Origin of the sequence: Dyadobacter psychrophilus (genome assembly GCF_900167945.1) — a bacterium.
GTDB lineage: Bacteria > Bacteroidota > Bacteroidia > Cytophagales > Spirosomataceae > Dyadobacter > Dyadobacter psychrophilus.
Genome location: NZ_FUZA01000002.1, coordinates 1 through 115,343, shown reverse-complemented (window position 1 = coordinate 115,343; position 115,343 = coordinate 1). Strand labels below are relative to the sequence as shown.

General features: G+C 45.1%; 82 protein-coding genes (1 of these 82 running past the window's edge). 49 read left to right on the top strand and 33 right to left on the bottom strand.

The genetic code is table 11. The features are described 5' to 3' along the window. The 15 genes from B5X68_RS07595 to mnmE form a co-directional block, all read right to left on the bottom strand. Window positions 1-1,119 carry the beginning of a PglZ domain-containing protein gene (locus B5X68_RS07595; RefSeq protein WP_082214113.1) on the bottom strand. Its footprint begins 1,122 nt before the window's first position, so 1,119 of the gene's 2,241 nt are visible here — the first part of the coding sequence; it begins with the start codon at window positions 1,117-1,119; its stop codon lies off the left edge, out of view. Beyond that, complete coding sequence (pglX, locus tag B5X68_RS07590; protein ID WP_082214112.1) at window positions 1,119-4,817, bottom strand: BREX-1 system adenine-specific DNA-methyltransferase PglX; 3,699 nt, start codon at window positions 4,815-4,817, stop codon at window positions 1,119-1,121. The genes B5X68_RS07595 and pglX overlap by 1 nt, the downstream gene beginning before the upstream one ends. Before the next feature lie 10 nt (window positions 4,818-4,827). Then, window positions 4,828-8,433 (bottom strand): BREX system P-loop protein BrxC, encoded by a 3,606-nt coding sequence (gene brxC / locus B5X68_RS07585; RefSeq protein WP_082214111.1) that lies wholly within the window; start codon window positions 8,431-8,433, stop codon window positions 4,828-4,830. Between the two features lie 15 nt (window positions 8,434-8,448). Beyond that, entirely contained in the window at window positions 8,449-9,006 is a 558-nt protein-coding gene (locus B5X68_RS07580; RefSeq protein WP_141110233.1) for a hypothetical protein, read from the bottom strand. Continuing rightward, a complete protein-coding gene (locus B5X68_RS07575; protein WP_082214109.1) occupies window positions 8,993-9,745 on the bottom strand; it encodes a BrxA family protein in 753 nt (250 codons plus the stop codon). The genes B5X68_RS07580 and B5X68_RS07575 overlap by 14 nt, the downstream gene beginning before the upstream one ends. Beyond that, on the bottom strand, window positions 9,742-10,041 hold the full coding sequence (locus B5X68_RS07570) for a helix-turn-helix domain-containing protein (RefSeq protein ID WP_082214108.1): 300 nt from the start codon (window positions 10,039-10,041) through the stop codon (window positions 9,742-9,744). Before B5X68_RS07570 ends, B5X68_RS07575 begins: the two co-directional genes overlap by 4 nt. Before the next feature lie 380 nt (window positions 10,042-10,421). Further along, the gene (locus tag B5X68_RS07565) at window positions 10,422-10,973 is read right to left on the bottom strand and encodes a hypothetical protein (RefSeq protein WP_082214107.1); all 552 of its coding nucleotides are present in this window, start codon (window positions 10,971-10,973) and stop codon (window positions 10,422-10,424) included. A 239-nt stretch (window positions 10,974-11,212) separates the two neighbouring features. Beyond that, window positions 11,213-11,740: a hypothetical protein gene (locus tag B5X68_RS07560; RefSeq protein WP_082214106.1), complete on the bottom strand. Its 528-nt coding sequence runs from the start codon at window positions 11,738-11,740 to the stop codon at window positions 11,213-11,215. After that, on the bottom strand, window positions 11,733-12,431 hold the full coding sequence (locus B5X68_RS07555) for a P-loop NTPase family protein (protein WP_082214105.1): 699 nt from the start codon (window positions 12,429-12,431) through the stop codon (window positions 11,733-11,735). The genes B5X68_RS07560 and B5X68_RS07555 overlap by 8 nt, the downstream gene beginning before the upstream one ends. Then, entirely contained in the window at window positions 12,431-12,790 is a 360-nt protein-coding gene (locus B5X68_RS07550; RefSeq protein ID WP_082214104.1) for a hypothetical protein, read from the bottom strand. The genes B5X68_RS07555 and B5X68_RS07550 overlap by 1 nt, the downstream gene beginning before the upstream one ends. A gap of 286 nt (window positions 12,791-13,076) precedes the next feature. Further along, entirely contained in the window at window positions 13,077-14,285 is a 1,209-nt protein-coding gene (locus tag B5X68_RS07545) for a VapE domain-containing protein (RefSeq protein WP_229208328.1), read from the bottom strand. A gap of 106 nt (window positions 14,286-14,391) precedes the next feature. Then, on the bottom strand, window positions 14,392-14,685 hold the full coding sequence (locus tag B5X68_RS07540) for a helix-turn-helix domain-containing protein (RefSeq protein WP_082214103.1): 294 nt from the start codon (window positions 14,683-14,685) through the stop codon (window positions 14,392-14,394). Window positions 14,686-14,804: 119 nt separating this feature from the next. Then, on the bottom strand, window positions 14,805-15,737 hold the full coding sequence (locus B5X68_RS07535) for a hypothetical protein (RefSeq protein ID WP_082214102.1): 933 nt from the start codon (window positions 15,735-15,737) through the stop codon (window positions 14,805-14,807). Between the two features lie 37 nt (window positions 15,738-15,774). Continuing rightward, window positions 15,775-16,884 (bottom strand): site-specific integrase, encoded by a 1,110-nt coding sequence (locus tag B5X68_RS07530; protein WP_082214101.1) that lies wholly within the window; start codon window positions 16,882-16,884, stop codon window positions 15,775-15,777. 187 nt (window positions 16,885-17,071) lie between these two features. Beyond that, window positions 17,072-18,439 (bottom strand): tRNA uridine-5-carboxymethylaminomethyl(34) synthesis GTPase MnmE, encoded by a 1,368-nt coding sequence (gene mnmE / locus B5X68_RS07525; RefSeq protein WP_082214100.1) that lies wholly within the window; start codon window positions 18,437-18,439, stop codon window positions 17,072-17,074. A 168-nt stretch (window positions 18,440-18,607) separates the two neighbouring features. Between mnmE and B5X68_RS07520 the strand changes: the two genes are divergently transcribed. From B5X68_RS07520 to bshB1, 5 genes are all read left to right on the top strand, one after another. After that, window positions 18,608-19,189: a 7-carboxy-7-deazaguanine synthase QueE gene (locus B5X68_RS07520; protein ID WP_141110283.1), complete on the top strand. Its 582-nt coding sequence runs from the start codon at window positions 18,608-18,610 to the stop codon at window positions 19,187-19,189. Beyond that, window positions 19,144-21,087, top strand: a complete 1,944-nt coding sequence (locus B5X68_RS07515; protein ID WP_229208327.1) for an OmpA family protein — start codon at window positions 19,144-19,146, stop codon at window positions 21,085-21,087. Before B5X68_RS07520 ends, B5X68_RS07515 begins: the two co-directional genes overlap by 46 nt. A 115-nt stretch (window positions 21,088-21,202) precedes the next feature. Beyond that, window positions 21,203-22,162, top strand: a complete 960-nt coding sequence (gene trxB / locus B5X68_RS07510) for a thioredoxin-disulfide reductase (RefSeq protein ID WP_082214098.1) — start codon at window positions 21,203-21,205, stop codon at window positions 22,160-22,162. Window positions 22,163-22,249: 87 nt separating this feature from the next. Continuing rightward, entirely contained in the window at window positions 22,250-23,323 is a 1,074-nt protein-coding gene (locus tag B5X68_RS07505) for a M23 family metallopeptidase (protein WP_082214097.1), read from the top strand. A gap of 11 nt (window positions 23,324-23,334) precedes the next feature. Continuing rightward, the gene (gene bshB1, locus B5X68_RS07500) at window positions 23,335-24,060 is read left to right on the top strand and encodes a bacillithiol biosynthesis deacetylase BshB1 (RefSeq protein ID WP_082214096.1); all 726 of its coding nucleotides are present in this window, start codon (window positions 23,335-23,337) and stop codon (window positions 24,058-24,060) included. A 7-nt stretch (window positions 24,061-24,067) separates the two neighbouring features. Here bshB1 and B5X68_RS07495 read toward each other — a convergent pair whose 3' ends face one another. Next, a complete protein-coding gene (locus B5X68_RS07495) occupies window positions 24,068-25,843 on the bottom strand; it encodes an ATP-binding protein (RefSeq protein WP_082214095.1) in 1,776 nt (591 codons plus the stop codon). 210 nt (window positions 25,844-26,053) lie between these two features. Between B5X68_RS07495 and msrB the strand changes: the two genes are divergently transcribed. The 5 genes from msrB (at window position 26,054) to B5X68_RS07470 (ending at window position 32,852) form a co-directional block, all read left to right on the top strand. Next, window positions 26,054-26,620, top strand: coding sequence for a peptide-methionine (R)-S-oxide reductase MsrB (gene msrB / locus B5X68_RS07490; RefSeq protein ID WP_082214094.1), 567 nt, complete (start codon window positions 26,054-26,056; stop codon window positions 26,618-26,620). Window positions 26,621-26,854: 234 nt separating this feature from the next. Further along, a complete protein-coding gene (locus tag B5X68_RS07485; protein WP_082214093.1) occupies window positions 26,855-28,048 on the top strand; it encodes a DUF4856 domain-containing protein in 1,194 nt (397 codons plus the stop codon). 82 nt (window positions 28,049-28,130) lie between these two features. Next, a complete protein-coding gene (locus tag B5X68_RS07480; protein ID WP_310588629.1) occupies window positions 28,131-29,261 on the top strand; it encodes an imelysin family protein in 1,131 nt (376 codons plus the stop codon). Between the two features lie 11 nt (window positions 29,262-29,272). Next, entirely contained in the window at window positions 29,273-30,622 is a 1,350-nt protein-coding gene (locus B5X68_RS07475) for an HTTM domain-containing protein (protein ID WP_082214092.1), read from the top strand. Further along, window positions 30,603-32,852, top strand: a complete 2,250-nt coding sequence (locus B5X68_RS07470) for a TonB-dependent receptor family protein (RefSeq protein ID WP_374754816.1) — start codon at window positions 30,603-30,605, stop codon at window positions 32,850-32,852. Before B5X68_RS07475 ends, B5X68_RS07470 begins: the two co-directional genes overlap by 20 nt. Here B5X68_RS07470 and B5X68_RS07465 read toward each other — a convergent pair. From B5X68_RS07465 to B5X68_RS07455, 3 genes are read right to left on the bottom strand one after another with little or no spacing between them, the layout of a single operon-like run. Beyond that, window positions 32,849-33,544: a DUF3575 domain-containing protein gene (locus B5X68_RS07465; protein WP_082214090.1), complete on the bottom strand. Its 696-nt coding sequence runs from the start codon at window positions 33,542-33,544 to the stop codon at window positions 32,849-32,851. The genes B5X68_RS07470 and B5X68_RS07465 overlap by 4 nt on opposite strands. Then, a complete protein-coding gene (locus B5X68_RS07460) occupies window positions 33,541-34,308 on the bottom strand; it encodes an LVIVD repeat-containing protein (RefSeq protein ID WP_082214089.1) in 768 nt (255 codons plus the stop codon). The genes B5X68_RS07465 and B5X68_RS07460 overlap by 4 nt, the downstream gene beginning before the upstream one ends. Window positions 34,309-34,361: 53 nt before the next feature. Then, complete coding sequence (locus B5X68_RS07455) at window positions 34,362-34,898, bottom strand: LVIVD repeat-containing protein (RefSeq protein WP_082215250.1); 537 nt, start codon at window positions 34,896-34,898, stop codon at window positions 34,362-34,364. Between the two features lie 169 nt (window positions 34,899-35,067). Between B5X68_RS07455 and B5X68_RS07450 the strand changes: the two genes are divergently transcribed. The 12 genes from B5X68_RS07450 to B5X68_RS07395 all read left to right on the top strand — a co-directional run bounded on the left by B5X68_RS07450 (window position 35,068) and on the right by B5X68_RS07395 (window position 57,310). Continuing rightward, window positions 35,068-36,450 (top strand): tetratricopeptide repeat protein, encoded by a 1,383-nt coding sequence (locus tag B5X68_RS07450; protein WP_082214088.1) that lies wholly within the window; start codon window positions 35,068-35,070, stop codon window positions 36,448-36,450. Between the two features lie 125 nt (window positions 36,451-36,575). Next, on the top strand, window positions 36,576-37,553 hold the full coding sequence (locus B5X68_RS07445) for a c-type cytochrome (protein ID WP_082214087.1): 978 nt from the start codon (window positions 36,576-36,578) through the stop codon (window positions 37,551-37,553). A 338-nt stretch (window positions 37,554-37,891) separates the two neighbouring features. Continuing rightward, entirely contained in the window at window positions 37,892-40,699 is a 2,808-nt protein-coding gene (locus tag B5X68_RS07440; protein WP_170916597.1) for a T9SS type A sorting domain-containing protein, read from the top strand. Window positions 40,700-41,010: 311 nt separating this feature from the next. Further along, window positions 41,011-41,595: an RNA polymerase sigma factor gene (locus B5X68_RS07435; RefSeq protein ID WP_082214085.1), complete on the top strand. Its 585-nt coding sequence runs from the start codon at window positions 41,011-41,013 to the stop codon at window positions 41,593-41,595. Window positions 41,596-41,751: 156 nt separating this feature from the next. Beyond that, on the top strand, window positions 41,752-42,798 hold the full coding sequence (locus B5X68_RS07430) for a FecR family protein (RefSeq protein ID WP_082214084.1): 1,047 nt from the start codon (window positions 41,752-41,754) through the stop codon (window positions 42,796-42,798). Between the two features lie 228 nt (window positions 42,799-43,026). Beyond that, entirely contained in the window at window positions 43,027-46,410 is a 3,384-nt protein-coding gene (locus B5X68_RS07425) for a TonB-dependent receptor (RefSeq protein ID WP_082214083.1), read from the top strand. A gap of 33 nt (window positions 46,411-46,443) precedes the next feature. After that, on the top strand, window positions 46,444-48,015 hold the full coding sequence (locus B5X68_RS07420) for a RagB/SusD family nutrient uptake outer membrane protein (RefSeq protein ID WP_082215249.1): 1,572 nt from the start codon (window positions 46,444-46,446) through the stop codon (window positions 48,013-48,015). A 38-nt stretch (window positions 48,016-48,053) separates the two neighbouring features. Further along, a complete protein-coding gene (locus B5X68_RS07415; RefSeq protein ID WP_082214082.1) occupies window positions 48,054-50,813 on the top strand; it encodes a DUF1553 domain-containing protein in 2,760 nt (919 codons plus the stop codon). A 2-nt stretch (window positions 50,814-50,815) separates the two neighbouring features. Continuing rightward, a complete protein-coding gene (locus tag B5X68_RS07410; protein WP_082215248.1) occupies window positions 50,816-52,291 on the top strand; it encodes a DUF1501 domain-containing protein in 1,476 nt (491 codons plus the stop codon). 17 nt (window positions 52,292-52,308) lie between these two features. Next, the gene (locus B5X68_RS07405) at window positions 52,309-53,802 is read left to right on the top strand and encodes a c-type cytochrome domain-containing protein (RefSeq protein ID WP_082214081.1); all 1,494 of its coding nucleotides are present in this window, start codon (window positions 52,309-52,311) and stop codon (window positions 53,800-53,802) included. A 1-nt stretch (window position 53,803) separates the two neighbouring features. After that, the gene (locus tag B5X68_RS07400; RefSeq protein WP_082215247.1) at window positions 53,804-54,727 is read left to right on the top strand and encodes a sugar phosphate isomerase/epimerase family protein; all 924 of its coding nucleotides are present in this window, start codon (window positions 53,804-53,806) and stop codon (window positions 54,725-54,727) included. A gap of 162 nt (window positions 54,728-54,889) precedes the next feature. Next, window positions 54,890-57,310: an ABC transporter permease gene (locus B5X68_RS07395; RefSeq protein WP_229208326.1), complete on the top strand. Its 2,421-nt coding sequence runs from the start codon at window positions 54,890-54,892 to the stop codon at window positions 57,308-57,310. A 16-nt stretch (window positions 57,311-57,326) separates the two neighbouring features. On the opposite strand, the gene B5X68_RS07390 is transcribed toward B5X68_RS07395, so the two are convergent. Continuing rightward, window positions 57,327-57,878: a hypothetical protein gene (locus B5X68_RS07390; protein WP_082214080.1), complete on the bottom strand. Its 552-nt coding sequence runs from the start codon at window positions 57,876-57,878 to the stop codon at window positions 57,327-57,329. A gap of 182 nt (window positions 57,879-58,060) precedes the next feature. Between B5X68_RS07390 and B5X68_RS07385 the strand changes: the two genes are divergently transcribed. The 10 genes from B5X68_RS07385 (at window position 58,061) to B5X68_RS07340 (ending at window position 70,498) form a co-directional block, all read left to right on the top strand. Then, window positions 58,061-60,520, top strand: a complete 2,460-nt coding sequence (locus tag B5X68_RS07385; protein ID WP_082214079.1) for a heavy metal translocating P-type ATPase — start codon at window positions 58,061-58,063, stop codon at window positions 60,518-60,520. A 93-nt stretch (window positions 60,521-60,613) separates the two neighbouring features. Continuing rightward, window positions 60,614-60,793: a cbb3-type cytochrome oxidase assembly protein CcoS gene (gene ccoS, locus B5X68_RS07380; RefSeq protein WP_082214078.1), complete on the top strand. Its 180-nt coding sequence runs from the start codon at window positions 60,614-60,616 to the stop codon at window positions 60,791-60,793. Between the two features lie 14 nt (window positions 60,794-60,807). After that, window positions 60,808-62,952, top strand: coding sequence for a cytochrome-c oxidase, cbb3-type subunit I (gene ccoN, locus B5X68_RS07375; protein ID WP_082214077.1), 2,145 nt, complete (start codon window positions 60,808-60,810; stop codon window positions 62,950-62,952). A 7-nt stretch (window positions 62,953-62,959) separates the two neighbouring features. Beyond that, window positions 62,960-63,982 carry a cbb3-type cytochrome c oxidase N-terminal domain-containing protein gene (locus B5X68_RS07370; protein ID WP_082214076.1) on the top strand — a complete coding sequence of 341 codons (1,023 nt, stop codon included), beginning with the start codon at window positions 62,960-62,962 and terminating at the stop codon, window positions 63,980-63,982. A gap of 24 nt (window positions 63,983-64,006) precedes the next feature. Further along, window positions 64,007-65,434: a cytochrome c oxidase accessory protein CcoG gene (ccoG, locus tag B5X68_RS07365; protein ID WP_082214075.1), complete on the top strand. Its 1,428-nt coding sequence runs from the start codon at window positions 64,007-64,009 to the stop codon at window positions 65,432-65,434. A gap of 8 nt (window positions 65,435-65,442) precedes the next feature. Then, entirely contained in the window at window positions 65,443-65,892 is a 450-nt protein-coding gene (locus tag B5X68_RS07360) for a FixH family protein (RefSeq protein ID WP_082215245.1), read from the top strand. Between the two features lie 5 nt (window positions 65,893-65,897). Continuing rightward, a complete protein-coding gene (locus B5X68_RS07355; protein ID WP_141110232.1) occupies window positions 65,898-66,605 on the top strand; it encodes a sulfite exporter TauE/SafE family protein in 708 nt (235 codons plus the stop codon). Window positions 66,606-66,733: 128 nt separating this feature from the next. Continuing rightward, window positions 66,734-68,098, top strand: a complete 1,365-nt coding sequence (gene hemN, locus B5X68_RS07350) for an oxygen-independent coproporphyrinogen III oxidase (protein ID WP_082214073.1) — start codon at window positions 66,734-66,736, stop codon at window positions 68,096-68,098. A gap of 81 nt (window positions 68,099-68,179) precedes the next feature. Next, complete coding sequence (locus B5X68_RS07345; RefSeq protein WP_229208325.1) at window positions 68,180-69,412, top strand: PAS domain-containing sensor histidine kinase; 1,233 nt, start codon at window positions 68,180-68,182, stop codon at window positions 69,410-69,412. Window positions 69,413-69,433: 21 nt separating this feature from the next. Next, window positions 69,434-70,498, top strand: a complete 1,065-nt coding sequence (locus B5X68_RS07340) for a response regulator (RefSeq protein ID WP_082215243.1) — start codon at window positions 69,434-69,436, stop codon at window positions 70,496-70,498. Here the strand turns inward: B5X68_RS07340 and B5X68_RS07335 are convergent. Further along, complete coding sequence (locus B5X68_RS07335) at window positions 70,482-72,260, bottom strand: hypothetical protein (protein ID WP_082215244.1); 1,779 nt, start codon at window positions 72,258-72,260, stop codon at window positions 70,482-70,484. The genes B5X68_RS07340 and B5X68_RS07335 overlap by 17 nt on opposite strands. Window positions 72,261-72,413: 153 nt before the next feature. On the opposite strand from B5X68_RS07335, the gene B5X68_RS07330 reads away from it, so the two are divergent. Genes B5X68_RS07330 through B5X68_RS07320 form a run of 3 tightly spaced genes read left to right on the top strand, consistent with a single transcriptional unit; the run spans window position 72,414 to window position 76,209 of the window. After that, entirely contained in the window at window positions 72,414-73,412 is a 999-nt protein-coding gene (locus tag B5X68_RS07330; protein WP_082215242.1) for a 2-hydroxyacid dehydrogenase, read from the top strand. A gap of 57 nt (window positions 73,413-73,469) precedes the next feature. Next, window positions 73,470-74,027 (top strand): hypothetical protein, encoded by a 558-nt coding sequence (locus B5X68_RS07325; RefSeq protein WP_082214071.1) that lies wholly within the window; start codon window positions 73,470-73,472, stop codon window positions 74,025-74,027. Window positions 74,028-74,043: 16 nt separating this feature from the next. Beyond that, window positions 74,044-76,209: a cation:proton antiporter gene (locus B5X68_RS07320; RefSeq protein ID WP_082214070.1), complete on the top strand. Its 2,166-nt coding sequence runs from the start codon at window positions 74,044-74,046 to the stop codon at window positions 76,207-76,209. A gap of 23 nt (window positions 76,210-76,232) precedes the next feature. Here the strand turns inward: B5X68_RS07320 and B5X68_RS07315 are convergent, their stop codons facing one another. Then, window positions 76,233-77,597 carry a glycoside hydrolase family 28 protein gene (locus B5X68_RS07315; RefSeq protein WP_082214069.1) on the bottom strand — a complete coding sequence of 455 codons (1,365 nt, stop codon included), beginning with the start codon at window positions 77,595-77,597 and terminating at the stop codon, window positions 76,233-76,235. A 188-nt stretch (window positions 77,598-77,785) separates the two neighbouring features. Here B5X68_RS07315 and B5X68_RS07310 point away from each other — a divergent pair, with 188 nt between their 5' ends. The 4 genes from B5X68_RS07310 to B5X68_RS07295 all read left to right on the top strand — a co-directional run bounded on the left by B5X68_RS07310 (window position 77,786) and on the right by B5X68_RS07295 (window position 83,586). Continuing rightward, window positions 77,786-79,045: an Hsp70 family protein gene (locus B5X68_RS07310; protein ID WP_082215241.1), complete on the top strand. Its 1,260-nt coding sequence runs from the start codon at window positions 77,786-77,788 to the stop codon at window positions 79,043-79,045. Between the two features lie 190 nt (window positions 79,046-79,235). Next, window positions 79,236-81,707: a TonB-dependent receptor gene (locus B5X68_RS07305; protein WP_082214068.1), complete on the top strand. Its 2,472-nt coding sequence runs from the start codon at window positions 79,236-79,238 to the stop codon at window positions 81,705-81,707. A gap of 11 nt (window positions 81,708-81,718) precedes the next feature. Next, on the top strand, window positions 81,719-83,059 hold the full coding sequence (locus tag B5X68_RS07300; protein ID WP_082214067.1) for a DUF4374 domain-containing protein: 1,341 nt from the start codon (window positions 81,719-81,721) through the stop codon (window positions 83,057-83,059). A 128-nt stretch (window positions 83,060-83,187) separates the two neighbouring features. After that, entirely contained in the window at window positions 83,188-83,586 is a 399-nt protein-coding gene (locus B5X68_RS07295; RefSeq protein ID WP_082214066.1) for a hypothetical protein, read from the top strand. 8 nt (window positions 83,587-83,594) lie between these two features. Here B5X68_RS07295 and B5X68_RS07290 read toward each other — a convergent pair whose 3' ends face one another. The 3 genes from B5X68_RS07290 to B5X68_RS07280 all read right to left on the bottom strand — a co-directional run bounded on the left by B5X68_RS07290 (window position 83,595) and on the right by B5X68_RS07280 (window position 86,724). Beyond that, entirely contained in the window at window positions 83,595-84,164 is a 570-nt protein-coding gene (locus tag B5X68_RS07290) for a sugar O-acetyltransferase (RefSeq protein ID WP_082214065.1), read from the bottom strand. A gap of 133 nt (window positions 84,165-84,297) precedes the next feature. Continuing rightward, entirely contained in the window at window positions 84,298-85,011 is a 714-nt protein-coding gene (locus tag B5X68_RS07285) for a thioredoxin domain-containing protein (protein ID WP_141110231.1), read from the bottom strand. A 66-nt stretch (window positions 85,012-85,077) separates the two neighbouring features. Continuing rightward, window positions 85,078-86,724, bottom strand: a complete 1,647-nt coding sequence (locus B5X68_RS07280) for an arylsulfatase (RefSeq protein ID WP_082214064.1) — start codon at window positions 86,722-86,724, stop codon at window positions 85,078-85,080. Window positions 86,725-86,858: 134 nt separating this feature from the next. Between B5X68_RS07280 and B5X68_RS28585 the strand changes: the two genes are divergently transcribed. Continuing rightward, window positions 86,859-87,047 carry a hypothetical protein gene (locus B5X68_RS28585; RefSeq protein ID WP_141110230.1) on the top strand — a complete coding sequence of 63 codons (189 nt, stop codon included), beginning with the start codon at window positions 86,859-86,861 and terminating at the stop codon, window positions 87,045-87,047. 36 nt (window positions 87,048-87,083) lie between these two features. Here B5X68_RS28585 and B5X68_RS07275 read toward each other — a convergent pair whose 3' ends face one another. Both B5X68_RS07275 and B5X68_RS07270 read right to left on the bottom strand, forming a co-directional pair. Then, window positions 87,084-88,532, bottom strand: coding sequence for a SusD/RagB family nutrient-binding outer membrane lipoprotein (locus B5X68_RS07275; protein WP_082214063.1), 1,449 nt, complete (start codon window positions 88,530-88,532; stop codon window positions 87,084-87,086). Window positions 88,533-88,570: 38 nt separating this feature from the next. Further along, window positions 88,571-91,828 carry a SusC/RagA family TonB-linked outer membrane protein gene (locus B5X68_RS07270; RefSeq protein ID WP_082214062.1) on the bottom strand — a complete coding sequence of 1,086 codons (3,258 nt, stop codon included), beginning with the start codon at window positions 91,826-91,828 and terminating at the stop codon, window positions 88,571-88,573. 455 nt (window positions 91,829-92,283) lie between these two features. Between B5X68_RS07270 and B5X68_RS07265 the strand changes: the two genes are divergently transcribed. The 5 genes from B5X68_RS07265 (at window position 92,284) to B5X68_RS07245 (ending at window position 100,436) form a co-directional block, all read left to right on the top strand. Continuing rightward, window positions 92,284-92,706, top strand: coding sequence for a response regulator (locus B5X68_RS07265; RefSeq protein WP_082214061.1), 423 nt, complete (start codon window positions 92,284-92,286; stop codon window positions 92,704-92,706). Window positions 92,707-92,980: 274 nt separating this feature from the next. Beyond that, entirely contained in the window at window positions 92,981-95,641 is a 2,661-nt protein-coding gene (locus B5X68_RS07260) for a cation-translocating P-type ATPase (protein WP_082214060.1), read from the top strand. A 154-nt stretch (window positions 95,642-95,795) separates the two neighbouring features. Beyond that, a complete protein-coding gene (locus B5X68_RS07255) occupies window positions 95,796-98,186 on the top strand; it encodes a phosphoketolase family protein (protein WP_082214059.1) in 2,391 nt (796 codons plus the stop codon). 19 nt (window positions 98,187-98,205) lie between these two features. After that, the gene (locus tag B5X68_RS07250) at window positions 98,206-98,787 is read left to right on the top strand and encodes an HdeD family acid-resistance protein (protein WP_082214058.1); all 582 of its coding nucleotides are present in this window, start codon (window positions 98,206-98,208) and stop codon (window positions 98,785-98,787) included. Window positions 98,788-98,804: 17 nt separating this feature from the next. Then, window positions 98,805-100,436 carry a L,D-transpeptidase family protein gene (locus tag B5X68_RS07245; protein ID WP_082214057.1) on the top strand — a complete coding sequence of 544 codons (1,632 nt, stop codon included), beginning with the start codon at window positions 98,805-98,807 and terminating at the stop codon, window positions 100,434-100,436. 102 nt (window positions 100,437-100,538) lie between these two features. On the opposite strand, the gene B5X68_RS07240 is transcribed toward B5X68_RS07245, so the two are convergent. Then, complete coding sequence (locus B5X68_RS07240; protein WP_082214056.1) at window positions 100,539-100,736, bottom strand: hypothetical protein; 198 nt, start codon at window positions 100,734-100,736, stop codon at window positions 100,539-100,541. A 206-nt stretch (window positions 100,737-100,942) separates the two neighbouring features. Here B5X68_RS07240 and B5X68_RS07235 point away from each other — a divergent pair, with 206 nt between their 5' ends. The 4 genes from B5X68_RS07235 to B5X68_RS07220 all read left to right on the top strand — a co-directional run bounded on the left by B5X68_RS07235 (window position 100,943) and on the right by B5X68_RS07220 (window position 110,560). Continuing rightward, window positions 100,943-101,401, top strand: coding sequence for a hypothetical protein (locus B5X68_RS07235; protein WP_082214055.1), 459 nt, complete (start codon window positions 100,943-100,945; stop codon window positions 101,399-101,401). Window positions 101,402-101,770: 369 nt separating this feature from the next. Next, window positions 101,771-105,232, top strand: a complete 3,462-nt coding sequence (locus tag B5X68_RS07230; protein ID WP_082214054.1) for an eCIS core domain-containing protein — start codon at window positions 101,771-101,773, stop codon at window positions 105,230-105,232. Window positions 105,233-105,480: 248 nt separating this feature from the next. Then, complete coding sequence (locus B5X68_RS07225; RefSeq protein WP_082214053.1) at window positions 105,481-109,332, top strand: cache domain-containing protein; 3,852 nt, start codon at window positions 105,481-105,483, stop codon at window positions 109,330-109,332. 109 nt (window positions 109,333-109,441) lie between these two features. Then, entirely contained in the window at window positions 109,442-110,560 is a 1,119-nt protein-coding gene (locus B5X68_RS07220) for a DUF3616 domain-containing protein (protein ID WP_082214052.1), read from the top strand. Window positions 110,561-110,571: 11 nt separating this feature from the next. Here B5X68_RS07220 and B5X68_RS07215 read toward each other — a convergent pair whose 3' ends face one another. The 5 genes from B5X68_RS07215 to B5X68_RS07195 all read right to left on the bottom strand — a co-directional run. Next, window positions 110,572-111,786, bottom strand: coding sequence for a metallophosphoesterase (locus tag B5X68_RS07215; RefSeq protein ID WP_082214051.1), 1,215 nt, complete (start codon window positions 111,784-111,786; stop codon window positions 110,572-110,574). 70 nt (window positions 111,787-111,856) lie between these two features. Next, complete coding sequence (locus B5X68_RS07210) at window positions 111,857-113,197, bottom strand: alpha/beta hydrolase (protein ID WP_082214050.1); 1,341 nt, start codon at window positions 113,195-113,197, stop codon at window positions 111,857-111,859. Then, entirely contained in the window at window positions 113,194-114,420 is a 1,227-nt protein-coding gene (locus tag B5X68_RS07205) for a hypothetical protein (RefSeq protein WP_082214049.1), read from the bottom strand. Before B5X68_RS07205 ends, B5X68_RS07210 begins: the two co-directional genes overlap by 4 nt. 19 nt (window positions 114,421-114,439) lie before the next feature. Next, window positions 114,440-114,865, bottom strand: a complete 426-nt coding sequence (locus B5X68_RS07200) for a D-Ala-D-Ala carboxypeptidase family metallohydrolase (RefSeq protein WP_082214048.1) — start codon at window positions 114,863-114,865, stop codon at window positions 114,440-114,442. A gap of 171 nt (window positions 114,866-115,036) precedes the next feature. Further along, window positions 115,037-115,343 (bottom strand): integrase core domain-containing protein (locus B5X68_RS07195; protein ID WP_141110229.1); only part of this gene is annotated, 307 nt, incomplete at its 5' end.

The following is a 115,343-nucleotide window of genomic DNA, read 5'->3' as shown; positions in this document are numbered from 1 at the left end:
ATGGTTCATATTTTCATAATGTTCTTGCATTGGCCTCATTAAAGCTTCGTCGTTAAGGAATTCAACATATAAGCTCCGAATCGCTCTGTCAACTTTTGAAAATGAGCCCGTGTAATATTCAATAAAGGAGTTTAGACCTGTGCAGCCAGATAAAGACTTGGTATCCGCAGAAAACAAGGTCCAAACGTCTTTCCACCACTTGGGGGCAAACAGTTGTGTCTTAGTGGGAGATATTCTCTTATTTAATTTTAGGAGTATTTCGCTCACGAAAGACTTATCTCTTACATTTTCCGTGATCTGTCTTAATGCAATTAAATCCAGTTTCTCAAAGCAATGATCGGGATGAGCATTCCATGGATTTGTGCTGCCGTTTAGTTTATACGATCCGATGTAATTTTCTAAGGAAGACCTATAAGTCGCGCTATCAGCCCATTTATAGTACAAACTCAGCAGCGTTTCGCTTATTTCATTGTTAGCCAGACCATCCAGCATTCTTTTAACTACTTCGTCGGCCAAGGTTGTGGCTGGCTTACTTATATATTGCTGACCTAATAACTCATGTACCTTTTCTTCAAATAGCCTTTTTATATCTGTATCCTTGTTAGCGAGATATTCTTCCGGATTATGGACAAAAGGAAGTAGTTCATCATCAAGGTTAATAAGCTCCTCTAATTTTTGCACAATTTTCCTCCACCAGGCAAGATCTTTTTCCTGACCTAACTTGGCCACAGTTAGCAGCATCGGATTATCCAATTCTACCTGCAAGCCAGTGCTTACAAATATTTTCTTTTTTAGCCACTCCTGCGGATGGCTGAGATCAAGCAATCCGTGAGTGAAACAATAATCAAATAAAAAACTAAGGTTGCTCTGTGGCCGGGTTATATAAAATATGAGTGGTTTATCTTTTAAAGTTGTTTCCGCCTCATATCGCAACATGAGCTCTTCTTTTTCACGTTTCCAAGTCTCTTTAATACCAGGATCTGTTTGAAGCACTTCAATGTGATTTTTTCGCAAAATGGGCAGCACAAAACTGCACTGTCCGGTAGGATCCAGTAAAACAATCCGATTACGGTGTTGAATTAACTTACTTATATCGTCTAAAAGCCATTGTTCTGTCATTACCAGTCAGCATTTAAGTATTTCTGTAACTGAGAATTCTTGCCCGATGCTTTTAGCACTTCTGCCCTTAGCATTCCTTTTGCCTGCAATGGCGCAATGTTCTTACCCACACCGTCATCTAGTTTCGGATCATACCCTTCGGCAATGAGTTCATCTATCTTCTTTGCGAATGATTCTATTTCTTGCAACTGCAATCTAATAGTTTCCTTTTCGGTTTGCGCCTGTCCCGTGTTATTATCCGCAATTTGCTGTAAACGATATTGTAGACTTTCGATGCGGTTACTTAAATAGTTGCTTTTTAACTTATAAAGGCTATCTCTATTCCACTTATAAATAATAGTATATGCCTCAAAACCTTGATGTACTCCACTACTGAGATGCCAGATAAAAGGGGTTTTAGGCAAATACATAAACAAATTCAAATGATCACCTAAATTTTTGAAGAAATGATTTTCAATGTATTCATTGATTGGGCGACCAACTAAAGCATCCAATTGCATAATTTGAGCCGAGGTAAAGCCTTGGCTGTAACAATATTCTTCAAACCGATCCATTAGACGTGGCTCGCCAGGCAATCTAACTAAAGGTATTATGCCATCTTCATCTGCCATAAGAATTGCACGAAAGGCATCTGCCAAAAATTCCATGGTTATTTCAGTCGCCCAAGCCTGTGGTAATATTCTGCTCTCCTTAAACCAATACCATACATTTATTGGATTAACCTGGTGCCGAGTGCAAAATTCCTCTAAGTTGTTATTACTTTGGTACAAGGAAACCAACCCATCTTTAATCGTTTTAACTTGTGAGTTATCAAATTCTATATGAATGAGCGCTTCTAAGTATTGAACTGTTGTCTCCAATTCGGGTTTTTGCTCAGACAAATATGAAGTTCTGGCTATTTCTAATATGGGAAGTCCGCCCACAGACTTACCCATCTTTGTTTCAACTAGTTGCTTATCATCCTCACTTAATTCATATACATTAAAAATAAGTTCATTGATGACAGATTCATTCAAGAGTACCTGAACTATTTCCGCATTCTCAAAATTAAGATATACCAATAATCGATCTTTTAATGAAGCAACCGAATTAGTAGATAATGGATTTATTATAAAATTGTTTTCAATTAACCTAAAGGAAGCTAGGTTCTTTTTAATTTCTATATTTTTTCTGGCTAAGTCAGAAATTTTATCTTCCAAACTTTGAGTTGGCTTTACAAAAGGAATTCTTTTTAAATCTCCAACTTGGGTATTGACAGTAGGATTAAGACAATCCGCAATATAGAAGGATAAATGTGAATTTAATAAAGCGAGGGAATAGTTTACATTTGAATATTCCCCCATAAATATACAAGAGCCTCCCACATCAAATAATTGATTTTTAGGCATATACCTGAATGAAATACCTTTTTGACCAGATGCTGAATATGTAACTCCTTCTTGAAAGTAGAAAATCCTACTTGGTAAATGATTGCCATTATTCAACAAAAAGTTATAGCCTGATGAACTAAAATCTATCACACACCAAAAATTACCATACCATTTATTGAACGGCCCACCCTTTGAATAAAATTTCCATTTCTTTTCATCGTTAGTTTCAAATGAAATATCACCTACATTTATCTCCCACCAGAACCTAATACATCTGTCGTTATCACCAGTAGCTATTCCTTGTCTAGCGTTTAGAACATCATTAAGCGATTTCTCTTTAAACTTTTCTCTAAACCCATCAGAGAGCCAATAAATAAAAGGCCAACCTTCGATATTTTTTAACTTGGACTGCTCTATCGTAAAATTATGTTGATTAGAAGCTCCTAACCAATTATCATCTAATGCTTTTAAGCAATATTCCTTTTTATTCTTTTCATTAGACGTTCTTGTATATTGGTCTAATGAGATGAACAAAGATGTTTTTTTATTTTCTATTTTTTCAAATACATAAAATACTGGATCAACCAATACCGCACCAAAAAGATTACTATTTCCATACTCGACAAAAATGTTAATATGCAGTTTTTCAATAATAAACTTTCTTACATCTGCGAAAGTCTTGATATACATGAAGGTAAGTGGATGAACCAAAGCCATTTTTCCATTATCATCAAGTAACTCATAGCACCTCTTTATAAAAGTGGCATATAAATTTGAGTTGAACTTATATGGCTTCCTATAATTTGAATCAATAAAGCTTTTTAATTCTAAGCCAAAATCTGAACTATCTGTATAAGGCGGATTAGCCACCGCTACATCATATTTTTGTGTAAGCAGTTGCAAAAAAGTAATTGCATCCTGTGTTTTGGTATTAAGGAAGCTTTGACCCTGACGAGCCGTATTTTGAGCTACAGCTTTTTGGAGATTTTCAAAAAACTCCTTACGGAACTTCTCAAAGTCATCTAAATTTTCTTGTCCAAACAAAGTAATTTGAGTAGTTCTATCGTTGGCCTTATTTCCAAACCATTTTAAACTCATTTTCTCTTCCAATCTAATCAATGCTCCAAATTTGTAAGCATTCTGAAGATCGTCCCATAAGTCAGCTATGATTTTTCTCTCTCGCTCACCTAGCTCTAAATTCTCCTCGAATATAGATTTTACCTCCTCAAAGTTTGGTAGAAAGAAATCAGAACTGACAATATTAAAATGTTCTATTTTCACAGAGCGCTTTTTACGCTTTGCTTTAATGTATAGGCCTAATTGTGCTAATTGAATTGCACGGTCATCCAAATCTACTCCATGCAGATTATGAGCAATTATAAGCTCTGCAATCTTACGGTCATCATAATCTGCTCCATAATTGTCAATTTGGTCTGTATATAAATCATAAAACAAATCAAAGGCATACAAAAGAAAGTTTCCGCTGCCTGTTGCGGGGTCAATTATTTTGATATCCGTTAGTGGCTTGGTATCTCTTGTCCTTATATTAGGGACATTTGCAATTTTGTATCGATTCTTAATGTCGCTATCCGGGTACATTTCCAAATACAATTTCCCAAGGCTATTATCTACCAAAAATTTCACTACCCAACTCGGTGTATAATATTGGCTTTGAATAGATACTTTATTGTATTCAGTTTTCAGCCCGCTATCGTCGTGTAACTCTTTTTTAAAGATATTATAACTTTCATATAACCAACCCAAAACATCATCACTTTGCCAAATCTCATCTTCTATCTGAGAATCTGTTTCCACCTTATTAAAGGCATTAATGATATTGTTTAGCTCAATGGCTGTGGGCATTAAATGGTAAGGATGTGCAAGGCTAAACAGCGGAATATCGGTAGATAAGGCATTTAATTCATGCTCAATGAAATGGACCAACCCTTCCATTTCTTCATTCCTGGAATCAGGATTTTGCTCTAACCAATGTTTATGAGCGAAAGACCGATCCCCATGTTGACTCCTTCTGGTAACTATTTCGGGATGAAGTGTATGCGCTTCCATCACTTTAATAGCTGCAAGTCTGTTGAACAACGTAAAAGTGAATTCTTCTACCAACTTTTCATAAGCCTCAGCAACCGATCCTGTTTCAGCAATTAATACTTCCCTGATAATTTCTATTTTCTTCCTATCCGAGTGATATTCATTTGGAATAGAATTTAGATCGGAAAGCTTATCCTCGTCAATACCCATTCTTCCCAACCTGTTACGGAAGGCAGAATCAATTAATTTTCTAATATGTTCAGTATGATCGGAGAGTTTCATTTAGTACTATTTAATTAATTTCAATTTCATCATTTGCATCAGCTCCGGCTATTTTTTGTAATTCATGCTGTAGCCATGTTTTATATTCACCTACTTTAACCTTTCTTCCAGGTATTTTGGCAGAATAGGTTTTGCGGCTTATTGGTATAGTTGCAGGTTGACCGGGTATAGGTATTGGTATTGGCGGCGCTGTCCTTATCAGATTAGATTGGATAATCTCCAAATCCGTTTTATAGCTATTGAATAACTGGATAAAAGATAAAATTTCAGAATAAGTAAATCTTGTTTTTCTATCTTTTACATCGAAATCGATATCAACTATGCCGGAAGTCCTTAGCGCAGAATATTGTACAATACGTGTCGTCTTTAAAATCGCATCATCATTTAATCCAGTTGGCAAAAGTTTTATTTCTTTCGATAATGCCTCCGCATCTGTTTGTAACTGTGTGTATTTGGCAGCCATGTCAGTTACCACCACCTGCATTAAATTGAAGTAAGCATCTTTAATTTTCTGAGCAGTGTCTTGTAAAACTTTGAAGTTTTTCACTACCTCACTTTTGTATAGTTGATCAAATGAATTGACGAGAGCAGCTATGACCGTATTTGATTGTGCTCCTTTTGCCAGTTCATCAGCAACTGCGTCAGCAAACACTTTCCAGTTCCTTATCTTGTCGAGGTGATTCCGGGTAAACTTTTCAGCTTTCTCTACTTCCCTAATTGAGTTGCTGTATCCTTCACTGTCAACAATAAAGCTCTCTGCCTTATCAATGTAGTTAACTTCACTAACCGCTCCATTAAATGATTTTAAATGGAGTTGGCAAATTTCCAGATTGGCAAAAAGCGTATTAAAATCTTTATTTAATCGCTTCATGTCATCTACTTTCTCGACAAATCGTTTAGCAAGATCACGTACGGCATTCACTAGATCAAAGTCATTGGTATTCCAATCAATTTTTTTACCGATATGCGTTTCACATTCCAGATCTTGTAACGAGCCGACAATTTTATTTTTTTGCGTAGTAGAGAGTGATTTCGAAATGGCTTTAAATGCTGCCTTTCTAAATTCTCGGGCACTGCTAAATATAGTTGCTACTCCTTCATCTCTCCATGAAAATTTCTCAGAACCGTTATATTTAGCCATAATCTTTCCTCCACGCATCAAAGCGGCAACGGTACTAATTACGGTTCCATATGCAAATCCCGTGGGAGGTTGTTCAAAATCCTTCTCTAAGGTAGCACCATCAAAAAACGTGTTTCTTATCTTGAACAAGATTTGCTCAGCTGGCCTCAGAGTGTCGCCAATGAAGATGCCTTGTGTATCATAAAATTGAAAATCTGCTCCATAGCTAGTGAAGTAGGTATGTAATCTATTGTTATTTGTCTCCTTGATGATTCGTTCAGCAATAGAATCTGGTAATTGTGCTGACAACCTTTGACTGAAAACGTTTTGAATCACTTGGCGCTGAACACCATTCAAAACGCTTTGCCAGGCATTCTTATCCAATTGTATAGAATTATACAAATAAATGGAATTGCCCTGCATTAGTGAATGCTCTACAAGTTCCTTCAACCTATTTTCCTTACTGGATCTTTCTCCCTGAAATACTCTGACTATTATACCTTCGTCTGAATTAGGGTTTACATATTTGCCTTCCAGAAATTTGATTTTCTCTATTTCGTCAAGTAATCTATCAATTTCTTTGAAAGACGTATTATCCGGAGCTAACCAAATTGTGTCTTTATCATTTTGATATTGTACTTTGATTTGCTCAACATCACTACTACGGTCATCTCCAAAACTATAGAGACTTTTGACCTTTATTTTAAGCTGTTTCAGAGCGGGACTGGTCAGTTCATCGTCATTGTCCGAAGTAATGTAAAATTCATAGTTGGTATTATTATCGCTAACCTTGGCTAAGTTCTTGACTGTCTGTGAATTTTTAAAAGCAGCGATAACTTGTTGCTTCTTTTTGAAAACTTGTACAGGATACTGATTCATTTCATCCAGGAGCCTCTGTTCAAGGTCGGAGGTAATGCGATAAGTGCCGTTGGAAACCAGAAGAACTTTATGCTCAACCAATGTTTCCAATGCCGTAGCCACCAATCCTTGCACTGAATGATACTCTTCCGGAGTTTTGATGTATGATTTTACAATATTACTCAGCGATGTAGTTGCAATTTCCGCTTCTGTCAAGAAATGTATTGTTTCCAACAAGTGACGTCCCGACAAGTCGATATGCTCATTTTTGAATATTGTATCTGCATTGACATATCTATTCACCAGCAAAACAGGAGGTTGCGGTTGGGCTTCCTTGGCAATCTGCCAACCCGTGGCTACGTTGAAAACTTGCTCATTTTGAATCTCATGCTTTAAAATGTCATAAGTAGTAATGATCATTCCCCTGGCTGCAACTTTTGTCGAGGTGTATCCCTGCCTTCCAAAGAGAAAATTCTGTAAAAGGCCAAATTGATTTTGATAGAAGGGATAGTAGGTCACAAAAGAGTCGGCACTTTCCGTTTTTCCAGCTCCAGTGAGTCCACTATGATCGGCTATTTTACCGGAATTACTTTTGTAATGTTCCTTCAAACTGTCGATGGCACTATCCTTCTTCTTTAGTAACCGACTGCGAATAATTACATCCACCTCCGTAGCTTCAAGGTGAATCTTGGTTTTAAAACGATCCGTTACTTTGGTAAGCTGAGCTTTATTGATGTTAGAATTGTTAATAACGTCATCGAGCTTCTCTTGCGCAATTGCTATGGTCCATACTTTCCCACCTAAGGAAGACAGCGACTCACTAAGACCTTCCAAATCGAGCAGTGTAAATTTTTTCTGATTGATAGCCTCGCTTGCCTCGTCAAACAGGAATACTATTTTCTCGTCGCTTACTACTTTCAGATAAGCTTTCAGCTCGTCCTTTAACTTTGAAGCACTAAATTCCTTGATCTCCTCACGAATTGTGGTCATTATCTGAACATAGTCTGCTTCCGAATGACTTTGCCCAGTATAAATATCCTTAATGGTACCAATATAAATTGTACGATTATTCCTCGCGTCCTCCCAAAGTTTACCAAGCTTGTCCTGCACCAAATCGCATACATTACTATATCCAGCTTCGCACATCAGAGAATATAGTAGGAAGCCATGCTCATTCTCTGGCAATTCAAGGGATCTTAAAAAATTTCTGAACAATGCATAAGAAAGCCCCTTTTGAGTGTCTTGCTTGGCGATGTCCATGAACACTACTCTGGCATTGACACTGTTGAGTTTTGCGATCGAGTTTTTGATTAATGGTTCGTCATCAATTCCAGTAAATCGCTGCAATATTCTTTCTCGAGCCGGTGTTCCATTGACAACTACATTGCTTATCATGTAGCCCAACAATTTACCAAAATAAGATTTCCCAGAGCCATAAAACCCTGAGAGCCAAACCCCAGTTTCAATGATATTGGAAGTAAAAATTGACACAAAATCGGAGTATTCTTTTGCAAGACCATCCGTAACTATGTAGTTCTCAATTTCAGACTGTATTGCCGCTTCTGAAATATCTTCCAAGTCGATCACATTTTTTATGTCCTCGCTAAGATCAATTGTTAGTATATCTTTTATTAGCACTTTGTTTTTTTCTAATTATTGAATAATCATACAGCGATACTGCGATGCTGGAAACTTTCCAAGAAACATGAGCCTCTCAGGCTCAACGGTAGCCGGATACAAAATGATCAAAGGCAGAGCACCTCTCATCACTATTTCATTTTCCATAATATGAATGTTGTGGATACCGGTACCATAAAGGCTGCCCGTGTTTATCAGTACAGGTACAGTATTCGCCAAAAATGCTTGCTCAATGTTGTTTATTATTCTTTTGAACAGATCATCCGATACTTCACCAGGGGGGGCTTTAAAAATTTCATGAGTAGTTGACTGGAGCTGATCATAAAGTTCAGACAGTCCCAGCTCGTTCTGTTTTACAAACTCGATCAGGCATTGATTTAAGTCAATGATTGAATATCTGTTGTCATTTAAAAGTTCTTTTAATTGGATAATGTATTCCAGTTCGCGAATCGGTTCGCACACAATCAGGATGGAATTACCTCCATTGGCACCGTGTCTGATCTCAGAGCGCCTTTCAGATTCAACAAGCCGCATAGCTTCTTGAATTATATATATTGGACTACTTAATGGCATTATATATTGTTGAGTATGGAACGAGGGTTTGTATTTTCAGTTTGTCACCAGTATAAAGTAACTCATAATATTTAGAAAATTTCTTATGCATGAGCCTTTCTACAAAAATCGACGGCTCGCAAAAAGAGAATTTTATCCAGTCGCTGTCAAGTAAATTAGATCTCGACTCAATTGCCTTTAACCAGTAGACAAAAATCACAAACATTTTGTCATTCAGGTATGGATGCACAATCTCCTTATTAACAGAGCCTTGCATGAGATTGAATTTTTTGAGAAGAGTTAAATATTTGGATGCTGTTCTGTCTATTGTTGACTCAGACCATTTTTTCAAGTCCACTTCCCTTTCTCTTAGATCTTTAAGACAATCAAGAACTTCATCCTGCTTGATTGTTATCTTACCGCTGTAAAATGAAACAAAATAAACCTGGTCATTCAAATAGTTTAACAGCTCATTGTTGAATGAAGCATTCCAAAATAGTAAGAGAAGGGCGTCATTTGATAACCTCTCTTCTTCAAGGAAAGTGCGTACTAGTGTCTCCACCTCAGAGTTGGCAAATCTGATCAACGTTTCTGAGATAGCATTCTCAAATCTTGTTACGGATTTGTCCGTCTTGATAGCAGTGTAAGAATATAGGCCACCATCCGCTCTTACAGATGACATGTTTCTCTCCAGAAACACATTGACCAAATTCCAATCCGGCAACCCCCCTAAAACATTAATATTTGAATTTACTTTCACTTTTTATTTATCATAGTTCTTAATTCTCTATCTGCAATTTCAATCGCGATCAGCGCTAATTCCTCATTCTTCACGACCTCATAAACTTTGTCTGCTAGCCAAAGTGATAACAAATCATCATAGGAAGTCCTCAAAATCGAACTCAGAACAGCTATATGCTCTTTCTTAGCATGCCGTTCTCCGCGCTCTATCTTGCTAAGCATGGGTGTATCAATTTCCAAACAACTGGCTATCTGCCTTTGTTTTAAACCGTTATGCTCTCTTAATCGCCTTATTCGTTCGCCGAAATGATTCACGGTACATATTTTGACTTGCCAGATTTTGGCAAGTATATGAAAATAAAAGATATATTAGCAGATTGCTACTTAGATTTAAACGTTTAAACAGAAGTCGTGAACAAGTCGATTCAGTTGACGATTTTATAGACACACTGGGTGAGAAAGAAAATGAACTCGTTTCGCAGGCAACTTGAAAGCCCTTAATAAGACCAGCCAAGTAAGTTAATCTACTTACGAAGTATATTATCGCAAATTTCTCACATGAACGGAGAGTTAGCTAATTTTCCGAATTTCTTACGGGCGAATATCCAGTAAGTTCCGGTGAAAAGATTTTAGAGGATCGATACAAGAACAAATGGGAAAGAAGTTATTCTCCCATTTGTCTTCAAATTCTACGCTCAATCCGCTGAAATGCCGAATTGCCCGGCAAATACCTTTAACCTCACATCAATCTGGGTAATACAGCTTAATAAGGATAAGATAACTTCAATGTCCGGCGGTTCCTTTTGCAAGTCCAAGACGGACTTCTTCAAATCCTTAACATGCCGGATTATATTTGGTATCAGACTTTTGCTAAGAACTAATTCATTTACATTGTAATGCGCTTTTTGAACTGTTCTTCTCAACTCCGCAGCCATATCCGAAAATTCTTTACTTACCAGCACGTCGTATTCCGTGCGTTTCGCTATTAACAACATAGTACCAGTTATTTTAAGCAAGTTTGTCATCTCCGCCCTTATCTCTGGATCTACCGGCTTGGATAATGTTACGGCTTCTCTACTAAGAAGCTTTTCACGGAGGAAAACACCAAAATCAACTATATAACCTTCATGCTCTTTCCTCAGCTGCTCAACCTCCAATGGTGTCAACATAAGAGTCACGTTTTGCCTGCGTTCTTGCTCTGGCAATCGGGGCCTTCCGCCCTTTTTTCGATTTTTTTTTTGTTCCATAATTATTTAAAATGAGCCGTAGGGCGAATTGACTCCCAAAGGGCAAGCGGTTTTCCCGTGGACAGAAGACGAGCAGCAGGATTCTGACCATGGGAAAACATAGCTTGCTATTTAAGAAAAACCCTAAAAATTAGAATTGTCACGAAATCGGTCGATTCCGGTCGAAAAAGTTAGAAAAATATTGAATTGATCAGAAATTGATCGAAAAAGGCACAAATGGGAAGAAATTGTGCCTTCGTCTACTTCTTACCAAGTGGAATAAGAATTCGGCCTAAATTACCGTCCGCAATATATTCCTGTCCGATAAAGACGTCGCCAGATTTTTGATCTGCCTTCCCCATAACTAAGTATTGATGACCTTCATGTTCGATGACTTTACCGTTTTTCATCAACTTCGCATATGATGGTGCATTTCTGTAGTCCTCTATAAGTTGCTTGCGAACCTCGTATTCCCGCGTGGTCGTGCTATACCAAAAAACCATCGCTGATATAAGAGTGCCCATGGCTGCAAACGGTAATGATAACCCTATCCCGAATATTATCGCCTCGTTATTGTTCCGGAAATTGATCTGGTTGACTTTGCCCTTGATATTTTTTGCTGCTTCATCAATCTGAATAACCGATCTGTTTACCTCGCTTGTTAGAAACATAAATCTTTCAGAGATTTCCGTCATGACCATGGCAGACCAATCGTCCATTTCAATGCCATATTTTGCAGAGAACTGGCCTTTAAGCCTTGTCATTTGCTCTGTGCTAATTTCACTCATTGCTGAAATTTTCTTTAAGTTCCTTTTTTATTCTAATCCTTGCACCAGGGCCGTATTCGTTTATGGAGTATCCCCTTCGTATGCCATCCAGCACCTGTCCGCCAAGAAGGGTAGATGGATCAAAGTCCCCAAATCGTTTGTATGAGATTTGTAGCTGCTTGCAATTCTCAGCCAGCTCGGTAGATAGTGCTGGAAACTGGTTAAAACTGGTGATGTTCTCCCAGGCGACAACCTTGAACTCGTTTTTAAGAACAGTCACCATTTTTTGTAGATAGTTGACAGAAGCTTTGTAAGCTCCACCCCCTCCGATAACTATATTTAAAACAATTTCGAAACCAAGCTCCTCGCAGAATTCCCTAAATGGTATATCTCTCTGGATAAGTGCTGGAATCTGTTCTGATTCCGGCGCGCCGAAATCCATATAAATTTTTTCAAAGCTACTTTCTGACAAACTTTCCATGTATCCCAAAAACGTATCCCGTACCAACACATCGCGATTATCAAGAAGAGAGATAGTTTCCAATCTGTCGGCACCTAGGAATTTCAGTTGACGTGTAGACGTTTGCGTGGAGCTATCCACGTCAACAAAAAGTGAATGCTCATCCGGCACAGAAAGCGCTCGGAAGTAAGTATGGAAGCTCTTACCTACCCCTCCTTTGGATTGTAGGGTAAATTCAATAATACGACTCATTATTTTGAAAATTTAGATTTGATAATTTGATTTTGACTGGTGCTTAGCTCATCAGGGTCTGACCATTGTACGCCTGACCGGGAGTCAGATGCTTTCGCCTTTTCTTCGCGTTTCGAAGGCATAACCATTGGAGAGCGTATTTTCACAGCATTTTTCATCTTACCATGAAAATAGAACCGGCAGTATTTGATATCGCTCACTGTTACGAGACCCGGCGTTCCCAAATCTCCATTGATAGTCTCGGCAATAAATACGGATGATAACCCTGGCTCAAAATAGTCCTGGTATAAACTGTACAGAATCTTTCTGCGCTTACGGTCCTTCTTTTCAAAAAGACGGATTAAGATTTCGTTATCCATGACGCGTCGAAGTTTACGGTTTCCTAGAACCGCATTTGTTGAATACTAAACTTGGAGAATGATAATTCTTTGAAAACAGGTACTACTACACCCGCTACATTACTACACATCATTTTAGAAAGCTCTTTCTCAGCCAGTTGTGCAATAATCATTTACCACTTCACTTACTACACTTCAATCTTGGTCCTACTTCACATTCTTTCTGAGCCCATTTCGTAGTAACTCGTAGTAATAGCATAATAATTGTCTTACTTCACTCAACTTTAAGATTATCAATGCAATAAGCCTACTTGTAGTAGGTAGTAAGATCATTATGTAAAATATAATATCCCTTTACAGGAAACCTTTGCTCCTCGTGCCCTCTTTTCTGAGTTTGAGCGAACCCCAAAAATTTAAGTGCTTTACCGATCTCGACTGGGCTAATTTTCAGTTTTCCGTCTGTTCTGATTGCTAGGTTCTCACACAGATCAGTTGCGGTGTAAAACTGATCGAAACGGTCCTTTGTGGCCGGAGAATAGAATTTTTGTATCAGTTCGAACTCGATGGTTGTGGTCTTATACTTACTGTTTGCCAGCTCATTATCTAAAATTTCTTGCACTGTCATCTCGTACTTAAATCCCGCTGTATAGAGTTGATAAGCTTGCGACCAGACAACGTTGATATCAATGTCGGATTTGTACGCCCAATTAATCTCTCGAACTCCGAAACACAACCATCTGACGCTGCCAGTTTCATCGACCAAGAACTCAGCTTTGTTAGTAGAACCCCAGATAGATGCTCGTCTCGGTTCCATCTTTGGCCTTCGATCGTATGGGTGACGTACCTTAATATACGACTTGCTCATTAAGGTCTTTTGCGCATTGATCTCTGTCTTGGACAAAGTAGAAAGTTCATCTTGAATGACACCGAAATTCTGACACAATGCGATCAGACTGTCCTTGTCAACAGAAATGTTTTCGACCTGATAATCTCTGAGCACCTCAGGAATCAAAAATCTTGTCAGCGTCGTTTTTCCACTATTTTGGTCATCCTGGACAAATATCAGCGCCTGCTTGTTGAAGTAGTCATCGTTTAATGCACATACAACACAGCGAACCAACCATTTCGTAAACTGAACAATAAATCGTTGCGGATCATCGACACTGATGTACTGAGCAAACTTTTCAATGTAATCGCCATGTATTTGTTCCTCCCACAGACGCTCAGTTGTCTCGAAATAGGATTCGAACGGATTGATCCTCGGGATATAATCTGAGCACAAAAACGTGTTGATCTCTCCAACACTTGTTTTGAATCCAGCCTCTCTGGCTTCAATGTACAGCGTATTGAGGTTGACCGGATGGTATTCTGACTTACCTTTCTCTCTATAAAGCACTTCATTCAAGATGACATTGTAAAGGAAATCATACTTGGAAGACAAAAATCTGATCAATTTGATAGTCGAACTCTTCGAGGTCAGGCTAATAGATTTTACTCCCTGATATTTTTTCATCATTCTGCATAGATTTTGATTATCATAAACAGAAATGGTATATTTGTCTCACCACAAGCACAATACCATTTCAAGTAATTGAGGAAGCGAACCTGTTTAGGTTCGCTTTTTACTTTTTGAAGTTAGGCCGCCGACCTGCGCTCACATAAGCGCTTGCTTCTTGTTCGATTTCGCTTTCTGGCTTCGAACGATTCTGTAGTAACCAACTTTCCAGTTCACTACGTAAAAAAAAGACAAGTTTCCCTTGGGGCTTGTAGAATGGAATTTTCTTGGCAGAAGTGAGTTTGTATAAGTAGGATCTTGAATATCCTGAATACTCGACTGCTTCATCAAATGTCAGCACATTTTTAGTCCAGAATGATGCGCTTACCGTTTGCACACTGTTTTTCATTTCATTTTTCATTTTGTCGCTGTTTATGTTAGATCGGATCCGGAATCCGATACTTTCTTTTCGTTAACAGAGGCAAAAATAGGAAGCTATTAGCAACCGTTTGAGTGACAGAATGTGAGAATAGCACACTATTACATACCTATTTCAATGTCAACTAAAATAGCATCAAGCAGTTCCTTATTCCTGGCGGACGGTGGTTTTGCGTCTCTTGCAGTTTCATTTGCGAGGTGATTTGCCTTAGGCACCTTCCCTTTTTCGTTACAAAACAGCCCTCCTTGCTGGATTTTAGCCTTCCATGTATGACTGTCAATCACTCCGTTACTATATAACATCTTAAAAAAGTAGGCAAGTGACCGTATACCACCGATCCAGATGACAGGAGATTTCAGTTCAGATGTAAGTCTATTTTTAAAGATTTTGGAAAACTCCTCGACGGGGGAAGCTTTTGCTATAAATCTATCATTAGTTAGTTGATTATATAATTTATGTAATTCACTGTCACTCAAGTTCGAACGAAACGTTCGGGAATCGCTCTCATTGTCTTCTTCCTGGTGACTTTTAGTTCTGATCTCGTCTAACCTATTTTTATCAAGGTCTAAAAAGTACCTTATGGCCATAAATACGCTAATAATCTCTTGTAAGCAATTGTATGAGTCAACAAAGCTAATTTTGGAAGATTTGTTAGGATTCAAATAGGTGTTGATGCCTCCAATATTTTTGTGGACAAATCTTGGTAAAAACTGAATTTGACCGCTTCGATATTTGATGTGACAAAGAATGATATATTCTACCATTTTGGTATTTGCTACGTCATATTCATTTTGCTCATCAATTTTTTTGAGCTGGCTTAGCACTTCATTGCCACCGTGATCGCCTATAAAGGGAATAAGAATTTCATGAACTGATTCAAGTTCTTCCCTGACAATCATAGGAATCACTTGCTCGGTGGACAATGCTCGCTTAATGTCGTATGTTTTTACGTGATCTCCGAGTCGTCGTATTCCTATATTTACGATATAGGAAATAGTCCCGCTGTAATTTTCTAAGTCAAAATTCTTTTCCATGTCTATCTGTCATTCTATTCACCTAATTTTTTATACTTTATTTAAGGCTCGGTATTCTACCCACCGCCTCCTGTTTTTTCTTATCCAGCACTTTAGCATAAATCTGAGTCGTTTTAATGTGCTTGTGCCCTAACAATTTGGATGTAGTAAAAAGATCTGCACCGAGATCCAGCATCATAACGGCAAATGTATGCCTACCGCAATGGAAGGTAATATCTTTTGTAATTCTAGCCCGTGCACACCATTTAGATAGCTCCATATTGTGCCATGCGGAGTATTTCAATCCTTCGAAGACTCTTTCGTCTGGTTTACTACGCTCACCAAGGTAAACTAGAGCCTGTTCATTTATATCAAGATACTCCTGCCCCTGTGTTTTTTTCTGTCTGAAGACAATCCTAGGCACTCCATTAAAATCTTGCACTTGGCTCCAAGTCATTTTGTTGATATCCGACCAACGAATTCCGGTTAGGCAGCTAAATAAGAATGCTCTTTTCATTATTGGAAACTTACAATCCGCCATAGTAAGGGCCCTCACTTCTTCAAAAGATAGGTAATCTCGCTGGGGGTCTCCCGGCTTGGGCGCTTTGACAGATTTGGTAGGATTAGTTTGCATAAGCCCTTTATCGTGGGCGTGCTTTAAGCAGGTCGCCAGCTTATTGTAGTAACTGTGTTGCGTATTCTGAGACAGGAATTTGCTACTTTTTGTTTTTTTATCATTCAAAAAGTTTTTGAATCCTTCAACGAAGGACGAATCCACGTCATCGAAGGTCATAGATTCATCACAATATTGTCTAAGATATTTCAGTGCACTTGCCCAGTTACCATAATTACCTTTTTCCTCCTTGCGCTCTTCCGTTAATGTACTGAAGTAGTCTAGAAAGTTAGTTTGATTCTTTGTTGGACTGGAAAATCCGTATTCATTATTTTGAATCTCTACCAATCTTTTAGACTTGATAGCCTGCGCTAGTTGTAGGGTCGCTCGATTTTTCTCTTTGTCCTTTGCGGACTTAGGGCTAGCAACCAAGTACAATTTCAGAAACTCGTACTTTCTTTTCCCATTAAGATAAATATCCAAGTAAAGACTAATATCGCCATTAGCAAGCTGTTTTTCCCGTAAATGAATCAGTTCTTTTTGTTTCTTTCCCATTTGTTACTTTTGTTACTCATTGTTTGTAAGTAACAAAATAGCAACAAATATTAGGAAACTAAAAGCGATCATAGGAAAAGATTCCTCAATATCAATGTATATACAAAACGCTAAACACTTCTTTTACAGATGTTTACTTCCTTTGTCTTCTCTTAGTTTCTTTTGTTTGACTATCAAAATGAGATATTTATTTGCCGATACAAAACTTACTAAAAATATTATCCAACAAATCATCCGTAACAATAGTCCCAGTAATCTCCCCCAAATGATGCAGTGACAACCGGATATCCTGCGCCAGAAAATCGCCGGTGACGCCTGTTTCCAACCCATTCAAGACATCTTGTAAAGCATCATGCGTTTTCACCAAATGTTCGTAATGACGCAAATTGGTTACGACTGTATCGCTGGCCGATTGCCCGTAGACCATGGAAACCAATTTATTGGTCAGGTCAGATAATCCGGTTTGTGATTTTGCGGAAATGGAGATAATGTCGTTTTGCAGCGCTTCAAGGCTTTCAGGTGCGATTTCTCCAATGTCGATTTTATTCAGAACATACAAAACCTGCTTTTCCGACGGAAGCAATCTTGCCAACTGCTGGTTTTCGTGCAGCGTTTCCAAACTATCAAACAGAAAGATCACAATGTCAGCCTTTTCCATTGCGGCTTTGGATCTTTCGATGCCGATAGATTCTACCAGGTCTGTCGTTTCGCGGATTCCAGCGGTGTCTATGAACCTGAATTTCAGGCCTTCGAGCACAATAGTGTCTTCGATTACGTCGCGGGTGGTGCCTGCGATGCTAGTTACGATGGCTTTTTCTTCATTTAAAAGCGCATTCAGCAATGTGGATTTACCAACGTTAGGAGAGCCGATAATGGCGACGGGAACGCCTTCTTTCAATGCGTTTCCGAAATCGAAGGAGTCGATCAGTGGCGCAATGGTGCTTAGTAAAGCTTCTATTAAGCGACGCAGATCGTCGCGCTGAGCGAATTCAACATCTTCTTCGCCAAAATCGAGTTCGAGCTCAATTAACGAAGCAAAATGGATGAGTTCGGTGCGTAATGAAGCTAGTTTTCTGGAAAAACCACCTCTTAGCTGGTTCAACGCTGTTTTGTGACTGGCTTGCGAGTCTGCTGCGATCAGGGCGGCTACGGCTTCGGCTTGTACGAGGTCGAACTGGCCATTGAGAAACGCGCGTTGTGTGAATTCACCTGGCTTGGCTATGCGCGCTCCTTTTGAAATAAGTAATTTTAAAATTTGCCTGATAATGTAATCGGAGCCGTGGCAGGAAATTTCTATGGAGTCTTCTTTTGTGAAAGATTTTGGTGTTTTAAAAACCGTAACCAATACTTCGTCGATGATCTCCCCGGCTGACTGAATTGTTCCGAAATGCACGGTGTGACTTTCGGCTTCTTCGAGGTTTTTCCCCTTAAAAATGGATTTAACCAAGGAAATAGATCCGAGGCCGGATACGCGTATCACTGCGATCGCCCCTACGCCTGAGGGAGTTGCGAGCGCACAAATAACTTCTTGCTGGTGGATTGGCATTGCATTCATACTGCAAATATGCGACTAAATGATCTGGTTTGATAGACTATAAGCGTTTTGAATTTCGTACCTTTGGGCATTTTTCGACCACATTGGTTGTTACATTTTTTTGAACATCTCCTTTTTTGAATTGTGCTGACTGAAACTTTGCCTATCGTTACACACCAGCTTCCGGTCATGGAGGCCTTCTACACCTTACAGGGTGAAGGCCAGCATAGCGGGCGCGCAGCTTACTTTATCCGTCTCGGCGGTTGCGAAGTGGGTTGTCACTGGTGCGACGTGAAAGAATCCTGGAATGCAGATTTGCATCCCAAATTTGACATTAATAACATTATAGAAGGTGCATTGCAATATCCCGGCCGGCTGGCGGTGATTACTGGTGGCGAGCCTTTAATGTATAATCTGGACGAGCTAACTGGCAAGCTGCAAGACGCGGGCTTTAAAACCAACATTGAAACCTCGGGCGTATATTCGTTTACAGGACATTGGGATTGGGTGTGTTTTTCTCCCAAAAAATTTAAAGATCCGCACCCGGACATTTATAAAAACGCCAATGAGCTTAAAGCGATCATTTATAACAAGAGCGATTTTGAATTTGCCGAATCACATGCTGCGCTCGTTTCCGACGAATGTACGCTCCTGTTACAGCCCGAATGGAGTAAGCACGAGGTGATGCTGCCTTTGATAATTGACTATATCAAAGACAATCCCAAATGGAAAATGTCGTTACAAACCCACAAGTATATGAACATTCCATAATGCACCGCGCCGCTCTATTTTTGCTTTTTTTCTGTCTGTTTGTTTCAAATTTCGCGCAGGCACAGGATGCAACATTGTCCCGAAAAGCCCGTGAAACTTATGAAAAAGCGCAGGAAGCGTGGCAGGCACGAAAGCTGCCCGACGCCATTGCACTCTTTGAGAAAGTCCTGGAACAAGAACCTAACAGTTATGACACAAATCTGAGGCTTGCCCAGATCTACGAGCTGCAACGGAACGCCGATCTTACCAAAAAATATTACGCAAAAGCTATTCTGTTAAGGCCGTCGGCGCCTCAGTCAGCCGCTGCGCTGCAATGGATCGGCCGCTATCATTTTGAGGCACAACGATATGATTCGGCGCAGGTTTATTTTGAGAGGGCCTTACCATTGTTTCCTGCGAAATCCAGCCTTGCCCGGTTGGCCGAAAAATCAATCGCTTCTTCCAAATTTGCCCGGGAAGCGATTAAAAACCCTTTGAGCATTCAGAAAAGATCACTCGGAGACACCATTAACTTTTTGAACACACAGTATTTTCCTGTGATGACGGCTGATGACGAAACATTGATTTTCACCGGATTGACAGAAAACCGCGACGAAAATATTTACACAACCCACCGCATCAAAGGCAAATGGGATGTGCCCGAAGAAATCTCTGCTTCGATTAATACAACCAATAATGAGGGCACATGCAGTGTTTCGGCAGATGGCCGAACATTGGTTTTCACTGCCTGCAACCGGCCCGACGGCTATGGCAGCTGCGATCTTTATATTTCAAGAAAAGAAGGTAAAGATTGGAGCGCCCCCGTGAATCTTGGCCAGGAAATCAATACACGTGACTGGGAATCGCAGCCATCGTTATCCGCAGACGGTCATCTGCTTTACTTTGCTTCCGACCGGAAAGGCGGCCAGGGCAAGCGCGATATCTGGGTTACAAAACTGGATGAAAAAGGAAAATGGGCTGCGCCAAAAAATCTGGGACCGCACATTAATACAGTTGACGAGGAAAATGCACCATTCATTCACGCTAACGGCAGAACGCTTTTTTATGCTTCAAATGGTTTCCCTGGAATGGGTGGTTTTGACATTTTCATTTCACAGCGGACAGACACGGTCTGGTCACAATCAAAAAACATCGGCTATCCAATCAACACTGTTGCCGATCAGGTAGGACTTTTCATCGCTTCGGATGGGCAGAAAGCTTATTACACAGACGACGGCTCGGAAGCAAAAGGCCGCTCGCTGCTTTACACATTTAATTTGCCGCAACAGGTGAAAGATATGATCGTGCCCACACGCTATGCGAAGGGAAAGGTTTTTGATAAAAAAACAAACACGCCGCTAGCCTCTGCTATCGACCTTTTTGACCTGAAAACACAGCAAAAAGTGGGTGAATTCTCATCTGATAGCAAAACGGGCTCTTTCCTGGCCGTGCTCAATAGCGGTGGTGAATATGCTTTTTATGTTTCCAAAGCAGGTTATCTTTTCAAAAGCCTATCATTTACAGTTAATGATTCAACCTCGTTCGTGGATCTGGACATTCCGTTGGAAGCCATTGAAAAAGACAGGGCGGAAGTGCTGAACAATATATTTTTCAAGACAGGTGAATTCAGTCTGGATGAAAAGTCAAAAGTGGAACTTGGGAAAATGGTTGATTTTTTAGGTAAAAATAAAACAGTAAAAATTGAAATTTCCGGGCATACGGACGATGTAGGTTCCGACACCGAAAATATGGAATTATCAAGGCGAAGGGCGCAGTCTGTTCAGCAATATCTGCAAGAGTCGGGCATAACCGCTGAGCGAATGACATTTAAAGGTTATGGTGAGACGCAGCCCGTTGCGGCAAACGACTCTCAGGAAAACCGGCAAAAGAACCGCAGGATCGAGTGGAGGATCCTCTGATTCGATTTGCATAAAGAAGTGAAATTTTGCACTTTTGTCGATCCGCCAATGTTGTAATAGACGAGTACAACTTAGTCCGTAAACATTCGTCGTTAACATTTAGTATTAATATAATATGACATCCGAGAAAGTCTCTTGCTTAATTATTGGCTCCGGTCCTGCCGGATATACAGCCGCTATATATGCTTCCAGGGCAGGGTTGAATCCTGTACTTTACCAAGGCGCACAACCTGGCGGCCAGCTTACCATTACAACCGAGGTTGATAACTATCCCGGCTACCCGGATGGAATAACCGGCCCCGAAATGATGATTAATTTCGAAAAACAGGCAAAGCGGTTTGGTTCTGACATTCGTTACGGCCTTGCTACGGCGGTTGATTTTACAACACATCCGCTGAAAGTTACCATTGACAACAAGCACGAGATCGAGGCTGATTCAGTGATTGTTTCCACGGGTGCTTCTGCTAAATGGCTTGGCCTTCCTGACGAAGAGCGTTTGAACGGCCGCGGCGTTTCTGCCTGCGCGGTTTGTGACGGTTTCTTTTTTCGCGGACAGGATGTAGTGGTTGTGGGCGCTGGCGACACAGCTGCCGAAGAAGCAAGTTACCTTGCCAAATTGGCCCGCAAAGTGTATTTATTGGTTCGTCGCGATGAAATGCGTGCTTCGAAGATCATGCAAAAAAGGGTTGAAATGTTGCCTAACATTGAGATCCTCTGGAACACCGAAACCGTTAAGCTGAACGGTGAAGACGGACTGGAATCTGTTTTAGTCAAAAATAATAAAACCGGCGAGGAGCAACTTTTGGAAGCAACTGGTTTCTTTGTCGCAATCGGTCACAAACCCAACACGGATATTTTCAAAGGATATCTGCAAATGGACGAAACCGGTTACATTCAAACTGTAAAAGGAAGCTCTTGCACCAACATTAAGGGTGTGTTTGCTTGCGGTGATGCGCAGGACAATGTTTACAGACAGGCGATTACCGCCGCTGGAACTGGTTGTATGGCTGCCCTGGATGCGGAGCGATATCTTATGGAACGTGAAGTAGAGATTATTATCGAAGAAACCGCTTAAAATTATTTGCCCAACCCCTAATTTGAATCAGGCTACACTGAATATGTTCTAACCAACAGTGTAGTCTGATCTGATTTTATTATACCTATGAAAGTAAAGCTTATTGTAAGTTTGCTAATGATCGTGTGTTTGATCTCCTGGAACACGCAAGCACAAGAGCGAGGCAAATTCAAAAGAAATCCTAAAATCAATCAGTCCGGAAACAATGCCAACGAAGGACCTACAAGAGTAAGCACACCCCAGCCCGAAGACGAATATCAAGTCGAAACATCTAATCTCAGATTTCAGAGTCAGTTTGAACCCGTAAAGCCACTTAATCCGGTTGTAAACGAGGATACCACCACCATTGATGAAGGAGAAACAGAGGTTGTGGAGGTGGTTGATTCGTTACTGGTAGCCGATGAATGGGTAAAATCAGCCGAATATTACGTGATATGGGATGCCAGGACCATTAATCCGTACGGACTTAGCCCATTGGAATTCGATGAACCTGTTGAACTTACATTATACGATCCGGCAGTAAACAGAATGTGGGCCACGCCTATGATCGATACCAAGCCGACTTCCAATTTCGGTTACCGCTGGGGAAGATGGCACAATGGAAGTGACCTGGACCTGGAAACGGGCGACACCGTACGTTCAACTTATGACGGAATGGTCCGCATTGTCGCTTTTGATGGTAGCGGATATGGCCGTTTTATTGTAGTAAGACATTACAATGGCCTTGAAACGCTTTACGGCCACTTATCCAAACAACTTGTTGAATCCGGGCAGATTGTAAAAGCCGGCGAAGTGATCGGATTGGGAGGAAATACGGGCCGCAGTACAGGCTCACATTTACATTATGAAAACCGCTACGAGGGAAATCCATTTGATCCAAGAAACATTTTTGATTGGGAAAATAAAGCCATTAAATCGGATCACTTTCTGCTGACCAGCAATGTATGGAGCCATTTGCGGGGTAAATCCAACAAAAGTGAATTTGCTTCCGGTGATGCACCCGTGGCATATACGCGCTCCATTTTACACAAAGTACGCTCCGGGGAAACACTTTCTTCCATTGCCGGAAGATACGGCGTCAGCATTTCATCCGTTGCCCGAAAAAACCGCATTTCTACCCGTTCAACATTGAGGATCGGACAGAAACTTCGCATCAAATAACAACCACCTTTATGAAACTAGATATTCTCGCCATCACAGCCCACCCTGACGATGTAGAACTTTGCTGTGCCGGCACATTGCTGTCACAAATTGCACTTGGGAAAAAAGTAGGGATTGTAGACCTTACACGTGGCGAGCTAGGCACCCGCGGAACGCCGGAAGGCAGGATTCAGGAGGCGAAAAATGCAGCGGCGATCATGAATATTTCTGTGCGTGATAATGTAGGTTTGGCGGATGGTTTTTTCGCCAACAACGAAACACATCAGAAAGCAATCATCCCTTATATTCGTAAATATCAGCCGGATATCGTCATTACCAATGCAGTTGTCGACAGGCATCCGGATCATGGCCGTGCCGGAGAGCTGGTTGCGGACAGCTGTTTTTATTCCGGCTTGCGTATGGTCAAAACATTTGATGAACTAGGAAATGAGCAGGAAGCATGGCGCCCTAAACAGGTTTTCCATACCGTACAGGACCGCTACATCACGCCTGATTTTATCGTTGACATTACCCATGTTCATGACAAAAAAATAGAGGCAATCCGCGCTTTCGAAAGTCAATTCTTTGTGCCTTCCTATAACAGCGACGAGCCGCAAAGCTACATTTCCTCCCCCGATTTCCTCGAATTTGTCATCGCCCGCGCCCGCGAAATGGGCCATTCGATCGGTGTAACCTTCGGAGAGGGATTTACAACATCCAGAAAACTGGGCGTGAGAGATTTGTCTGTTTTTATTTAGGAAATTACTACTGGCTACGGGTGAGCATTGAAATGTTAGCGAGCTTTGCGTGCAAAATTTGCGGGTGAAACGGCTTTGATATCCAGTCGTCAAACAAGGCAAGCGCACCGCTGGATTCAAGTGATTCTCTGCTGGTTGCCGTCAATGCAATGATGTGGACGCCCGCCTTTTCCAGATCCTCAAAAGCCCTGATCTGCTGACTCGCTTGAATGCCATCCATCACCGGCATATTAATGTCCATCAAAATCACCTGATAGCGGTTAGCCAGCATTGTTTCCACTGCTGCAAGGCCGTTGTCGACGATATCAAAGTTTACATGCCATTTTTTCAGGAAGGTTGTAAGAATTATGGCATTCATATTGTTGTCCTCGGCAATGAGCACATGAATATCGAGCGGTCCTAATTCGTTTTGCGGAACCACCGGGCCCGAAGAAAAAGACTTTTGGCTCAATGGATAGGCAAAGTCAAAAAAGAACGAGGTGCCAATCCCTTCCTTGCTGGTGAAATCCAGCTTTCCCCCGTGCAGGTTCACCAGCTGCTGGGCCAGGGACAATCCCAGGCCGGTGCCATGATATTGTTTTTTCATCCCGGAGTTAACCAGCTTGAACGGCTCAAATATATACGGAAATACTTCCTGCGGTATTCCGATTCCCGTATCGGATACATTGAAAAAAATCTGCACCCGATCATCACCAATTTGCCTGGCTTTGATATCTACGTCAACCGAACCATGGTCTGTATACTTGATCGCATTACTTATCAGGTTCATCACAATCTGGCCCAGGCGAACAGGGTCACCCATTACCCAAAAAGTTTTTAACTCAGGTGAAACATTCAGCGTAAGTAATAAACCCTTGTGGCTGGCGGCCGCTTGCAGTTTTTGACAAATATCCGTGATAACAACAGCGGGCTGAAATTCTTCCTTACTAAGTTTGATCTGATTATCCTCAATGTCGTTCAGGTTGAGAATGTCATTAATAATAGAGTTGAGAATATCGGCTGAAAACTTCACATTATCCAAATTCTTGGCATGCTCGCCTTTGGCATTGTCAAAGGAAAGCAGGTCTAGACCACCAATGATTGCGTGTAAAGGCGTACGGATCTCATGCGACATCGTTATCAGAAAGTTCGTTTTGTACTCTGCCAGATCACGTGCCTGGGCCGCAGCAGTTTTCAGCTCACTCAGCAATGTGGTCTCTTTCTCATTTGCCAGTTGGGATTCTTTGAAAAAAAAGAAATGAATGTAGATCAACATCAGATAGTTAAACAAAAGCGCAAAGGCGACTGCATATGTATCAACTGCATAAGCCTGGATACTGATCTCTACCTTAAAATACTGATCGAGTAAAGCCACTGACCCAACCAGGAAAACGCTGAGCAGCGAATAAAAAAGCCCCCATCGCGGTCCTAGTATGTAAAACCCCGAACTGAGGATAACGAAAATGAACTGAAAAGTAACCAGGTAATGTCCGTGCTGATATAGCACCGCAGTGGACAGGACGATCAGGCAAAGACATGTTAATGAAAAATGCCCTACTTTTTTAAAGGGCACACCCCGCCGGAGCATTAGATATCCCGTTACGGAAAGTGCGGTGAAAACGAGAACTCTTGCAAGTAAAAAATATTTGTGCTGCACCAAATGCAGCCCGGCCAGCAACACGCCCATGACGCAATAGGCAGCTAAAAGAAAGCGCAGCGTTTGCTGCCTGATATGGCTAATGACATGCGTATCCTGCCAAAAAGCCGGATAATTGACTTTAAGCGCCCTTAAAAATTCTTGCATACAACGGCCAGCTATATTCGTAACCCATAATATTAATCCTAATCCATGAATATGTACTGAATTATGTACTTCTTTTTATGGTCAACGGCCCAATAAGTGATTTTTAAAGTGATGAATCTCTTTTTGCACGATATTGTTAGGAATACAGAGTGACATTCAACTATTGGCACCGGCTTATCGTATATAAGGAAACATTAAAACAAAAACAGCATGAAAAAGTCAATCGCGCTTCTGTTATCAGGCGTGTTCGCATTAATGCTGCAAAGCTGCTACGGTCAATCCTCACCGGCGCAGAAAGAGCAGAAAAAAAGCCCTGCCTATTCGAAAACGGATTCAGGTGTGGTCAATAGAAGCAACGAAGAGTGGAAAAAATTGCTTTCTCCAGAGGTTTATGAAGTTGCACGGCTGAAAGGAACAGAGCGTCCGTTCACAAGCGAATATGAGCATTCCAAGGAAATAGGAACATTCTACTGCGCAGTTTGCGGCAATGCGCTTTTTAAAAGCAATGCCAAATACGAAAGCGGCTGCGGCTGGCCAAGCTTTTTTGAACCGATCAGCAAAAGCTCCATTCTTGAAGCAGCAGATAACACCCACGGCATGCGCAGGACTGAGGTGATGTGCGGTAAATGCAAATCACACTTAGGCCACGTTTTTGAAGATGGCCCGCCTCCTACCGGCCTTCGCTACTGCATCAATGGTGTTGTGCTTGATTTTGAAAAAGCAAAGACAGCAGAGAAAAAATTTAATAGTAAAAAGAAGGCAGACAGCGGAAGCTAGATTCTTCAAGGCCTTTTGACATTAAAATTCGATTAAGACACTTTCCCGATTCCAGGTTAACATTCTTGGAGTCAGTGGAAAGTGTCTTTTTTTATTTGATTAAAAAAAGATGATATCGCGAACCTTGTCAAACAATTTGTTCTAATTCTAAATAATGCATATGTTTGCCCCCGCTTAGTTTTAGTCTAAATAAGCAACCTCTCACAATTCCTGACAAAAACGAATTTGTAACAAATGCTACAACATTTCAACCTACGCAATGCTTTATTTGCCTCAATGCTCATTGCAGGCCTTTCCTCCTGCTCAGAAGACGATGAGCCGACGGTAACCCCTCCAACCACCGAGCTTCGCACGAAGATCGATTACGCAAAAGTAACCCCTACTACCCCTTATAAAAGCCTGTTTATTGACACAAAAGGCGATACCACAGCCGATTTGACGACAGGTAATGCGCGTTATAAAATGTTTCAGGCGCTTAACTATTACATGGGCTCAGCTGTTCGTGACTCCACGCAGGTAAGTGCTACAACAATGGCAAACATGTACGCCAATACAGGTAATCCGTTCACAGACATCTCTACGGCCACCATCAACATTAAAGGGGCTGATTTGAACGGATCGGGCGTCCAGCTTAAAGATGTGACTGCTTCGTCGAAACCGACAGCTGAGAAGGAAGCCGCACAGGCGTATCTGGCAACCAGCTTTGCCGCACTCGACGCTGCCAGCAAATCGGTAAAAGCGACTGCTGCCAAAGGCGTTGCAGGAAAACTGGGAGCCTATCTGGTTGATGCAAAAGGAATTGAGCATGCTCAGATCATTCAAAAAGGCCTTATCGGCGCCTTGCAGCTGGATTACATTGGTAACACACTGTTGGACAAAGGCCTGGACGCTGATAATTCGGCATTGGTTTCCGGCAAAAAATACACTGCACTGGAACACAACTGGGACGAAGCTTATGGAATGTTAACGCTTAACCCCGTTTACCTGGCTGGTGCAACAGATGCGGAAAGAAAGTCGAACGAATCGTTTATCGGCTCATATCTTTGGGAATACAACAAAGCCAGCTATGCCAAAATCCACCCTGCATTCGTAAAAGGACGCGCGGCGATTGTAAACAATGACAAAACCGAGGCAAAAACGCAGGCAACATTTATCAGAACGGAAATGGAAAAGGCAATCGCTGCTGCGGCGGTGGGTTACCTTGGAAAATGGAAAAGCGGAACAACAGATGCCGCACGTGCTCATGCGATAGGCGAAGGACTTGGCTTCATTTACTCGCTGCGTTATTGCAAAATCAACGGAGCGGATGCAGCTTTCTCAGATGCGATCCTCCTTGGTTTGATGGGTTCTCCAAACGGATTTTGGGACCTGACCAATGATAAGGTCAATGCGGCTTCGGATGCGATAACAGCGAAGTTTAAGTTATAATATACCTGGATTATTCCCGGACCTGGGTGGATTGGCGGTTTTTCCGTTGATCCACCATTTATTGTTTTAAAACTGACCACTAATGAGCATGAAAAATTATCTGGCGATCTTGCTAACCATGATCTTTCTGGGCTGTTCAGATTCAAAAGAGAAGCCTGAGCCCGAACCGGAAGATGAAGGCAAAGACCGGAAAGCGATGTTGACACACATTGCTGATAACATCATCATTCCGTCTTATGATAATTTCCAGGTCAAGTTTGATCTGATGGTGACCAAATCCAATGCATTTGCCGCCAAACCCGACGCGGCGACGCTAACCGAATTCCGTGCTGCCTGGGTGGATGCTTACACAGCATGGCAAAAAGTAGAATTGTTTGATTTTGGTCCCGGTGAAAAACACACGATCCGAAACTTTTTTAATATCTACCCCGCCAGTGAGCAGGGCATTAATGCCAGCATTGCCGATCCGAATGCAAGCATGGAAACCCCAGATTCTTATCCAAAACAAGGCTTTCCTGCCCTGGATTATCTCATTAACGGCATAGGCGCAACCGACGCTGCCATTATTGCACAATATACAACCGCACCCAATGCGGCAGCGAAATTGGCTTATATCAAACGCGTTACCGAGCGTATGGACAGCATTCTCGACAAGGTTACCAGTGAATGGAAAGGGGCATACAAAGAAACTTTTATCACCAAGACCGGCCTGGACATCGGCTCTTCCACATCCCTGTTGGTAAACGGCTATGTGCTGCATTATGAACGCTATATCCGTTCCGGAAAATTTGGAATTCCCTCAGGCGCGATGCTGAACGGCGTGCCGGCACCAGAAAAAGTGGAAGCTTTTTACAAGAAAGACATATCGCTGACGCTTGCCAAAACAGCGCATCAGGCTTATATCGCCTTTTTCAATGGAAAAAGCGTAAGGACAGACGGAACCGGACCATCTCTGAAAACTTACCTGGATGCATTAGGCGCCAAGGACAGCAGCACCGGCAAATCGCTTACCGAGCTGCTGAACGCGCAATTTGAAGCAAGCCAAACGAAGCTCAATGCGCTGAAACCGAATCTGTCTGAGGAGGTGAAAACCAATAATCAGGCAATGAAAGACACCTACAATGAAATGCAAAAGGCAGTCAGGATGCTGAAAGTGGACATGACCTCGGCCATGAGCATTACCATCACTTACACCGATAACGACGGCGACTAAACGCACAAGCCATGCTGGCTTATTTCAACAAATATTCTCCGGCCGCAACGCTGGCACTTTTCCGGGTTATTTTCGGCATAATGCTCTTTTTGAGCATTTGCCGTTTCTGGGCGAAGGGCTGGATCAGAGACCTTTACATTCTACCAAAATTCCATTTCGCATTTTATGGCTTTGAGTTTATCAGGCCTTTGGGAGAATGGACCTATTTCCTGTTCGGTATTTGCGCAGTGGCCGCACTTATGGTCGCTCTGGGAGTGCTTTACAGGTTTGCTGCTGTAATGCTTTTTGTATCATTCACTTACATTGAACTGATTGATAAAAGCACTTATCTGAACCATTATTACTTTGTGAGCATGGTGAGTTTTATGCTCATCTTTCTGCCCGCTCACGCGTCGTTTTCTATGGATGCTTACCGGAACAAACGACTACTGGCAGATCAGCTCCCAAGCTGGTGTATAGACAGCATTCGATTGCTGGTATGCATCATTTATTTTTACGCCGGTCTGGCAAAGCTCAATAGCGACTGGCTTTTGCATGCTTTACCATTAAAAATCTGGCTGCCCGCAAAAAATGATCTGCCATTAATAGGCAGTCTGTTCAATTACGAGTGGACGCCGTATTTTTTCAGCTGGGCTGGCTGCATGTATGATCTGAGCATAGGATTTTTACTTTGGAATAGAAAGACCCGCCCGCTCGCCTTCGTTTCGGTGATCATTTTTCACTTGCTCACAGCGATTCTTTTTCCCATTGGCATGTTCCCTTACATTATGATTGTGACTGCCTTCATATTTTTCCCTGGGGAATTTCATCAGAAGGTGATTGATACAATCAGTTTTGCTTTAAGTTTGCCGATTCAATTTATCAGGCCAAAGCGTTCATACATTGTTTCCAGCATTACCAAGCCGTTTCTGATGGCGATTTTCGGGCTTTTTTTTGTATTTCAAATCACGTTCCCTTTCCGCTACTTGCTTTATTCCGATGAGCTTTTCTGGACTGAGGAAGGTTACCGGTTTTCCTGGCGGGTTATGCTGATGGAAAAAGCAGGTTACACGCAGTTTACGGTCACGGACGCCTCGGGCAAAAAGCAGATCGTCAATAACAATGATTTTCTCACGCGGTTACAGGAAAAGATGATGTCCACCCAGCCGGATATGATCCTGCAATACGCACATATGCTGCGCGACCATTATGCTGCCGCCGGTTTTGATTCGCCTCAGATTTACGTGGATTCGTATGTTGCACTCAATGGCAGAATGGGCAAACCCATGATCGATCCGGCTGTGGACTTGGCCAGACAAACAGATTCCTTCCAACATAAATCCTGGATTATTCCTTTCAATGATGAAATTAAGGGGCTTTAACATTATATTTTTCCTGCTGGCCCTGTCAAGTGTCGCCTATGCGCAATCCCGCACGTCGGGGAAAGCTTCTCCAAAACCGGATAGCACTGCCGTTCCCCAGGGCATTTCCAAAGACCAGGACCTGAAAGAACTGACTATTACCGAAAAAGCAACGGATTTTGGCTTTTCGAGACTTCGCGGGGTTGAAAATATGGGGATTTATGAAGGAAAAAAATCCGAAGTGATCACGCCCGATCAGCTCGTTGCCAATCTCTCAACAAACAATGCGCGCCAGATTTATTCCCGGGTTGCCGGGCTCAACATTTGGGAAAATGACGGAAGCGGATTGCAGCTCAGTATCGGCGGCCGCGGCCTTGACCCTAACCGGACTTCCAACTTCAATGTACGCCAGAATGGACATGACATCAGCGCAGACGCATTAGGCTATCCCGAAAGCTACTATACCCCTCCTATTGAAGCCGTTGGACGTATTCAGATCGTGCGCGGCGCTGCTTCCCTTCAATACGGCACGCAGTTTGGCGGGTTAATTAATTTTGTAATGCGAAAGCCGGTTGAAAACAAAAAACTGGAAATTACGGCCCGACAAAGCATTGGTTCTTTTGGCTTTTATAATGCATTCACCAGTGCAAGCGGAACAGTTGGAAAGCTGAGCTATTATACTTTTTTTCAATACAAAAAAGCAGACGGGTGGCGCGCAAACTCACATCTGGATAGCAAAACGGCTTACGCGGATATTGATTATAAAGTTTCGGACAGGACCAGTATTGGCATTGATGTCACCCACATGGATTATCTGTCCAAACAGCCGGGCGGACTTTCGGACGCCATGTTTGTGCAAGATCCCAGACAGACAAACCGGGAAAGAAACTGGTTTCAGGTGGGCTGGAATATGCTTGCCCTGCATTTTGACCAAAAAATCAGCGCAACCAGTGACTTCAATTTAAGAGTTTTCGGACTAGCCGCACATCGCTATTCGCTTGGTTTCAGGCCCAATCGCGTAGCGACCATTGATGATAATAGTGAGCGCGATCTGATCAAGGGCAAGTTTACAAACTGGGGAGCGGAAGCCCGATATTTGAAAAGATACGTGACCGCGAAAAAGCTATCGGTGCTGCTTTTAGGCGGTCGTTATTATCATGGCTTTAACCATAGCCTGCAAGGCGTAGGAAGCACTGGCAAAAACGCCGACTTCAATTTCGTCGAGCCAGAACGCTTTATTACTTACGATTACAGATTTCCAAACAGGAATGTGTCGCTCTTTGCCGAAAACATCTTTTATCTGACAGACCGGCTTTCGGTTACGCCCGGAATCAGATTTGAATACATCAAAACCACAGCCGACGGTTTTTACGGCAGCATCTCACGCGATCTGGCAGGGAACATTATCAACATTACCCGCACAGACGAGTATCGAAAAAATGGCCGTAAGTTCGTTCTGGCCGGGGTTGGCGTGAGTTACAAACCGCATTCGAATGTTGAAATTTATGGTAACATTTCTCAAAATTACCGCTCCATCACATTCAGTGACATGCGCATTGCTAATCCTTCTTCCGTGATCGATCCAAATCTGAAAGACGAAAAGGGATACAGTATTGATCTGGGTTTCAGAAGCCATCAAACCGCATTTTTCAACTACGACGTCAGCCTTTTTTACCTGAATTATAACAACCGGATCGGCGAAGTGCAGTTTTATGACGAAAGCAACCGTGTTTTGCGTCTGAGAAGTAATGTCGGGCAGGCGGTCATCATGGGCGTTGAATCTTACGCGGAAGCCGATTTTTTCAAACTCGCAAGTCCGGAGGAGAAGCATTGGAGCGCTGTCCTTTTTGGCAATATTGCATTGATCAAATCTGAATACAGAAAAAGTGAAATTCCTGGTGTTCAGGGCAACGAGGTCGAGTTTGTACCAAAATTTAATTTGAAAACTGGTCTGAGGGTCGGCTATAAAAAGTTGAAAGGATCATTCCAACTCACACATTTAACCGATCAGTTCTCAGAAGCAACCAATGCGATCGACGGTGGTGTTTCTTCTGTTGTCGGGCTTATCCCCGCTTACAAAATCATGGATCTGAGCTTTTCTTACGAATGGAAGCGCCTGAAAGCCGAAGCCAGTATCAACAATCTCGCAAATCAAATGTACTTCACCCGCCGCGCCACCGGCTACCCTGGCCCCGGCATTTTACCGTCAGACGGAAGAGGTTACTATTTGACTTTGCAGGTTAAGATTTAATCCTCAAACTTGCCCAGGATAATTCCGAAATGAAAACCCATGGCCAGGCTGGGAATGAATTCGTTGGTTCCGGGTGTGTCATATTCGAACCAGCGGTCTGTTCGTGGGACTCTGGTATTTGCAAGGACTGGCGTGATTGCTTTTACGCTGATGTTGCGAAAGCCCAGACCGGTGAAAACATCCAGTGCCATGCGATTACCAAAATAAAATTGCCAGCCCATTTTGGCATGCCCTGCCCCCACCGTCCGTCCGGTTTTAACAAATTTATTTTCAAAATAACTGCAATTGCCCCAGGGCTGGTCACATTCCATTCCCACCCATTTGTTTTCGGAATAAATAACCTTTTTTAGTAAAAATTCCCCTGCTATATAAGCCTTATAGCGACGTCTTTCCAGGTAATAATAGCGCAGTTGGGTCCTGCTTTTGTAAGTCTCCTTTCTGGGGCGCTCCGTTTCGGTGCTATACCACATATTAAAGGAAGAGTGCCCGTAACCAAAGTCTTGCTGTACAGACAACCCGCTGGTGCCAAGTGGAACTTCCAGGCCAAATTGAACGGAATTATCAAAATCAAACAATGCCAGCGGTGCAAACTTTACAATCACATGCTTTTGGGCCGTTTCGGCATCTATTTGACCTAAGGAAAAAAAGCTGTGTAGGCAGCAGCCAAGAAATGCTATTAAAAACAATCTCATAGAACAGGGATTTTACTCAGAAACTCAACATTATCTGCATCGTCGTATTTGTATTGGAACAGTCCTTTTTCACCGGTGATGATCAGATGTTTGTCCCTGACAATCACATCGTAGGCTGGCAGATCTTCAAACGTATGCTTGAACAACGGAGCAGCTGGATTCGTAATATCCAACACAGTAAACCCTTTTGTTCCTTCACAAACAAACAATTTATTACCGGAAACACCCAGTCCATAAGGCGAGCTCATCGGCTGTGTATGCACCATTACCGGTTGCGCAGGATTGCTCACATCGACCACATCCAGCGAGCTCAATGTATTGCCAGGCCGGCAGGTAACGCCATTGCGCAGCGTTACATAGGCATATTTCCCCTGCACCACCACCGGATCACACGATTGGACATGCTGATACTTAGTTAAAAGCTTCGGATCCCTTGGTGTGGAGTTATCATAAATATACATGCCGTCCATCGCCCCAACGTAGAGGTTATCGCGGTAAGGGAATATGGTCTCAATCCCGACGCCCATATCCTTTTGCACGGTCTTTACGGGACTGGCCCCGTCACCGATATCGTAAACTTCCAAAGATTGTTTCGAAACAATGTAAAGCGTGTTGCCAGTTATCGCAAACCGTGCCATGGAGCCGCCAGCGCCGGTTTGCGGGTTTAATGCGGAATCGTTCCGACCGTCGTTGCAACTGCTCAGGATCAGCAGCAGCCCGAGTATAACCAGCCCAAAGAATATAAATGGTGCAAATTTTTTCATAATTACAGTTCGTTTTTTGCCTGTCTATTTAATTTTCTGTCTCTTTGAAGCTGTTATCGGGAGCAATTCGGCCTTTTGGACATCGGCACTTTTTCCCAGCCCGTCACAATGCCGTTTTTACTCTCCACGCATTCAAAATAGACACCATCAAATGGCGGATAATTATTGACAGGAATGGCGTTTGGGACTGTTTTGGTCAGCTTGGGCGCTTTGGGATTGCTGATGTCAAAAACAACCAGATTGGTCAAATTATCGGCATATAAAAACGTCCCTTTGGCCGCCATATCGTAATTTCCGATAATAGAAATGAAGGAGATATTTTTAGGGTTTTTCGGATCCGAATTATCCACAATATGAATGCCCTGACCGGATTCATTGATAAAAAGATACGGTTCGAGCACGTATATTTTGCCAGGTTTCGAAAGCGGCTGCGCGCCTATGACCTCTATTTTGGCCATCTCTTCCGCAGTTTTGTAAATAGGCCTGTAACCTGTGCCGTCGAAGGGAAACCGCTCGAAGGAATCACTGCCGTCTGTGACGCAGGATGTGACAATGGCCAGAAGAAAAAATAATCGGAAAAGATTTTTCATAGCGCAGCGGTTAGGTTTTGCTGTTTTCACTTTAGACACAATGTTGCATTAGATGGTTGCACTAAATTTGGCGAAACCTTTAATAAAAAAACTTAATTATTAAATAGCGATATTACCGATGCCACCAATCGCAGCAAGTAAAAAATTATATATCCAAACTTCTTGAATCATGAAGCCATCTATTGCCGTTTTGCCATTTGTAAACCTGAGTAATGATCCGGAAGAGGAATATTTCAGTGACGGGGTCACGGAAGAGATCATTAATGTTCTAAGCCGGGTTCCAGGTTTGCAGGTAGCCGGGCGGACTTCATCATTCACTTTTAAAGGCAGAACAAAAGACCTGAAATGGATTGGGGAACAGCTGAATGTCAAGCATATACTTCAAGGAAGTATTAGAAACTCAGGCGACAGGCTGCTTGTGGATGTGCAGCTTGTGCTTGCAAGCGATGATAGTGAGGTCTGGTCCGAACATTATGACCGGGAACTGGATGACATTTTCGATATTCAGGATGAAATTGCGCTGGCCATTTTGAGTGCCATTAAAGTGCAATTGCTTGGAGAAGAGCCTACTGGCACTTTTAAACGGTATACCAATAATAAAGCGGCTTATCAGCTTTACTTACGCGGGCGTTTCTATCATAACAAGTTCGCCGGGCCTGACGCCTATCAAAAAGCAATTGGCTATTTTGAATCTGCCATTGCGCTCGACCCGACTTACGCAATCGCGTATGCTGGTATCGCTTCCTGTTACCTGAACATGTGGTTTTACCGGCACCTGCCTGCCGCAAAAGCATTACCGCTTATGAAGCAAGCCACCGGGCAGGCCCTTGCGCTTGACAACGGTATTGCAGAAAGTTATCTTGCCCTGGCCCGTATGCAAATGCTGAATGAATGGGACTTTGCCAGCGCTGCCGCCTCATTTGCGAAGGCATTAGAACTGCACTGGAACGCAGCGGATTTGCTCAGTCAACATGCGCTTTATCTGGCCCTGAGCGACAAATATGCCCAAGCAGAAGAACAAACAGCCGTGGCATTATCCCTCGAACCTTTCTCTTTGATCAATAATTTTTACGCAGCATACGTATACTGGATTGCAGGAAACTTTGAGAAAGCCGTTGAACAGGGGCAGAAACTGGTTGCACTGGAACCCTCTTTCTGGGGCGGACACCTGATCATTGGCCTCAACCTGATCACGCTTAAAAATTTCCCGGAAGCACAGGAGGCGCTGGAAAACGCACTCGAAATCAATTATAACGGCATTACGCTGAGTGCGTGCGGCGTGTTATTCGGGCTCTCTGATGAAACAGAAAGTGCGCGTGATATCCTGACCCAAATGATCTCGCTAAGCAAGAATCAGGTGGTGGCCAATTACGATATGGGAATTGTACACGCCTCCATCGGTGAGGTGAACGAGGCGCTTGGCTATTTTCAAGCCGCCATTGACCAGCACGAACCGCCTATGCTCTTCTTCAAGTTCATCGTCCGCGACTGGCTTACCGAATCTGGTCAGGACCTGCATTATAAGCCGCTGATTGATCAGATCATTAAGTGAAGGTTTTACGAATTGACCGTTAAATAAGTTATAACAAAATTGACTCATCCTGAATGGCTTAACCAGTGGTAAAGTGACCGGTTTTTCTACTTTTGCATTTTCAAAGAAAACCCTCACCGAACTCTATGAAAAAGCTTTTTAAATTCATTGGAATAATCATCCTGCTTTTCGTTGTCGTAGCCGTAGCAGCTGCATCTTATGTGAAACTAGCGCTGCCCAACGTCGGAGATGCACCCGAACTTACTGTTGAAAAAACGCCCGCCAGAATCGAACGCGGCAAATATCTGGCCAATCATGTCAATGTCTGCATGGATTGTCACAGCACCCGTGACTGGAGCCTTTTTGCAGGGCCTGTTGTCTCCGGTGACATGGGAGGAGGCGGTGAGCTTTTCAACCAGGAAATGGGTTTCCCGGGTAATTTCATTTCAAGAAACATAACGCCCTACGGTATAGGAAGCTGGACGGACGGTGAGCTTTTCCGCGCGATCACAACCGGGGTAAGCAAAAATGGAAATGCTCTGTTTCCGGTAATGCCTTATCATGCTTACGGTAAAATGGATCAGGAAGATATATACAGCATCATTGCTTACGTCCGGACGCTAAAACCTGTAAAAAAGGACATTCCGGCCTCCCAGGCTGATTTCCCGGTTTCGATTCTGCTCAATACCATGCCCTCAAAAGCAACGCCGGGCAAGAGGCCTTCGGAAGACGACGTGATAGCAACAGGAAAATATCTTGTGACTGCCGCTTCCTGCGTGGAATGTCATAGCAAGAGAGAGAAAGGCGACATTGTACCGGGCAGTGAATTTGGTGGAGGACAGGAATTTAAACTTCCATCGGGAACAATCACATCAAGAAACATCAGTCCGGATGTAAAAACCGGCATCGGTTCATGGAGCGAGGAGGCATTTGTAAAGCGTTTTAAAATCTATAAAGATTCAAATTACGTAGCGCACAAAGTTGGTCCAAAAGATATGAACACCATTATGCCCTGGGCAATGTATTCCGGAATGGAAGAAAAAGACCTGAAAGCCGTATATGCTTATCTGCGCACGCTCGAACCAAAGGTCAATGAGGTCCCAAAGTTCATTCCGAACCGTTAAATAAATTGAATATTCTTATAACAGGAAAAAATTGACGTCTGCTTATTAGTTAATATTTGGTCGTAAAACTATTACTATAATTGGGTGGTTATACTCAACGTTAGGGAAATCGGGTCAGTCTTTCGGGACTGGCCCTTTTCGCTTTATAAGCTCCAAGAGATTTTAGGATCATTCACAGGTTGGGCGACTTCATTCCGTATATCGGTCTGCCCATTTGTAAAAACCTACAACACTTTATTTTTATAAAAAATTTTGCAATTAATTCTTTATTAATTCATAGTTAAGCAAAAATTATGAGCGGGAAGCGTGATTTGGGTTTTCACCAATCAATGCTTACTATGAAAAAGAACTATTTACTACTGCTGTTTTTAATCCTGTATGCAATTACGGGCTACGCACAGGTTACCAACGTTGATGATTGCGAGTCGCTTACCGGTTGGGGCGGAGGTGGCAATGCGCTTAGTCTGGACAATGATGCTCCCGCACAAGGCAGCTTTTCTATCAAATCCGAAGGCGGCAACACAGAGCGTTTCAGGAAAAATTTTGCGTCCCCGCTCAATACGGGCATCGCGGCCGGCGAGCTGAACATCGCTTATCTTCAATTTTCCCTGTTTGTATCTGATATCACCAAATTCAGCACTTCGGACGGGCAATTTGAAATAACCAGCTCCGGCAATCCCGATACGGATGAATTTAGCTGGGGAACCGGCAGCGTTAACTTACGCAACGGCTGGAATAATGTTGTGCTGAGGCTAAGTGCGGCAGGCAAGTCGGGCAATCCTGACCTGTCAGCGATCAATTTTTTCAGATATTACAAACCCATCAATCCAGGTGAATCCATCATTATCAAGATTGATAACATCCGCTTTACCAAGGGTTACGAAGGCAGCGAATTGACCGGTGCCAGGATATTCAACAAGGCCGATGACATAGCAGGTTGGTCAGGAACCAATGGCGCTACTGTTGATAACACCAATAAAATCCTGGGCAACGGCTCTGTAACCAGGACCGGCGCAGGCCAGGACTGGTTTATTTTGAATACAACACCTTTTAACACCACGGTCAGCGAAGTGTCCGGCATTGTCAAATTCTGGCTTTATGTGTCCGATGCAGGTCTTTTCAATGGGGCCGGCAACATTGTTTTCTCCTCTTCGGCTCAGGCGGGCAGTGATGAATACCGCTGGAACCTGGCTGCGCAAAAGATCCAGAATGGCTGGAACCATGTGATTCTGCATTTATCCGATGCTACCAGGCAAGGAAACCCTAACCTTGGCGCTATAAATTATTTCCGAATCAGCCAGCCTCTAAACGGTGGCGTTACAGCTAAAATCGACGAAATCGAGTTTTACGAACCAACGCCAGCAACCACAGCCAACCCCGCTGATAATACGCTGAACGGCAAGGTAATGTTTGGTTATCAAGGCTGGTTCGGACTGCCATCGGACGGCTCCCCTGCGCACAATTGGTGGCTGCACTGGTTCGGCGGAGCGCCGGAACACGCCACGTCAACAGTAGATATGTGGCCCTACATGGGCAATTATCCGCAAAACGAACAGGTTGCGACCAATATGACATACGCCAATGGCTCTCCCGCCAAGCTATTTTCGAGTTACAGCTACAACACCGTTGACGAGCATTTCAAATGGATGCAGCAACACGAGATTGACGGTGTGTTCCAGCAACGTTTTCTGGATTATTTCCGTACGACGGACACTCGCGTTCACCGGCATTTTGACAAAGTGCTTCAAAACGTGCAAACGGCCAGCAACAAATATGGACGCGTGTACGCGATCATGTACGACCTCTCCGGCGCCGACGCCACTTCCACAGAACAGGTAATTGCCGATTGGAAGCGGCTGGTGGACGAAATGGGTGTCACCTCGGAAAGCAATTATCTTTGGCATAAGGGAAAACCGCTGGTTGCATTGTGGGGATTGGGGCTCGCTTCCAATCCGGACGCAACGGCCGAACGCTCGGAAAAACTTGTCAGATGGTTTAAAGAAGGTGACCCGAATGACCCGACTGACGACCCTAAATACCGAGCCAATATCATGGGAGGCCTCAATAATAACTGGCGCGACCACTCGGCGGCATGGCTTGCAGTGTACGATTTACTGGATGTGGTAAGCCCATGGTCGGTGGGGCGTTATAACAACGAAAGCGGCGCGAACGCATTCGCAATCAATACCATACGCCCCGACATGGCTTATCTGTCCCCTAAAAGCATTGACTATATGCCGGTTATATTTCCGGGTTTTTCATGGTTCAATCTGCAAACCTATCGTAATAACCCGTCAGCGGCGGTCAAGAACTCGATCCCTCGCAATGGGGGCAGCTTTTTGTGGCAACAATCTCAAAATGTGATCAATGAGGGCGCTAATATGGTTTATCTGGCCATGTTTGATGAGGTGGATGAAGCTACATCTTTCTTTAAAATGGAGAAATTTGCCGATCATACACCCAAGGGAAATAACGCCTGGTTTTTGTCGCTGGACGCCGACGGTTACGATCTGACGCCCGACTGGTATTTGGCGCTGGGCGGTTATACCAAAAAAGTGCTTGCCGGGAAAGCAACAAACAGCTTGTCGGTTCCGCTCTATCCGAACCCTCTAACGACCGACCCGGGTAATCAGCTGCCCGTGACGCTGATCAGCCTCAGCGCGCAGGTGGAAAGAAATGTAACGCATCTGAAATGGCAAACTTCAAAGGAATCCAACAGCTCACATTTTGAAATACAGAGAAGTACGGACGCCAAAATTTTCAGCGGGACAGGCCGCGTAAATGCGCAAGGTGATGCTGCTAAAAACACCGATTATAAGTATCAGGACGCGGGTCTGCCGGCCGGTCGTTACTATTACCGGTTGAAGATGACAGACCGCGACGACACATATGCATTCAGCAGCATCGTAACTGCCGAAGTAAGGAGCGGCGGCGACATCAGTATCTATCCCAACCCAACTTCTGCCTCGCTACGCATCCAATCCGAAAGCAAAATTCAGCAGCTTGATATCATTAACGCATCCGGGCGTAAAATCCGGACATTCAATCCCGGCGCACTGACATTTGAATTAGACATCAGCGCATGGCTGCCAGGCGTTTACGTGATACGGGTTGATGGTGTTGAAAGAAAAATTGTTAAACACTGACAAAATGAACCATTCATTGAAATTTCCGAAATATAAGCCGCCTTAGGCTTATCTGTAAACAGGATCGCCAAAAAAAAGAGCACGAAGAATCGCTGGTTACCGCCTGGCATTTTCCGGCTCCCGTACCTGGCAAGTCCGGAAATCAGGATCAAAATCAAGATGGACGTATATCAACAAGCGTTCAATACACCAACTTGGTATTTTCTATTTTCACATTCAAATAACATTATTTTCAAATAAAAATATTTAAATAATTATTATAAATTTGCCTTCATCCCATTGATACATTTCGTAAAAATAGCTGGATCGGCATGGTTGATAATCTTGAAAATGAACATCTTATCGAGGCATTGCAGCAAGGCGGCGAAGACGCTTTTACTGTAATTTACCAGCGTTACTGGTATAAGATGTTCCTTGTGGCTTATCGCAAACTGCAAGATAAAGAGGCCGCCGAAGAGATCATTCAGGATATATTTCTCAGGCTTTGGAAGGAAAGAATCACCACTAAAATCACCAATCTCGACCATTATCTTTTCGCCGCCGTGCGCTATGAAGTGATCAGTCATATTCGCAGCAATGTTACAAAGGGAACATATGCTGGAAATCCTGCTGATTTTGATTCGCTCAGTGAATGTAATACCGAAAATCAAATCGCGCTCAAAGAATTAGTGTCCCAAATCGAGGACGGACTGCACGTTTTACCCGAAAAATCCGGCGAAATATTCAGGCTCTACAAGCTGGAACACTGGCCTATCAGCCGCATTGCCCAGCATTTTGATCTGTCTGAAAAAGCCATTGAGTATCACCTCACCAAAGCCACCAAGTCTGTCCGCGAGCATCTCAAACAGGCGCTTTATACAATCCTTGTTACCATTACTGCTTTCCTCTGCCAGTAATATCGGCTGCTGCACGCAAAAATTCCTGTTTGTATTTTTAAAACAATTTTAAGCTTATTATGACCATTTTATGTAATTTTTTAAATAAGTTTTAAACTTATTTAGGGACACCTGCCTTTTTTCCGGCTTATAGTCAAAGATAACAACCGCTTGTCAATGAACATAAAGGAAATTCAGGCATTGCTGCTCAAATACCAGAACGGACAATGTTCGGATGAGGAGATTGCCAAAATTCATTATTGGTACGATCATCTCAACGAAGATTCCACAGTCACGCTTTCCAGAGAGGAACGAGAAAATGTGGAAAGCCGCGTGCTCGATCATTTGAAAGCGGAAATTCGGGAAGAAACGATACAAGAAAACGTACTGGCCCGCACCTGGTGGCAGCGCGCCGTGCCGTATTTATCAGCAGCAGCCGTTGTCATGGCTATTTGCAGCTATGTATTTTTTGGAAAAACAGTTTCAAACCCGGTTACTAAAAGCGAGCAAATTCTGGTGCAAGCCCCGGCTGATCAGCTCCTTACCCGCCACAACAGTTCCAGTTCAACACAGAAGATCGTCCTGGAAGACGGCAGCGCAGTTACACTCACACCGGGCAGCAAAATCATCTATCCAAAAAAATTCCCCAAAGAAAAACGCGAAGTCCAGCTCCTGGGAGACGCCTTTTTCGAGATTACAAAAAATCCCGACAAACCCTTCTTTGTATACAGTGGAAAGTTGGTAACCAGGGTTTTAGGAACAAGTTTCCGGATCAAAACAAGTCCGAAAGGTCAGGCACTTGAAGTGGAAGTCGTTACGGGAAAGGTTTCCGTATTTGAAAATGATAATTCATTCACAGATTATAAAGCCGATCATCAATCCAATGGCGTGGTGCTTACCCCTAACCAGCGCGTAACATACTTCCCGGAAAGCAGGCATCTGATGACCGGTCTGGTTGTAGCGCCGGTGAAAGCAAGTGTTACCGCGGACGAATCGCGGCTGGTGTTCAACAACATTGCCATGGGAAGCATCGTGGAAGCCCTTCATAAAACTTACGGTATCGAAATCGTCTTTGCCAATGATCGCCTCGCCGAATGCACATTCACCGGAGACATTACCGATTTGCCGCTTTACGAAAAACTGGACCTGGTTTGCGGCTCGATCGGTGCAGATTATGAGATCAAAGGAACGCGCATTCTCATCAACGGACGCGGCTGTGAGTAACCTGTAACCCATATTGATAACCTAAACCCCTTAACTATGCTGACAAAAAAGCTGAGTAAATAAAAAAGCCGATAGTGCTAGAACACTACCGGCCTTGATTACGGCCTGCATGTAAAATCCTTGGACAGAAAGAGCATGCGGCCAATGTCCTGTTTTTCTCAAAATAGAACCAACAAAATTATGCAAAGAAACCTACAATTAAAATGGTGTGCATCACTGTGCATTCTCATGAAACTAACACTCGCTCAATTTCTTTTCGCCGTTGCCTTCACCAGTCTCACTTATGCGACCACAGAAAGCCGCGCGCAGGAGATTATGGACAGACAAGTCACAATCCACGCACGGGATGCTGAGTTGAAAGACGTGCTGCGCGAGTTGGAAGAACAGGCCGAAGTCAAGTTCGCATACAGCCAGAAAGCCATCAAAGCGGACCGTACGGTCAACATTCACATCGTCAACCAAAAGCTGGCCACGGCTTTAACAACGCTTTTTGAGCCGCTGCATATCGCGTATCAGCTTACTTCGGGAAGGATACTGCTCACCTCGCCAACCAATAATGTGCCCGCACCCGCCCAGCAAGAGCAAACAGAGGAAGCGGCTATGCCCGCCGCAGAGCTCATTAAGGGAAAAGTTACCGATGAAACCAATGCAGGGTTGCCCGGGGTGAGTGTGGTGTTAAGAGGAACACAAAAAGGAACGACCACCAATAAAGATGGTGATTTTGAAATAGATATTGCTCAGAGAGCGGGCGCCGTGCTGGTTTTCAGCTTTGTTGGCTACAAGCCTCAGGAACTATCCTTAGATAACCGCACCTCGATCGCCGTTGTGATGGAGCCGGAAAACAAATCGCTCGAAGAAATTGTGGTGATCGGTTATGGCGCAGTCAAGAAAAGTGACCTGACCGGCTCAGTTTCCAGCATTAAAAGCGAAGCTATCCGCGAAATGCCGGTAACATCTGTGGATCAGGCCATCCAGTCGCGGGCGCCGGGTGTGCAGGTGACGCAAACCTCGGGAGCGCCCGGCGGTGGCATTTCCATCCGCGTGCGTGGCGCAAACTCGATCAACAGCGGCAGCGAGCCACTTTACGTGATCGACGGATTTCCCATGTATCCTGATAATAATGCGTTAGGCACGACCGGAAACCGCCAGCCTACCAATGCCATGGCCACCATCAACCCCAACGAAATTGAATCCATTGAAATACTTAAAGATGCCTCCGCAACTTCTATTTACGGTTCCAGAGGTGCCAACGGTGTCATATTGATAACCACCAAACGCGGTAAGGAAGGGCAAAGCAGCGTGGATTATGATGGCTCCTACTCTTTTCAAACCATTGCAAACGAAGTGAATGTGCTTAATGGCGGTGATTATGCGCGTTACATTAATTTATTGGAAAAAAGCCAGGGCGGAAACCCGCGCTATTCCGATCAGCAGATCAGCCAGATCGGGGCAGGCACCGACTGGTGGGATGTGATCTCGCGCACCGGTGCATTGTCCAATCACCAGCTTTCATTCACGGGTGGCACCAAGGGAATGCGTTATGCATTTGTTGGTAACTATCTGGATAATAACGGGATCATCAAAAATACGGATTTCAACAGATATGGATTCCGGATGAATCTGGATAATGATTTTTTGAAAGGCAAAGCCACGTTGAGCAACAGCTGGTCCTTCAACCGATCGAGTAGCAGCAATGTGCCCACAGACCGCGGCGGTCCGGGAGGAATAGTGATTTCTGCACTTGGACTAGACCCTACGGTGGGTGTCTATGACGCAAATGGCGGTTACCAGTATGCCAGCTACGACCAGCGCTTTTTGACCAATCCGCTCGCTGAGGCCATGGAGGGTTATGACCGCGACTGGACAAACAGGCTTTTTGGAACAACGGCATTAACCTTTAACATTATAGAAGGGCTCAAATTTCGCACGAGCATTGGCGTGGACCTGGTCAATGCACGCCGGACCACTTTTTACAATAATTTCACGTATCTGGGCCGTCAGAACGACCGTGAGCTGCAAAAGGCGAACAGAAACAGCAATAACCTGTTGAATGAGAATATTTTAAGCTACAACAAAGAGATCGCCGCCGGGCAATTTCTGGACGTAACATTGGGATACACCTATCAGAAAGAACTCAACTATTTTGAATCCAATGCAACGCGGGGCCTTCCTTCCGACGACATCGAGGCCGTTAATATGCAAAATGGCAGCCGGCCGCTGGTTCCTAATTCGGGCCGTGTTGAGTGGGAACTGCTCTCCTATCTTGGCCGCGTGAATTATAATTTCAAAGACCGTTACCTGCTCACATTTACATTACGCCGTGATGGTTCTTCCAAATTCGGGCCGAACAATAAATGGGCAACATTTCCGTCTGCTGCTATTGGCTGGCGAATTGTTAATGAAGGTTTTTTTAAAAATTCAGGACTGGCAACCGTGTTTGACGATTTCAAACTGCGCGCCAGCTATGGACTTACGGGAAATTCCCAAATCCCCGTTTACCGCTCCGTGGCTGGTTTGATTCCTTATAACTACGTTTTCGGCACTACGCCAGCGCTGGTTTCGGGTTACGGGCCCAACAGGATCTCCAACAATGATCTCAAATGGGAAAGCACTTCCATGCTCAATGTCGGCCTGGACTTTGCCCTGCTATCCAACCGCCTTACTTTAACTGTGGATGCCTTTGAAAACAAAACCACTGACCTGTTGCTGGACGTTTCCATTCCTCAAAGCACAGGTTTCAGCACCATTATGCTCAATTCCGGTTCGCTCAGTAACAAAGGGCTCGAATTTGCAGCCAGCTACAAGTTAATGAGCTCCAAAGCATTCACCTGGGATGTGAGCGGTAATGTCTCCATTCTTCGTAATAAGATCGTTGATCTTGGAAAAAGCACGCCGTTTTTTGCAGGCACCACAAGCAGTCACCTGGGCGTGCTGGGAAGCTGGGTGGAAGCCGGAAATCCCATCGGCGTTTGGCGCGGATATAATTATGTCGGGTTATTTCAGAGTGAAGAGGAAGGCAAAACTTTTTCTGCCAAAGCAGGCTATCCCAAGTACGAAGACGTGAATGGGGATGGAAAGTATACAACCGACGATTTCAAGATCATTGGCGATCCAAACCCGAAACTTACCTGGGGCGCCAACACGACTGTAAAGTTCAAAGGATTCGACGTTTCGGTATTTTTCCGCGGTGTGCACGGCAACAAAGTCCGCAACCTGCAGCAGTCGGAAATGGGTGATGGCGTGCAAAAGATTAACCAGATCGGAAACATTCTGACCGATTCCTGGACACCTGAAAACACAAATGCACCAAGGCCCGTTATCGACGGCCGCCGCGACTTCATTTCTTTCAGAAGATCATCATTCTTCATTCAGGACGGCTCATTTGTACGGCTGCAAAATCTGTCGCTGGGTTATACAGTGCCGGTAAACACCAAGATCATCCGTCATGCAAGGGTTTATGTGAGTGGTCAAAATTTGCTTTTGTTCACCAAATACAAAGGATTTGATCCCGAAGTAAACAATCAGGGCCAAAATAACCTGAACCGTGGAGACGATTACGATGCTTATCCGCGCGCACGCCAGTATACGGTCGGCATCAACCTTGGAATCTGATAATCATTCATTTGTAACATTGATATGATCGATATGAAAAATATACAATTACATTATACAAGACTGATCGCGCTGGTAATGCTGATGCTTTCCGGCGTCGGCTGTTCGGATCTGAAAGAAAAGCCGGATTTTATCAACCCGGAAACATTTTACAAAACCGCCAACGAACTGAAACTGGGTGTTAATGCCGTTTATGACGACCTGAATTCGGGCGGTTTCGGATTTTTCTACGACCGCTATGTATTTGAATGTCTGATCGGCGGTTACCAGGTGGGCTGGGAAAAGGGCCCGCTGCAATTCAACCTGGGCAATGTAAACCCGGCAGACGAATACATTGAAGCTTACTGGGGCATTTGCTACCGCTCCATCAACCGCGCCAATGCGATCATCGAGACCGCCGAAGCCATGAAAGATCCCAACAACCAGGCACTGATCGACCGGTTGAAAGGCGAGACGTTGTTTCTGCGGGCATTCTACTATTATGGTCTGCTCAGTTATTTCGATGATGCGCCGCTGTCTGTAAAATCGACCCAGAACATTACCGAGCTTCCTACCAACAGCGGCGGTAACCGGGCGATTATCGACCAGATTTATGCCGACACCAAAGCCGCAGCCGAGCTGCTTCCAGCCAGCTACACAGGCGCCGACCTGGGCCGCGCAACCAAATGGGCTGCCAAATCGGTGCTGATGAAGGCACAATTGTGGGATGAAAAATGGGCCGATGCCAAAGCAACCGCAGAAGATATTATCAACAACAGCGGCCTGACATTGTACGCCGACTTTGCATTCAATTTCGATCTTGTCCACGAAAATCAGGGCGAGCGCATTTTTGAAGCGCAGGTGTCGGCCACGGCCAGCCCCAACGAATACAGCCAGCATTCGGCCCACTTCAATCCTGAGGATTTTCCCAGCGAACTGGGCGGTTCAGGATGGAGCTGGATCAGCACAACCCAGGAATTCCGCTCGGCTTACGACCCAAAGGACAAGCGCATTGCGGGAACATTCATTGAAAGCTATCCAACGGGACGTTTTGGAAAAATCAATGGCACCTATCCTATCGTGACATGGAGCCCGAAAGCCGACTATAACCTTTCACGCTTTGGCGGCGTGGTGAAATCAGATGCCAATCCGAAAGATCCCGCGCAAATGATCTTTGGCAAAGCGTGGTCCAACAAGATTGCCGAGCTGGACAGACGCAATTCAGCTACCGAGAAAAACACGATCTATATTCGTTTATCTGACATTCTGCTGGGCCATTCCGAAGCTTGTAATGAGAGCGGACAGGGCAATCCGCTTATCTCGATCAACAAAGTAAGGGAGCGCGCGGGAATTCCGGCATTGAAGGCATTAAGTCAGGCGGCACTCCGCGATGCCATCATTCAGGAGCGCATGCAGGAATTTGTTTTTGAGCAAGTTATGTATCCCGAACTACGCAGAAAGAGTAAATTCGGCGGTCCAATTGATTATCTTAGTAAAGAAATAAAACATTTTGCCCAAAAATACAATGTAGACCGCGTTCCGAAAGCGAGAGACTACGTTTTACCATTGCCAGTAAAAGAACTGCTGGGTAACCCGAACGTGAAGCAAAATGCGATCTGGCAATAGATCGGAAGCGTATGAAATTTTTAACAAAAGATTGAAGGATGCTGAGTAACAGATTATTTATTGGCGCGGGAGTTCTCATCATTGCCATATCTTCCTTTTTCTGGCTTTCGGGCTCGTTAGGCTCTTCCTCGGTGGATTACAACACCGAGGTGAAGCCTATACTCAACAAGCATTGCATGGGCTGCCATGGCGGCGTTAAGAAGGCAGGCGACGTGAGCTTCTTGTTTGAACACGAAATGCTAGAACCCGGCAAGTCGGGTAAAATTCCGGTGGTACGTGGCGATGCGGATGCCAGCGAAATGATCCGCCGTATATTAAGCGATGACCCGGACGAGAAAATGCCTAAAAACGGCACGCCTTTGAAGGAAGAGGAAATTGATATACTAAAAAAATGGATCAATCAGGGCGCGAAATGGGAAACACATTGGTCCTATAAAAAGATCGAGAGACCCGACGTGCCTTCTCTGGACGGTTTCAGTAACCTGTTCGGATTGATTGATAATGCGGATAAAAAGTGGGCTACAAACGAAATTGACCATTTTGTTCTTGATAAATTAAAGGATAAGGGCCTCAATGTTTCCGCAGAAGCTGATCGTGCCACATTGATACGCCGGGTAAGTCTGGATCTTACAGGCCTTCCACCTACGGAAAAGCAAGTCGCTGATTTTGTCAATGATAAATCTGAAAATGCCTACGAGAAAGTGGTTGACAGATTGTTGAAATCGCCCGCATATGGTGAGCGATGGACCTCCATGTGGATGGATCTGGCGCGCTATGCGGATACAAAGGGCTACGAAAGTGACGGAGGCAGAACCATGTGGCGTTACCGCGATTATGTGGTCAAATCATTCAATCAGGATAAACCATTTGACCAGTTTACCATCGAGCAGCTGGCCGGCGATTTGTTACAAAAGGACAAAGACGGCTTCCCACTGGAAGAGAACATGATCGCCACGGGCTATCACCGCAATACAATGACCAATAATGAAGGCGGAACCGACGACGAAGAATTCCGGACTGCTGCCCAGATCGACCGTGTGAACACAACCTGGGAGGTGTGGCAGGGAACCACATTCGCCTGCATTCAATGTCACAGCCATCCCTATGACCCTATTCCGCACGAGGATTATTACAAATACATGGCCTTTTTCAATAACACCCGTGATGAAGATGTATGGGACGAATGGCCGAAAATGCGATTTTACAAAGGTGAAGATTCAGCCCGCGTAGAAAGAGTGAAAAGCTGGATCAGGGAAAGCAAACCTGAGCAACTGCCGGAAGTAACGCAGTTTATGAAGGTGATGGAGCCTAAAATCAATGCGCATAATTTTATCAAAGGTGACCAGTCAACTGTGCTGCTGATCTCTTATTATGGTGTTAAAAATAATGGGAATGCAAGGATCGCCGGAGTTGATCTTTCCAATGCAGATAATGTGGTCATGAATGTTTCCACCAAAGCACAGAACGCCGTGCTTTCGCTGCACTTGGACAAGCTGGATGGGCCCGTGATTTCTCAAATGAATGTGCCTGTCAGAGATTCAGTGATCATTGCGCCATTGGTAAAAACGGCTGGCAAACATGATATTTTCCTTTCATTAAAAAGCCCGAAAAACCCCGACGAATGGGTCAGGATAACGTGGATGTCATTCCAAAAGGCATTGCCGGGCAAGGAAAAGCCTGATTATAACAACATTGTGGCTGATTATGCGACGGTTCTCACACACCAAACGGAAAGTATGCCGGTAATCTGGGAAGGAAAAGGAGATTTCGCGCGTAAAACCAATGTTTTTGTAAGAGGAAACTGGATGGTAAAAGGCGCGGAAGTAAAACCTGACGTTCCAAAATTGCTCGCTCCGTTGCCCAAAGACGCGCCGAGGGACCGTGTCGGTCTGGCCAAATGGATCGTAAGCCGCGACAATGCACTCACTTCCCGCGTGATCGTAAACCGGTTCTGGGAGCAATTGTTTGGTAAAGGAATTGTAGAAACCGTGGAAGATTTCGGTTCCCAGGGAGCCGAGCCCACCCATCCCGAGCTGCTGGACTGGCTCGCAGTCAAGTTTATGGAGCAAGACAAATGGAGCATTAAAAAGATGCTGAAAACGATTGTAATGTCGTCCACTTACCGCCAAAGCTCTAAAACGGATGAAAACAAGCTGGAAAAAGACCCTTACAACATCTGGATTTCGCGTGGCCCGCGCGTAAGGCTCAGCGCTGAGCAGGTCCGCGACCAGGCACTTGCGTGCAGCGGTTTGATTTCTGATAAAATGTATGGCCCCGGCGTAATGCCACCTCAGCCTGACAAGATCTGGCAATCTCCTTATAGCGGTGAAAAGTGGGTTTTGAGCGAAGGCGAAGACCGTTACCGGCGGGGCGTTTACACATATTGGAAGCGCACAGCTCCCTACCCTTCCATGGTTACATTCGACGCGCCAAGCCGCGAGTTCTGCCAATCCAGAAGAATTTTGACCAATACACCATTGCAGGCACTAGTCACATTGAATGATCCGGTGTATCTGGAAGCTGCCGAAAAGCTGGCAACCCGAATGCAGCAGCGCGGAAAAACGCCCGAACAACAATTAAAAGAAGGTTACCGCATGCTCACTTTCCAAAGCATTGAAGAAAAAAACCTGAATGTGCTCGTAAAGGTCTACAAGCAGGCGCTGGACGCATATAAGAAGAAACCAGTAGAAGCAGACAGCATCCTGGCCTACGGAAAAGAGCGCACACCAGAACTGGCCGCGCTGACAATTTCGGCCAATGTCATGTTGAATTTAGATAATGTGATTACAAAGGAATGAACATGGAAAACCTACAAAAAGAACTCCAACATACAGCATTGCTTCATCAGACCCGGCGGCACTTTTTGCAGTCGGTCGGCTTCGGCTTGGGTGCATTGGGATTAGGAACTATGCTGGATTCCTGCGGGCCTTCGTCGGCTGCGGGCAGTCCCGCCGGTGACGTTGCAAAATCGCGCATTCCGCAGTTTGCACCCAAGGCTAAGCGTGTCATCTACATTCACATGGCCGGAGCGCCTTCGCAGCTTGAACTTTTCGACTACAAGCCTGAACTGGTGAAATACCACGGCCGCGACTGTCCTGCCGAGTTTTTGGAAGGCAAAAAATTCGCCTTTATCCAGGGTGTGCCCAAAATGCTGGGTCCGCAGGGACATTTCGCACAATATGGCCAGTCTGGCGCCTGGATGTCCGATTATGTGCCTTATCTGCAAACCGTTGCCGACGAGATCACATTTCTGAAAGCCATGCATACGGATCAGTTCAACCACGCGCCAGCGCAACTGCTGATGCATACGGGAAGTCCGCGGCTGGGAAGACCAAGTCTTGGGGCATGGTCTGTTTACGGCTTAGGCTCGGAAAATCAGAATCTTCCGGGATTTATCGTACTTGCCTCGGGCGGACAGCAGCCTGATGCAGGCAAAAGCGTTTTCGGCAGCGGGTTCCTACCCTCTGTTTATCAGGGTGTGCAGTGCCGCACCGGGGGCGATCCGGTTTTATATGTGAGCGATCCGAATGGTATGAACCGGGACATGCGCAAACAGACCATTGAAGCCATTAATGAAATTAACAAACAGACGTACGAGGACGTAAAAGACCCGGAAATCCTGACCCGGATCAGCCAGTATGAAATGGCATTCCGCATGCAAATGTCCGTTCCCGAAGTGATGGATGTGTCCAAAGAACCCCAATTCATTCTGGATATGTATGGCGTTAAACCCGGCGAGGGAACATTTGCCATGAACTGCCTGCTGGCTCGGAAACTGGTGGAAAACGACGTACGGTTTGTACAGCTTTTCGACTGGGGCTGGGACGGCCACGGCACTTCCAAAGACCATAATGTGGAAGGTGGCCTGCGTCAGAAATGCCGCGAGTCCGACCAGCCGGTTGCTGCGCTGATCAAGGATCTGAAAATGCGTGGGTTACTGGAAGAAACGCTCGTGATTTGGGGCGCTGAGTTTGGCAGAACGCCGATGCAGGAAAACCGCAACGGACTCGTGATGCCTTTTATGGGCCGCGATCACCATCTGGATGCATTCACAATGTGGATGGCTGGCGGCGGTGTAAAGCAAGGTTTTTCACACGGAGAAACTGACGAGCTGGGTTACTACGGCACCAAAGGCAGAACGCATGTACATGATTTACAGGCAACTATCCTTCACTTAATGGGCTTTGACCATGAAAAATTCACCTATCCTTTCCAGGGAAGAAATTTCCGGCTTACAGACACAGAAGGAAAGGTTGTAAAAGAAGTAATTGCGTAGTTCCTAAACCCCTTATCATGTATCATATTTTATTGCAGGATTCGTCCTGGGCCACATTCATTGGCCGGTTCCATCCGGCCATTGTTCACTTCCCTATTGGCTTTTTATTGATAGCGTCCTTACTCGAAATCGGAAGACGATGGGGTAAGATTGCTGTCAGTGAAGGCGTTATCACTTTTATTCTCCTATGTTCGGCCATGGGCGCAACATTCGCCTGCGTGGCTGGTTATCTGCTTTCATTGAGCGGCGGTTATGATGCCGGTTTGCTTGATAACCACATGTGGAAAGGAATAGGAGTCGCTGCATTTGCCTGGGCGGCCTGGCTGGTCAAATCCGACATGTTGCAACGGCTAATGCCTGCCGGCAAGATCATTTACCTTCCCGCGATCCTGATTGCAACCGCGCTTACATTAAGTGCTGGCCACGACGGCGGCTCGCTTACCCACGGAGAAGGTTATTTGACCCAGTACACGCCCGAACCATTCCGCGGCCTTGCCGGCCTGCCTCCTGTGCAGGCCAAACCAGCTGCAATCAAACCCATTACCGACATTCAGCAGGCCATTGTTTACACCGACATTGTGCAGCCGATCCTGGAAGCCAAATGCACTCAGTGCCACAGCGCAAGCAAAAGCAAAGGTGATCTGCGGATGGATCAGCTGGCCTTACTCGTCAAAGGCGGAGAGAACGGCCCTGCATTCGTTGCAGGAAAAGGCGAAGAAAGTGATATGATCAAAAGGTGCCTGCTGCCCGAAAATGAGGATGAGCATATGCCGCCCAAAGGCAAGCCCCAACTGACAGCAGATCAGATCGCGCTGCTCACGTGGTGGATCGATCAGGGCGCTCCGGCAGATAAAAAAGTAGCGCAACTAACCGTATCCGAATCAATTAAATCTGCATTGGCATCATTAGGAAAAACCGGCCCGGCGGGTGCCGATAAGGCGGAACAACCCGGCATGCTGAGTATTAAAGTGCCTGCGGCCAATGAGCAGGATATTGAAAATCTGCGAAAAGCGGGACTGATGGTCAATACATTGTCCCAAGACCAGAATTTGCTGGAGATCAGTGCAGTGAACCTGCCCGGATTCAGCGATAAGCAAATGGAATTGTTACAGCCCGTTGCCCGGCAAATCACCTGGCTCAAACTAGGCAGCACCGCCATCACCGATGCCGCATTGCCGCAGATTGCCAGGTTCCCGAACCTGAGCAAGTTGCATTTGGAATACACTGACGTTACCGACAAGGGCATTATCTCCCTTAAACCCCTCGCCCACTTGGGTTATATCAACATTGTTAACACCAAAGTTGGCGACAAAGGATTGAAAGCCATCGCCGAAATGAAGGCGCTCCGCTCAGTTTATGTCTGGCAGTCTGCTGTGACAGACAGCGCCGTAAGTCAGATGGGACGGCAAAAGCCCAACCTGTTGGTCATGAATGGTTTCAATGAAGCCGCAGTGGCGCAATTTGTCAAGGCGGGCGATATAAATGATAAAAAAGAACTTAAAAACAAATAATATGGACCGTCGGAAATTCATGGGCAGCGCCATGGCCACAGCAGGCATGCTCACTGGCTTTGAAGCTGTTTCGGGTGCAGAAAAAGCGCCAACTCAGTTTGCAGACAAGCTTTCTTTAAAAATATTGGGAACCAACTGGGGTTTTGCCGGCACGACGGATGCATTTTGCGCAGCAGTAAAAAATGAAGGGTATGACGGCATTGAGATGTGGTGGCCGGGCACAAAAGAAAAACAGAAAGAGCTATTTACAGCATTAAAAAAGCACAATCTGGATGTGGGATTGCTATGCGGCTCGGGCGAAAAGGACTATGCCGCCCATCTGGATGCATTTAAAAAGCAGATCGATGCCGCCTCAACGCAGTTTGAGCAGAAACCATTGTATATCAATTGCCACAGCGGGAAGGATTTCTTCACCTACGACCAAAACAAAGCCTTTATTGACCATACATCGGCCGCAACTGCAAAAACGGGCATTCCCATTTACCACGAAACGCATCGGGGAAGAATGCTTTTCGCCGCTCACATTGCACGCAATTTTATTGAGAAAAACCCCGATTTAAGGCTCACACTGGATATTTCGCACTGGTGCAATGTTCACGAAAGCCTGCTCGCCGATCAGCAGGAAACCATTCAGCTGGCACTGGCACGCGTAGGCCACATTCACTCGCGCATCGGGCACGAAGAAGGCCCGCAGGTGAACGATCCCCGGGCACCGGAATGGGACGCAGCAGTAAAAGCGCACCTGGCATGGTGGGACAAGGTGGTGGAGTACAAAGTAAAAAGTGGTGAAACGCTGACCGTTTTAACAGAATTCGGCCCGCCTAATTACCTGCCGACCGTTCCCTTCACGCATCAGCCGCTGGCAGATCAATGGGCAATTAATGTGCATATGATGCATTTGCTTAGAAAGAGATATTTGAAATAACTTTTTTCGTCGTGCATTCCCGTACAATCTGTGTTCATTTTTGAACAATTTTATGTTTAGCTTTATATATAAATTATTGATATATAATAGCATTTGATACTTGGCACGGTTTTAACGAGCTTCGGGGAGACGTATACTTAATTTACTCCCTGTAAAAAGCCTATGAAAAACCTGTTTAGCAATCATCTCAAAACCGGCTTGCGCAACATCTGGCGAAACCGCAGCACGAATGCCGTCAGTATTTTTGGATTATCAATCGGACTGGCAAGCGGGCTGCTTATTTTTCTGCTCGTCAGTTATCTTTTCAGCTTCAACCGCTATCACGCCAAAGCCGACCGCACTTTTTGGATTGTGACTGACATTCTCGAAGAGCAACCGCAGCATCTGGATGTGACGCCGCGTCCGATGGGCGATGTGCTGAGGCGGGAATATCCGTTCGTGGAAAGTGCCGTAAGATTAAACAACATTTTCGGCGCCGTTATCAGCATTCCGGTCAGCGAGAGCGAGATAAGGAAGTCTGGCCCATCAAAGAAATTTGAAGAATCGCGGAACATTTGCTTTACTGAGCCGGAGTTTTTTCAGGTTTTTGATTCCAAATGGCTTGCCGGCCGGCCAAAACGGGCGCTGGCTGAGCCTAACACAGTGGTTTTATCCCGAAAATATGCTGAAAAATATTTTGGAACATCCCAGGCCATCGGCAAAGTCCTGCGCTTTGAAAACAAACTGAACCTGACCGTGACGGGCGTCATTGAAAATCCGCCGTCCAGTTCCCAACTGCGCTACGACATTTTGATATCCTATGCCTCAATCCCGGGCTTCTATAACGATCCCAATATGCTCAGCACCTGGGCCGAACCTTCGACAATGTGCTGGGTAGCATTGAAAAAAGGCGCGGCTGCGCATGAACTGGCAAAAAGCCTTTCCGACATTACACACAAATATTATAATGCCGCAGACGCCAAAAAGTATCATTTCGCCGTAATTCCCCTTAGCGAAATGTTCCATGCACCGGGCTTCGGCGGCGCTCCCCGACCGATCCTTTACGCACTGATCGTGATAGGCATATGCCTCGTGGTGGCGTCCTGCGTTAATTTCATCAACATTACCACCGCACAGGCCATGCGCCGTTCCAAAGAAGTGGGTGTAAGAAAATCCCTGGGAAGCTCCCGCCGCCAGCTGATCGGCCAGTTCATTACCGAAATCGCTTTGCTTTGCCTGATCGCTTTTGCGATCGCCTTGGTCATTACGCAGCTGAATCTGCCCATGCTTAATGGCGCCCTAAGCATGTTAAGAGCGGACATCTCAATCATGGATTTGCTACGACCCAATGCGCTGGCCTGGTTTGTGCTGATGATTGTTTCTGTAATTATTTTAGCAGGGTTTTATCCCTCAGCGATCATTTCCGGGTTCAATCCGGTGGCTGCTTTAAAGGGAAAGTTGTCTTCGCAAAAAGCTGGAAAAGTTTCAGTTCGCAAGGGTCTTGTTGTTGTACAATTTGTTATTACGCAAGTCTTTCTCATTGCAGTGATTGTCATGTCGGCGCAGGTCAAATATCTTAAATCCGCAGATCTTGGCTTCAACCGGGAAGAGATACTGACTGTAAAAATCCCTGGCGGCAACATGACCAGACAGCAAACATTCAGTGAGCAGCTAGGCAAAATAAAAGGCGTCGAACAGGTGGCATTAGGCGCCGAACCGCCAATGTCACAAATGCACGCCAGCGAGCCATTTTCTTACAATCACCGGCCTGAAAAGGAGAAATTTACAATAAAACTGAGAATTGGCGACATGAATTTTGCGCCACTATTCGGACTAAAAATCCTGGCCGGGCAAAATTTCACATCCAACGACAGTACCCGAAACGAGACCCTTGTCAATGAGGCGATGGTTAAGCAGCTTGGGCTGGCAAATCCCGGGGAGATCCTTGGCAAAAGCATCACCATTTGGGGAAAAGATAAAACGATCGTTGGCGTAGTGAAGAATTTTAACCTGGACGGACTCAGGGCAGGAATCCAGCCAGCTGCAATCTTTAATGATCATCAATTGAATGGTATGGCAGCTGTGAAAATCAATTCGCGCAGCCGGTCACAAACATTGGGCGAGATTGAAAAAACCTGGAACGCAACTTACCCCGAGCACGTCTATCACGCTGATTTCCTCGACGACCGCATAGAGCAGTTTTACCAAACCGAAAATATCCTGCTTGGTCTTATTCAGGTTTTCTCGTTCATTGCACTGGTGATAGGCTGCCTGGGTTTATATGGGCTCGTTACTTTTATGGCCGCATCCCGCTCCAAGGAAATCGGCGTCAGAAAAGTCCTGGGGGCGAGCCAAGCACAGCTTCTCTGGATATTCGGCCGGGAATTTGCAACATTACTGCTGATCGCTTTCCTGCTGGCAGCGCCGCTCGGCTGGTTTTTTATGAATAACTGGCTGGCTGGTTATGCGTACAAAGTAAATCTTGGCCCCTGGGTTTTCGGCCTTACCATTGGCATTGTTGCCATGGTTACAGCTGTTACCATCGGCTTTCAGTCTGTGAAAGCCGCGAAAATGAATCCTGTCCGTAGTTTAAGAGATGATTAAGGAATGATCGTTTCATTCAATCCAGCTCAGTATAACCGTCGTCCCCCAGAATGTCGTGGCCGTCATTGTTTCGGAACTCCCGGACAATGGCGTCCCTTTCTGCGCGGTTTTTGGGATCCACACTAATGATAATGCCGCCTTCCTTGATGCCCGTTTCGTAAGTGTCGCAATGTTCTTCCGGGATCTGGGTTGCTATTACGTGGCTAATGGTCTGTGTCTCCGGTTTCTGCTCCACCTTCCCAATCAACCTTCGGGAAATAGAAATGCCCAGCTCTGGCAACGAAATCATGGATGTGATGGAAATGATGGCTTCGGCAATCTTATGCTTGGCGCCTTCCTTGGGCTTCTCCTCGATCGAGCCAAGCTGTTCATCAACACCGTAACCCGTGCTTTCACTGGTCGGATTGGTATGCTTGCTCAGTGTCTCATCCGACATAAGCAGCGAAATATCATCTTCTGTGTGACCTAATTTCAGCAGCGCCTGATAGGCATTTTCCGCGTCTTTTTTGGTAAAGAAAACCGCTGAAACTGTACCCGGCAGTTCGTAAGCATAACCCGATGTTCCCATAAGTAAAGTTGATATCAATTGTGCTTGACTCCTATTAATATAATGCCAGAACAGTGAATTAAGATATGGCGCCGCAAACTAATGCAGAAAACCTGATCAAAGTCATTTTCGCAACCAACCGCGGTCAAATTTACGGACAAATTCTTTCTTCAATTTTGAGGGAGCATTAAGAAGCAAATACCATGGATCAGGACATAGACAGCATAGCGCGCGAAGACGCGGCCCTAAAAATCGCGCAAAACACGTGTTACCATTGCGGGCAAACTTGCTCGCAGGACACGATTACGGCCGATGAACATGCGTTTTGCTGCGAGGGTTGCTATCATGTTTACGATCTTTTAAAAGTCACCGAACTCTGTGATTATTACGCAATTGACGGCTCCGCAGGTATTTCTCCTGACAAATCTTTTTTTGAAGGCAAGTTCGATTACCTGGACCTGCCCGAGGTCAGCGCAAAAATAATCGAGTTCACCGACGGCCGCCTGTCGCAGGTGAGCTGGTATATTCCAAAAATGCATTGCAGCTCGTGTATCTGGCTTTTGGAACAGCTTTATAAATTCAATCCGGCCATCAGAAGCTCGGTGGTTAACTTTCCCGAAAAGAAGGTCAGGATCACATTTGAACCCGAAAAAGTGAAGTTGAGCGAGCTGGCAACCTTGATTGCAAGCATTGGATATGAACCTTACATCAGCCTGAACGACATTGCGGGTGAGCAGCAAAAAAAGTGGAATCGCAAAAGGCTTTATAAGATCGGCGTGGCCGGATTTTGCTTTGGCAATGTAATGATGCTCAGCTTTCCTGAATATTTCCATTTAGGAAAAGATGCATTTGATGAAAGCCTGAGATCCACCTTCGGCTGGCTGAACCTGGCCCTGGCCATTCCTGTCTTGCTTTATTGCGCCAGTGATTTTTTCAAATCCGCCTGGGCAGCCCTCAAAGGAAAATACCTGAACATTGATGCCCCGATCGTCATCGCGCTGGTTTCTATTTTTAGTCTGAGCTTTTACCAGATCGTTTCCGGCACAGGTCCGGGTTATTTTGACTCCCTTACCGGCGCAGTTTTCTTCATGCTGACGGGCCGGTTTTTTCAGGATAAAACTTACGCAGGCATTTCTTTCGATCGTGATTATCGCTCCTATTTTCCCGTGGCGGTTTCTGTTTTGAGCGGAAAAGCCGAGATCCGGACGCCGGTAACGGATTTGAAAGAGGCGGACATTATTCTGGTCAGAAATGCAGAGCTGATCCCGGCCGATTCCGTGTTGTTAAGCCCCCAAGCATTGATTGATTACAGTTTCGTTTCCGGCGAAGCCGAACCCGTCAGGCGTAAAAAAGGAGATACGATTTATGCAGGCGGCAAGCAAACCGGCCCTGCCATTGAGCTGGAAATTGTCCGGAAAGTTTCGCAAAGTTATCTGACACAACTTTGGAATAATGAGAGTTTTTCCAAACAAAAAGAAGATCAGAACAAGATGCTGGCCGCCCGCATCAACCGCTATTTTTCAGTCATTGTGTTAATCATTGCTACGCTCACATTCGCTTTTTGGTTTGTCATTTTAAAAAATCCTGAAACGGCTTTCCGCGCATTCACAACCTGCCTGCTCGTGGCCTGTCCGTGTGGCTTGCTGTTTTCCTCCACATTCACCAATGGCAACCTGATGGCGCTTTTTGGCAAAAATCAATGCTATCCCAAAAACGCGGATGCTATCGAGCGGCTTTCCAAAATCAACACGGTTGTATTTGACAAAACTGGCACGATAACCCGCTCAGATGATGCAGAAGTGGCATTTATCGGAACAAAAATGACGGATCAGGATCTGGCGATGGTGAAGACAATTGCCAGCCAATCCTCCCATCCGCTCAGCAGATTGGTTGTAAAAAGCCTGGCGCATATTCAGTGCGGAACGCAGAAGCTTTCGTATTATGTAGAAGCCAGCGGTTCGGGCATTAAAGGTTCACTTGGCAATCAGATTGTAAAGCTGGGTTCGGCGGCTTGGGCGGGAGAACAAAAAAATGAAAATGATCTGGGTTCTTCCAGGGTTTATGTCAGCATTGATGGCGTCTGCCAAGGTTATTTTATGATAAAAATAAAATACCGCGAAAACCTTCCGAAGACCATTGAAGCGCTCCATAACCACGGCTTTAACACCTATTTGCTCTCCGGCGACAAGCCGACAGACCAGCAATACCTGGCGCATATTTTCGGAAACGATGCCCATTTGTATTTTAAACAAAAACCCGAAGACAAGCTGGCATTCATAGCCACATTGCAGGAGAAGCTGCATCAGAATGTGCTCATGGTCGGCGATGGGCTCAATGATGCGGGCGCTTTGCAGCAGAGTAATGTGGGTGTAGCCGTTTCGGACGATATCAACAATTTCACCCCATCCTGCGATATGATCATCGACGGCAAGCAGCTTTCCCGCCTGCCTGCTTTTATCAACCTGGCCCGCCAGGGACAAAAGATCATCAAAGCCAGTTTTGCTATTTCGCTGATATACAACATCGGAGGGCTGTTTTTTGCAATAGGCGGCCAACTTTCGCCGGTTCTTGCGGCCATTCTGATGCCGGTAAGCCTGATTTCGATTGTAGGCTTTACCACCATAGCCAGTAACATTGCGGCCAAAAGAATATTGAAAAACTGACGAAAGTCAGTTGTGAACCATGCTGGCGTCATCTTTCTGCTCGGGCCGATCCGGTAGTTTTGGGCATTAGAAAAACAAAAAGATCCCTTCAAAATGAGCGCAATGTTCGTCATGATTATCGCAAGCCTTGCCATCGCCCTGGCCTTTTTGGGAGCCTTCCTTTGGTCGGTGCGCAAGGGCCATTACGATGACGACTATACGCCCTCGATCCGAATTCTTTTCGATGATTCCAACAGCGACGAGACCAAAACCAAACCAACAGATATTCACTAAATTTTACCTGAGTTATGTCAAACGTTCCCCATCCCGCTCTGGCAACCGTTGAACTGGATGAGTTCCAATATGATAACCGCGTTGTGCGGGATTTCGCCATTGCAACGATACTTTTCGGGCTAATCGGTATGCTTGTCGGGCTGCTTGCTGCGTTGCAGCTGGTGTTTCCCAACCTGAATATGGATCTGCCTTACCTTACATTCAGCCGCATCCGGCCACTGCACACCAATGCGGTCATTTTCGCTTTTGTAGGAAATGGTTTCTTCACTGGCCTGTATTATTCCGCGCCCCGCGTTTTAAGGACGCCGATGTGGAGCCCTGTACTGAGCAGGATTCATTTCTGGGCATGGCAGTTTATCATTGTGGCTGCCGCCATTACATTGCCGATGGGCCTTACCACTTCCAAAGAATACGCAGAGCTGGAATGGCCGCTTGACATTGCCATCGCCGTAGTGTGGGTTGCAGCACTTATTAACCTGGTAATGACCACCATTCACCGGCGCACTGAGCACATTTACGCTGCGGTTTGGTTTTACATTGCTTCATTTGTCACTGTTGCAATGCTGCACGTGGTCAACAGTATGGCGCTTCCTATCTCTCTTTTCAAAAGTTACTCAGTGTACGCAGGCGTGCAGGATGCGCTCGTGCAATGGTGGTATGGGCACAATGCCGTGGCGTTTTTTCTTACAACTCCTTATTTGGGACTGATGTATTATTTCCTTCCCAAAGCGGCTAACCGTCCTATTTATTCCTACCGGCTTTCCATCGTGCATTTCTGGGCGCTGATATTCCTTTATATCTGGGCCGGGCCACACCATTTGCTGTACACTTCCCTGCCCGAATGGGCGCAGACACTGGGAACCGTGTTTTCCGTGATGCTGATCGCGCCTTCCTGGGGTGGAATGATCAACGGGCTGATGACCCTGCGCGGCGCCTGGGACAAAGTGCGGGAAGATGTTGTGCTCAAATTCATGGTTGTAGCCATCACCGCCTATGGTATGGCCACTTTCGAAGGCCCGATGCTTTCCTTCAAAAACGTAAACGCCATCGCCCATTATACCGACTGGATCGTAGCGCACGTGCACGTAGGAGCACTTGGCTGGAACGGCTTTCTGACTTTCGGGATTTTATACTGGCTTTTCCCGCGCATATACGGACGTCCGTTATATTCTCAAAAGGCTGCCAATTTCCACTTCTGGATCGGAACCATCGGGATTTTATTTTACACCATTCCTATGTACTGGGCTGGCTGGGTGCAAAGCTCTATGTGGAAAGAATTCACGCAGGAAGGGCTTTTGAAATATCCCAACTTCCTCGAAACCGTAACGCAGCTCAAACCATTGTATTTCCTGCGCAGCGTAGGCGGCACACTCTACATTGTCGGCTTCATTGTAATGATCTACAACTTGTGGATGACGGCACTGAAAGGGAAATTAATACAAACCGAAACAGCCAAAGCAATGCCATTGAATGCCATCTGGCATGCCGAAAAGAGCGAGTACTGGCACCGCAGGCTGTTTGAACGCAAACCACTTGCACTTACAGTATTTGCGCTGGTGGCCGTGGCCATCGGTGGAATGATCGAGATGATCCCAACTTTCATGATCAAATCCAATGTCCCTACCATTGCATCCGTAAAACCGTACACACCACTGGAATTGCAGGGCCGCGATATTTATGTCCGGGAAGGCTGCTACGTGTGTCATACCCAAATGATCCGCCCGTTCCGCTCCGAGATCGAGCGCTATGGAGAATATTCCAAATCGGGCGAATTCGTTTACGATTACCCGCACCAATGGGGTTCCAAACGCACCGGGCCGGACCTGCACCGTATAGGCGGAAAATACCCCGATTCCTGGCACTATAACCACATGGAAGATCCAACCAGTATGTCGCCTGGCTCTATTATGCCCCGATATGGCTGGCTGCTGGAAGACGATCTCGACACAAGCACCACCGCCGCCAAGATCCGCGCCATGCAAACATTAGGCGTGCCTTATGAAAAAGGTTATGATAAAATTGCCAACACCGACCTGAGCAAACAGTCCCAAGAAATCCAGGCCAGATTAAAACAAAACGGCATCAAGGCAGATGCAGATAAGGAGATTATCGCACTCATTGCTTACCTGCAACGATTAGGAACTGATATTAAAAAATGATTGCATTATGAAATTCCGAACATATCTTGAAACCATTGCCGGCATAGGCATTTACCCGCTGATCTCGCTGCTTATATTTTTCGTGTTCTTCGTGTCACTGATCGTATTTGTGATTAGGATCGATAAAAAGTCACTACAAAAAATGGAAAGTATGCCATTGAATGATGGGGTGATCAAAAAGGGCATTTTATCAATACTTTTCTTTTTGCTGAGCGGTTCGGGCTTCGCGCAGGAACCGGCAGTAGAACCGATCCGGGCGATCAGCGGCAGCGAGCTTATTCTTTTAATCTTGCTGGGCATCATTTTCTTTGCGGCGCTGCTGGTTGTGATCGCGTTGGTGAACACGGTAACATTACTTCAAAAAATCTCCGCCCCAGCCAAAACAGAAGCGCATAAAGACCCGGTTGTTTCCTGGTGGAAGAAGTTTGCTGGAATGAGCGTCCTGCCGAGCCAGGAGCATCACCTCATTATTGAAGGACACGATTACGACGGCATTCAGGAGCTGGATAACCGCATGCCGCCGTGGCTACAATCGCTCTTTGTAGGCACCATTATTATCGGGGTCGGTTACGGCGCTTATTATTTCAGTGGAATCGGCGATTACCAGCTTGCCGAGCTTGAAAAAGAAGTTGCGCAAGCCGAAATGGATAAAAAAGCCTACATGGAAAAAGTAGGCGCATCGATGGACGAAAACACGGTGACACTCATCAGCGACGAGGCGGTTATAGGCCAGGGAAAAGCCATCTTCCAGGAAAAATGCACGGCCTGCCACGGCCCTGACGGCGGCGGAAGTGTGGGCCCGAACCTGACAGACGGTTACTGGCTGCACGGCGCGGGGATCAAGAATCTCTTCAAAGTCATTAAATACGGAATTCCCGAAAAAGGAATGATCTCCTGGGAAAAGCAGCTTTCTCCCACCGACATTCAAAAAGTGGCCAGCTATGTGCATTCACTGAATGGCACAAAACCTGCCAACCCCAAGGAGCCGCAAGGCGAGCTGGTTAGCGACGAAAAAGTAGCAGTTAATTAAGCAAAACAGCCGTTTCTATTACAAATGAACAGTTCCCAGCACGTCATAACCGATCCCGATGAATCATTCCGCGACCATTTCAGCGCAGTCAATGAGGATGGAAAGCGCAACTGGTTTTACCCGCAAAAACCAACCGGCAAATGGCATACGCGCAGGTTTTGGTTTACTGTGGGCATATTGACGCTGCTGTTTGTAACGCCGTTTATTAAATACAACGGCCAGCCTTTGCTGCTGTTCAATGTGCTGGAACGCAAATTCATCATTTTCGGCATTTTCATCGGCCCGCAGGATTACTGGCTTTTCGGGCTTACCATGCTTTCGTTCATGATTTTCGTTGTGCTGTTCACTACTATTTTCGGAAGGTTATGGTGCGGCTGGGCATGCCCGCAAACGGTGTTTATGGAAATGGTTTTCCGAAAGATCGAATACGCCATTGAAGGCAATGCCACCAAGCAAAAGCTGCTCAACAAAGCACCCTGGAACGCGGAAAAGATCCTGAGGAAAATGGCCAAATATGCTGCCTTCCTGATCGTGTCCTTTTTGATTGCCAACCTGCTGCTTTCCTATGTGCTGGGCGTGGATGAGCTTTCAAAAATCATTCGTGAGCCCATTGCAGACCACATGTCGCTTTTTGGCGGGATCATTGGTTTTACGGTCATTTTCTATTTCAATTTTGCGTGGCTGCGCGACCAGGCGTGTACGGTGGTTTGCCCCTATGGCAGGCTGCAAGGCGTGTTAATGGACCGCAACACCATTAATGTTGCCTACGATTACCAACGCGGCGAGCCTCGCGGAAAAATCCATAAAAACCAGGAACGCACCGAAGGCGACTGCATCAGTTGCCATCAATGTGTGGCCGTATGCCCAACGGGAATTGACATTAGAAACGGCCTGCAAATGGAATGCGTGAACTGCACAGCCTGCATGGATGCCTGCGACAACATTATGGAAAAAGTAGGCTTTAAAAAGGGCCTGATCCGCTACACTTCCGAAAATGCAATTGTGAAGAAAACCAATAAGCTCATTACGCCGCGGGTTATAGGCGCAATGGTGATGCTGCTTTTGCTATGGTCGGTGCTGGGATTTATGGTTGTCTCGCGCACGGATACGCAGACTATGCTGCTGCGCGCACCGGGCAGCCAATACATTGAAAACAAGGATCAAAGCATTACAAACCTTTATACATTCAAGATTTTCAACAAAACCAACCGTGCGATCAAGCCCGTGATCAGGCTCGAAAGCGTTAAAGGCAAGTTGATTTTCGCAGGCGCTTCACTGGATGGAAACGTGAATTTATCGCTCAATCCGGCGGGTATGATTGAAGGCACTGTCTTCATTGTGGTGCCTGCAAACGCGTTGAAAAAACGCAAGACAACATTGACATTATCGGTTTACCAAGGCAATGAGAAACTGGAAGATTTTGAAACAACATTCATAGCACCAGAGCAATAATGAAAAGCATGAAAATAAATTGGGGAGTTGGAATCACGGCATTGTATATGGGTTTTGTGGCCATGATACTGGTGCTGGTCAGCATGAGCATCGGCCAGAAAATTGATCTGGTAACGGAGCATTATTATGAAGAAGAACTCGGTTTTCAGAATAAAATTGACAAAAAACAGCGCGCTGCCGCGCTGGCAGAGCCTGTGAAATGGCAAGTGACCAGTGAAGGGATCAGCATTGTTTTTCCTGGTAATGTTAAAGAAAATGATTTGGCCGGGGCTATCCATTTATACTGTCCTTCCAATGACAAAAACGACAGGAAATTCAAGATCTCAACCCAAAATCACACCCAGATAATCCCCGTCACCAACATCCCGGAAGGCAGTTACCATCTGCAAATTGATTGGAAAAATAAAGAGCAGACTTACTGGAATGAAGACGTGATCGTAATCAGTCACACAAAATAAAACAAGTGAACAATGCGCTTCCATATCTGGCTTTGACGATGGGGCTGCTCAGCAGTTTCCATTGCATAGGCATGTGCGGGCCCATTGCGCTGGCGCTTCCGGTGCAGAGGGGCAATGCCTGGCAACGGAGTTCGGGTTTGCTTGCCTATAATGTGGGCCGGGCGTGCTCCTATGCCTTGCTGGGCGCGTTGGTTGGTGCTTTTAGCAATGCGCTGGCGTTGATGGGTTATCTCAAATATGCTTCTTTGCTGGCAGGTCTCTTTATGCTGGTTTATGTGATTTGGCCAAAAGCATTTACGCGCTTTTTGGTCGCGCCCGCCATTTTAAGACAGCCTGTTAATTTCATCAAAAATCAAATGGCAGCCCTACTGGGCAGCCGCAAATTGCACGGCTGGCTTCTGCTCGGTTCGCTGAATGGACTACTGCCCTGCGGGCTGGTTTACCTGGCATTAATGAGCTCATTGGCAACAGGAAGCAGCGCTGCCGGAAGCATTTTCATGTTTGTTTTCGGAATGGGCACATGGCCCGCGATGATGGCAGTCGGTTTTTTCAAAAACTGGGTTACGCCCGCTGTCCGCAGCAAATTTCATCAGATCACTCCAATTTTCATTGCGTTCGCAGGCATATGGTTGCTATACCGCAGCACCTTGTTTCAATATCCGCACGCAAGTTATTCCGCAGTTAAGCCCATCACCGAATGTCACGGGAAATAGTGATCCTTCCGGCCCTATAAGCGTTTCGGGGCTACAAATGTTAGTTTTGATACTGACCAAAGTCATGTTTTCCAAGGCGGCTTAACCCTAGTTTTGATTCATAGTAACCATTCAAAAACACGATTACCATGGATAAGGACCTGCTGTTCAAATACAATACACCCGGACCCCGTTATACGAGCTATCCAACCGTTCCTTACTGGCAAAAAACGCCTCCTCAGCAGCAAAAATGGAAGAAGCTGGTCATGGATGCTTTTGAAGTTTCCAATGAAAAAGAGGGTATCAGTCTTTACGTCCACCTTCCTTTTTGCGAGAGCCTATGCACTTACTGCGGCTGCAATACACGCATTACCATAAACCATGCCGTAGAAACAAAATACATTAACGCCGTTCTCAAAGAATGGCAGATGTACATCGCAACATTCGGCGAAACCAAGCCTGTTATCCGTGAAATACACCTGGGCGGCGGCACACCCACCTTTTTTAGTCCTGAAAACCTTAAAATGCTCATTCTGGGCTTGTTAAAGGATTCCATCGTTCACCCTCAAGCCCAGTTTGGCTTTGAGGCACATCCCGGCAATACAACCGACGAACACTTGCAAACACTCTACGAAGTGGGTTTCCGGCGGATCAGCATTGGCGTGCAGGACTTTAATCCGATCGTGCTGGCCATTATCAACCGCGTACAAACTTATGAGCAGGTGAGACACCTCACTTTAAAGGCTAGGGAGATTGGTTACACCTCCGTAAATTATGACATTGTATATGGTTTACCATTCCAAAAGGCGTGTTACATGATGGAAACTATGCAGCGCGTGATCCAGCTGAAACCCGACCGCATTGCCTTTTACAGCTACGCACACGTGCCCTGGATTAAGCCCGGACAAAGGAATTTTACCGAAAAAGACCTGCCGGATGCCGATAAAAAGATGGCCATTTACGAAACGGGTAGAAATGCACTGGAACTGGCAGGATATCAGGACATTGGTATGGATCATTTTGCACTGCCCACCGATTCTTTATACAAAGCACAGCAAGAAGGACGCCTGCACCGCAACTTCATGGGCTACACCGACACGCACACGCAGCTGCTGATCGGACTGGGAGCTTCGGCAATCAGCGACAGCTGGACAGGCTTTGTGCAGAACGAGAAAAAAGTGGAAGATTATTATCAGCGCATTGCAGCCGGAATGATCCCGATCGCACGAGGCCACGAGCTGACCCGCGAAGATCTGATCCTGCGCCGCCATATTTTAAGGTTGATGACGCAGTTTGAAACTGCATGGGCCCATGCAGCCGAATGTTGCCAGGAAGTGTTCGAGTCTGTGGAGCGCCTGGACGAGATGGAATTTGACGAACTCGTTGAATTACAGCCATTCAGCGTGAAGGTTACTGAGAAAGGGAAGCCTTTTATCCGAAACATTTGCATGACTTTCGATGCGCTTTTGTGGGAAAACAAACCGGAAGCGCAACTATTTAGCCAGACTGTTTAAGCTCGACCATATTTTGTCCCTTTCACCAATGTAGTGTACCTTTCTATGTTTGATAGTGATATATTAATTCATACGAAAGTGATGACACGGCATATTGAAATGCTTGATGCCCTCTTTAAACATGCTACGGAAGGAATTGTAGTTGTGGATAAAGCTGGTGCCATTGTAATGCTTAATCCCAAAGCCAAGGAACTCTTTGGCTACACGGATCTGGACCTGATCGGTAAAAAAATAGAAACGCTGATCCCGCAAAGGTTTGCCGGCAACCACGTGCATTACCGCGACCATTACCTGGAAGCGCCGCGCGCAAGGGGAATGGGGCATTTGATGGATCTGTTTGCCAGACGTTTTGACGGCAGTGAATTTCCCGTAGAAGTTAGCCTGAGCCCTTTTAAAACAAGTGATGGTGAATTTGTAGTGAGTTTTGTCATTGATATAACAGAGCGAAAAAAGCAGGAAAACCGCATCAGGGAAGCCAATCTTGAAATACAAAAACTGAATGCGGAGCTGGAAGAAAGGGTTGAACAACGCACAAGAGAACTGGCGGAAGCCGTCAAAAAAGTGGAAGACTCGCAAGAAGAAGTGATACGCGCCTTGAAAAAGGAAAAGGAGCTCAACAACATGAAGAGCCAGTTTGTGACCATTGCTTCCCATGAATTTCGCACGCCGCTGGCCACCATATTATCATCTGCCTCATTGATAGGCCGTTATGGAACGACAGAAGAGGAAGAAAAACGCCAGAAGCATGTGAAACGAATCAAATCGGCAGTCACGAACCTGACAGAGATATTGAATGATTTTCTATCGATCGGTAAGCTGGAAGAAGGCCGCGTGCACAGCATTCCTGTGCAGGTGGAGCTGGAAGCATTCTGCAAGAACCTGATCGACGAGATTCAGGGACTTTGCAAGGAAAAACAGCAAATTCATTTGCAATATGGGGGCAATACGGAGGTTTGGCTGGATAAGCAGTTGCTGCGAAATATCCTTTTCAACCTGCTTTCAAATGGGATCAAATATTCGGATGCAGGAAAAAATATTGTGCTGAAAATCAAGGCAGAAGCCGGTTCCGTGGAGATGGAAGTGATTGATGAAGGCATTGGCATTCCGGAAAAAGACCACCCGAATGTTTTCGACCGCTTTTTCCGGGCACACAATGCGGGCGCAACGCAAGGGACTGGCCTGGGACTGAATATTGTCAAGGATTATGTGACTTTGATGGGCGGCAACGTCACTTTTTCGAGCGAAACCGGAAAGGGAACGACGTTCTTTGTGCGCCTGCCCAATGTGATGCCTGCGCAAGTAAAAATGGATTAAGTACCAACTTAAAAAGTGATCGTGGAAGCTAAAAAAATACTGTTGATTGAAGACAACCCTGAAATGCGGGAAAATACCGCTGAAATCCTCGAATTGGCCAATTATAAAGTAATGACCGCAGAGAATGGCAAGGAAGGCGTGCACCTGACCAGCGAGTTTAAGCCTGACCTGATCATTTGCGACATCATGATGCCCGAACTGGATGGTTATGGCGTGCTGCATTTGCTCAGCAAGGATGAGCATACCGCCCACATTCCCTTCATTTTCCTCACAGCAAAAGCAGAAAAGGACGATTACCGCAAAGGAATGACCATGGGCGCAGACGATTACCTGACCAAGCCCTATGATGACGTGGAGCTGCTCAACATCGTGGAAATGCGCCTGAAAAAAAGCGAAAGGCTCAAACGCCAGTTTGAACGCTCGGCAAAAGGCCTGGACCAGTTCATTGAAGAAGCCAAATCATTTGACCTGATCGCCAAGCTGGCTGAGGATAAAAAGGTGAAAACACTGCGTAAGAAAGAAACTATTTATACCGAAGGCAGTTTTCCTTCCAGTGTTTTTTTCTTACAAAAGGGAAAGGTAAAAGCCTATAAATCAAATGGAAGCGGGAAGGAATACATTACGGACCTGTTTAAGGAAGGTGATTTTTTCGGGTACATTGATCTCCTGCAGGGCGAGCCTTACCAGGAAAGCGCCATTGCACTGGAAGAAGCGGAAGTTTCAATAATCCCCAAGGATGATTTTTTCAATCTGTTGCAGGGAAACCGCGAAGTGTCCTCCAAATTTATCCGCATGCTTTCCAACGAGATCAAAGACCGGGAAGAACGACTGCTGCATTTAGCATACAATTCCGTAAGAAAACGTGTGGCGCAGGCATTGGTAACCTTGGTGCAGCGCTATCAGGAAGATAAGGCCAAGCCATTCTCCATGTCCATCACCCGGGAAGACATTGCCTCAATGGTCGGCACGGCCACGGAAACAGTGATCCGCACCCTTTCGGATTTCAAAGAGGAGCGCCTCATTGATATGAAAGGAAGCCTGATCACTGTTTTTGAATATGAAAAACTGGTTAGAATGCGTAACTGATAAGTCCGGCCTCGGCCGCTTCCAGTTGCGCAAACATTTCATTCTGGTAGGAAATGCTTTGATTAAGTTTGGGGATCAGCGCTTTGTAGTAGGCGATCCCATCCAGCAATTGTTCCCGGAATTTGTTGAGATATTTCTCCTTTTTCTCGGTGAACGCTTTCGCATTGACTTCAACATCTTTCAGGTAATGGGTCATATAAAGGTTCAACTCGTTGATAAACATGTTTGGCCGTGCCACGCCAGCCAGCAAATCAACCCTTCCGTAAATGTGATCGACCATTTCACTGAGCTTGTAAATTTCTGAAAACCAGGCTAGGTTTGGGCCCGGGCATATGGATACGGCGTGATTTTCTCTGGGGGTTAATAGGTTATGTTTGATCAATGTTGCGGTGCTAAGGCCTTCGCAGAGGCAGAGCTTTTCGGTGACTGCACTGATTTTTTGCTCGCGTTCGGCCGGCGATAATGCCAGAGATTGGATCTGCTTTATTTTCAAATTTTGATATTGGCGGGAGGCAGTGCAGATCGGTTCTGCGGTGAATTCTGTGTTGGACACCAGGTATTTTTTCTTGCAAGGACTTCCCGGTCTTCCTTTCGCGATCCTTTCCAGGCGCTGCTTTTCGGCGCTGCTTCTTTTGAAATTATTGAACAAAACACCCAGCGGCGAGGAATTGGAAACATAATAATCGCTGCTATCAGCTTTGGTAAGCTCGCTCAATGTTTGTTCATCCACATTGGTAACTTCCGGCACGAGCAGGAACGGGCTCCCCCACCCGGTTGCGTCCACCTTATAATGTTTTAGTAAAAATTCATCTTCCTGGGCAGTGCCAATTCCGCCCTGGACGGTGATGCGCAACGCAGGAATATCTTTAATATCAATGCTTTTGGTGCCTAATGCAGCCTGGTATAATGCAAACAGGTCGGTAAGCATTTCCTGTTTTTTCATTTTAAACTCTTCCAAGATCGGCCCGAGCAGGAATCCGTCGGTTGCAAAAGCGTGGCCGCCGCAATTCAGGCCCGATTCTATCCGAAATTCGGAGACCCATATTCCTTTTTTGGCCAGATATTTGGCCTGAATGAATGCGGAACGAAAGTCGCTTACTTTCAGGATGATCTGCTTTTTGAAATGTCCGTTTTGGTCCGGGAAAAAGTCCGGGAAACTCTCCAGATAATTGTAAAGTCGCGGATTCATGCCCGCAGAAAGCACCAATGCAGACGATAATGTGCTGTTGGCAAATCCGCGCAAGGCAGCCGAAGCATCGGAAAACTGATCTTCCAGATTTTGTCCGGAGGCATCTTTATTAACCTTATCAACCTTTGACATAATGTTGACATCGATAGCGCCTTTGGCAAGCTGTGATTTCAATGTCGTCTGCAAAAGCTGTTTGTCATCCGCTGATGCGGTTTCGCACATTTGCAGATATTGCTTTTTAAGCGCTGAATGCTCAGGCAAGAGCTGGAAATACATATTAAGCGCGGCGCCACCCTCAAAAGATTGTTGTTTCAGATCTTCAAAATTCTTATCAACAATGCGGTTGACCAGGTTCAGATAGGCCGTAATGCGTCTTGCTCGAAAATCTTCTTCGTTTTTATTAATTGGGACAAAAACCTCACCATTGGCTAGGGTATGATGCTTTCGCATGCGTTCGATCATCTCGTCGTCGACAATAGACATAACCGAGGAAATCCCGAAATGGGACACTTTTACAGGAGTATCAACCGAATATCCGAGGCCTAAAACCGGGATATGAAATGTATGATGCATGGTTTGCGCATTTGAATAATAATGATCCAAAACTAGATCAGCCTTGCCAAAGAAATATTGACATGGATTGCCGGTTTAACTGATAAATGTCATTGGAAAGACGTTCCTTACATGGAATTTTTGCCGAATTTCCTTCAACGAATTACTGCGCTTATGAAAATCTTATTCTTTTCCGCAAAACCATACGACCGTACTTTTTTTGAGCAGCATAACGAGCGTTATGGCTTTGAGCTCGAATTTTTAGAGACACATTTAGGTCCGCACATTGTGGAAGCGGTTCAGGATCAGATTGCTGTGTGTGTTTTTGTAAATGATAAAGTGAATGCAGAAGTGATAGCCGTGCTGGCCGAAAAAGGCGTGAAGATCATTGCGCTGCGTTGCGCGGGTTTTAATAATGTTGACCTGGAAGCAGCCCGTGAAAAGGGCATGCGCATCTGCCGCGTGCCCGAATATTCGCCCCAGGCCGTTGCCGAGCATACTGTGGCGATGCTGTTAACACTTAACCGAAAAACCCACAAAGCTTACAACCGGGTCAGAGAGCAAAATTTCGCTTTAAACGGCCTGATGGGCTTTAATTTATACGGCAAAACTGTCGGGGTAATCGGCACCGGAAAAATAGGCGCTGCATTCTGCAAAATAATGAAAGGTTTTGGCTGCAAGGTGATCGCTTATGACATTGCTGCTAATGCAGTTTTACAGGCAAATGGCATTGCATATCACGATCTTGAAACCGTGCTGGGCAGTTCGGATATCATCTCTCTGCATTGCCCGCTCAATGAGCATACGCATCACATGATCAATGCCCAAACGCTGCAAAAAATGAAAAAAGGCGTGATGCTGATCAACACCAGCCGCGGCGGGCTTATCAACACGCCGGATGTTATTGATGCATTAAAAAACAAACACGTTGGCTACTTCGGCATTGACGTTTATGAGCAGGAAGAGAAACTATTTTTTAAAGATCTTTCAGAAAGCATAATTGAGGACGACACTATCCAGCGTTTGATGAGCTTTCCCAATGTGCTGGTAACGGCGCACCAGGGATTTTTCACGGAGGAGGCACTTTCTGAGATCGCCCAGGTGACACTCAGCAGCATTGATGCGCTGGCCAAGGGCGCCGAACCTGATAACAAATCGGTGATTTTGGTTTAATCAATTTGAAATCCTGCCTGGAATTACCCACCTTACACGCTCTAAAAAAGGACACGCATGAAAAGATGGACATTATTTTTTCTGGTTTTCGCGGCGGCATTGCAGGGTTGCGGATATAAGGAAAAGGAAGCGCAGCTGAGCAAGAGAGAGCAGCAGATCGCCGAAAAAGAGCAAACATTAATGCAATGGGAACAGCGTCTGACGCTGCTGGAAAAGGAGTTGCAGGAAAAAAAGAAAAAGCAACAACAAGATTCTACCGCTGTCACCGATTCGCTGCAGGCGCAGCCTGTTACAGGCAAGTGGATCGTAAAGATGCGCTGTACGGAAACCAATTGCAGCGGATCGGCCATCGGGGATTCTAAAACGGAAACCTGGGAAATAGCCTATCACAACAAAGGAATTGTTGTAAATACTTTTACAGGAAACGAACTGTCCAGGATTTACAACGGTTCTTTCAGCCAACCCCGGCTTGAAGCCACCAGTGGTCAACCCGGCTCCGAATCGGTGATGCGGGTGATGCTGGAACTGAAAGATGGTAAAATGGAAGGGATGCGGGAAGTGGAGCGCACCGATTGCAAAATCCGCTACACCCTGACTGCCGAGCGGCAGAAATAATCCTAAACTTGTGCGTATGACTTCGTTGCTGTTACTAGACCTCTCATTACCCCTCAAAAACCCCGTTATCATTTTTTCGGTGGTGCTTTTTATTATCCTGTTTGCACCCATCATTTTCAACCGGATCAAGGTCCCTCACATTATCGGATTGATTATTTCAGGGATGATCGTGGGCCCGTATGGATTGAACCTGCTAAGCCGCGATAGCAGCATTGTGCTGTTTGGAACGGTTGGTTTGCTTTATATTATGTTTCTGGCGGGTCTGGAAATTGATCTGGCCGAGTTTAGAAAAAACCGTAACAAGATCATTGTCTTTGGGTTAACCACATTCCTGCTGCCGCTTGTCACTGGCACGCTGGCCAGTTATTATATCCTGGGGTATGGATTTTTGTCTTCGCTGCTGCTGGCGAGTATGTTTTCCACCCACACATTGGTTTCCTATCCCATTGCCAGCAAATACGGCGTTACACGCAACCGGGCGATCAATATGACTGTGGGCGGTACAATGATCACCGATATCCTTGCGCTTCTGATTCTGGCAGGCGTAGCGGGTATGTCCAAGGGCGACGTCTCGCCAGCATTCTGGTTTAGGCTGGGTTTTTCGTTCATCATTTTTGTGGCCGTCGTCCTTTTAGTTTTTCCAATAATCTGCCGCTGGTTTTTTAAGCGCTTCGAAGACAGCATTTCACAATACATATTTGTGCTGGCAATGGTTTTTCTAGCCTCTTTTTTGGGCGAGCTTGCAGGTGTTGAAGCCATCATCGGCGCCTTTTTCTCTGGTTTGGTATTAAATAAATTTGTCCCCCATTCTTCCCCGTTGATGAACCGCATTGACTTCGTTGGCAATGCGCTGTTCATTCCATTTTTCCTGATTAGCGTGGGAATGCTGGTCGATATCAGCGTATTGGTCAAAGGCTGGGGCGCTTTAAGAGTTGCCGGTGTGATCCTGGTGATCGCATTGGCTAGTAAATATCTGGCGGCCTGGATCACTCAGAAAGTGTTTCGGCTCTCTTCTGATGAGGGATTAATGATCTTCGGGCTAAGCTCATCGCACGCGGCTGCTACGCTGGCCATCATTCTGGTTGGCTATAACATTATCGTAGGTGAAACCGCGCTGGGCGAGCCTATCAGGCTTTTGGACGAAGACGTTCTGAATGGCACAATCGTGCTGATCCTGGTCAGTTGCGCTGTTAGTTCCTTCGTTGTGGAAAGAGCTTCCAAAAAGCTGGCATTATTGCAGGAAGAAGAAAACCCGGAAGATGCCGCCGCCGCCAGCAACGAGAAAATACTGGTTTCTCTTTCCTACCCCGATATGATTGCCGACCTGGTGGATTTTGGGATTATGTTAAAGGCAAAACACAGCACCATTCCGCTTTACGGCCTGCACATTGTCACCGACCAGGATCAGAAGCACGACTCTGCCTCACACGGTAAGAAGATCCTCAACAAAGCTGTTGACCATGCCAGCGCATCGGAAAATATACTGGTGCCGCTGACACGCTATGATGCCAATATTGGAAACGGCATTACTTACACCATTAAAGAACAAGACATTACAGACGTGGTGATTGGCTTGCATCAGAAAACGGATCACAAAACATTTCTGGGGCCAAAAATCGAGAGCATTGTCAAGCGTGTTTTTGAAACGATATACATTTACAAACCGGCTCAACCATTTAACACCCTTAACCGCATTGTTGTGGCCATTCCGCCAGCAGGCAGCAATGACCCGGGTTTCCTGCACTGGCTTGGCAAGCTGATTACACTGGCGAAACTGAATGCTATGCCCATCCAGTTTTATGCCTCCGCACGAACAATCAAGGCTATCAATGGTATTATTGCCCGGAAAACAACCACTGTGGAGGTACAATTCAGCGTTTTCAGTGCCTGGGACGATTTTCTGATTTTTTCCAGGGAGCTGAAAATAGATGATCTGTTTGTCATCGTTTCGGCAAGAAAAGGTTCTGCATCTTATCTGTCACAACTGGAAAAATTGCCTGGTTATCTCTCCAATTATTTTCAGGAGCAAAGCTTGCTGCTGATCTATCCCAAGCAACTCGAATCAGGCATTAACATGAGCGACATCGAGCAGGCCGACGGCGCATTGATCGGGACATTGTCAGAAAAATTGGGATCACTCACCAAGGCTGCCAGATATCTTCGCAAAATGCTGGGTGACTGACATTAAGAAAGGTTTGCCCTGTATTACCGTTTCAGGTTTACCACATTGAAGAATTCCAGGGCTTTCCCCTTGCTTTCGACATTTACATTTTTGAGCAGCAAATTATCAACATACTCAAAAGAACCTGCTTCCTGGGCCTGGATTGATACATCCTGTAAAACAATATTTTCTGCGTGCGCTAGTGGCCAACCAAGGAAAGTAATGGCCTTTTTCATATTGGCAGCCGTGACATTCCGGATTGTGATATTTCGATACTTCGGCGTAGCGTTTTCAAAAGGCACTTTTATCTTTTGCCATTCATCGATGTAGTCTTCACCAGTTACTTTCCGCAGCGCGTAATCAATTGCAACGTCCCCGTTTCTGATATCCCAACCTTCATGCGTTATATTTTCGATAACCCCGCCGCGGCCGGGCCGCGGCTTGAATTTAATTGCAGCATTGTTGCCATCGGCTCTACAATTACGGATAAGAATGTTTCTCACGCCTCCCGCAGTTTCGGTTCCCATGGAAACGCCGCCGTGGCCTTTTTGGAATAAACAGTCTTCGATCACCACATTTTCAGTAGGAATGTTGATGCGAAGTCCATCGGATCCTCTTCCTGATTTTACAGCAATACAATCATCGTCAACTGAAATTGTACAGTTGCGCACCAGAATATCCCGGCTGGAATCCAAATCAATCCCGTCGGTACTCGCTGCTTTTTTCCCCTCGTCCAGCACCGGGTTGTAGATGTTCAGATCCAGCAGCTCGATGGATTTGCTGTAACAAATGTGGACTGTCCAAAACCCCGAATTCATGAGTTTCAGTCCGCTAATGCCTGCATTTGAAACTTTATCAAATAAAATTAGCCGTGGCCGTGGCACGTACCAGTCGATCAGATCAGGCAGAACTGTCCTTTTTAAACTGTCCCTTTTGATCCAGTAATCCTGCCACCAGTAATAACCTGATCCATCAATTGTACCCTCGCCTGAGATATGCACATTATCGGCATTGATGGCATTAATGAAGGCCGATGGCCAATCCATTTCAATTCCAGCTACGCGCGTGTTTTTCAAAACGGGATAATGTTCCAAGCCCGCTACTCCTCTGAGCTTGGCACCTTTTGTTATTTTTAGCTCTACATTACTTTTCAGAAAAATGGCCCCTGATGAATAAACGCCACCAGCTATGAGGACAGCTCCACCACCTTTTTGAGCGCAATAATCAATGGCTTTCTGAACTGCTTTTGTATTGATGGTTACAGAATCTCCAACTGCCCCAAACTTTCGTATGTCAACTTCCTGAACAGAAACTTTTTTTCTTACAGTGTTATTCTTCTGAGCCAGAGCGCAGCATAACCCACTCATTAACAAAACAATAGCGATAAAATATGTACGTTTATATATCATCCTATAACGGTTTTAGGGCTTTCCCGCCTGTTACACAAGATAACCACCACGGCAAACCTGTTTGCTGTTTTGACGGAAAAAAGGGGGTTTAACCCTATATCCATTGAGTCAAACTTATCTTTCAAACCGAACATTCGTTTGGATTGCCGAATTAATAATGAGAAATTGCGCGCCCAATTTTTAAAATGATGACGACTTCTGTTTTTTGCGGTATTGATTTTGGCACTTCTAATTCCAGCCTGGCTGTGGCAAATCAAAACGATGTTTTCCTGGTTCCGGTTGAAAATGATAACCACACCATTCCCAGTGCCATGTTTTTTGCACGAAAAGACAACCACGCATACTTTGGCCGTCAGGCAACGGAGCGTTTTCTGAATCGCCAGCCAGGCCGCTTAATGCGTAGCCTAAAACGCGTTTTGGGAAGTTCGGCTATGCGTCAGGGCACAATGGTCAATGGCGAGCTGATGAAATTCGACCAGATCATTGCCGCATTTTTAGACCAGATGAAACGCAAGGCGGAAGCAGACTGCGGAAGTGAGCTCCGGCATGTGGTCATGGGAAGGCCCGTACATTTCGTAGATAATGATTCGGCAGCGGATCAGCGGGCAGAAAATGAGCTGAAACAAATCGCAAAAAATCTGGGCTTTGAACACGTCGGATTTCAGTTTGAACCCATTGCGGCAGCATTCGCCCACGAAGCAAGGGTTGCAGGAGAAAAGCTGGCCATGGTGGTTGATCTGGGCGGCGGAACCTCCGATTTTACTATAATAAGGCTTTCCAAAGAAAACGCCGTCAAGCACGACAGGAACGAAGACATTCTGGCCAATACAGGCGTGCGGCTTGGAGGAAATGATTTTGACAGGGACCTAAGCCTGGCCGAAATGATGCCTGAGCTGGGTTTCCGCTCTAAATACGGAGCCAAGAACCTGGAAGTGCCCTCCTACCATTACTTTGATCTGTCCGAATGGAGCAAAGTGAATTTTTTGTATACCAACAGGATTCTGTTTCAGGCCAAACAACTGCTTCGTGAAACACACGATCCGGTGCGTTATGGCAGGCTTATCAGCGTGCTTGAACAGGAGACGGGACACGCCGTGCTTGCCGAAACAGAGAAGATCAAGATCGGCCTTGCCAGCAGCGAAAACTTTGCCGCCGCGCTCGATTTTATTGATCAGGATCTGCGCATTGACGTTGCCAGAAAAGATTTTGATGCTGCTATCACTACAAAAACCGAGCGTATTGTGCAGTCTGCACGGGAATGTCTGCAAGCGGCAGGCGTGACGCCGGAAAGGATCGGTCTGGTGATCATGACCGGCGGCTCAACCGAGATTCCGCTTATCCAACACCAATTCCGGCAACTTTTCCCGGCTGCGGAATGGTCCGAAGAAAACAAACTTTCCAGCGTAGGGCTTGGCCTGGCCTACGATGCCCGCAATCGCTTTTCGTAACAGCGTCTACACCATCAATATTCCCTCTGGCGTCACTAGAATTCCCTTTGACGTCATTTTTCCTAAATCCGGGAATCTATCTTTGCCCTCGATATAATTAGTCTAAATAAGACCGGATATATTCAGACCCTCATCTCTTGCAAAACAGTGATGGCAACTGCCAGGCAACAAATATTTAGGAAAAAAGCTGATGTTATTGAGACATTCTCTACTGATTACGGCGATCGTTACGCTGTTCAATTTTAATATTCTTGCACAGACAACCAGTCAGAAAACAGCGGTTATAAAAGGCAGGTTAAAGGAAGAAAAAGGCTCGGTGGTGAGCTTTGCAACAATCCGGATTACCGGCACCAATATTGCTACGTTTTCCGAAACTGACGGCACATTCCTGCTCAAAGAAGTACCTTACGGAAATCAGGAGATCGTGATTACATCGGTTGAAATAAAAGCCAAAGCTTTCAAATTCAATGTCGACAAGCCCTATCACGAGATCAGCCCGGTTGTGGCCAAAACTGCACTGGATCTCAACGAAGTGCAGATTGTTGAGAAAACAGAAAAAAAACAGATTGAAACGCAGGGATTCGCTGTTGCCGTCATTGAAACCAAGGAGGCCTCACTGCGAAACCTGACTACCAATGAATTGCTGGACCGGGCGGTGGGTGTTCGCGTGCGTCAAAACGGCGGCATCGGATCGCGCGTAGAGTACAATCTCAATGGTATGTCTGGCAGCGCCGTTGGCATATTTCTGGACGGCATTGAGATAGCCACTTATGGATCTTCATTTAACCTGAATAATATCCCCCCGGCGATGATCGAGCGCATCGAGGTCTATAAAGGCGTGCTTCCTTCTCACCTTACCGGCGATTATGTAGGCGGGGCCATCAATGTTGTTTTGAAAAAAGATGCCTCGCAAAACAACATTACTGCCGCCGTAGCTTACGGATCATTCAACACGTTCCAATCCGACCTGTCGGGCATTTACCGAAACAAAAAAAGTGGTTTTACAACAAGGGCGTCGGGCTTTTATACCTATACGGATAACAGCTATACGACCTGGGGGAAGTTTTCCAAGTTTGTCCATCCCGACAGGACATTGGAGCGGTATTACAAGGCCAAAAGATTCAATAATACATACAAGTCTATCGGGGCAAGGTTTGAAGTTGGATTTACCAATGTTAAATGGGCTGACCAGTTCTTTTTGGGATATAACATTTCTGATACTTACAGCGAAATACCGCATGGCACCACCATGGCAAAGCCCTATGTAGGAAGGTTTGGCGAGTATCAGGCGCATGTAGTGAGCCTGAATTACAACAAGAACAACTTTTTGGCGAAGGGTTTGGCAGTTAATGTCAATGCTGTCAGAAGTTACAGGAGCACTTATGTTCAGGATACGGTCGGTCAGGTTTACAACTGGGACGGCAGGCCCAGAATGCTCATCAGAAACGGAGTGGAAATACCGGTTCCACCGACGGCGGGCATGGGTCAGCAAGGGCCTAAAAGCATTGTGCAGGTGAACCGGCAGATCACCAACATGCGGACGAACCTGGGCTATACCGTCGCGCCCGGTCACAGGGTTTCGCTCAATCACAAACTGGAAACAACAGACAGGGATGATAATGATCTGCTAAACCCTGTTAACAAAGACCTGGTAACTGTGAGCAATGTAATGAACAACATCTTTGCTATGAACTATGAGGCCCAGCTGCTGAATGATAAATTAAGGACCAACTTACTAGCCAAATATACTTTCAACCGGACCATTCACACGCGGCCTGAATTAGTAGAACAGGATGGTGCCAATATTATTAACCGGATCCGCAACAAGACCGTCAATAACAACAAGGGCTATGGCGCTACGGTTTCCTACAATGTTGTTTCCAAAATGTACGTGATCGGCTCTACCGAAAACTCTTATGTAGCAGCAACCGAAAACCAGCTATATGGTGATCCCGAAAACAATATCCTGGAAAGTCCGGGCCTGATACCCGAAAAGAATGTGAATTATAATCTTGGGGTGCGGCACGGCCCTATTCAGCGGGGCAAACATAAAATCACGCTCTATGCAAGTGCATTCTGGCGAAATGGTTTTGATAAAATTACCCAGCAGGCAGTGGAAGACCAGATCGTGCAGGGCAGGGAAAGTGATGCAGATATCCAGGTAACCAAATATGTGAACCTTGGCAGAACGCAGTCCAGGGGCTTTGAAGGTGAGATCATTTATATATACGATAACCGCCTGAATGCCCTTTTTAATTTTTCCAAATTCAACACACTGTTCAAGCAGAAATTTGATCAACAGGGCAATCCTCATGACCTGTATAATTTACAGCTGCCCAACGAGCCGTTTTTTACTATGAACGGCAGTTTCCAGTATCGGCTCAACGACAAGTTTCAGAAAAAATCGATTTTAAACATTTACTATAACACGGGCTTTGTAGGCGCTTTCAGAACTGTCTGGATGGATTCAGAGTGGTTTACTACGCCCACACAGTTCTACCACGACATCGGCGCAAGCTACCGGCTTCCGAGTGGCAAACTGGTGGTGAGTTTCGATTTAAAAAATATTCTCAATGCAGAAATGTATGACAATTTCGGCGTGCAGAAGCCGGGAAGGGCAATTTCAATCAAGTTGAATTATACAATCAGTAAATTTTTATAATCCTTTTCAAAATGAAAAAAAATCTGTTTACGGCAGCGATACTTAGTATGACCCTGGTCTTTGCGGCTTGCAAGGATGACGAACCAGCGCCCGGTCCAGGTGTGGAAACCCCGGGAAGTGCAAGAGAATTTGTATCCTTGACCGCTTCTATTCCCGATGAAGCGGGAACAGCCGGTAATGGCGGGACTATGGCTTACGCGATCACGCACGAACAAGCGATCGACCCAAATTTTTCGGTTAATATTTACCAAAATGGCTTTGGTTTAAGGTCTGCCCGCACAGCGCGTGTACAGGCCTCCGAGGATGGCACTGAGCTTTACAACATTCAGTACACAGGCGAAGATGGCGGCGTGTTTAACAAATATCTGGTGAAAGGCGCCAAAGATTATCAGGATACAGGCAATGAACTGGATCTGTCCGATATCGTTGGAACATCTCCACGCTGGACAAAAGCCGCTGAAAATATCGGGATCGGCGTGCACTTGACAGGAAGCACAACCGTTACGGAAGGCGCAGCACCCAACCACATCTTCAAATACACCAGAGGCAAAGTTAGGATTGCCGTTATTGACCTGGAAAATGCAAAAGTGCCTAACTCTACCGAGTTCGACTTCCCCCTCCCGGCTGAATTAGAAGCGCAGGGATATTCAGTGGGCCGCATTGATGTGCCGGTTTTAAATCAGGCTAAAAACAAGATCTTCATTGGTTGCAATGTCAGCAAAATAGATCCTGCCAAGCTGTCTTACAACACAGCCGGCGAGCCGGTCTGGGCAAATGATGCGGCCAACAGAACCATCGGCACCACGACGCTTGTAGTAGATTACCCTTCACTGCAAAATCCGAAGCTGATCTATTCTACGCTTTCTAAAACTAACAATCACTCATACCGCACCATGACACAGTACGTAGGCACGGATGGTCATGTTTACCAGGCAACTGCTACGGGTGGAAAAGATATCCTGCGCATCAGCAAAAGCAACGATGAATATGACAACGGCTATCATTTCAATCTGGACGCGGCCCTGAGCCTTACAGACACCCGTATTCAGGCATGGAGATATATCCAGGACGGTGTTGGTTTGGTATTGTATAACATTGCCGGAAAAGGTGGTTATATGGCCTTAATCGATCTGAATGCAAAAACAGCTGCCAAGATCAGCAGCGATTACGAAGCAGGACTGGACTTTGGACAGTATCAAAATCTGGCAGTAAGCGGAGATTATGTGTATGTACCATTAACACCAACAGGCCAAGCGGGCCGGTTATATGTTGTCAACTGGAAAACAAAAGAAGTCATTAAAGGAACCACATTGACAGGCCAGTCGGGATCAAGCTATCTGGGTTCTTACTAAATTGCATTATTAAATTCATGTACTGTGACAGGCGGACATCCGGAAGGGTTGTCCGCCTGTTGCTATATGCGGGTTTGTATTAATTTTACAAAACAGCCTTCAATAATGCTGCAAAACAGCCTTCACTAATGAATAGAAACAGAAAACTGATTTTCCTTGTCCTGATTGTTGCCTTGATCGGATATATTATTTACGATTCGACTTCACAGCCTACGGTGGATGATCTGGAAGGCAATTTTATAGAAGTAGCCAGCTTCCGAAACCAAAACAATAAGGGCCCGATTGTGCGGATCTATGCTGCTACGGTGGAAGGGCCGGTTTTTGATAAGATGAAAGAATACGGCGATATGATGCCCTATACAAAATATGGCACGACAACCGTCTACTTTTTTGATGCTTCCAAGCCTGTTCCCAACGCATTGGTACAAACGAAACCCCATTTTGACCCCGAGTTTAATGACAACTGCTACGCCGTTTATATAAAAGATCAAAACGGCGAAGTTATGTTTCAAAAATCCCCTTTCTGACATTCATTTCAAGCCGGCTTTTCTACCAATGAACGGATCACGCGGCATGGATTGCCGGCGGCAAAAACATCGGCCGGAATGTCCCTGGTTACCACGCTGCCAGCCCCGATAATAGAGCGATCGCCAATGGTGACGCCAGGATTGATGACTGCGCTGCCCCCTACCCAAACATCTTCTCCAATGGTGATCGGCTTGGCGGACTCTACGCCCGAGGCCCTGGTCACGTAATCAATCGGATGCGTGGCCGTGTAAATTTGAACATTAGGCCCAAACAGCGTACGGCTCCCGATACGCACATAAGTGACGTCCAAAACCACACAATTAAAGTTGAAAAACACACTCTCACCCACAATGATGTTGCTTCCGTAGTCACAGTAGAACGGCGGTTGCAGCCAAAGGTTCTGTCCTGCATTGGGGATTAATTGCTTTAAAATCGCAGCCCTTTTTTCGGGCTCATCTTCCCGGCCTGCATTCAGATCCAACAGCAGCAATCGGGTCTGGGTGCGTTCGTGGGTCAGTTGAGGGTCAAGGGCAATGTATAGCTCGCCGTCGAGCATTTTCTCTTTCTCGGTTTTCATGTTGTAATGAAGTTAATGGTCAAATAAGTGCCTTAATATACATATCCAACAAACATGCCAGCCAATTAAATAAAAAATACCGGACAGGTTTCCCATCCGGCATTTCGCTTATCGCTAACGCGCACCTTTGACATTACAATGTCTGACTGTGCAGGATCTTTTCGATCTCGGCTTTGGAGGCACCGCCTTTTTTCTGCCATACGATCTGATTATTTTTGTATAAAATCAATGTGGGCAGGCCAACCACACCCAGTTCTTTGACCAGGCTTTTGTTTTCATAAGCCTCAATTTTAACCACCTTCACATGCGAAGCTTGCTCGGTTTTAATGGAATCAATGGTCGGGTCCAGCTTTTTGCAGCCCGGGCAGTAACGCGATCCGAAATCAACCAAAACCAACTTGTCGCTTTGCAGTGATGCGGTGTATTCATCGAGTGAAAGTCCCTTTCCGGTTGTTGAAATCACCGGCCTGCCCAGCCCGATCCACTTGCTGAGCCCGCCCGGAATTTCTGTCACATCCTGAAAACCTGCATTGCGCAGGTCTTGGGCCAGCACGCCGCTGCGGCCGTTTCCGATTGAGTATATGAATGTTGGTTTGTCTTTGCTAAGCTTTGCAATGTGTTTTTCAAAATCCCCTTTATTGCCAATGCTAAAACTTACGGCGCCTTCCAGATGGTTCTGCTGATATTCCTCTGGCAAGCGCGCATCGAGGATCTGGGCATTCTTGCCGGCTGCTTTCAGTTTCTCCTCAAATGCTTCAAAAGTCAGCAGTTCCCTTTTTTTGGTTTGCTGGGCAAACGTGCTGGTTGCAATCAGCGAAACAAACAGTAACACGATCAGGTTTTTCATGATTAAAATATTGGTTTGAAAATTAAGTGAGTAATAAAGCGCGACGCTTGGCCTTATACGCCTTTGTTAAAAAGTAGGTGGTCGTCTGTTTGGCCGGGGCGCCTGAGTCCCTATCGGATTGGCTGGCTTGATCTTGTCGTAATCTACCACGCCCGTTTTTTCTGCCCATTTTGCATAATCGGCTGAGAGCTCGTTTACAATATCTGCTCTGCTGCCGGCAATGTCGGTCGTTTCACCCCGGTCGGTTTCCAGATTATACAGCTCCCACTTGTAAGCGGGGTAAGTCGATACGATTTTCCACTTGCCTTTTCGAACGGCCCGGTTGCCTGCGCGCTCCCAAAAGATAGGCGCTCCGCCACGGTCAACTTCCTGCGTTTTGCCGGTAAGCACTGGTAACAGACTTTTTCCAGGTAAAGGGTTGGTATTGACTCCATTGCTGGTTGCCGGGTAAGCAGCCTTTGCAAAATCGTAAAAAGTCGGCGCCAGGTCAATGAGGTGACCGGTGCCTTTTACAATCGTTCCAGCCTTGATCTGTCTGGGAAACCAGGCAATGAACGGCGCGCTGATCCCTCCTTCGTGCATATTATTTTTGTAGCTCGCATGCGGCGTGTTGGAAACATATGCCCAGGGCTGGTCCTGATAAACATATGACCCGGCAGAACCCGCTGGTCCTGAATTACGCTGCGGTTTACGCGGGGATGCACCAGCGTATCCGCCCTGCGCCCCATTGTCCGAGATGAAGATAATCAGCGTGTTATCGTCCTTTTTCAATGCTTTCAGTTTCTCGCGCAGCTTACCGATGTTCTGGTCCACGCGATCGACCATAGCCGCGTAAATTTCCATTTTTCGCTCCCATAGCAATTTTTCGTCATAAGGAACATTTTCCCAGGGCGTTACGTCCGCATCACGCTCGGCAAGTGCCTGATTTAAATCTGCTATTCCAATCGCTTTCTGACGTTGGATGCGCTCGCTTCTGAGCGAGTCCCAGCCAATGCTGTACTTACCCTTGTATTTGGCGATATCGGCCTCATGTGCCTGCAATGGCCAGTGCGGGGCATTAAATGCCAAGTAAAGAAAGAAAGGCTTAGGGGTTTTGCTTTGCTCCTCAATGAAAGAGATCGCATGGTCGGTAATTTCGTCAGTCAGGTATTTATCGGCCGGCAGGTTGATGCGTTTGTTGTCTTCAACCAGCTCAACTTTTGGCCCTTTGCCATATTTACCTAGATCAAAATAATTGCTGGCACCATTAATAAATCCATAAAAATGATCGAATCCACGCTGATTTGGCCAGGCCAGGCTATCATTTCCCACGTGCCACTTTCCGCTCAGCAGTGTGCTGTAACCAGCACCACGCAGCACTTCACCAAAGGTCAGCGATTCTTTATTCAAATATCCCTGGTATGCAGGCAGGCCCAGGTTCACATTGAAATAGCCCACGCCAGCCTTATGCGGATACTGGCCCGTGATCAACGAAGCCCGGGTTGGCGCGCAGATCGAATTGTTATAAAATTCACGGAACCGGATCCCCTCCGTAGCCAGCTGATCAATGTTGGGGGTTTTGATCTCCGAGCCATAAGCGCCGATATCTGAATACCCCAGGTCGTCAACCATTACTAGTATAATGTTGGGCCGCTGCTCGGCTGCCGGTTTTTTCTGCGCGAATGCTGTGGAAAGGCCCAATAAGGCACTGACAAAGAATGTAGAAATCTTCATACGAATTAGAAAATATAAGAAAAGGTCTAACCAATGCCCATGAAACTGAACAGGTTACAAATAAAAATAGCTTAGCAGCCTAAACCGCCTGACTTAAAGTTCAACAACAGCAAAAAGCGCCAGGGAGGAAAGAAATGGAAGAGACCACCATTTGGCTACTAACAGCTACCCGTTCTGAATGTGCATTCATGCGTGAGACAATTAAAATGCTAAAAAAGCCCCTGCTGGTGGCTAACAGAGAACCCTATAAAATTGATAGACAAAGTAAGGTTATAATGCGCGAAGAAAAAAGAAATTTTTTGAAAAATTATGCTGGATTATGAGAAATAAGCTCCGGGTCTACAACCCGAAGCTTACTGTCAGTAAATATCCCACCAGTTTTTGGTAGCCTGCGAATCGCCGCCGATACTTTTCGCGGCCTGCTCACTGTTCACTGCATTGGATGCGCGGCTGGCACTTGGATATTTTAGTCGTTTCACAACGCCATCTTTTACATCCTGGTCCAGACTCCCCGAAACCGGGGCGATGAATAACTCCGCGCCGTTTGGTTTCTTAATATCGAGTCTTAATCTTTCCATCCAGCCCTGAATGCCCTGCATATACAAAGCCAGCCACTTTTGAGATCCGATCACATTTTTCCAGTTGCCTCCTTTGTAAGGAACTTTGGCCAGATAAGTGCTCACAACCTTAGCATCCGTGATGCCCCATTGCGCCAATGCAGCATTGACTGCCTCGTTATAAAGTAGTTCAGCGGTAGCCGTACCCACATTCATGCCGCGCGCTGCTGCTTCGGCTTTGATGAATGCAACTTCGGCATAAGTGATCATATTCCCTCTTGCCGAACCGCTGTAAGCCATCACGCCGGGTTTGGATAGTCCGATCATGGTTGGTGTATTTGCCTCAGTACCATAAGGTTTACCCACATATTTGCCATTGGTTTCGTCAGGGCGGGCGTATACCGGAAGCCGGGGATCATTTGTTTGTGTAAGATAATCGACCACTGTGGAGGTCACAGCAAATTCTACAAGAGGCCGGTCCACATCGTTATATGGGAAACGGTTAGTCGCAGCTGCGGTATTATAAGGAAAAAATGCGTCCTGGGATATTGCGGTAAAAGTGTTTTTAACAGCATCTTCAATCACTGCCTTTGCTTCCGCAGGCTGCACATCGGCCATTCTCATAGCAATTCGCATACGAAGCGCATTCGCGATCCTGATCCATTGTGGCGCGCTCCCACCTCCGATAATATCCCCCCGGATCGCGCCTGAAGTAGGGCCAGCCAGTACGTCCACCTGCGTTTTGAGCGAAGCCAGCAAAGCCATGTACACATCCTTTCCTTTGTCGTAAACCGGCTGCACCATCACGTCTCCTTTTAATGCCTGAGAATAAGGAATGTCGACATAAACGTCCGTGAGGATATGGAAAAGCCACGCTTTCGAGATTTCCGCCACTGCCAGCATATGCTCGCTGGATTCTGCCGGATGCCTTTTGTAGTAATTTCCAATCTCCTGCAAATCCATCAGCGGCCCGGAATACATGCCATTCCAAAGCCCGTCGTTGGTAAACAGGAATCGGCTTTCACCCGTTTTGTCTGTTCCGGTCCAATATTGCGCGAGCTGCATGCCGATGCGCCCATTAAAATAGGTGTCGTAAAGCAGGTCAGAAGCTCGCTTTTGCGCATTTGCCATCAAAAATTCAGGCTGCGTCTCACTCGACCGCGCAGGGTCGCTGTTGAGGGTATCGTAGTTGTCGCATCCGGGGAAGACGAAAATGCACGCCGCCAGCAGGATAATGATTTTGAATTTCATATGAATATGATTTGGATTGAGTGCTTGGAAAAAACCGGTCAGAATGTAAAGTTCAGGTTTGCCCCGTAACTGCGTACCGGAGGTAATGCGCCACCTTCGAAGCCGATCTGGTTGCCGATCGAGTTGGTGATATTGGCCGGGTCCACGTTAGGTGCATTGCTTTTGATCAACCAGAGATTACGACCGGTAAGAGTGAACCGTAATGCCTGCATTTTAATCTTTTTTGCAAGCCCATCAGGCAGTTGCCAGCCCAGTCTGACTTCGCGCAGGTAAATGAAACTGCCGTCGTACAGGTTTGCTTTGCTGATCCGGTTTCCGCCATCGGAGTTGAAGTGCGTCCGTGCCGCTACAACAATATCGTTCGGGCTGCCGTCTTCTTTCACGCCGGGATTAACCAATCCGTCTTCGCGAATACCCGGCAAGGCAGTTTCCTCAAACATCCCGGATTTGTTTCCGTACAAATTGGTATAAGAAAAGAAATCACCTCCCTTTTGAAAATCAATAAGGGCGGCCAGATAAAGACTTTTATAGCTGAATGTATTATTTACACCACCAATAAAATCAGGGTTAGCGTCGCCGATAATCACCGGTGTGGGCGTCACTGCGTACGTTCCGTTGGCGCCTACTATTTTGTTGCCATTTCCATCATACACATAGTCCGTTCCCAGCATGGTACCGAGCGATTTTCCCTTTTGTGCCACCATCGAAACCCGGTTAGTACGTCTTTCTGTACCAATCACAAATCGCTCAATACCCTGAATGCTTTCGTCCGAGCTGTTCAGGTCAAGTACGCGGTTTTTGTTTTTGGAAAAATTAAGGGACGCTCTCCAACTGAAATTTTTAGTCATGATTGGCATGATGTTCATGGATAGCTCGATACCCTTGTTCTGCACCGTTCCGCCATTTACGATCTTGGTTGAAAAACCGCTCTCGGCCGGGATCTGTACATTCCAGATCTGGTTTTCAGTGCGGCGGTCATAATAAGTGAAGTTCACGCCAAGTATTTCATTGAAGAATTTGAAATCCACACCACCTTCCACTTCCGCTGAAAGTTCGGGTTTCAGTCGACTGTTGTGTAGTCTGTCCGGCGTGCTTTGCAGTGGGAATGTGCCAAATTGGGTAACGATGTCATAATATCTTGACACCGAATAGGGATCTGCGTCATTTCCGACACGCGCATAAGATAACCGCGCTTTTCCAAGCGTCAGCCACGAAGTTTTCTGGATCACGTCGGAGAATACAAATGAACCTGCGATCGACGGATAGAAGTAGGAGTAGTTTCCCGTTTGCTTCAAGGTCGAAGCCCAGTCATTGCGGCCCGTGGCAGTCAGGTACAGGTATTTGTTATAGCCCAATGTAACTGACCCGAACAGCGAATTGATCTGTTTGTTTCCGTAAGTGGTAGAAACCGTTGCCGGGGTGACTGAATTTTGAAGTACGTATACGAGTGGCGTTTGCAGCCCGCCGTTGGTCGTACCAGACTCTACGCTCGATTTGATGCTGAGGATATTTCCTCCCGCCACCGCTTCCAGACTGAATTTATCGCTCAGGTTTTTATTGACGTTCAGTGTAGCCTGGTAATTGTTTTCGTTGTTGCGAAGTTGTCTTTTTGCGTAGCTACCCACAAAAAATCCTTTGGCGCCGCGCACTTCGTCCATGTGATCGAAGTAATCGGAAAACACGCGCACGTCGGCAGAAAGCCAATCGGTGAACTTATAAGTTAGCCCTGCATTGCCGAAGTAGCGGTTATTTCTGTCCGTATTGTAGTTCTCATATTGGTTCCAATAAGGGTTTTGGCTGAATGCAGGTTTCTGGATATTCCACGCAGTCCGGTTCCACGATTGCTCGGTCCCATCGGCATATTTGTACTCTTCCAGATAATTATTGTCAATCTGCCGCTGACCATACATCACATAAAAAAGCATCGGGTTATTACCCATAAAACCGGTTCCCGGCCTGCCTTTCGAGTGGTCGTTCACATAGTTGATCCCGCCGCTGAATGTAAATTTGTCCGTAAACTTATAGGTTGTATTTAAACTAATAAAAAAGCGCTTCAGCTCGCTGCCCGGATAGATAAAGTTCTGTTTCGTTTGTCCGACAGAAAAGCGGATAGAGCCTTTGTCGCTGCTACTGGCGACCGAAAGGTTATTGGAAAAGGTAACCCCGGTTTTAAAAAAATCTTTTGCATTATCGGGCTGCGGGCTCCAAGGCGCGGTTTTTCCGAAATTCGGATTGTTCCTGTCCTGATCCCATGACCAATAGTGACGCACGAGTGTCCCGTCCATTTTTGGCCCCCACGATTCGTCGGTTCCATAGTCGGGTATAAGATCGTATTTACCTTTGCCATCGTTATCATCAAAAGTCCCGCCACCTGGCAGGAAGCCGCTAGGGTTGTCGTTTACATACAATTTGGTAAAATTAGCGCTGCCACCTCCACCATATACGTTTTGGAATTTGGGCAGATAAGAAACCTGGTCCAGCTGCACATTCAGGTCGTAATTCAGAGACAGATTGCCCGATCCCTTACCTGTTTTGGTAGTAATGTAAATAACCCCGTTCTGCCCGCGGCTACCGTAAAGTGCCGTCGCCGCAGCTCCCTTCAAAACGGAGATATTCTCGACATCATTGGGATTGATCAGCTGCGCCGGATTGCCATAATCGAAGCCGCCGCCGCCTGTTCCCTGGCCGCCCGTTACACTCGAAGCATTCATATTCATATTTGCCATTGGCACGCCATCTACGATAAACAATGCATTGTTGTTACCTGAAATGGATTTCAAACCGCGGATCGTGACGCGGGAAGATCCGCCCATGGAACCGCTGTTCCCACCGATCTGTACGCCCGCCAATTTTCCCTGTAACGCATTAATGTAGTTTACCTCACGCGCTTCCTGGATACTTCCGCCGCCGATCTGCTGGATCGCATAACCCACATTCCGGGTGTTTTGCTGCACACCAAGCGCGGTTACCACCACTTCGCCCAGACTTTTCACATCGGCCGAAAGGCGCACCGCCACTTCCGTCATTGACGGTGACACGTCCACATCGATCGTTTGGAAGCCAATAGAAGAAACTGTGAGCTTTTGATTACCCTCGGGAAGACTGATAGAGAACTTTCCGTCAGCGTCCGTGTTCGTACCCGACGTGGTACCCTTGATCAAAACGCTGGCGCCCGGAACAGCCGCATTGGCTTCGTCGACAACCTTACCGGCTACCTGCCGGGACTGCGCCTGTGCAGAAACGGCAAAAAATGCCAGTCCGATCAGGGCCAGTAGACAACCACGTATAATTCGCATAATAGTCTTGGTTTTAGGGTTTAGAGACAAACAACTATTAAAGCCTTGAAGAATAGGCAGATACTTGTTTGAATTGCCCTTATCGGCAAGCCCAGCGGAATATGTTATAAATGGGATATCTTTAAAAGTGTTTGTTTTGTACTAATAATGCTAGGAAAAGTGCCTAAATGACTGTAAATGATCTTGTTCCTGAAAATGATCCGCTGGAAACAGAGAGAACGTTGAAAAAGTGGATTTTTTGAAAGAAACTTCGCCATTCTGATCTTTAAAATAAACCGTAAGACAGCCGGAGTCATATATGTGTCAAAGTTGGGCATACAAGCAACTTGAACGGTGCAAATCCTAACTTAAATCCAAGGAGATGAGTTTTCTTCCGTTTCCTAAATTTTTTGAAGTTATATTTGAATACGTTGGCACAATCAGCATAGACTGAATTTATCTTAAACCGTTGCTCTATGAACAAGAAAGGCGAAATCGTCATCATCGAAGATGACGCCGATGACCGGTTTTTGCTAGAAGAAGTCTTTAAATCACTCGACTATCCCAACAAACGGATGTATTTTCACGAGGGGCAGGATGCATTGGATTATCTCCACAAAACAGCCAGTGTACCCTTTCTTATATTATCGGACATTAACATGCCCAAGTTGAACGGGTTTCAACTGAGACAGAAATTGCAAACCGACGCAGAATTGCAACTTAAATGTATCCCTTATCTCTTCTTTTCAACTGCGATGAACCAGAAAATGGTGATTGATGCATATAGCATTTCCGCGCAAGGGTTCTTTGTCAAGCAGAATTCATTTGCAGAATTAGAAAAGACGATTCGGGTGATCATGGAATATTGGACAAGGTGTGCAGCCCCCAATAACTTTTAAGATTATATTTTGCAGTGGGATTTCCTGCAATCCTTTTAAGCTTACCGGCTTGGGAAGCCGGGCAATATCTGCCTATGCTAGCAACGTGTTTTCCAGATTGACTGACTGCTTCAAACAGTCTATAACATCCTTTTGATATTGATAGTAATATCGCCAGGTGCAGCATAATTGACAATGGCTGCACCGACCAGAATCAATCCGACAACCACGCCAAGGGCTTACGGCATGCCTGATAGGTGTAATTTAAACAAGAAGTCATCCAATCCAGCACGCCATGCCCCAAATACCCCGCCAAAACATACCTGACGAGCTTGGCAAGCTAACATTGACAGACTCGAAAACCGGATTATCCAGCCAGGAGGCCGACTTAAGAATTCAGCAATTTGGTTTGAACGAACTGGAACAGGTAAAACCCGAAAGTATCTGGTCCATTCTGTTGCGGCAGGTCAATAGCGTCATTGTCTGGATCCTGGCAGCTGCGGCTGTGGTGTCTTTTTTCCTGGGTGATACCCTTGAAGGATATGCTGTGATTGCCGTCATTTTAATCAATGCCCTTACCGGCTTTGTTCTCGAATATAACGCACGGCAATCCATGGAGGCATTGCGAAAGCTGGATACGACGCCAGCCAGGGTCTTGCGCAACAAACTCATCGTTGAAATTTTATCCGAACAAGTCACAATCGGCGATATCCTAATCCTGGAAGCAGGGGATTTGATACCCGCAGATGCGAAGGTCTTGGAGGTCAACCAGCTCACGGTAGATGAGTCTGCCCTTACGGGCGAATCAGTTCCTTCCGGAAAAACCACGGAGCCATCATTGGAAGATGCTTCTCTGGGAGACCGGCACGACCAGCTCTTTAAAGGAACGGCCATTACCAATGGAAATGGCAAAGCAGTCGTCATCAATGTTGGACAAGCGACTGAGCTGGGCAAGATTGCAACAATGGTCAGTGAGGCCACTCGAACTGCCACCCCTTTGGAAGCAAAACTGGATTCCCTGGCAAAGGTGCTGATCTGGGTCACGCTCGGGATGGCCAGTTTATTTTTCGTGGTCGGTCTGATCAGAGGGCAGCAAATCAAACAATTGATAGAAACTGCTGTTGCACTGGCCATTGCCGCCATTCCGGAAGGAATGTCAGTGGTCGCAACAGTTGCGCTGGCTTATGGAATGCTGCGTTTGGCTGAGAAAAAAGTGATAGTGAAGCGCTTGTCTGCCGTGGAAACGCTGGGAGGGACGAATGTCATCTTTACTGATAAAACCGGAACCCTTACGGAAAATAAAATTGAGGTCCAGGCGCTCCGGGTATCAGGCAACGATTTAACCGTTAGTCTTCAAGCTAACGCCCATGGCCCCCTGACATTGGAAGTCACCAAAGGTGATCAGCAGCTGCTCCATTCACCTGATCTGGAAATGCTCGCAAGAATCGGCGCGCTGGTGAATAATGCGCAATTGTCTTCAACAAAATCCGAGCGGAAAGAATTGGGTGATCCCGTGGAAATTGCCCTGCTTGCCTACGCCAGGGCTGCCGGTATTGACCTGCATAAACTGCACCATGACTACAACCGGCAGGCCGAACAAGCGTTCAGTTCGGACACGCGCATGATGGCCACGCTTGACCGGGTTGGAACAGATTATTTCATTGGTGTAAAAGGCGCAGTGGAAGAAGTGTCTGCACTTTGCAATTGGGACAGTCAGGAAGATCGGGAAAAAGAACTTGAAATTTCCGAACAAATGGCCGCTGAAGGGCTCCGAACGCTTGCTTTTGCGTATAGACAATCCAGGGATAAACCAGAAGCAGATTTTACGAAAACGAAAAAGCTGACTTATGCCGGGCTGATTGGCTTTTTAGATCCGCCACGCAAGGAAGTGGTCAAATCGCTTAACGCGTGCCATGAAGCGGGGATCAAAGTCATTATGGTAACCGGTGATCATCCGGCAACTTCTCTTAAAATTGCCAAGCAGGTTAATCTTGTAGAAGCTGACGAACAGCTCGTGTTGACCGGGAAGGACCTTGAATCGTTTGATTTTTCATCTTCACAAGACCAGGAAAGGATGATGGAATGCCGTGTTTTTGCCAGGGTCAATCCAGCTCAAAAATTGGATATGATTGATTTCTATCAAAAACATGGAGACATTGTGGGCATGACCGGTGATGGTGTGAATGACGCCCCGGCATTGAAAAAGTCTGACATTGGCATCGCCATGGGACTGCGCGGGACTGCTGTTGCTGCCGAAGCTGCTGATATGGTTTTGAAGGATGACTCTTTCGCTTCCATCGTGCACGCAATTGAACAGGGACGGGTGATTTTTGAAAATATCCGCAAATTCATTGTCTTCCTTTTGTCCTGTAACATGAGTGAAATTTTCGTCGTCACCTTTGCAGGCTTTCTTAATGTCGGCAGCCCACTCCTACCATTACAAATCCTGTTTATTAACATCATTACTGACGTTTTCCCTGCTCTGGCGCTAGGCGTGGGAAAAGATAACAAGAACCTGATGAAGTCCCAGCCGCGGAACCCCAAACAGCCAATTTTGCAAATTTCCGATTGGAAAAGAGTTGTATTTTACGCATTGGTCATGACAGCTTCTGTGCTTGGCGTGTATTGGTATGCAACCGATCAACTGGGACTGAGCGCCGGGGAAGGAAACACGATCACTTTTTACGCGCTTTCCTTGGCCCAGCTGCTGCATGTATTCAATTTGTATTCAGGTAAGTTTCGGTTTTTCAACAATGAAATTACGCGGAACAAGTTCATATGGATGGCGCTGGTGCTTTGCCTTCTGATCATGCTTTTAACCAATTATGTTCCCTTTTTCAGGCAAATATTATTACTTCAAAAACTTGACCTGCAAGCGCTGGAACTGATCCTGGCAGCTGGTTTCATCCCTCTTTTGGTAAATCAGGCCCTACGAGCCCTGTTTCCCGTAAAATGATTTAGTTGTCTGATTATCTGTAATTAAAGGCCATTACTGATTAAAATAGCGTCACCTTTATAACTCATGCCTGGCGATAAAAAGTGATCAGACAGTTTAAAAAAACAGAGTTGTGATGGAAATAGCAACAGCAAGTCATTAAACGATAAAGATTATGGAAATGGAAGATGTTGAAGTGAAAACTTTATCCGCCGAACTGTTAAGAAAAATGAACGCTTACTGGCAAGCTGCCAATTATTTGTCCGTCGGGCAGATATACCTGTATGGTAACCCGTTGCTGAAAAAGCCTTTAACACTGGAACACATTAAGCCGCGTTTGCTGGGACATTGGGGCACAACGCCAGGGCTGAATTTTATTTACGTCCACCTGAACCGGGTCATTAAGCATAGTGATCTTAATATCATTTACGTGGCAGGTCCCGGACATGGCGGGCCCGGACTTGTGGCTAACACCTATCTGGAAGGCACTTACAGCGAAGTTTATCCGGATATCACAGAAAATGAAACCGGAATGCAGAGACTCTTCAAACAGTTTTCATTTCCCGGCGGCATTCCCAGTCACGTTGCGCCGGAAACACCTGGCTCTATCAATGAGGGCGGCGAACTGGGTTATTCACTTGTTCATGCATTTGGGGCCGTTTTTGACAACCCTTACCTGATCGCCGCCTGTGTGGTCGGCGATGGCGAGGCTGAAACGGGCGCCCTGGCCGCAAGCTGGCATTCTAACAAATTCCTGAATCCCGTCCACGACGGCGCTGTGCTTCCTATCCTGCATTTGAATGGTTATAAGATTGCCAATCCAACTGTTCTGGCTCGGATTCCAAGAAATGAATTGGAGCAGCTTTTCAGAGGCTATGGCTATAATCCCTACTTTGTTGAAGGCGATGATCCGGAAACAATGCATGAACTGCTGGCTACAACGATGGACATTGTCGTGGAAGAAATCAGGCAGATACAAAGCGATGCGCGAATTTATGGGTTCAAAGAGCGGCCCATCTGGCCAATGATTATTTTTCGCACTCCAAAGGGATGGACCGGACCCAAAACCGTTGACGGCTTACAGATTGAAGGCACCTGGCGCGCGCACCAGGTGCCGCTGGCTGAGCTGGCCGCCAAACCGGAGCATGTGCAAATGCTGGAAGCCTGGATGAAGAGTTACAAACCCGAATTACTTTTTGACGAAAATGGCAGGCTGATCCGCGAACTGGCTGAACTGGCCCCGGAAGGAAACCGGCGAATGGGAGCAAATCCAAGCGCTAACGGCGGCTCGCTACTAATGGATTTAAAAATGCCAGATTTCCGGGACCATGCCGTGGCTGTGCCAACACCCGGAAATATCGAAGCGGAAGCAACTTCAATTATGGGAGAATTCCTTCGGGATATAATGAAAACAAACTGGCACGAACGCAATTTCAGGATTTTCGGGCCCGACGAAACTTCGTCCAACCGCCTTTCGCATTTGTTTGACATTACGGCAAGAACATCCACAGCTGAAATTATCGAAGGCGATAACCACATTTCACCTGATGGCAGGGTGATGGAGGTTTTGAGCGAACATCTTTGTCAGGGCTGGCTGGAAGGCTATTTGTTAACCGGAAGACACGGCTTATTCTCGTGTTATGAAGCATTCATTCACATTGTGGATTCGATGTTTAACCAGCACGCCAAATGGCTGAAAGTTTCCCGGAACCTGCCTTGGCGCAAGCCTATCGCCTCGCTGAATTATCTGTTAACCTCGCATGTCTGGCGACAGGATCATAATGGAAACAGTCATCAAGATCCGGGATTTTTAGATGTTGTGGCCAATAAGACGGCAGAAATTGTCCGCATTTACCTGCCGCCGGATGCCAATACATTACTGTCTGTTACGGATCATTGCCTCAGAAGCCGGGATAACATCAATGTCATTGTTGCCGGCAAACAGCCTGAAATGCAGTGGCTGGATATGGAATCGGCGATCAAACATTGCACGGCTGGCCTGGGCATTTGGAAATGGGCCAGCAACGACGAAGGCTTTGAACCCGACGTGGTGATGGCCTGCGCAGGAGATGTCCCTACGCTTGAAACCATAGCAGCTGTTCAAATTCTCAAAGAACATTTACCGGAATTGAAGGTTAGGGTCATTAATGTAGTGGATCTTATGACGCTGCAACCCGAAAGTGAGCACCCCCACGGCTTGAATGATAAGGATTTTGATATGCTGTTTACCAAAGACAAACCCATCATTTTCGCGTTTCATGGATATCCGCTGCTCATCCACCGCCTCACCTACCGCCGGACCAACCACAAGAACCTGCACGTGCGTGGTTACAAGGGTGAAGGGACAACCACCACACCCTTCGATATGGTAGTGCTCAATGACCTGGACCGGTTTCATCTGGTCAGCGACGTAATTGAGCGTCTGCCTGGATTAGGTGCAAAAGGCGCCTATCTCAAACAACATCTTCGTGATAAGTTGTTGGATCACAAAGCATATATAGAAATGCACGGAGAAGATATGCCTGAGATTTTGAACTGGAAATGGAATCCAGCGGCACTGAAATAACAAGAATAAACTTACAGGAATGACAAGCGTTATCAAACAAGCCCAGCATTCTATTCACTATTGGTGGATTTTCATGCTCTCAGGAGTCGCCTTAATGGGATTCGGTGTCTACGTGGCACTGAATCCGTCCATCACATACGATGATCTGAGCATATTCTTTTCTGCTGTGCTGATGATCAGCGGGATTTGTGAGGCTGCCTTTTGCATAGAGAATCGCAAGTTTTTCAAAGGTTGGGGATGGTTTCTGACCGGGGCAATTTTGGACTTGATCTTTGGAATTATTTTCATGACTAATCCTATTCTGGCTGCTATATCTCTTCCTTTATTTGCAGGGGTCTGGCTTTTAATGCGCAGTCTATTGCTGATTGCCCGTTCCTTTCAAGCCAAAAAGAAAAGTTTAAGTGATTGGCCGTGGTTGTTGCTTTGGGCAATAACGGGAAGTTTCTTTTCTGTGGTCAATATCTATAACCCTTTGTTCAGTGAGGACAGATTGGTTATCTGGACCGCATTTGCTTTAATGGCAGTAGGAGCATTTTACGTTCATTTCAGTATGCTTATCAAAAATTCTCAATGGTGGATCAATGATAAAATATACAACTGAACAACGGATTTAATAATATGTGGGACCAAATTTCAATACGTATAATAAGCCGCATAAACGCTTCGCTCGTTGGTGTGATGATGGTAATGATGCTCGCTTCCTGTCAGACAAAGCAGGAGAAAAAGCGGCCGGAAGTTGCCAAAAGGGACACTTCAATCAAGACTGAGAATTCATTTACTCAACTTTTCATTGACACTACTGCATTGGCCCGCTTTACGCAATCACATAGCTCGGATGATAGCCTTGTCAACAAATTACAAAACTTTTATAACCGCCGAAACTATCAATTCGCCTGGTTTTTTCCTGATGGGATGGCCGAGTTTGTGCATACATTCCTGGCCCTGCAAAATGATTATATCTACGTTTCAGGTGATAGTTCGCTCTATGACCCGGCGCTTTTGGCAAGCATTGATACATTGGAACTACGAAAGCGCATTACTCCAACAGATCCGCTTGTAATCAAAACAGAACTGGCACTGACCCAACATTTTTTCAGGTACACGCAAAAGGCATATTCAGGCGATAGAAGTGTCAACATTCAGGAACTCGACTGGTTTATACCTCGTAAAAAGGTCAATCCCGCTGAATTTTTGGATTCACTGCTGAAAAACAAAGGGGCAAACCTAGCCTCCTACGAGCCCGTAAACCGCCAGTATAACCTGCTCAAAGAGCAGCTAAAAGTCTATCACCCGCTTGTCAATGAAGATTGGAAGGAATTAAATTCACCTAAAACGCTGAAATTAGGCGACTCATCCATAGCAATCCCTGAAATCAAAAGACGACTTGCATTGCTACAAGACCTAAAACCAGCAGATTCAACCAATCATTTTGATTCCACCCTTTTTCATGGCGTACGCTCGTTTCAGACCCGAATGGGGCTTAAAGCGTCCGGGCAGATTGGCTCGGCGTTTTACAAAGAACTCAATGTGCCCGTGCGTGATAGGGTCCGCCAAATGCTGATTAATATGGAACGGGTCAGATGGGTGCCAGCCGCTCCTGCGACAGATTATATACTGGTAAATATTCCTGAATACCGGCTGCATATGTATGAAAAAGGACAGCTGGCATTTAGTATGAATGCTGTGGTGGGCTCGCAGGTACATAGCACGGTGATATTTTCCGGCAAGGTAAACCAGATCGTATTTAGTCCCTACTGGAATGTGCCGTCCAGCATTTTGAAAAACGAAATCTTACCTGGTATCAAACGCAATAAGAACTATCTGGCGCGGCACAATATGGAGTGGAACGGCAGCGGTGTACGGCAAAAGCCCGGCAAGTCCAATTCCTTAGGACTGGTGAAATTTCTCTTTCCCAACAGTTACAATATTTATTTGCATGATACTCCCTCGAAAAGCTTGTTTGCAGAATCGCAGCGTGCATTCAGCCACGGATGTATCCGGCTATCAGAGCCGAAAAAATTGGCAGAATTTTTGCTTCGCAATGATTCTACCTGGACAACGGGCAAAATCACCGCGGCGATGAATAGCGGTAAGGAAAAATATGTGCGTCTTCGCGGGAGCAACGAGATACCAGTTTTCATCGGTTACTTTACCGCCTGGGTAGATCATACCGGCAAACTTAATTTCAGAAAAGACATCTATGGGCACGATCATAAAATGACCGAGAGATTATTCGCTTCGCCCGAATAAACGAATATGCTTTCCGATGAATGCTTTCCACATGCAAGCATTTATATGTAGGAGGCTTAGAACCGAAATCATAGCTCACAATGACCGTATAAACAGCTATGGTTATACAGGTTCAGTTAGATAATATTCATCAATTTGGTTCCAGGAATAGCTGTATGTGATCCCTCCCACTTCCTGCACAAAATCACCAGTTTCAGCATCGGTAAAACCCAGGCGCCAGTTGGTTGTATTTTTAATCCTAAATTTCAATGTCGAATTTGAGGGCGGGAGATCCTTTTTATCTAATATTTTGATTTTCATTTGCGAAGGTAACCTTATTCAGCAACAACCATCTATATTCCTTATAGGCTGTTCATTGAGGAAACCTTTTCAGGCACTGTATCCGATGTAATAATAAGCAGCCCGATATCTACTATTCCGGTTGTTGGTCTATTATTTTTCCGCTCTATATCCTTTCGACTTAATATTGTATGATGCTCAAATTTTTCACCTAAACAGTTTATACCATGGCACAAATCAAATTTCATCAGACGTTTATAAGGGTATTTACGCTGATTACACTATGCATCGCTGCATTTAGTTTTACAACCAAATTCGGATTGGACAGTTTTGCAATCTATCTGAATGACAAACTCGTCTTAAAGCAATCGGTTAACCAGCCCTTGAGCTTAAGGGGACTGCAACTGAGTAAAGCGAAGGAAAACGACCTGCTGCATATTAATTATACACATTGCACCATAAAAGGTGGCGCGGGTACTGCCAGAAGCATTATCCTCAAAGATGAGACGGGCAATGTCATTAAGAAATGGACATTTGCAGATGCTACCGGGTCGGATTTAAACATGGCGATAGCAGTAACCGAGCTGCTAGAATTAGAAAAGACGCACGCCAAGAAAGAGCTCAGCCTTCACTATACGTCTCGAGAGCTTCCTAGGGGCGAAATGCTGTCAATGCTTCTTCGTTAAAGTATTTTCAGCGCCAATTCCAGTGAACTCAAACCTTAATTATCTAAGATATAGCGAATACGGATTATCTGACAGTCTAGGAATGCGTCCATTATCGTGAAAAACTATGAAAGCGTGAAGGAGATTCAGAAAGTTTGTATCCTATGACCGATAAATAATATGTCAGGATAAGGTATTGTCAATCAGTGCAAAATTTGAACATTGCACTATCATTTGAGATACCACATCCGCTTCTTCGTAATCATTTACTTGCCATTTGCCTCCTCAACATAGCTTCATTCGGTGTCCTAGACGTGACATGTTGGCTTGTATGCTACCATAGTTGTAGGACGAGAATAATTCTGATTCTCTTCAATAATCTCTTGATATATGGCCTCTCAATCTCATATAGCAAATTCGACAGATCAGCTGACAATCGCTGCCGCGGCAGAACCGGGATCACCTTACGAAGTCATTGATGATAAAGTTGTCAAGCAAAGAAGCAATTTGACATTTATCCAGGCAAAACTGGCTGTTGGTAGCCCAGACGATCCTTATGAAAGAGAGGCGGATTTAGTTGCGGATCATGTCATGCGAATACCTATAAATGCTGGGCTCAGCATGGCGTCGCCTGATGTTCAGCTAAAATGTGACAAATGTGAAGAGGAAGACGAAAATCAGATTCAACGGAAGTTGAGTACACCTGCAATGCTTGATATTCAGATGAAAAGCCACGTTTGTGAGCATGAGGAAGAGCAAATTCAAAGGAAGCCGTTTGAAATTTCGAGTGTTCTCGAAAGAAAAAGTGCTGATTATCCCCAAAGAGAAGATCGGATGCACATTCAACCCTATAATATTAACGCTTATGTTCAAAGAAAAACTGCTGACGGCAGCGGCGTAACCAGCGATTCTATATCTACCCAAATACAATCTTCGAAAGGCGGTGGACGATCGATGGATAATCACACCAGGAATTTCATGGAAAGTCGTATTGGAAGAGACTTTTCCCCTGTTCGAATCCACGACGATTTTAACGCAATGCAACTTTCGGCAAACCTGAACGCCCAAGCTTTCACAGTCGGAAATGATATATTCTTTAATAGAGGTAAATATAATCCTGAGAATGAAAGTGGTAAGAGATTGCTGGCGCATGAGTTAACTCACGTTGTTCAGCAAGGAAATTCTAATATGCCAACTATCCAACGTAAAGAACCGAATGTGGCCGATTCGAAGGAAAGCGATACGGTTTACGTAAAGTTAATATTACGCCCGGGAAAAGGTGCTGACGGAACAATGACCTTAATTACAAAGGGAGGAAGGCAAATAAGTGTAAATGTCACTTATCAAGGCAATCCGAATCCAGGTGTATATCACTACATTAACGGAAAACCCAACTTTGACCCGGCTGAAATGGATGGAACCGGACTTGGAGGTTTCATAGTGAAATACGATAGAATACCCAGAGACCTTCGGAAAGCGGAAGAATATGACCTGATAGTAATCGATACCAGACTGTTTTCAGAACATGGCGTTTATCAATTATCTAACGTCGAGCTTGCCGAACTCACCGAGTTAACGGAGGATTTTAGCGATTATGATTTTCGCGTGTTAAAAAAATATGGCGCAGGAAAAGTAAGGACCTTTGAAGAGGCGAAGGAATTGATTGAGAGAATGAGGGAAGGGAAGTTCGATTACGAAATCTTACAACTGGAACAGGAAAATTTAAAAAGTGAATTGTACGGTACAGAAAAAACCTATAATCTCTACAAGGCATATAAATGCAATGCCAACCAGAATGTTTCTGCAATTGGAATAAACGTGTGTTTCTTGAAACATTCTGATGTTTATTTCGAATATCTAGATAGCCTAAAAGAGGAATTGGAAGATCAGCTACGGTTGATGGGTTTTACATCGTCTGATCCAATTTTAGAATTTGAACGCCGGATTTCCCAATTCATCACAAATTATGAGAAAATAGCGGAGGATCTGGCACTTCGCTCTCTGGACAATTCACAGGCGATTGCAGAAGCTGAGATAGAAAAACATTCGTCATCGAAAGAAGCGGCTAAAATGCATCAGGATCTGGGAGCTACCAGAAAGCATATGAAGGCTGCCCAAGGTTTTGCGACACAGTCAGTAATAGAGGAGCTTAATGGGAACGATGAATTGGGGCGCGAGCACAAGAGCTTGTCCGATAAAGAAGTACTCATGGCTCAGGAAGAATACGCCAAACTCGGTACAAAATATCCTTTATTGGGCCTTTATAAAATGGATGATATTCTTGATGAAGACCAAGATTTTTTCACATCCGGAAATATCATTACTTCCCTTCAAACTAAAATACAGAGTATCAAAAGCGCTCGCAGAGAGGTACAGAAAAATCCGGATTATTTATACAAGTTGGACGTATTAAAAGAGCTTGTTTATGCAAAACAAGGCATTATCAAAGGTTCAACTATAGACCTGATAATAACCGATAAAGCGGCCGAACTGGAGGCTGACGAATCTTTGCTTGATAGCATTTTACTTGTTGTATCATTAGCCTTAATTCCATTCACGATGGGCCAAAGCGCGATCATAGCATTTGGCGCAACTGCTACTCTAACAGGCATTAGTATTTACTCGGCCGTTGATGCGATAGACACATATGCCTATGAAAAAATGTTTTATGATGCTGGGCTGTCGGCTAATGATCCCAGTGTGTTCTGGGTGGTGGTTGCGGTGGCAGGAGCCGGCTTGGAAATGGGAAGTGCCGTCAGTGTTTTTTCAAAAGCCTCCTCAATTGCCAAAAAATATCCGGACCTGGCTGTTGATTTAGATAAATTAATAACCGAAGTACATGCTACAAGTTTTACTTATGATATAGCAGCTAAGCTTGGAACAAGAATGGAAGAAGTTGAAGCCCGCATACAAGCATCAATTATCAAGCAGGCCAAAGTACAACAAGAGCTGGATTTAGCTTTTAAGGCAGCAGCGGGAAACTTATCTTCAAAACTTGGAAGTAATCTGCTTCTCGATCCACAGAATTTCAAGACTCTGGGTGATCTGGCGTATCAATTAGCGAAACGCGGATACTATAAATTCGAGGAATATTTACTAATGCTCAACCGCAGAGGAATAGTTAAAGATCTTGACAAACTAACCCGTCAAGAGCTGGCCAGACTTAAGAAGGCTTACACAGGAAGTATAGATGCTAGGATCCAAGACGTGCAAGCCAGCAAACAACGAGCGACTTTTCATTCGCACATTGATGATGACTTTGATTCCGCAGATGAATTAATCGGCAGTTCAGACGAAACGCTTGAACACGGCGCTAAGCGCGAACCATATGCTGATGATTCAGATTTTCATGAAAGCATAAGGGAAGAGGAAGTTGCTGCTGGCGTCAATGCGCCACGTTCGGATTCCAGCCCTTCCGATCTGGATAATTTAGAACCCAGACGCGGCTTAAAATACGAAAAGCAAATACACTCTACTGACATTGGCGTTGCAAAGGGAAAGGCTGCGGCTAAAAAGCACAAGCTAAGATGGTTGTTCGATAATCCAAAGGGCATGGATCATAATGTCAGTGGTATCGATTCGATTTATACCGATGCTGCCGGTAATTTTTATATTGTAGAATTTAAAGGCGGAAGCGCTACGCTAACAAAAGATCAAATGACACGAGATTGGGTAAGACGTAAAATATCTCAAATCGAAAAAGACCCTAAACTAAAAGACCACCCTTTCGTGAAAGAACTAAGGAAAGCATTTGATAACAACCGCCTTCGCGGACGAACATATAGTACTCCGGTAGATTTAGTCACTGGGAAAGTTGGGCGGACGACAATGCTAGACCATGGGATTTATTAATTGCCAGGAGAAACCTTCGCTGCCTGGTTTAATTACTCAAAGTCTTTGAGCCTGCCAAACCATAGCAACGTTCGGCCGAACAGCTCGATCTGGTCGACTAAAAAGTTGCCGTTTAATCAGTACTCAGAATAATCCATGCGAAGTACAATATTTATTTTTAACTTCCGTTGCGTTGGATCTTGCGCATAGCCCACACCGATTGTTTCCAGAGTTAGTTTTCAAGCACCTCTCTCATCCCGATATTCGTTATGAGGTTTCTTACTCTTTCCGCTGAGCGGCTTCCGTTGATCATTACGCTAGCCATTGTCATCTGCCTGAGCGCAGGGTACTATTTTGTTTATATCCCCGGAAATGAGACTTATATCAAAGAATGGAAATTTCGTTCGCTGAAACACATTGGGAAGAACATTCAGGCGAAAATTTACACGGGCCATAAACAACTGAAAACTTACCTTCATAGCGATAGTCTTAAAACTTTCATTCAGACTGATGGAATCAAATCGAAAAAGGCATCATCAAGGCAAGTCAACAAGTTTCTGCTGGGGCTTAAAAGCAAAAATCTACCGATCTCAGGCATTCTGCGTGCAGACAGTGTCCGAACGATCGGCGAGACTCTGATCACCAATACCAGTCCAAAGAAATTAATATTAGCCGACACTGCCAGACGAGACGAGAATATTTATCAACTAAACCTGTCCTACGATTTCGACCAGTTTATTAGTCCTCTGCTCACTAATGAGGTCTTCGACGAGTATTTGATCATCGGTGACAATGTGGTTCTTTATGAAACTTTTGCTTCCGGCCTTACTCCAAACGAGGATTCACTGTTTCGGACCTGTGGGGCGCTACCGGGCGCTTTAATCACCGAGCGTGATTATGCGGGAATCTCATATAAACTTTTCGTTCTGCCAGTTGACCTGAATGCCAGTACACGAATTTTATTAGTGGGATTGCTCACCGCGGATCATTTCTCGGAGGCCAAAACACGACTTCCACCGAGACTGGTCCTCTTCCTGATCACCGTGTTTACTTGCATCCTGGTGACATTCCCGATCGTTAAATTATATCATCTCTCAGAAGGGGATCGCCTGACATTGAAGGATGTCATATCGGTTTCAATTGTATCGGCGTTGCTGGTTTCTTTGGTGTTTTTCTGTTTTGTTAAATACAGTACCACTTTTTCAGAAGATAAGCGGCATACCAAACAAAGGCTCGCCTCGGCCATTTCGGACGCATATATAAAAGAAATACAGGACAATTATCGCAAACTCGATTTGTTGGACAACTGTATTATACAGAACAGCGAATTCGATAAAAACTTTTATGATGTAGGGAAATCTGTGCCTGCCTCCTCACAGGAACTGGAAAAGATTAATAGTATAGTGAAAGGTTCCCAACTTGACCGCGTCTTTTGGATGACCAAAAAAGGAGAAGAATTCAGGACGTGGACAACAGCAGTGGACAGCACTTTTTCTCCTGGTCAGTTTGATGAAAGACCATACTTTCGGAATACCATGCAAGAGCGCACTTATGCACTTGCCGGGATTGATAGTGCACAGCTCTATGTCGATCAAATTGTCTCGTGGGTATCAGGTAAATTCCTGACTGTCATTGCTAAGCCATCTAAGTATAAGCCGGTGGCAGTCATCCTTTTCAGCGCGCAAAGCCTGAAAAAATCAAGGATACCACCTGGCTATTCTTTTGTTATGATCGACAACAATGGCCGGGTACTGTACCATTCGGATACGACCAAGAACCTCAACGAAAATCTGTTCGAAGAATTCTCGGATGAAAGAAATCTCCAAATGAGCATCAAATCGGGCACCGACCGCAGCTTTAAAACACAATACTACGGTCGCGAATTTGATGTACAAATGAAGCCGGTTGGGGGCGGATTGCCATTTTATATGGTAATCATGGAGGACCTTATTTTCGACGAGTACAGAGACATTAACGTATATACATTTACGTTCTTAATGCAACTTATACTGTTCGGGCTGATCATCATTCAGGTGCTCGCAATTTTTCTGGCTTCTGCTCAGCGACTCAGCTTCAAAGACAGAATGTTTGAGACCAGCTGGTTAGGGCCAAAAGCAACCAGCCGGAAGGAGTATTTTTTTGCCGGAGTATTCAACCTGAGTCAGTTCATTGTCCTCGCAGTATGCTTCACCGACGAGACTATTCTGAACCGTATTTTTATGCTGCTATCCTCTATCTCACTCATGCCGGTGTTTCTGAATCTACTTTTTTACACACGTTACCGTAACGAACCAGGTGCAGAGAAACTTGCTTTGTTCAAACGCAAAGGAGTGAGTGTGGGAATACTTTTCATCCTTTTTCTGATGATCATCGCTTGGATCATGCCACATCAATCGTTTTGGGTTTTGATTGAGTTCCAGCTCGTGATCCTGGGAATGGGTGGCTTACTGTACCTGGCCTATTGGTTGTTTTCCGAGGATGAACTGATTGGAAAGTTTATTTGCTATGAAAAAGCATACGTTGCTATGCTCGTAAGCTGGACGCTGGTCAGCATGGGGCTGCCGATACTGCTGTTTTTCAGAGCCGCTTATAATTATGACCAGCACCTGATCGCCAGGTATATTCAGTTGGAAATGGCCGAGGCAAATGCCGGAGAAATAGCACATTTACCACGCAATACAAGCAACAGAAGCCTGACATCCCGCCAGCAATATGAAATCCAGCAGAGCCTTTACAAAGATCAATATTGGGTTGACTCCATTTCTTTTGACATGAACAAAGGCCCGTTTAGAGAGAAAGATGAAGCTGCAATCAATCTATTACGGAGCTTCCACCTGTATTCCAATGAAAAAATGCCAGACCGTATTAATATCAACAATGCCGCCGCATTCGATTTTTCTTTCTATTTTAATAATCTGCTTCGGCAAAATCCTGATGAAAGGGGAGCCAGTGTTATCTATTTTCGACTTTTACCCGAAACTTACCTTGTAATCAAATCGGTAGCGCTCGATTTCCATCTGCCTGATGCTCGTTATGCCGGCGGCTTTCTGCCATGGCTTATGTTTTCGCTGGCCATAGCTGCTTTTTGCAGAGTCGTATTTGGATTGGTTCGCAAGATTTTTTCACTCAGGATGGTTGGAGAGCAGCCTTCGCCGGCATTTGATATCAAAACTTGGATTAAAGGGAAGCAGCCCGAAAGGACATTTCTCATCGGCTTTCAGGGTATCTGCGCTTCTGCATCGAGCGACTTGCCATCAAAACAGGTATTGGACCTGGCAAAGATGCCGATGCAGAAGGACAGTCCCAACAATGACTGGGATCTTAAGGTAAATGCAGCATGCATGGACCCAAATGCAACTATCATTATTGAAAACTTTGAGCGCGATTTCAAATCCATTGAAACTAACAATCAAAAAATCGCCTTCCTTGGAAAAGTCCTGCACGTGAGCGGAAACAGAAAATTGATGGTTTGCTCCACGGTCCACCCAGCTGTTATGCTCGCAGCCAGTAAGGCAGCCGCGCCAAAAGAGGCTGGTCCACAAGATGAGGAAAGATGGCATTCATTGCTACGTTCATTCAGGATCATCATCGATCCTGTTACACCGCCCGATTTTGAAAAAAAGGATTCGCGGTTGAAAGGGATCAAACCCTCTGAAAAGGAGGTATTTGACGGGTATGTTGAAAATTACCACCAATATTTTTCTATCTGGCAGTCCTTGTCGGAGGAAGAAAAATTTATATTGTACGACCTTGCCGAAGACGGGCTTGTTAATTCGTTCGACAAAGATACCTTCAGGATCCTTATCAGAAAGGGACTTGTCGTCGAAGGCAGCGGGCGTTTCAGTCTATTTTCAAAAAGCTTCCGGAATTTTATTCTTTCCGGCCTCAGTAGTAGCGAGCTGGCAGTGATTACGGCAAAAATCAATGATAACACTAATTGGAACAAGATTAGGGTTCCATTGATGCTGGTTTCGCTGGCCATATTGGTATTCATCATTTCGTCCCAGCGTGAAGCGAGCCTGAAGCTGCTGACGACGCTGGGGGCACTTGCGACCGCCATTCCGGCCCTCATTAATCTTCTCTCGGCCGTTTCAGGAGGTAATAAGAAACCAGCAACTTAGCCGATATAGCCAAACCCTCGCCAACTTCATTGATATGGCCATCGTCACTCCGTCGGAAATTCTGATTTGAGATAATTACGATTATAAACATTCTAAAATCTATAATAATATGAAATTCGCCTTGCTGGAATTTGATCCCGCCCATAACCAGATAAACGATGACAAGAAGCTTAGCTCCGGCCTGTCAGTTTCAGTCCGGATTGAGAATACATTATGGGTTGCCAATGACGAGACGATAAGCCTGGAACGGCTTTCACTCATCAATGAGGATGATCAGGGGAATTACTTTTATGGAAAACACGAGCAATTTTTACTGAGTAATTTTATTGAACTTCCAGTCCCGCCCACTTTCAGTGATACTGGTAAAATAAAGTTTAAAGAAGCAGATATTGAAGGCCTTGATTATAAGGATGGCTATTTGTGGTTGGTCGGGTCACATAGCGCAAAGCGCAAAAAATCTGAAAGCGGCCATGCTGAGACCAATGAGGAAAGGCTTACCAAATTATCAGATGTAAAAAGTGACGGAAATAGATTCGTACTCGCCCGAATTCCCCTTGAAAAGCAAGATGAAACCTTTGTACCGAAAGATAAGGTCGAGCAGAATAGGGGCATTCGCGTAGCTGCTCAATTAAAAGACGGGATTATAGCCAACGAAATTATCAATTTGCAAAATGATGAGCACCTTAAAAAGTTCTTTGATATTCCAGGCAAGGATAATGGTTTCGATATCGAAGGTTTGGCAGTCGCAGGAAAAAAGATATTTATTGGCCTGCGAGGTCCGGTTTTAAGGGGTTGGGCGGTAATACTTGAACTACTGTTAGATGACGAGGTTGATCATTCTAGTTCGGTATTGCTATTAAAAGGTTATAAAAAACATGTTCTTCCGTTAGATGGTCTTGGCATTCGGGACCTTTGTATCCATGAATCGGATCTGCTTATTTTGGCGGGTCCAACAATGGAACTGGATGGGCCTGTTACAATTTATCGATGGATAGGTGGCGTAAACCAAGGGAACGACAGTGTGATTTTTAATAAAGATATCTTAAAAAAGGTAATGGATCTTCCTTTTGGAAAAGGCGTGGATCATGCTGAGGGAATGACGCTGTTTTCCTCAACGGGTGATAGGCAGTCCGATTTAATTTTAGTCGTATACGACTCGGCTTCGCAAGATCGTCAACCTGCAGGCACGACTAGCTTGAAGGCTGATGTCTTTCCTTTATTTGGGTAATAAAAAATCGCTCAATTGTTCAATTTTCTTCTGAATATCGGCTCAGCGTGACTGCCATCTTCCCTTACACTGAAATAGGTAATCCATGTTTGATCTTTATCGTAAAAATCCATAACACTGTAGCCGATTTTTGTTGAGGCAAATAGCGACTTGTTTTTTTTAAGGCCGACCGGACTGCTTTTTGATCCACTTCCGCTCACAACAAATGAATGACCTTTCGTTTCGATATACTGCAATGTATGCTCATGCCCACTAACAAATGTTACATTGGCTCTTTGGTCGGTTGCTGAAAGCAACACTCTCCTTAATTTGTGATACCTGCAATTATGTACATCCGCCTTGACGCGAAGGAGAGTTCTAACTCCAACATACACACTACCAATTATTGGCAGTGGCAAGTAGAGCCAGGAGGGGGCGCTTTCAAGCTCTGTCACGGGCAGAAGATGTTGTTTTAAATTATATCTTCCCCCATGTGGGCCATAACTATATGGCGGATGATGCATGGCGATGACGATATGTTTAGAACCGAGGGTTTTAAGTGTATCTTCTAATTTCTTTTTAAAATATTTTTTAGTTCTAATATTATTCGAATTTTTTTCTGTCGACTTCTTGTTCCAATTCATAAGTAGTTGGTGTGAATCGAAAACTAGCAATGCGACATGTTCACTTAAATTTATTTTGTCAGGACCAATGCCTAAATTTTCCGGATAAAAAAATATCTTAGCATCTCTTGCAAATCTATATGAGTCCAAATGTTGCTGAATAAATTTACGTTGTTCATCTACTCCGATGGTCTTAAATTTCCAATCATGATTGCCTGGAATAAAGATTGGATGTCCTTTGAATTGTATCAAGACATCAAGTTGTCTCATTAAACTATATTCGGCTGCCCTCCGAATTTTATTATCCCTCGGAGGCATTCCTTTCGGATAAATATTATCACCTAGAAACAAAATTGAAGTATTTGCCGATTCCTCACTTAGCTTTTTGTTTAAATAACTTAAACTTGGAGTTGTTTCAGGACTTACTGCATTGCCCGCATCGCCAATTAGATACATCCTGTGTTTAAGAGTCAAGTTGGTATCCGGATGGTAATTTTCCCATGTTTCTCCGTCGCCCAAATATCGCGTTTTGTAGCTTGCGCAAGAGCACCAAATTGGAATTAAAACCAAATGAAATAAGGTAAGAAAGCGTTGTCTTTTGTCATGTGAGTATTGTATTTTCATCTTGATCCAGTTTAAGTCACGATTTGTGAAACATTAAATGGTCATTTGGTAAAAATTTTAAAACCAAATGCTAGGTCATTCTAGACAACACCTCATTCACAACAGGCTTGCAGGTGAAGACATATTTGTGATAGTTTTGCAGTCTTCTTTGGTTAAAGATAATATCAAGCAGTCCAAATCCTGCATAGTTAGCCGTACTCACTGCCTGATTAATATGCTTTCTAAAGAAAGACTCCTTATCATATTGCTGCCATGGAAAATCACAGAGATTAATTAGGTCACCGGGCTTGATAAGCTCCTGGACAGATTGAATATGAAAACCATCCTGTGGTATAAATCCTTCTTTAAATTCACTGGTGCCATAGTTCCCTAAGTTGCGGTAACTGGCGGTCAATTGTTGTGGATCTGGTGCGTTTGCTATTCGCTTTGCTCCCACAAATCTCTTAGTACTGGAATAAAGCAGGTAATCAAACTCGTCATAAAATACATTAATATTTTTGCCAAGCCTTTTGAGCAGTGTGTAGTCGTAGGTGAAGGTGCTGCTCTTGCCAAAAAAATTATCAAGCTCCTTCCCTCCTTCGCTAAGGGCCAGATGCGTGACATCTGAGGCCATCAAAAAGATATTCTCGAAAATCTGTTCAGGGATATTGTTAGGAACCGGCGGATTGAGCATTCCATTGAGCAACTGATGTCCGAATGAATGGACTATGAGATCCAAAAAAAGTCCGGCGTCACTTAGTTGTTTTGAAATTATTTTAAGGGGCTCAAATAAGTTTTTGTCTGTAAAGTGTCTTCCTGCCTCGATAGCCCGATCGTCTGCCCGTTTTCGGCTCAAACCCTGCGCCGGCCACACCATGAACAAGACCTTTGCAACCTTGTTACCAGGATGGTTCATATAATTGTTGGCAAAGCTAGACAGTAGATCCAACTTAAGCGAAGAGAAAGGCTGAAATCCATGAATGTATAATACCACATGTCTCCGCCTTTTGTCTGCAAGCTTTCTCACGGACTTGATTATAGCATCTGCGGCATTTTCAGGATCTAATTGATTGAAACGAATAGACTCCTCATGGCCTGGAAGTAAAAGCGGAGTGAAATATAATTTATCAGGAGGTTCCTTTGTAAACATATTCGGCTTTCCGTTGTCCAGGATTTCTCGATAGGAAATAATGTACTGCTCTTTGTCCCCCGGATCAGGTGTGATGCATTGCGGTTCAATATCAACAGCTCCGTTCCAGACAAATCCGCCGTTAGCCAGCGAATACCATAGATTATCGTCGTCGAAGGGATCTCCCAGCGTTGCGCCAGCAATTTCCAATACATCCCCCTTCCTGTAGAAATGTGAAATATTAGCGTTTACGCTCGGTTTCAGCTGTCTCTCATTCAAGTGCTGGTTGACAATCCCTTTCATCCTACCCGATTTATAATGTTACGGTTGCTTACATCGGAATCAATAGAACCAGCCTCCCCGCCGGATCTGGCGGGAGCGGCACTCGAAGTACGAAGTTTAACCAGCTTATTGAGCAGGTCGAACCAAAAGGGTGCACCCAACGAAAGCGCAAGGATCGTCAGCAAGTAACCAAAAATAGAAGAATCATCAGATGGTGGAGTAACGACCATGCTACGCGCACTTTGAATGTCTGCTTCCAATGTTTGCTTTATTGATGAAAGGGAGTCGAGACGGGTATTCAATTGGTTTTCTACACGCAAGGTGTCCTTACCATTATTCATTTTTTGTATCAGCCCCTCATTCCTGGCGTTAAAATCGATCGCCATCTGTACCAGCTGTTCTCTTGCTTCCGTGTCTTTTGACAATTTTTTCATGATTTTGATCGTATCCACATCAAAGCCAACAGCCAGACCTGCTCCAATTAAGATCAGAATCGCTTGGGTGGTTTGTTTAAACCAACCAGATGCTCGTTCCATTGTATCGTTATACCAATTTTCGAGCAGGATTTTGAATTTGACAAGATCATTATTCGCATCATGCAGCATTGACTCAATTTGTCTGATCGTATCAGATTGCTCCGACGGCAATGCTATATCAAATTCCAGATCCATCGGAATTCCAGAGTACCACTGCTCCAATAGGGTTCTGAATTGTACGAGATCCGGATTGCGTTGATCCAGCAATTTCTTGATCTGTCCAGCGATAACTAATTGCTCTGGCCCGGCCGTCGGTTCTTCTTCTTTCGTGATTGCCCATATTCTTAATCCCAGCTGAATTTTAAGGAGCTCACCCACCTCAACACGATCTACCTTGATGCTGTCAATAAGAGCCTTTGAAAAGTTTTCTGCAGAAAGGTAGGATGGTCGATGCCCCAGGCCGCCGCTCGACAAATATTTAATGGATGGCTGACTGAAAAATTTATTATAAAGTTCCGGATTTTTGAGGTTCCAGGATTTTCCGGTAAAACGTGTAATTGTCGTTCCCAGTCTGGCCAAAAAGTTCGAGCCACTGCTGCCGAGGTCGTCTTCATCCATTAGCATTCTTGATAAGGCATAGCAAAGGTTTCGTGCCCTCAAACCTAAAATGGAAGAAATGATCTCCATTAAAATTGTCGCATACAAGCTGTATAAAAGGTAAATAAACACAAGGCCTATCACCACGTCTAGCGCCACATTTCCGATCATAACATTAGCACCTAAATGATTAGCTCACTACTATTACCTGCCTCCGATTCCTTTCAGAAAATGATACATGAACCCAAGAGGGTTCTTCTTCATTGCCAAACTCCCAGATTAACTGATCGAAAGGCAATTCAGACGTCTTAATCGCTTCAAAAATATCCCGATTCGTAATACCAACAACAGCTTCGAGGTCAGCAGCCTGGCCAAACAAATGTTGGCTTTTCTGTGCGCCGCCAACTGCCCGATTCAGCCTTGCACAACGAAAACCGGAGCTTATAAATAGCGGTAAATCCAGGTGTTCCCGAAGAGGTTGCAAGATATTCGAACATAGTGCCCGCAGATTCTCAATGATCTGCGGTCCTGGATCAAATTGTTCGTCAAACCTTTTTCTCGTTGCGGTTTGTGAGCGCAACAGCTCTGTCAGGTTAAAATTATTTGAAAGATTCATGAAGGATATTGTTTAACAAAAACTGGTGACATTCCGCCATAGATGAAGCTTTTTTCAAAACATTTTAGGTGATTGGATCTATACCGTTCACTTTTGAAGATTGACTTAAAAGACAATGTAAAACTAGATTGTAGGCTTCCCCTTTTTAGAGCGGTGTAGTTTTAGATTCGGTTATAAATTGTTCGCAATTAATTCTTCTTTTTTCATGGCATCTTCCGTTAGTAGTAGGCGCTTTTGATTCGGAGTTAGCCCCTTCATTGATCGGTGCGGGTGCTTGCTGTTGTAAGTGTCGAGCCATTTATCCGATAGAATTCGCAGCTGCTCCAAAGAATCAAAAAAGTAAGCATTCAGCACGTCTTCACGATATGTTCTGTTCAGTCGTTCATTAAATCCGTTCTGCATCGGTTTGCCTGGTTGAATGAATTTTTGCTCAATTTGCTTTTTCTCGCACCATTTGGCCAGTTTCTTGCTTATAAAT

Excerpts from the sequence above, each read along its gene's own strand:
- pglX (WP_082214112.1), bottom strand. The coding sequence starts at position 4,817 with ATGAAACTCTCCGATCATACTGAACATATTAGAAAATTAATTGATTCT.
- B5X68_RS07580 (WP_141110233.1), bottom strand. The coding sequence starts at position 9,006 with ATGCCATTAAGTAGTCCAATATATATAATTCAAGAAGCTATGCGGCTT.
- B5X68_RS07565 (WP_082214107.1), bottom strand. The coding sequence starts at position 10,973 with ATGGAACAAAAAAAAAATCGAAAAAAGGGCGGAAGGCCCCGATTGCCA.
- B5X68_RS07560 (WP_082214106.1), bottom strand. The coding sequence starts at position 11,740 with ATGAGTGAAATTAGCACAGAGCAAATGACAAGGCTTAAAGGCCAGTTC.
- B5X68_RS07555 (WP_082214105.1), bottom strand. The coding sequence starts at position 12,431 with ATGAGTCGTATTATTGAATTTACCCTACAATCCAAAGGAGGGGTAGGT.
- B5X68_RS07550 (WP_082214104.1), bottom strand. The coding sequence starts at position 12,790 with ATGGATAACGAAATCTTAATCCGTCTTTTTGAAAAGAAGGACCGTAAG.
- B5X68_RS07545 (WP_229208328.1), bottom strand. The coding sequence starts at position 14,285 with ATGATGAAAAAATATCAGGGAGTAAAATCTATTAGCCTGACCTCGAAG.
- B5X68_RS07540 (WP_082214103.1), bottom strand. The coding sequence starts at position 14,685 with ATGAAAAATGAAATGAAAAACAGTGTGCAAACGGTAAGCGCATCATTC.
- B5X68_RS07535 (WP_082214102.1), bottom strand. The coding sequence starts at position 15,737 with ATGGAAAAGAATTTTGACTTAGAAAATTACAGCGGGACTATTTCCTAT.
- B5X68_RS07530 (WP_082214101.1), bottom strand. The coding sequence starts at position 16,884 with ATGGGAAAGAAACAAAAAGAACTGATTCATTTACGGGAAAAACAGCTT.
- mnmE (WP_082214100.1), bottom strand. The coding sequence starts at position 18,439 with ATGAATGCAATGCCAATCCACCAGCAAGAAGTTATTTGTGCGCTCGCA.
- B5X68_RS07520 (WP_141110283.1), top strand. The coding sequence starts at position 18,608 with ATGGAGGCCTTCTACACCTTACAGGGTGAAGGCCAGCATAGCGGGCGC.
- B5X68_RS07515 (WP_229208327.1), top strand. The coding sequence starts at position 19,144 with ATGGAAAATGTCGTTACAAACCCACAAGTATATGAACATTCCATAATG.
- trxB (WP_082214098.1), top strand. The coding sequence starts at position 21,203 with ATGACATCCGAGAAAGTCTCTTGCTTAATTATTGGCTCCGGTCCTGCC.
- B5X68_RS07505 (WP_082214097.1), top strand. The coding sequence starts at position 22,250 with ATGAAAGTAAAGCTTATTGTAAGTTTGCTAATGATCGTGTGTTTGATC.
- bshB1 (WP_082214096.1), top strand. The coding sequence starts at position 23,335 with ATGAAACTAGATATTCTCGCCATCACAGCCCACCCTGACGATGTAGAA.
- B5X68_RS07495 (WP_082214095.1), bottom strand. The coding sequence starts at position 25,843 with ATGCAAGAATTTTTAAGGGCGCTTAAAGTCAATTATCCGGCTTTTTGG.
- msrB (WP_082214094.1), top strand. The coding sequence starts at position 26,054 with ATGAAAAAGTCAATCGCGCTTCTGTTATCAGGCGTGTTCGCATTAATG.
- B5X68_RS07485 (WP_082214093.1), top strand. The coding sequence starts at position 26,855 with ATGCTACAACATTTCAACCTACGCAATGCTTTATTTGCCTCAATGCTC.
- B5X68_RS07480 (WP_310588629.1), top strand. The coding sequence starts at position 28,131 with ATGAGCATGAAAAATTATCTGGCGATCTTGCTAACCATGATCTTTCTG.
- B5X68_RS07475 (WP_082214092.1), top strand. The coding sequence starts at position 29,273 with ATGCTGGCTTATTTCAACAAATATTCTCCGGCCGCAACGCTGGCACTT.
- B5X68_RS07470 (WP_374754816.1), top strand. The coding sequence starts at position 30,603 with ATGAAATTAAGGGGCTTTAACATTATATTTTTCCTGCTGGCCCTGTCA.
- B5X68_RS07465 (WP_082214090.1), bottom strand. The coding sequence starts at position 33,544 with ATGAGATTGTTTTTAATAGCATTTCTTGGCTGCTGCCTACACAGCTTT.
- B5X68_RS07460 (WP_082214089.1), bottom strand. The coding sequence starts at position 34,308 with ATGAAAAAATTTGCACCATTTATATTCTTTGGGCTGGTTATACTCGGG.
- B5X68_RS07455 (WP_082215250.1), bottom strand. The coding sequence starts at position 34,898 with ATGAAAAATCTTTTCCGATTATTTTTTCTTCTGGCCATTGTCACATCC.
- B5X68_RS07450 (WP_082214088.1), top strand. The coding sequence starts at position 35,068 with ATGAAGCCATCTATTGCCGTTTTGCCATTTGTAAACCTGAGTAATGAT.
- B5X68_RS07445 (WP_082214087.1), top strand. The coding sequence starts at position 36,576 with ATGAAAAAGCTTTTTAAATTCATTGGAATAATCATCCTGCTTTTCGTT.
- B5X68_RS07440 (WP_170916597.1), top strand. The coding sequence starts at position 37,892 with ATGAAAAAGAACTATTTACTACTGCTGTTTTTAATCCTGTATGCAATT.
- B5X68_RS07435 (WP_082214085.1), top strand. The coding sequence starts at position 41,011 with ATGGTTGATAATCTTGAAAATGAACATCTTATCGAGGCATTGCAGCAA.
- B5X68_RS07430 (WP_082214084.1), top strand. The coding sequence starts at position 41,752 with ATGAACATAAAGGAAATTCAGGCATTGCTGCTCAAATACCAGAACGGA.
- B5X68_RS07425 (WP_082214083.1), top strand. The coding sequence starts at position 43,027 with ATGAAACTAACACTCGCTCAATTTCTTTTCGCCGTTGCCTTCACCAGT.
- B5X68_RS07420 (WP_082215249.1), top strand. The coding sequence starts at position 46,444 with ATGAAAAATATACAATTACATTATACAAGACTGATCGCGCTGGTAATG.
- B5X68_RS07415 (WP_082214082.1), top strand. The coding sequence starts at position 48,054 with ATGCTGAGTAACAGATTATTTATTGGCGCGGGAGTTCTCATCATTGCC.
- B5X68_RS07410 (WP_082215248.1), top strand. The coding sequence starts at position 50,816 with ATGGAAAACCTACAAAAAGAACTCCAACATACAGCATTGCTTCATCAG.
- B5X68_RS07405 (WP_082214081.1), top strand. The coding sequence starts at position 52,309 with ATGTATCATATTTTATTGCAGGATTCGTCCTGGGCCACATTCATTGGC.
- B5X68_RS07400 (WP_082215247.1), top strand. The coding sequence starts at position 53,804 with ATGGACCGTCGGAAATTCATGGGCAGCGCCATGGCCACAGCAGGCATG.
- B5X68_RS07395 (WP_229208326.1), top strand. The coding sequence starts at position 54,890 with ATGAAAAACCTGTTTAGCAATCATCTCAAAACCGGCTTGCGCAACATC.
- B5X68_RS07390 (WP_082214080.1), bottom strand. The coding sequence starts at position 57,878 with ATGGGAACATCGGGTTATGCTTACGAACTGCCGGGTACAGTTTCAGCG.
- B5X68_RS07385 (WP_082214079.1), top strand. The coding sequence starts at position 58,061 with ATGGATCAGGACATAGACAGCATAGCGCGCGAAGACGCGGCCCTAAAA.
- ccoS (WP_082214078.1), top strand. The coding sequence starts at position 60,614 with ATGAGCGCAATGTTCGTCATGATTATCGCAAGCCTTGCCATCGCCCTG.
- ccoN (WP_082214077.1), top strand. The coding sequence starts at position 60,808 with ATGTCAAACGTTCCCCATCCCGCTCTGGCAACCGTTGAACTGGATGAG.
- B5X68_RS07370 (WP_082214076.1), top strand. The coding sequence starts at position 62,960 with ATGAAATTCCGAACATATCTTGAAACCATTGCCGGCATAGGCATTTAC.
- ccoG (WP_082214075.1), top strand. The coding sequence starts at position 64,007 with ATGAACAGTTCCCAGCACGTCATAACCGATCCCGATGAATCATTCCGC.
- B5X68_RS07360 (WP_082215245.1), top strand. The coding sequence starts at position 65,443 with ATGAAAATAAATTGGGGAGTTGGAATCACGGCATTGTATATGGGTTTT.
- hemN (WP_082214073.1), top strand. The coding sequence starts at position 66,734 with ATGGATAAGGACCTGCTGTTCAAATACAATACACCCGGACCCCGTTAT.
- B5X68_RS07345 (WP_229208325.1), top strand. The coding sequence starts at position 68,180 with ATGACACGGCATATTGAAATGCTTGATGCCCTCTTTAAACATGCTACG.
- B5X68_RS07335 (WP_082215244.1), bottom strand. The coding sequence starts at position 72,260 with ATGCATCATACATTTCATATCCCGGTTTTAGGCCTCGGATATTCGGTT.
- B5X68_RS07330 (WP_082215242.1), top strand. The coding sequence starts at position 72,414 with ATGAAAATCTTATTCTTTTCCGCAAAACCATACGACCGTACTTTTTTT.
- B5X68_RS07325 (WP_082214071.1), top strand. The coding sequence starts at position 73,470 with ATGAAAAGATGGACATTATTTTTTCTGGTTTTCGCGGCGGCATTGCAG.
- B5X68_RS07320 (WP_082214070.1), top strand. The coding sequence starts at position 74,044 with ATGACTTCGTTGCTGTTACTAGACCTCTCATTACCCCTCAAAAACCCC.
- B5X68_RS07315 (WP_082214069.1), bottom strand. The coding sequence starts at position 77,597 with ATGATATATAAACGTACATATTTTATCGCTATTGTTTTGTTAATGAGT.
- B5X68_RS07310 (WP_082215241.1), top strand. The coding sequence starts at position 77,786 with ATGACGACTTCTGTTTTTTGCGGTATTGATTTTGGCACTTCTAATTCC.
- B5X68_RS07305 (WP_082214068.1), top strand. The coding sequence starts at position 79,236 with ATGTTATTGAGACATTCTCTACTGATTACGGCGATCGTTACGCTGTTC.
- B5X68_RS07300 (WP_082214067.1), top strand. The coding sequence starts at position 81,719 with ATGAAAAAAAATCTGTTTACGGCAGCGATACTTAGTATGACCCTGGTC.
- B5X68_RS07295 (WP_082214066.1), top strand. The coding sequence starts at position 83,188 with ATGAATAGAAACAGAAAACTGATTTTCCTTGTCCTGATTGTTGCCTTG.
- B5X68_RS07290 (WP_082214065.1), bottom strand. The coding sequence starts at position 84,164 with ATGAAAACCGAGAAAGAGAAAATGCTCGACGGCGAGCTATACATTGCC.
- B5X68_RS07285 (WP_141110231.1), bottom strand. The coding sequence starts at position 85,011 with ATGAAAAACCTGATCGTGTTACTGTTTGTTTCGCTGATTGCAACCAGC.
- B5X68_RS07280 (WP_082214064.1), bottom strand. The coding sequence starts at position 86,724 with ATGAAGATTTCTACATTCTTTGTCAGTGCCTTATTGGGCCTTTCCACA.
- B5X68_RS28585 (WP_141110230.1), top strand. The coding sequence starts at position 86,859 with ATGGAAGAGACCACCATTTGGCTACTAACAGCTACCCGTTCTGAATGT.
- B5X68_RS07275 (WP_082214063.1), bottom strand. The coding sequence starts at position 88,532 with ATGAAATTCAAAATCATTATCCTGCTGGCGGCGTGCATTTTCGTCTTC.
- B5X68_RS07270 (WP_082214062.1), bottom strand. The coding sequence starts at position 91,828 with ATGCGAATTATACGTGGTTGTCTACTGGCCCTGATCGGACTGGCATTT.
- B5X68_RS07265 (WP_082214061.1), top strand. The coding sequence starts at position 92,284 with ATGAACAAGAAAGGCGAAATCGTCATCATCGAAGATGACGCCGATGAC.
- B5X68_RS07260 (WP_082214060.1), top strand. The coding sequence starts at position 92,981 with ATGCCCCAAATACCCCGCCAAAACATACCTGACGAGCTTGGCAAGCTA.
- B5X68_RS07255 (WP_082214059.1), top strand. The coding sequence starts at position 95,796 with ATGGAAATGGAAGATGTTGAAGTGAAAACTTTATCCGCCGAACTGTTA.
- B5X68_RS07250 (WP_082214058.1), top strand. The coding sequence starts at position 98,206 with ATGACAAGCGTTATCAAACAAGCCCAGCATTCTATTCACTATTGGTGG.
- B5X68_RS07245 (WP_082214057.1), top strand. The coding sequence starts at position 98,805 with ATGTGGGACCAAATTTCAATACGTATAATAAGCCGCATAAACGCTTCG.
- B5X68_RS07240 (WP_082214056.1), bottom strand. The coding sequence starts at position 100,736 with ATGAAAATCAAAATATTAGATAAAAAGGATCTCCCGCCCTCAAATTCG.
- B5X68_RS07235 (WP_082214055.1), top strand. The coding sequence starts at position 100,943 with ATGGCACAAATCAAATTTCATCAGACGTTTATAAGGGTATTTACGCTG.
- B5X68_RS07230 (WP_082214054.1), top strand. The coding sequence starts at position 101,771 with ATGGCCTCTCAATCTCATATAGCAAATTCGACAGATCAGCTGACAATC.
- B5X68_RS07225 (WP_082214053.1), top strand. The coding sequence starts at position 105,481 with ATGAGGTTTCTTACTCTTTCCGCTGAGCGGCTTCCGTTGATCATTACG.
- B5X68_RS07220 (WP_082214052.1), top strand. The coding sequence starts at position 109,442 with ATGAAATTCGCCTTGCTGGAATTTGATCCCGCCCATAACCAGATAAAC.
- B5X68_RS07215 (WP_082214051.1), bottom strand. The coding sequence starts at position 111,786 with ATGAAAATACAATACTCACATGACAAAAGACAACGCTTTCTTACCTTA.
- B5X68_RS07210 (WP_082214050.1), bottom strand. The coding sequence starts at position 113,197 with ATGAAAGGGATTGTCAACCAGCACTTGAATGAGAGACAGCTGAAACCG.
- B5X68_RS07205 (WP_082214049.1), bottom strand. The coding sequence starts at position 114,420 with ATGATCGGAAATGTGGCGCTAGACGTGGTGATAGGCCTTGTGTTTATT.
- B5X68_RS07200 (WP_082214048.1), bottom strand. The coding sequence starts at position 114,865 with ATGAATCTTTCAAATAATTTTAACCTGACAGAGCTGTTGCGCTCACAA.